The 81,630-nt window shown below is 30.1% G+C and carries 80 protein-coding genes and 4 pseudogenes; 19 read left to right on the forward strand and 65 right to left on the reverse strand.

The genetic code is table 11. The annotated features are described in order from the left end of the window. Nucleotides 1-460: 460 nt before the first annotated feature. From H9661_RS04155 to adc, 3 genes are read left to right on the forward strand one after another with little or no spacing between them, the layout of a single operon-like run. Nucleotides 461-1,117, forward strand: a complete 657-nt coding sequence (locus H9661_RS04155; protein WP_143315458.1) for a 3-oxoacid CoA-transferase subunit A — start codon at nucleotides 461-463, stop codon at nucleotides 1,115-1,117. Further along, nucleotides 1,118-1,819, forward strand: a complete 702-nt coding sequence (locus tag H9661_RS04160) for a 3-oxoacid CoA-transferase subunit B (protein WP_143315461.1) — start codon at nucleotides 1,118-1,120, stop codon at nucleotides 1,817-1,819. A gap of 30 nt (nucleotides 1,820-1,849) precedes the next feature. After that, entirely contained in the window at nucleotides 1,850-2,590 is a 741-nt protein-coding gene (gene adc / locus H9661_RS04165) for an acetoacetate decarboxylase (protein WP_191767779.1), read from the forward strand. A 281-nt stretch (nucleotides 2,591-2,871) separates the two neighbouring features. Here the strand turns inward: adc and H9661_RS04170 are convergent, their stop codons facing one another. The 15 genes from H9661_RS04170 to H9661_RS04235 form a co-directional block, all read right to left on the reverse strand. Beyond that, a complete protein-coding gene (locus H9661_RS04170; RefSeq protein WP_191767780.1) occupies nucleotides 2,872-3,201 on the reverse strand; it encodes a hypothetical protein in 330 nt (109 codons plus the stop codon). 14 nt (nucleotides 3,202-3,215) lie between these two features. Then, nucleotides 3,216-3,710, reverse strand: coding sequence for a hypothetical protein (locus tag H9661_RS04175; RefSeq protein ID WP_207729630.1), 495 nt, complete (start codon nucleotides 3,708-3,710; stop codon nucleotides 3,216-3,218). A 244-nt stretch (nucleotides 3,711-3,954) separates the two neighbouring features. Next, on the reverse strand, nucleotides 3,955-4,335 hold the full coding sequence (locus H9661_RS04180) for a hypothetical protein (protein WP_191767781.1): 381 nt from the start codon (nucleotides 4,333-4,335) through the stop codon (nucleotides 3,955-3,957). Between the two features lie 186 nt (nucleotides 4,336-4,521). After that, nucleotides 4,522-4,893, reverse strand: coding sequence for a hypothetical protein (locus tag H9661_RS04185; RefSeq protein ID WP_143315471.1), 372 nt, complete (start codon nucleotides 4,891-4,893; stop codon nucleotides 4,522-4,524). Next, entirely contained in the window at nucleotides 4,894-5,028 is a 135-nt protein-coding gene (locus H9661_RS19825) for a hypothetical protein (protein WP_279232038.1), read from the reverse strand. A gap of 200 nt (nucleotides 5,029-5,228) precedes the next feature. Then, the gene (locus H9661_RS04190; protein ID WP_143315473.1) at nucleotides 5,229-5,675 is read right to left on the reverse strand and encodes a hypothetical protein; all 447 of its coding nucleotides are present in this window, start codon (nucleotides 5,673-5,675) and stop codon (nucleotides 5,229-5,231) included. A 12-nt stretch (nucleotides 5,676-5,687) separates the two neighbouring features. After that, a complete protein-coding gene (locus H9661_RS04195; RefSeq protein ID WP_191767782.1) occupies nucleotides 5,688-7,241 on the reverse strand; it encodes a pre-toxin TG domain-containing protein in 1,554 nt (517 codons plus the stop codon). A gap of 131 nt (nucleotides 7,242-7,372) precedes the next feature. Further along, nucleotides 7,373-7,525: a hypothetical protein gene (locus tag H9661_RS04200; protein WP_191767783.1), complete on the reverse strand. Its 153-nt coding sequence runs from the start codon at nucleotides 7,523-7,525 to the stop codon at nucleotides 7,373-7,375. After that, complete coding sequence (locus H9661_RS04205) at nucleotides 7,525-7,842, reverse strand: hypothetical protein (RefSeq protein WP_143315477.1); 318 nt, start codon at nucleotides 7,840-7,842, stop codon at nucleotides 7,525-7,527. The genes H9661_RS04200 and H9661_RS04205 overlap by 1 nt, the downstream gene beginning before the upstream one ends. 4 nt (nucleotides 7,843-7,846) lie before the next feature. Then, entirely contained in the window at nucleotides 7,847-8,473 is a 627-nt protein-coding gene (locus H9661_RS04210) for a DUF5081 family protein (RefSeq protein WP_191767784.1), read from the reverse strand. 4 nt (nucleotides 8,474-8,477) lie between these two features. Next, nucleotides 8,478-8,774, reverse strand: a complete 297-nt coding sequence (locus tag H9661_RS04215; RefSeq protein ID WP_143315481.1) for a hypothetical protein — start codon at nucleotides 8,772-8,774, stop codon at nucleotides 8,478-8,480. Then, nucleotides 8,774-9,154 (reverse strand): hypothetical protein, encoded by a 381-nt coding sequence (locus H9661_RS04220; protein WP_191767785.1) that lies wholly within the window; start codon nucleotides 9,152-9,154, stop codon nucleotides 8,774-8,776. The genes H9661_RS04215 and H9661_RS04220 overlap by 1 nt, the downstream gene beginning before the upstream one ends. Nucleotides 9,155-9,394: 240 nt before the next feature. Next, nucleotides 9,395-9,703 (reverse strand): nucleoside triphosphate pyrophosphohydrolase, encoded by a 309-nt coding sequence (locus H9661_RS04225; RefSeq protein WP_143315485.1) that lies wholly within the window; start codon nucleotides 9,701-9,703, stop codon nucleotides 9,395-9,397. After that, on the reverse strand, nucleotides 9,704-9,934 hold the full coding sequence (locus tag H9661_RS04230) for a hypothetical protein (RefSeq protein ID WP_191767786.1): 231 nt from the start codon (nucleotides 9,932-9,934) through the stop codon (nucleotides 9,704-9,706). A 53-nt stretch (nucleotides 9,935-9,987) separates the two neighbouring features. Then, nucleotides 9,988-10,380, reverse strand: coding sequence for an RrF2 family transcriptional regulator (locus H9661_RS04235; RefSeq protein ID WP_191767787.1), 393 nt, complete (start codon nucleotides 10,378-10,380; stop codon nucleotides 9,988-9,990). Between the two features lie 206 nt (nucleotides 10,381-10,586). Here H9661_RS04235 and sufC point away from each other — a divergent pair, with 206 nt between their 5' ends. The 5 genes from sufC to sufU are packed head-to-tail and all read left to right on the forward strand — an operon-like array spanning nucleotide 10,587 to nucleotide 15,525. Beyond that, nucleotides 10,587-11,339: a Fe-S cluster assembly ATPase SufC gene (sufC, locus tag H9661_RS04240; RefSeq protein ID WP_191767788.1), complete on the forward strand. Its 753-nt coding sequence runs from the start codon at nucleotides 10,587-10,589 to the stop codon at nucleotides 11,337-11,339. A 15-nt stretch (nucleotides 11,340-11,354) separates the two neighbouring features. Continuing rightward, nucleotides 11,355-12,764 (forward strand): Fe-S cluster assembly protein SufB, encoded by a 1,410-nt coding sequence (gene sufB / locus H9661_RS04245; RefSeq protein ID WP_191767789.1) that lies wholly within the window; start codon nucleotides 11,355-11,357, stop codon nucleotides 12,762-12,764. A 9-nt stretch (nucleotides 12,765-12,773) separates the two neighbouring features. Beyond that, a complete protein-coding gene (sufD, locus tag H9661_RS04250) occupies nucleotides 12,774-13,868 on the forward strand; it encodes a Fe-S cluster assembly protein SufD (protein WP_191767790.1) in 1,095 nt (364 codons plus the stop codon). After that, a complete protein-coding gene (locus tag H9661_RS04255) occupies nucleotides 13,861-15,090 on the forward strand; it encodes a cysteine desulfurase (protein WP_191767791.1) in 1,230 nt (409 codons plus the stop codon). Before sufD ends, H9661_RS04255 begins: the two co-directional genes overlap by 8 nt. A gap of 6 nt (nucleotides 15,091-15,096) precedes the next feature. Further along, complete coding sequence (sufU, locus tag H9661_RS04260; RefSeq protein ID WP_143315499.1) at nucleotides 15,097-15,525, forward strand: Fe-S cluster assembly sulfur transfer protein SufU; 429 nt, start codon at nucleotides 15,097-15,099, stop codon at nucleotides 15,523-15,525. A gap of 88 nt (nucleotides 15,526-15,613) precedes the next feature. Here sufU and H9661_RS04265 read toward each other — a convergent pair whose 3' ends face one another. The 3 genes from H9661_RS04265 to H9661_RS04275 all read right to left on the reverse strand — a co-directional run bounded on the left by H9661_RS04265 (nucleotide 15,614) and on the right by H9661_RS04275 (nucleotide 19,683). Further along, complete coding sequence (locus H9661_RS04265; RefSeq protein WP_143315501.1) at nucleotides 15,614-17,635, reverse strand: RICIN domain-containing protein; 2,022 nt, start codon at nucleotides 17,633-17,635, stop codon at nucleotides 15,614-15,616. 49 nt (nucleotides 17,636-17,684) lie between these two features. Next, complete coding sequence (locus H9661_RS04270) at nucleotides 17,685-18,419, reverse strand: hypothetical protein (RefSeq protein WP_143315503.1); 735 nt, start codon at nucleotides 18,417-18,419, stop codon at nucleotides 17,685-17,687. A gap of 259 nt (nucleotides 18,420-18,678) precedes the next feature. After that, a complete protein-coding gene (locus H9661_RS04275; protein ID WP_191767843.1) occupies nucleotides 18,679-19,683 on the reverse strand; it encodes a substrate-binding domain-containing protein in 1,005 nt (334 codons plus the stop codon). Nucleotides 19,684-20,014: 331 nt separating this feature from the next. Between H9661_RS04275 and H9661_RS04280 the strand changes: the two are divergent. Continuing rightward, a pseudogene (locus H9661_RS04280) lies at nucleotides 20,015-20,620 on the forward strand (glycoside hydrolase family 11 protein); the annotation flags it as partial. Between the two features lie 167 nt (nucleotides 20,621-20,787). Here the strand turns inward: H9661_RS04280 and H9661_RS04285 are convergent. Further along, complete coding sequence (locus H9661_RS04285) at nucleotides 20,788-21,843, reverse strand: pectinesterase family protein (RefSeq protein ID WP_191767793.1); 1,056 nt, start codon at nucleotides 21,841-21,843, stop codon at nucleotides 20,788-20,790. A gap of 478 nt (nucleotides 21,844-22,321) precedes the next feature. Here H9661_RS04285 and H9661_RS04290 point away from each other — a divergent pair, with 478 nt between their 5' ends. After that, nucleotides 22,322-22,882 carry a TetR-like C-terminal domain-containing protein gene (locus tag H9661_RS04290; RefSeq protein ID WP_185966735.1) on the forward strand — a complete coding sequence of 187 codons (561 nt, stop codon included), beginning with the start codon at nucleotides 22,322-22,324 and terminating at the stop codon, nucleotides 22,880-22,882. 136 nt (nucleotides 22,883-23,018) lie between these two features. Further along, the gene (locus tag H9661_RS04295) at nucleotides 23,019-24,713 is read left to right on the forward strand and encodes an oleate hydratase (RefSeq protein ID WP_191767794.1); all 1,695 of its coding nucleotides are present in this window, start codon (nucleotides 23,019-23,021) and stop codon (nucleotides 24,711-24,713) included. 78 nt (nucleotides 24,714-24,791) lie between these two features. On the opposite strand, the gene H9661_RS04300 is transcribed toward H9661_RS04295, so the two are convergent. Continuing rightward, the gene (locus tag H9661_RS04300; RefSeq protein WP_143315522.1) at nucleotides 24,792-25,154 is read right to left on the reverse strand and encodes a TSUP family transporter; all 363 of its coding nucleotides are present in this window, start codon (nucleotides 25,152-25,154) and stop codon (nucleotides 24,792-24,794) included. Nucleotides 25,155-25,439: 285 nt separating this feature from the next. On the opposite strand from H9661_RS04300, the gene H9661_RS04305 reads away from it, so the two are divergent. After that, complete coding sequence (locus tag H9661_RS04305; protein ID WP_185966736.1) at nucleotides 25,440-27,017, forward strand: endo-1,4-beta-xylanase; 1,578 nt, start codon at nucleotides 25,440-25,442, stop codon at nucleotides 27,015-27,017. A gap of 83 nt (nucleotides 27,018-27,100) precedes the next feature. Here the strand turns inward: H9661_RS04305 and H9661_RS04310 are convergent, their stop codons facing one another. From H9661_RS04310 to H9661_RS04330, 6 genes and pseudogenes are all read right to left on the reverse strand, one after another. Further along, nucleotides 27,101-27,634, reverse strand: a complete 534-nt coding sequence (locus tag H9661_RS04310) for a P-loop NTPase family protein (protein WP_191767795.1) — start codon at nucleotides 27,632-27,634, stop codon at nucleotides 27,101-27,103. 90 nt (nucleotides 27,635-27,724) lie between these two features. Beyond that, a complete protein-coding gene (locus H9661_RS19985) occupies nucleotides 27,725-28,456 on the reverse strand; it encodes an FAD-binding oxidoreductase (RefSeq protein WP_243129559.1) in 732 nt (243 codons plus the stop codon). A gap of 21 nt (nucleotides 28,457-28,477) precedes the next feature. After that, a pseudogene (locus tag H9661_RS19520) lies at nucleotides 28,478-28,582 on the reverse strand (rubredoxin-like domain-containing protein); the annotation flags it as partial. Between the two features lie 401 nt (nucleotides 28,583-28,983). After that, nucleotides 28,984-29,877: a polysaccharide deacetylase family protein gene (locus H9661_RS04320; protein ID WP_243240332.1), complete on the reverse strand. Its 894-nt coding sequence runs from the start codon at nucleotides 29,875-29,877 to the stop codon at nucleotides 28,984-28,986. A gap of 96 nt (nucleotides 29,878-29,973) precedes the next feature. After that, entirely contained in the window at nucleotides 29,974-32,169 is a 2,196-nt protein-coding gene (locus tag H9661_RS04325; RefSeq protein WP_191767796.1) for a glycoside hydrolase family 9 protein, read from the reverse strand. Nucleotides 32,170-32,424: 255 nt separating this feature from the next. After that, nucleotides 32,425-32,778: a hypothetical protein gene (locus tag H9661_RS04330; RefSeq protein WP_143315531.1), complete on the reverse strand. Its 354-nt coding sequence runs from the start codon at nucleotides 32,776-32,778 to the stop codon at nucleotides 32,425-32,427. A gap of 238 nt (nucleotides 32,779-33,016) precedes the next feature. Here H9661_RS04330 and H9661_RS04335 point away from each other — a divergent pair, with 238 nt between their 5' ends. Continuing rightward, nucleotides 33,017-33,229 carry an alpha/beta-type small acid-soluble spore protein gene (locus H9661_RS04335; protein WP_143315532.1) on the forward strand — a complete coding sequence of 71 codons (213 nt, stop codon included), beginning with the start codon at nucleotides 33,017-33,019 and terminating at the stop codon, nucleotides 33,227-33,229. Between the two features lie 144 nt (nucleotides 33,230-33,373). Here the strand turns inward: H9661_RS04335 and H9661_RS04340 are convergent, their stop codons facing one another. The 4 genes and pseudogenes from H9661_RS04340 to H9661_RS04355 all read right to left on the reverse strand — a co-directional run bounded on the left by H9661_RS04340 (nucleotide 33,374) and on the right by H9661_RS04355 (nucleotide 38,450). Then, nucleotides 33,374-34,795, reverse strand: coding sequence for a 6-phospho-beta-glucosidase (locus H9661_RS04340; protein WP_143315534.1), 1,422 nt, complete (start codon nucleotides 34,793-34,795; stop codon nucleotides 33,374-33,376). A gap of 148 nt (nucleotides 34,796-34,943) precedes the next feature. Next, the gene (locus H9661_RS04345; RefSeq protein WP_243240333.1) at nucleotides 34,944-36,656 is read right to left on the reverse strand and encodes a methyl-accepting chemotaxis protein; all 1,713 of its coding nucleotides are present in this window, start codon (nucleotides 36,654-36,656) and stop codon (nucleotides 34,944-34,946) included. Between the two features lie 293 nt (nucleotides 36,657-36,949). Beyond that, nucleotides 36,950-38,131: pseudogene (locus tag H9661_RS04350) on the reverse strand (methyl-accepting chemotaxis protein); the annotation flags it as partial. A gap of 169 nt (nucleotides 38,132-38,300) precedes the next feature. Beyond that, a complete protein-coding gene (locus H9661_RS04355; RefSeq protein ID WP_191767797.1) occupies nucleotides 38,301-38,450 on the reverse strand; it encodes a hypothetical protein in 150 nt (49 codons plus the stop codon). 319 nt (nucleotides 38,451-38,769) lie between these two features. On the opposite strand from H9661_RS04355, the gene H9661_RS04360 reads away from it, so the two are divergent. After that, nucleotides 38,770-39,093: a winged helix-turn-helix transcriptional regulator gene (locus H9661_RS04360; protein ID WP_143315538.1), complete on the forward strand. Its 324-nt coding sequence runs from the start codon at nucleotides 38,770-38,772 to the stop codon at nucleotides 39,091-39,093. 36 nt (nucleotides 39,094-39,129) lie between these two features. Here the strand turns inward: H9661_RS04360 and H9661_RS04365 are convergent, their stop codons facing one another. Both H9661_RS04365 and uvsE read right to left on the reverse strand, forming a co-directional pair. After that, on the reverse strand, nucleotides 39,130-39,534 hold the full coding sequence (locus H9661_RS04365; protein ID WP_191767798.1) for a pyridoxamine 5'-phosphate oxidase family protein: 405 nt from the start codon (nucleotides 39,532-39,534) through the stop codon (nucleotides 39,130-39,132). A 140-nt stretch (nucleotides 39,535-39,674) separates the two neighbouring features. Then, a complete protein-coding gene (gene uvsE / locus H9661_RS04370; protein WP_143315542.1) occupies nucleotides 39,675-40,928 on the reverse strand; it encodes a UV DNA damage repair endonuclease UvsE in 1,254 nt (417 codons plus the stop codon). 162 nt (nucleotides 40,929-41,090) lie between these two features. Here uvsE and H9661_RS19525 point away from each other — a divergent pair, with 162 nt between their 5' ends. After that, the gene (locus tag H9661_RS19525; RefSeq protein ID WP_243240334.1) at nucleotides 41,091-42,134 is read left to right on the forward strand and encodes a DUF5661 family protein; all 1,044 of its coding nucleotides are present in this window, start codon (nucleotides 41,091-41,093) and stop codon (nucleotides 42,132-42,134) included. A gap of 83 nt (nucleotides 42,135-42,217) precedes the next feature. On the opposite strand, the gene H9661_RS04380 is transcribed toward H9661_RS19525, so the two are convergent. From H9661_RS04380 to H9661_RS04405, 6 genes are all read right to left on the reverse strand, one after another. Then, entirely contained in the window at nucleotides 42,218-42,853 is a 636-nt protein-coding gene (locus tag H9661_RS04380) for a CPBP family intramembrane glutamic endopeptidase (RefSeq protein ID WP_243240335.1), read from the reverse strand. A 64-nt stretch (nucleotides 42,854-42,917) separates the two neighbouring features. Then, a complete protein-coding gene (locus H9661_RS04385; protein ID WP_191767799.1) occupies nucleotides 42,918-43,367 on the reverse strand; it encodes a GNAT family N-acetyltransferase in 450 nt (149 codons plus the stop codon). A 24-nt stretch (nucleotides 43,368-43,391) separates the two neighbouring features. Beyond that, complete coding sequence (locus H9661_RS04390; protein WP_191767800.1) at nucleotides 43,392-44,006, reverse strand: class I SAM-dependent methyltransferase; 615 nt, start codon at nucleotides 44,004-44,006, stop codon at nucleotides 43,392-43,394. 132 nt (nucleotides 44,007-44,138) lie between these two features. Continuing rightward, nucleotides 44,139-44,762, reverse strand: coding sequence for a nitroreductase family protein (locus H9661_RS04395; protein ID WP_143315548.1), 624 nt, complete (start codon nucleotides 44,760-44,762; stop codon nucleotides 44,139-44,141). 64 nt (nucleotides 44,763-44,826) lie between these two features. After that, entirely contained in the window at nucleotides 44,827-45,243 is a 417-nt protein-coding gene (locus H9661_RS04400; RefSeq protein ID WP_143315550.1) for a (2Fe-2S)-binding protein, read from the reverse strand. A 90-nt stretch (nucleotides 45,244-45,333) separates the two neighbouring features. Further along, complete coding sequence (locus H9661_RS04405; protein WP_143315552.1) at nucleotides 45,334-45,777, reverse strand: MarR family winged helix-turn-helix transcriptional regulator; 444 nt, start codon at nucleotides 45,775-45,777, stop codon at nucleotides 45,334-45,336. A gap of 137 nt (nucleotides 45,778-45,914) precedes the next feature. Here H9661_RS04405 and H9661_RS04410 point away from each other — a divergent pair, with 137 nt between their 5' ends. Continuing rightward, complete coding sequence (locus tag H9661_RS04410) at nucleotides 45,915-47,375, forward strand: MDR family MFS transporter (RefSeq protein WP_191767801.1); 1,461 nt, start codon at nucleotides 45,915-45,917, stop codon at nucleotides 47,373-47,375. A 42-nt stretch (nucleotides 47,376-47,417) separates the two neighbouring features. On the opposite strand, the gene H9661_RS04415 is transcribed toward H9661_RS04410, so the two are convergent. From H9661_RS04415 to H9661_RS04435, 5 genes are all read right to left on the reverse strand, one after another. Beyond that, the gene (locus H9661_RS04415) at nucleotides 47,418-48,611 is read right to left on the reverse strand and encodes an MFS transporter (protein ID WP_143315556.1); all 1,194 of its coding nucleotides are present in this window, start codon (nucleotides 48,609-48,611) and stop codon (nucleotides 47,418-47,420) included. A gap of 190 nt (nucleotides 48,612-48,801) precedes the next feature. Then, nucleotides 48,802-49,569 carry a type I 3-dehydroquinate dehydratase gene (aroD, locus tag H9661_RS04420; RefSeq protein ID WP_143315558.1) on the reverse strand — a complete coding sequence of 256 codons (768 nt, stop codon included), beginning with the start codon at nucleotides 49,567-49,569 and terminating at the stop codon, nucleotides 48,802-48,804. A 42-nt stretch (nucleotides 49,570-49,611) separates the two neighbouring features. Next, nucleotides 49,612-50,808 (reverse strand): MFS transporter, encoded by a 1,197-nt coding sequence (locus H9661_RS04425; protein ID WP_191767802.1) that lies wholly within the window; start codon nucleotides 50,806-50,808, stop codon nucleotides 49,612-49,614. A 69-nt stretch (nucleotides 50,809-50,877) separates the two neighbouring features. Then, a complete protein-coding gene (locus tag H9661_RS04430) occupies nucleotides 50,878-51,744 on the reverse strand; it encodes a shikimate dehydrogenase (RefSeq protein WP_143315562.1) in 867 nt (288 codons plus the stop codon). A 319-nt stretch (nucleotides 51,745-52,063) separates the two neighbouring features. Then, nucleotides 52,064-54,064 (reverse strand): NAD(P)/FAD-dependent oxidoreductase, encoded by a 2,001-nt coding sequence (locus H9661_RS04435; protein ID WP_191767803.1) that lies wholly within the window; start codon nucleotides 54,062-54,064, stop codon nucleotides 52,064-52,066. 220 nt (nucleotides 54,065-54,284) lie between these two features. Between H9661_RS04435 and H9661_RS04440 the strand changes: the two genes are divergently transcribed. Next, on the forward strand, nucleotides 54,285-55,175 hold the full coding sequence (locus tag H9661_RS04440) for a LysR family transcriptional regulator (RefSeq protein WP_143315564.1): 891 nt from the start codon (nucleotides 54,285-54,287) through the stop codon (nucleotides 55,173-55,175). Between the two features lie 88 nt (nucleotides 55,176-55,263). On the opposite strand, the gene H9661_RS04445 is transcribed toward H9661_RS04440, so the two are convergent. From H9661_RS04445 to H9661_RS04470, 6 genes and pseudogenes are all read right to left on the reverse strand, one after another. Further along, nucleotides 55,264-56,277, reverse strand: a complete 1,014-nt coding sequence (locus tag H9661_RS04445; RefSeq protein ID WP_143315566.1) for a hypothetical protein — start codon at nucleotides 56,275-56,277, stop codon at nucleotides 55,264-55,266. Between the two features lie 18 nt (nucleotides 56,278-56,295). Beyond that, nucleotides 56,296-57,315 (reverse strand): phosphodiester glycosidase family protein, encoded by a 1,020-nt coding sequence (locus H9661_RS04450; protein WP_143315568.1) that lies wholly within the window; start codon nucleotides 57,313-57,315, stop codon nucleotides 56,296-56,298. 456 nt (nucleotides 57,316-57,771) lie between these two features. After that, nucleotides 57,772-58,566 (reverse strand): subclass B1 metallo-beta-lactamase, encoded by a 795-nt coding sequence (gene bla / locus H9661_RS04455; RefSeq protein ID WP_143315570.1) that lies wholly within the window; start codon nucleotides 58,564-58,566, stop codon nucleotides 57,772-57,774. 288 nt (nucleotides 58,567-58,854) lie between these two features. Next, the gene (locus H9661_RS04460; RefSeq protein WP_143315572.1) at nucleotides 58,855-59,538 is read right to left on the reverse strand and encodes a manganese catalase family protein; all 684 of its coding nucleotides are present in this window, start codon (nucleotides 59,536-59,538) and stop codon (nucleotides 58,855-58,857) included. Between the two features lie 84 nt (nucleotides 59,539-59,622). Next, entirely contained in the window at nucleotides 59,623-60,807 is a 1,185-nt protein-coding gene (gene alr, locus H9661_RS04465; protein ID WP_191767804.1) for an alanine racemase, read from the reverse strand. 201 nt (nucleotides 60,808-61,008) lie between these two features. Further along, nucleotides 61,009-61,461: pseudogene (locus H9661_RS04470) on the reverse strand (DDE-type integrase/transposase/recombinase); the annotation flags it as partial. 237 nt (nucleotides 61,462-61,698) lie between these two features. Between H9661_RS04470 and H9661_RS04475 the strand changes: the two are divergent. Then, nucleotides 61,699-63,294, forward strand: a complete 1,596-nt coding sequence (locus H9661_RS04475) for an NHL repeat-containing protein (protein WP_191767805.1) — start codon at nucleotides 61,699-61,701, stop codon at nucleotides 63,292-63,294. A gap of 174 nt (nucleotides 63,295-63,468) precedes the next feature. Here the strand turns inward: H9661_RS04475 and rlmD are convergent, their stop codons facing one another. From rlmD to H9661_RS04495, 4 genes are all read right to left on the reverse strand, one after another. Beyond that, on the reverse strand, nucleotides 63,469-64,824 hold the full coding sequence (gene rlmD, locus H9661_RS04480; protein WP_143315578.1) for a 23S rRNA (uracil(1939)-C(5))-methyltransferase RlmD: 1,356 nt from the start codon (nucleotides 64,822-64,824) through the stop codon (nucleotides 63,469-63,471). A gap of 43 nt (nucleotides 64,825-64,867) precedes the next feature. After that, nucleotides 64,868-65,098: an RDD family protein gene (locus H9661_RS04485; protein WP_143315580.1), complete on the reverse strand. Its 231-nt coding sequence runs from the start codon at nucleotides 65,096-65,098 to the stop codon at nucleotides 64,868-64,870. 26 nt (nucleotides 65,099-65,124) lie between these two features. Beyond that, a complete protein-coding gene (locus H9661_RS04490) occupies nucleotides 65,125-65,787 on the reverse strand; it encodes a hypothetical protein (protein WP_143315582.1) in 663 nt (220 codons plus the stop codon). A gap of 96 nt (nucleotides 65,788-65,883) precedes the next feature. After that, a complete protein-coding gene (locus tag H9661_RS04495) occupies nucleotides 65,884-66,483 on the reverse strand; it encodes a helix-hairpin-helix domain-containing protein (RefSeq protein ID WP_143315584.1) in 600 nt (199 codons plus the stop codon). Between the two features lie 152 nt (nucleotides 66,484-66,635). Between H9661_RS04495 and H9661_RS04500 the strand changes: the two genes are divergently transcribed. After that, nucleotides 66,636-67,943, forward strand: a complete 1,308-nt coding sequence (locus H9661_RS04500) for a D-alanyl-D-alanine carboxypeptidase family protein (protein ID WP_191767806.1) — start codon at nucleotides 66,636-66,638, stop codon at nucleotides 67,941-67,943. Between the two features lie 65 nt (nucleotides 67,944-68,008). Here the strand turns inward: H9661_RS04500 and H9661_RS04505 are convergent, their stop codons facing one another. The 12 genes from H9661_RS04505 to H9661_RS04560 form a co-directional block, all read right to left on the reverse strand. Then, nucleotides 68,009-71,293 carry a C1 family peptidase gene (locus H9661_RS04505; protein WP_191767807.1) on the reverse strand — a complete coding sequence of 1,095 codons (3,285 nt, stop codon included), beginning with the start codon at nucleotides 71,291-71,293 and terminating at the stop codon, nucleotides 68,009-68,011. A gap of 233 nt (nucleotides 71,294-71,526) precedes the next feature. After that, on the reverse strand, nucleotides 71,527-74,811 hold the full coding sequence (locus tag H9661_RS04510) for a triple tyrosine motif-containing protein (protein ID WP_191767808.1): 3,285 nt from the start codon (nucleotides 74,809-74,811) through the stop codon (nucleotides 71,527-71,529). A gap of 175 nt (nucleotides 74,812-74,986) precedes the next feature. Then, nucleotides 74,987-75,886, reverse strand: a complete 900-nt coding sequence (locus H9661_RS04515) for an RluA family pseudouridine synthase (RefSeq protein ID WP_143315592.1) — start codon at nucleotides 75,884-75,886, stop codon at nucleotides 74,987-74,989. A gap of 1 nt (nucleotide 75,887) precedes the next feature. Further along, nucleotides 75,888-77,261, reverse strand: coding sequence for an LCP family protein (locus H9661_RS04520; RefSeq protein ID WP_191767809.1), 1,374 nt, complete (start codon nucleotides 77,259-77,261; stop codon nucleotides 75,888-75,890). Between the two features lie 17 nt (nucleotides 77,262-77,278). Continuing rightward, nucleotides 77,279-77,845: a bis(5'-nucleosyl)-tetraphosphatase (symmetrical) YqeK gene (gene yqeK, locus H9661_RS04525; RefSeq protein ID WP_191767810.1), complete on the reverse strand. Its 567-nt coding sequence runs from the start codon at nucleotides 77,843-77,845 to the stop codon at nucleotides 77,279-77,281. 1 nt (nucleotide 77,846) lies between these two features. After that, complete coding sequence (gene nadD / locus H9661_RS04530) at nucleotides 77,847-78,449, reverse strand: nicotinate-nucleotide adenylyltransferase (protein ID WP_143315598.1); 603 nt, start codon at nucleotides 78,447-78,449, stop codon at nucleotides 77,847-77,849. A gap of 2 nt (nucleotides 78,450-78,451) precedes the next feature. Then, nucleotides 78,452-78,754: a ribosome assembly RNA-binding protein YhbY gene (yhbY, locus tag H9661_RS04535; RefSeq protein ID WP_143315600.1), complete on the reverse strand. Its 303-nt coding sequence runs from the start codon at nucleotides 78,752-78,754 to the stop codon at nucleotides 78,452-78,454. A gap of 11 nt (nucleotides 78,755-78,765) precedes the next feature. Beyond that, nucleotides 78,766-80,052 (reverse strand): GTPase ObgE, encoded by a 1,287-nt coding sequence (gene obgE, locus H9661_RS04540; RefSeq protein WP_143315602.1) that lies wholly within the window; start codon nucleotides 80,050-80,052, stop codon nucleotides 78,766-78,768. Between the two features lie 168 nt (nucleotides 80,053-80,220). After that, nucleotides 80,221-80,520: a 50S ribosomal protein L27 gene (gene rpmA / locus H9661_RS04545; protein WP_143315604.1), complete on the reverse strand. Its 300-nt coding sequence runs from the start codon at nucleotides 80,518-80,520 to the stop codon at nucleotides 80,221-80,223. A 3-nt stretch (nucleotides 80,521-80,523) separates the two neighbouring features. Further along, a complete protein-coding gene (locus H9661_RS04550) occupies nucleotides 80,524-80,895 on the reverse strand; it encodes a ribosomal-processing cysteine protease Prp (protein WP_143315606.1) in 372 nt (123 codons plus the stop codon). 5 nt (nucleotides 80,896-80,900) lie between these two features. Beyond that, entirely contained in the window at nucleotides 80,901-81,209 is a 309-nt protein-coding gene (gene rplU, locus H9661_RS04555; protein WP_143315608.1) for a 50S ribosomal protein L21, read from the reverse strand. A gap of 235 nt (nucleotides 81,210-81,444) precedes the next feature. Next, on the reverse strand, nucleotides 81,445-81,630 hold a 186-nt coding region (locus tag H9661_RS04560; protein ID WP_191767811.1), incomplete at its 5' end, for a hypothetical protein.

The following is an 81,630-nucleotide window of genomic DNA, read 5'->3' on the forward strand; positions in this document are numbered from 1 at the left end:
GATAAGATAGATATTTTTTTAACAAATAGCAGTAAAAAAGATTAAACCCAAAAAATTGTCAGAATATAAATAATATTTCTTTTAAAAGAATATAAAAATCTCAATTGTACCCATCTATAGGTACAATTTTTATGTATAGATACTTAATTATTTTTATCTATATCATTATATAATTAAGGTTTTTTGTCTAATTAAGGCGGATTTTCCATACCAATTATACTGCACAAATATAATTTTTGAAGCGTTTATGTCCATATTTTTATTTTATTAGCTATTTTGTTGAACCAAAACCAATTATATGAATTTATCACATTATTTCACATATAGTAAACCATTAATTTTAATAAAGCTAACTTTTTTGTTCAAAAATTACATTTCATTCACAAAAAGGATTATAATACAAATATACTAGTTAATAACAATTATCCGGATAAAAAAATAATATATATTGGAGGTACTCATGAATAAGCTATTTAAACCCAATGATTTAAAACCTATTTTTAAAGATGGAATGAGCATCATGATTGGTGGTTTTCTAGACTGTGGAACTCCTGATGACATAGTCGACTTATTAGTTGACTTAAATGTAAAAGATTTAACCATAATTTGTAATGATACTAGTTTCCCTGATCGAGGAATAGGCAAGTTAATTGTAAATAATCAAGTAAAAAAAGTTATCGCTTCCCATATAGGTACGAATCCAGAAACCGGAAACAAGATGTTATCAAAAGAAATTGAAGTGGAACTTTCCCCTCAAGGTACACTTATTGAAAGAATACGTGCAGCTGGATCTGGACTTGGTGGCGTATTAACTCAAACTGGTCTTGGTACAATCGTTGAAAATGGAAAAGAGAAAATTTCAGTTAATGGAAAAGAGTATTTGCTAGAAACTCCTTTAAAAGCTGATCTAGCTTTAGTAAAAGGAAGTATAGTAGACGAAAGTGGAAATACATTTTATAAAGGAACAACCAAAAACTTTAACCCTTATATTGCAATGGCTTGTGACAAAGTAGTTGTTGAAGCTGAAAAGCTTGTAAAAAGCGGCACTTTGAATCCTGAAATAATTATGACCCCTGCTCCACTAGTTGATTATATTGTTAAAAAGGAGGAATTCTAAATGATTAATGATAAAAAATTAGCAAAAGAAATTATAGCAAAAAGAGTAGCTGAAGAATTAGAATCCGGACAACTTGTAAATCTAGGAATTGGTATTCCTACTTTAGTGGCTAACTATATACCAGCTGACAAAGAAATTTTCATTGAATCTGAAAACGGAATAGTTGGAATGGGCTCCGCCCCAGCACCAGGAAACGAAGACAATGATATCACAGATGCTGGCGGACAATATACAACGATAGTACAATCTGGTTCATTTATAGATAGCTCAACATCTTTTTCTCTAATCAGAGGAGGTCATGTTGACGTTACTGTACTTGGTGCCTTAGAAGTTGATGAACACGGAAATTTATCAAATTGGATTATCCCAAGTAAACTAGTTCCCGGAATGGGCGGTGCTATGGATCTTGTAACAGGATCAAAGAAAGTAATTGTTGCGATGCAGCATACTGGTAAAGGAAAACCTAAAATTCTAAAAAAGTGTAGGCTTCCACTTACTGCAAAATCAAAGGTTAATTTAATAGTTACTGAACTTTGTGTAATTGAAGTTACAGATAGAGGGCTTTTACTAAAAGAAATTAATAAAGAAACGACTATTAATGAAGTTCAATCTTTAACAGAAGCAGAATTAATTATTCCAGAGTATGTAAAAGTAATGTTGACTAACTATTATATTTATACCTCTACGGAGAAACATGCTTAATTTAACTAATAAAGAAAGGATGGATCATATATGTTAGAATCTGAAGTATTAAAACAAATTACTACCCCACTAGGAGCTCCAGCGTTTCCTACAGGTCCATACAAATTTCACAATCGTGAATATTTAAACATTATATATCGAACCGATTTAGAAGCATTAAAAAAGATAGTACCTGAACCATTAAAAATAGAAGAACCCTTAGTTAAATTTGAAATGATGGCAATGCCAGATACTACAGGACTTGGTTCATATACAGAATGCGGTCAAGCAATACCGGTGACATTTAATGGTCAGAAAGGTGATTATCTTCATTGCATGTACCTAGATAATGAACCTGCTATTGCTGTAGGTAGGGAAATGAGCGCTTATCCCAAAAAACTTGGTTCACCAAAATTATTTGTTGATTCAGATACTTTGGTAGGCTCGTTAAAATATGGTTCTTTACAAATTGCAATTGCAACAATGGGTTATAAGCATAAACCCCTTGATTTTGATGAAGCAAAAAAACAAATTTGCAAACCAAATTTTATGCTAAAAATAATCCCAGGTTATGATGGAAAGCCAAGAATTTGTGAACTTGTTTCTGCGGAAATTACAGAGATTAAAATAAAAGAAGCATGGACTGGCCCTGGACGTTTACTACTATTTGAACATGCTTTAGCACCAATGGCAGATTTACCTGTTCGTGAAATTATATCAGTATCCCATATTCTTACTGATTTGACTCTTCCACCTGCCAAACTAATTTATAATTATCTTAATAACAAATAGACATTTCCTATCGCTTTAACTCTTTACATAGGCTAAAATATAATAAAGTTTCTACATTATAAACTTGCTTATATATGTCTATATGTAGGAACTTTATTTTTAAATATTCTTATATGTTATCTCTGCTTTTTATATATTTTTTGAATCATACATTTATAGAATGTATTAGCTACTAAAAAATAATGAACCAGCCTACTTAAATTTCAGCTGATTCATTAAATCTTATTCATATTATACTCATCGCATATCGCCTTTATCAAATTGTTTGCTCATAGTAACTATTAGTCCTCATCATACATTAAATCATCTATTTCTTGCATATCTCTTGCAATATCACCATACATATCTATTAAGTTCATTAGAAAATCTATTGTAGTAACTCTATCATGTTCGTATATCTCCACATTAACTCCTAAACTTATAATTTCTTTATATGCTTTTACTATTTTTTTTATTCCATCTTCATCTGTGTACCCACATACCATTACATACTCATTATTAGTTATTTTATCTTTAATCTCACCTATTGATAAATTGGTATATTTTCTTATACTACTAATACATTTTGCTATTTTATCATTGCTTTTTATTTTAATTCCTATATTATCCACTTATTTCCCTCCTATTAAAAATCATTTCTATCAATTATAGGCTCTCCAGGTCTGCTATTTTTAAAATTTCCTCCATGCCATCCATTTAAATGTTCATTTGTCGTAACTGGATATATTATTTCACCTCTATCTGCTAAATGAGGATATTTTGATGCACTATACGAATGATGTCCTTGAATAGACTTCCCATCATATTTAGGAGTTCTACCATTTAGAATATTTTCAATTTGTTCTGTTGTCCAATTACGCGTAGTGCTTTCTCCATTTATTATTCTTTCCCTTTCTTGATTCCAGAATTGTTTAACCCCTTCACGTCTTCTAACTGAAAATCTTTTATTCCACTTATATGCTTCATATTCTGCTTTAGTTGCTGTTCTATTATCTATTTTACTTTTAATTTCTGACATTTTCTTTGAACTTAACTGCTTATTAGTTAACGGATGTTCATTTAAATCTAATCCAGTAACTCTTTCAGAAATTATTTCTTTTGCATTAGGTATACTAATCACCTTAATATCACCTGCTGCCTCATAAGCAAACCCAAGAATCCTGTCCTTATCTCCCTTATATTTTACAGCAATTGTGATTTTTTAGATATACTTTCCTTATCTCCACTATCTAAAACAGCTCTAAGTCTTTTTCCTTAGCCGCTTAACCCAAAATTATTACGTCTATTTGTTGGGATATTTATTTTTAAAAAACAAGAAAAAAGAGTTAACATTTTTTACGCTAACTCTTAATAAATTTATTTACCTAATATATTTCTGTTTTTTCAATACTGATAATTGCATCTTTTTTAGGAATTTCCCCTTCATAATAATATTTATCAACCATATGTAATCCTAATTGTTTTGCTACTTCAGGACTACCTGTTCCAACAAGATATGAATTATCTAATTCTTTATCAACATGTACACTTACGTTTCCTATCTTTGCAATTGTATTGCAACTATAAATTTCTTGTATATCACTTCTATTTACCTTTTTGGTAAATATACCGCAATTATATTTATCTGTAAAACTTTCATCTATCTTTGATTTATCTATAGTACGTATTTTACAATTGCCTTTCATATCACTACTAAATTCATACTCAATACTATTAATCAAACAAAAGTTACCATTTTTAATCATTGCTTCCTCCTTATTTCATTGGCATAAATTTAACAATATCATCGTCAAATATTCCAACTATCTTATCGATCCCGTCAACTACTTCATGAAATTCAGCTCCATCTATCAGATTAAGCTCTTCACAATTTCAATGCTATTCTCTAAATCCTTCATATTTATAATTACTATCATTTAATTTAATTGAAATCAAACCTTATAATCATAAACTGCCCAATATTTTTCGCCTTCACTCAATGATACCCACTTTTGGAATGTATCCTTAAGAACACGCTCAAATCCTAAGCTAATTAAATCATAAGATCTTGGTCCTGTTTCAAGTAAAACCTTATCATTATCTTCTTTTCTAATAAGAAACCTATCATTATTATATTTGAAACACAATGTCTTTTTGTATATTTTAGAACACTCTTCTCTCACAACATCTTTAGAATAAGTTCCCATAAAATCAACAAAGCCTTCTGTTGGTATTTCACTTAATAGACAAACCACTCCATTATTTTCAAAACAACATTTATATTCTATCCCTTTATATACAGCAAATTGTCCATTTCCCTTCATCTATCTCATCTTCCACCATTGATTACTATATCTAATAGCAACAATTTTTTCTGTTTCACTCCCTCTTGATACTTCATAAATTACAAAACCATCATCTAAAAAACAATATTGAGAATTTCCATGCATTATTTTCATTAAGTCCTAGAACATTTGAGCCGTATTTACATCATCGATTGTTGTTCCACCATAGCTTCTTGTTACTAATGCTTCTGTATCAATTGTATATATTGATTTAGATGCTAAAATTAATAAATCAGCCTACTTAATTTCAGCTGATTCATTTCAACTTCTCATTGCTCTATAAAAACTATTTACAAAAATAGAACTTCTCTTTCTTAGCTATTTGAGTAATATTGATTTAAATTGTTTATGCCCTTAATAAAATTTATAATAGAATTTTCATCTGTCATTAAATTACTTAAATAAAGTAAAAAATCAAATTCATCTTCATCATCTCCGAAGGTCAAAACAAATGGACTTATATATGGTTTATATTTAATATTACAAACAAGGATTCCCTTTATTTTCACTCTAAAATCACGCCTACCATCTTCTAACATTTCATTTGTGCAATTTATTTCATCTGGCTTAGTTTCATAACTCTTATCATTATATTGAAAATACAATTTATCATCATCAATATATAACCCTAATAGTTCACCATCCTCACTAAATCCACCTACACCTTGACGTATATCACCTGTTTTTTCAACTACTGTATATCTTAAATTATCTATTTGAATGCAAGTATCTATCTTAGAATAATTCCTTAATATAATCAATACTAATCCCTCCTAATGTATTAATCCTAATAATGTATTTATTACATCATCTTTTACCATTGACTTTTGAATTATAATTTCCCATATTTGTTCATCAGATGTAAACATCCCTTTATCTATATAGTTTTCTTTCATCCTATTAAACATACCTTCAACAGTCGGTCCTATTGGATTCCCATACTTTTTAATATTTCTAGCTTCTAATCCTGCTCTCTCTTCTACTCTCATATTTGCTCTAGCTGTAACTTTCTGTTGATTACGTGCATCAACAACATGTTTTGCTATATCTTCTTTAGAAAATCCTTCTGAAGACATTCTCTCAATATCAATTTCTAATTGTTTAGATGCTTCAAGATAATCCCTTCTAACATTTTGCATTCCTTTTGCCCAATCTACATCAGTAAAATCATATTCTGGTTTATGATATGCAGTGCCTTCATTTGGCAAATACCCATATGCCCCATTATCATCAGGATATATCTGTTTAAGTACATATGGCTTTACTTCTTCTAAAGGTATTCCTTCACCAGTTTTACCTATTACAGCAATCCTTGCACCCTTCGCATCAACAAACCCAAGAATCCTGTCCTTATCTCCCTTATATTTTACAACAACTTGCGCTAAGTTTTCTATAGTTTCCTTATCTCCACTATCTAAAATAGCCCTAACTCTCTTCGATTCCTCAGCAGTTAACCCAAGATTATCAACCTCAGTTACTATCTTTCTCAAGTTCTCGTTACTTCTATAAATCCTTTCAAATTCTCCTGCTCCAAGGCTGCTTAATCTTAAGCTTTTGTCCTTAGTTCCTTCTTGTAGGTTCTTCATAAAAGTTTTATAAGCATCTGGAGTTTCTATCCTCATGTTGTCTAAAAAGCCACCACTTTCAACTCCCTTAACTCTAGCAGAAACTGTACCGCCATATTTCGATACTCCCATAGCACTAATTCTAGTTCCCTGGTAGGCAAGTAGCCCTACCCATGGTGGCAATCCTGCTTTTTCTGCTGCTTCCATAGAAATATAGCCTGTCCCCATGGCGCCTACATTTCTTATAAGTTCCTTTCCCGAAACCTTAAGTAATTCCTTAGCACCATATTTACTTCCTACCTTTATTAGCACAGCTCCATCTCCTACTAGAGGTATTGCTGACAATGCACTTAAAGCTCTCTCTGCATCTGATAACTTTCTTTGGGTTATTAAATCCATTCCTATAACAGCTTCAACCAATCCCTTAGCATCTCCTACTATTGGGATTACATCAAGACCAAGGGATACCCACTTTTCCCATGCCTTTTCATAAGTTACATCTGCACCTTCTATAGTTTGTTTTAGATACTTACCATACTCATCGATATATTCTTCATTATTATTTTTAGCATTTTCCTTGTATTCTTCATATTGCTTTTTCATAACATCTGATACGCCTTCGTACGTAAGTAAATCTTGAAAAGTTAACCCTGCCTTTTCTCTTGTGTATTCATAACCTTCTTCTGTTACTCCAGATTCTTCTATTCCTAAGTTATTTTTTACAGATATATCTTCAATCCTTATAAGTCCCAAGTCTTCCAAGGCATCTTCCTGCTCTGAGAAAAAGTCACTGTCGACACTGCTATCATAGTATCCGCACAGCCCTTTAAAAACTGTATACCTTTGAGACCAATTAAAAAGTTCATTAATCTCATTATCGAGAGGAGAATAATCTATGTATCCAAGTCCACCATCACTATTAATAATTCTACTGCTTCTTTTGCTACTCTATTTGCCTCATATAAATTTCTACCACAATTATTTAAAGCATATTCAGCATTTGAACATCTTGAACTTATTTGTTCATCTATTGAAAAATCCCTCATTATTTTCTCTCCTCTGCTATCATTTTCAAGACTTGAGCTAATTTTTCATCTTCTTCTGCAAATTTTTGTAATATACTATAAACATATGAAGCTGTAATTTGAAGGTAATTAACTAAACTAACTAATTGTCCATTTAAACCGTTATTAAACTGCTCTAAATTTTCTTTAGTCTTTCCAAGATAGCCATTTCCTCCATCTAAAAAACTCTTCATCCCTTCATCATACATTTGAAGAGCATCATTATAACTTTGAGCTATAATCATAATTTTATTTATAACTATAAACAAGTCATTGCCTACTTCTATGTGATCTGCCATCTCTCTAACTCACCTCCATGTTATATAGCTTTAGTATTTCTTTTCTTACTTCCAATGGATTAACAATGATTGCTTTCTCTTTTAAAAAATCATATTTAAATAAATTGTTCTCCTCAATGTAGTAAGCATTACTTGAAATGATCTTTCCTTTATTCACTTTTTGAATGTATAAAATATCTTTACTATCTTTGACCAGCCCTTTATCTTGGAAAAAATTCTTTATAGGAATATCTATTGAATGTTCCACCTCTTCTTTGTTTCCCCATAGAAATTCGTATTGTTTTACTATATTAAATATCATGGCTTCTTTAGTTGTCTTCTTAAATAACACTCTACCATCCTCTTCTGGCTTGAAATATATTAGAAAATTACTTTTATCCATAGCCATAACTAAATCATTTATCCAAATATAATCTTTAGCTTTTTTATATTTCTCTAGATTTCTAAGTATAAGAAAAGATAGATCATTAATAGAACCATCTTTATTAAGTATCTTTTCTTTTATTAGGTTTTCTTTTATTTTTGATGCACCAAACAGTTCTAACTTCTCACCATTATAAGGTGTAATCCCATAGATGTTTTTACCATCTAATGCTCTATTTAGATAATATAGTTCATTTACTGAAATCATGTTCTTACCTCCATGGGCTAATTATTTCTGAACTACTCATGAAATCACTAGCTTTTTCATAGAATTTCTCCATTGAATTACAATTCTTTTCTGCTACTGGTATAAGATTTTTACTAAGTTCGCTGCAAAGGTCTAATAAACTAATTACAGCTTCCTTATTCTTACCACTCCAATTAAACTGATCTCCCCTAATACTAGAAACTAACTCACTTAATGCACTATCTGACTCTACTAATAATTCATGGGCTTTTTTAACTTTCTCTATATCTGAATCCATACTTGATTTTGCTCTGTACTGCATCAATCATATTTCTCCTTCCACTTTTTCTTAAGCTCTCTATCTTCCTCTTCACACTTATCTACATAATAATCATATAATTCCCTGGACTTATCTATTTTGCTAGCTATTTCGCTGCTAACATATCTTAGATGTTCCCTATAATTATCAATTTTGTTCTTTAGTTCCTTTGATCTTTCAAAAAATAAGTCCACAGCCTCACCATAAAGATTACTATCTTCATCATAGACTTGATAGAAATTACTAACAACTTGATCACACTCACTTATTGCTCTATCTAACTCACTTTTATAACTTTCTAACTTCTTCATTTTTCTCTTGTAATTATCTCGTTTACTCTCATATGCTGATGTATAAAATAAGTCACTTATTTCATAAAACATAAGATCACCTGCCTTAAAATTGCTCATAAAAAAAATGGGTTAATACTAAAAAGTATTAACCCATGTAAAAATATAATATTTTTTATCGCTTGCATTAAATAATAATTTAAGTAAATTAATCTCCCACAGATTCAACTCACTTAATGTCTTTTTGAATTATACCACAATATGAGTTTATTGTACATAATTTCCTATGAAGGAGTATAAAACTAAATAGAATTCTAATCTCAATTTATATCTCTATCTAACAGACTTTAATACTATTCCTTCTTTAAATCCCCCACGTTCCTCATTTTTATTTGCTCTAGCTTTTAAAAGTTCCTCTTCACTAAACCCCAAAGCATTAGCAAGTCCAAATAGAACTTCCATTACATCAGCTAATTCTTCTAAATTTTTATCTTCTAAAAATTCTTCTACTTCTTCCTGTAATTTCGCTTCTAAAAGATCATATCTTTCCTTTTCTGGTGCAATTATAAATTCACACTCTCTTCCACTCTTCTTTATTATTTCTGGGATTTTATCTCTCACTAACTTTTCATACTTTTTCATCTATTCTTCTCTTTTCCACATTAAATACGTATAAATTAATTGCACCAAAACTCCTATAATAACAAATGCAGAAATAAGTAGATTTCTACTTATATTACCTCCACTTAACAAAATAAATAGTAACATAACAATCACAAAAGGTAATGTCCATAAAGTTCTTTTGAATTTTCTCCTATAACTTAAATTAAAATACAAAGCCTCAAATCCTTTATCAACTTTATCTCTTTTCATTAATTATTCACCCTCCCTTAATTTTGGTATTCTCTGGCCAATTCAATTGAAACTTATAAAATATCTTGAAGAGTATATTTACTAACTTCATCTATAAAAGCAGTTAATGCATCTCCTAATATAGCTTTAAACTTACAATCAAAATAATTACATTCATGCCTTGCACTAGAAAAACATTCTAATAAATTTAATTTTTCTTCAGTAATAACTAAAATCTTTCCTAAATTTATATCCTTAGGCTCCATCCCAAGCTTTAACCCACCATTTCTTCCTTTAGAAGATACTATATATTCCGTTTTTGCTAACCTATGAACGATTTTCTTTACATGATGTTCTGATACTTCAAGGCTTGAAGCCAATTCTTCTACTGTGCATAATTTATATTGATTTTCTGCTAAGTATATTAAAATTCTAAAAGCATAATCCGAAAACTTAGACAAGTTCATATTTTCACTTCCCTTATATCTATTAATTATTATTTATTATAGCAGAAAAACAATTAATTAATATGCTTTAGAAATTTTAACAAATAAAATGTTCATTTATATTGCACATTAAAATTTCCTGTGCTAATATAAAAGTGTATTTAAAATACACATTTAATTTTGAACTTAATATTATATAAATCAAAAAATATTTGAGGTGATTTTTAATGAGTAATAGTTTATTAAAAGTAAACAACTTAAAGATAGAAGCAGATAAAAAAGAAATATTAAAAGGATTAAATCTTGAAATCAACAAAGGAGAAATCCATGTAATAATGGGTCCTAATGGAGCTGGTAAGTCTACTCTTGCTAATGCACTAATGAATAATCCAAAATATAAAAGATTAAATGGTGATATAGAATTTGATGGCGAAAACATAAATGATTTAAAAACTGATGAAAGAGCTAAAAGAGGATTATTCTTATCATTTCAATATCCTGAAGAAATTCCAGGAATAACTGTAGAGAACTTTTTAAAATATGCTAAAAGATCAAACGATGGAACTGTATTAAAACATTTCAAATTTGATCTAGACTTAAAAAAGAATATGAAAGAATTAAAAATGGATGAAAGCTATGCAAAGAGGTATCTAAATGTAGGATTCTCAGGTGGCGAAAAAAAGAAAAATGAAATACTACAAATGCTTACTCTAGCGCCTAAACTTGCTATCTTAGATGAATCTGATTCAGGACTAGATGTTGATGCCATAAGAATTGTTTCTAAAGGAATAGAAATGTTCTCAAATGAAGAAAATGGAGTTTTAATCATAACTCACAACACTAAGATATTAGAAAATTTAAAACCAGATTACGTTCATGTCTTAGTTGATGGAAGAATCGTTAAAACTGGTGATGGCAACTTAGCTAAAGAAATTGAAGAGAAAGGCTACGAATCTTTTAAAGAAAACTTAGCAGTTTAAAGGTGGTGAATTTAAATGGAAAATAGGAAAAAGACCTATATAGATGAAATGGATAGAGGAATATATGATATAAAAAATGAAGATAGTTTTAGCTTTAAGTCTAAGAAAGGATTGACTAAAGAAATAATAGAAACTATTTCAAAAGAAAAAAATGAAGCTGAGTGGATGAGAGAATTCAGATTAAAATCTTTAGAAATATATAACAAACTTACTCTTCCATCTTGGGGTCCATCTTTAGAAGAATTAGATATGGATAACATAATAACTTATGTACGTCCAAAAAGTAATTTAGTTGGGTCATGGGATGAAGTACCTAAAGATATAAAGAAAACCTTTGATCTTTTAGGAATTCCAGAAGCAGAAAAGAGTGCCCTTGCCGGTGTTGGAGCTCAATACGATTCTGAGGTTGTTTACCATAGTATAAAAGAAGATTTAGTTAAACAAGGTGTTATTTATACTGACATGGAAACAGCTCTTAAAGAGCATGAAGATATAGTTAAAGAATATTTTATGAAATGCGTAACTCCAAATGACCATAAATTTGTTGCACTTCACGGGGCTGTATGGTCTGGTGGCTCATTTGTATATGTACCTAAAGGTGTTAATGTTGATATCCCCCTCCAATCATATTTCAGATTAAATTCCCCAGGTGCAGGACAATTTGAGCATACCTTAATAATTGTAGATGAAGGAGCAAAACTTCATTTTATAGAAGGCTGTTCAGCCCCAAAATATAGTGTAACTAATCTTCATGCAGGTTGTGTTGAACTTTATGTTAAAGAAGGAGCAACCCTTAGATATAGTACAATCGAAAACTGGTCAAAAAACATGCTTAACTTAAATACTAAAAGAGCAATAGTTGAAAAGAATGGAACTATTGAATGGATTTCAGGTTCCTTTGGTTCACAAATTTCAATGTTATATCCAATGAGCATATTAAAAGGTGAAGGTGCAAGAGCAGAATTTACAGGAGTATCTTTTGCAGGTAAAGGACAAGACTTAGATACAGGAGCCAAAATTATACACGCTGCTCCAAATACTTCATCCACAATAAACTCAAAATCAATTTCAAGAAATGGTGGGAAAGCTACTTATAGAGGTGTTCTAAAGGTTAACTCAAATGCTTATAACTCCAAATCTATGGTGTCTTGTGAATCTTTAATGCTAGACAATAAATCTAAATCAGACACTATTCCTGTTATAGATTTATTAAATGATGATGTAGAAATAGGACATGAAGCTAAAATAGGAAGAATAAGCGATGAATCTATTTTCTACTTAATGTCTAGAGGTATAAGCGAAGATGAAGCTAAGTCAATGATTGTAAGAGGCTTTGTTGAACCTATATCGAAGGAATTACCTTTAGAATATGCAGTTGAAATGAATAATTTAATCAATATAGAATTAGAAGGAAGTATTGGGTAGGTGATATTAATGGAAGCTATAAATTTTGATAATTTAAATAAGACTCCCGTAAGGACAAAATCCTGGCTTAACATTAATGATATAAGCCTCGGAAAATTAAATATAGAAGAAATCAAAGAATTTAACAATGTAACTATTAAAGGTGAGGTTAATGGAGTTAATATTCAAAAACTAAAGAATAATAATCTCTTTCCTATATATAAAGAATTTATATATGGTGTAAGTGAAGAACTTATAAAGCAAGGTAATGAACACTTTAATAATGGCTACTTAATAACAATAAGTGAGAGTATTAAAGAGCCAATAATTTTAGAATTTGACTTTGATAAGGATAATAAAACCTTAATAGATAACTTAATTATCCTTGGCAAAGAAAATTCAAAGGCAGAAATTATAGTAAAATATAAATCTTTAGATAACTCAGATGGGTATCATAACGGAATTTGCACAGTATACTCTATGAAAAACAGTAATATTAAACTTGTTAAAGTTAATTTATTAAATGATAATATAATACATTTTGACTCAAATGTCTCTGATGTGGACTCTTTAAGCACAGCTGACTTTGTTTCAATAGACCTTGGAAGTAAGTATAGCATTACTAATTATCATGCTGATTTAAAAGCTGATTCTTCAACTTCAAATATAGATTCCATCTATTTAGGAGGAAACAAAAAAGTTATAGATATAAACTATATTGTTACCCACACAGGAATAAATAGTAAATCAAATATGAATGTTAAAGGAGCCTTACAAGGTGAAGCAAAGAAAGCCTTTAAAGGAACAATAGATTTTAAACGTGGATCATCAAAAAGTGTAGGTTCAGAAGATGAATATTGCATGTTGCTTTCAAAGGAAGCTAAAGCCAAAGCAATGCCAATACTATTATGTGGAGAAGATGATGTTTCTGGAGAACATTCCGCATCTTCAGGAAGAATAGATGAAAATAAATTATTCTATTTAATGTCTAGAGGACTTAGCTATGATGAAGCAAAAATTATAATAGTTAGAGCAGCCTTTAACCCTATAATAGATAAAATCAGTGACCCAAATATCATTGAAGAAATCTTAGAACAAGTGAACAGGAGTTTGAAAAATGAGTAATAAAAACTTTTTAGAAGACTTCCCTGTTTTACATGCTGATGCAAATGGGGAAAGACTAATTTATTTAGATAGTGCTGCAACAACACAAAAACCAACTCAGGTTATAGAATCTATAGAAAATTATTATAAAACTAACAATGCAAACCCTCATAGAGGTGCATATAAACTTAGCATTGATGCTACAAAAGCTTATGATGATGCTAGAAAAAAGGTTAGAGATTTCATAGATGCAGAATTTTCAAAAGAAATTATTTTCACCAAAAATGCCACTGAAGGTTTTAATCTCCTCTCCTCCTCCTATGGCATGAGCAATATAAATGAAGGTGATGAAATTGTTATTTCAATTGCAGAACATCATTCTAATCTTATACCATGGCAACTTGTTGCAAGAGCTAAAAAAGCAATTTTAAAATACATGTACGTAAATGAAGATGGTGAAATTACAAAAGATGAAATCAAAAATAAAATAACCCCTAAAACTAAATTAGTTAGCATAACCCATGTATCTAACGCCCTTGGCACAATAAATCCAGTTAAAAATATTATTGATTATGCACACTCTATGGGGGCTAAAGTTATAGTTGATGGAGCTCAAAGTATACCTCACATGAAAGTAAGTGTTAGAGATTTAGATGCAGATTTTTTAGTATTTTCAGCTCATAAACTTCTAGGTTCAATGGGACTTGGAGTAGTATATGGTAAGAAAGAACTGCTCCAAAATATGCCTCCATATATAGTTGGTGGAGATATGATTGAATATGTCTATGAACAAGAAACAACCTACGCTGAGCTTCCTGCTAAATTTGAAGGTGGAACTCAAAATGTAGAAGGTGCTGTAGCCCTAGGTGCAGCTATTGATTATTTAAATGAAATAGGTATGGATAAAATTTCTGAAATAGAACATGAATTAATAGTATATGCCTTAGAAAAACTTAACGCTCTTCCATATGTAAAAGTATATGGCCCTAAAAATATAGATCACAGAAGTGGTGTTATTTCCTTTGATATAGAAGGTGTTCATCCCCATGATGTTGCCTCAGTTTTTGATAGCCATAATGTTGCAATAAGGTCAGGCAACCACTGTGCTCAACCCCTAATGAGATTTATGGACATTAATGCAACTTGCAGAGCTAGCTTCTATTTATATAATACAAAAGAAGATGTAGACAAATTAATTGAAGCAATAGAAAAAACATATACAATGTTTTCAAAATGGAGGTAATTTATTATGGATTTAAACTCAATTTATACAGAATTGATAATGGAACACAGCACATCAAAGCATAATAAGAGGAAATTAGAAAATCCAAATATTCATGAAAAAGGTCATAACCCAAGTTGTGGAGACGAAATAACTTTAGAGCTTAAATTAAAAGAAGATATTATAGAAGACTTAGCTTTTACAGGTCAAGGATGTGCTATATCTCAAGCATCTACTTCTATTATGATAGATTTAATTAAAGGAAAACCTATAGAAGAAGCCTTAAAACTTACTGAAACCTTTATTGGAATGATTAAAAGAGAAATTATAGATGATGAAGAATTATATGCATTAGAAGATGCTATGGCTTTTAAAAACATTTCTAATATGCCTGCTAGAGTTAAATGTGCAGTTCTTGCTTGGCACACTCTTAAAGAAGCTTTAGATAACAGATAGTATAAATTTATAATAAGACTATGCTTTAGTATAATTCTAAAACATAGTCTCTATTTTTATATGTTATACCATTCTAAGCTCAATTGTTTTATACATGAACTAACTCCCAGAGTTGTCCTTGCCCTCCCCAGTATGTCCACTGACAAATATTTGCCCCAGAATCCTTACTCATATTATAAAGATCTAAGCAAGATTTAAAATTTGATGCTTTTGTTAAAATTGCATATTTATTTCCAGAAACTTTAACAAACTTAAATTTTTGCATATCTCCTCCCCAATATTTCCACTCTGCAACATTTGTGCCATCAGCAGATGAACCATTTAAAACATCAAGGGAGCTTTTATAATTAGATGCTCCAGTTAATATGGAGTAATTTCCATCACCATCTGATACTAATTTAAATTTTTGCGCATCATATTTGTTTAAGCCCCACTGTTGAAGATTTGCACCATCAGCAGACGATCCATTAGTAATATCTAAATACAATCCACTTAAAGAGTTTTTAATATAATAAGTACCATTTAAGTTAGTTGATTCTGTCGTTGCATTAGAAATTTTCGAGCCCCATATAGACTCATTATTAGCACCTATTAAAGAAAAAGTCATAGTACTTTTGTGTGATGAAGATTCATCATTTTGTTTAAAAAATACGCCTTTATAAGTAGCACCATTAATTATCATAGTACAATAGTATGATCCGGACTTTTCTTGCCATGTTCCTGTATAGTCACCACTAATAGTTCCATTAGAATTTAATGAAACCTTAGATGTCTTTAACATGCCTATGTGAGCAGTAGTTGCATCTAAACCATGGTTAACAAATTCATAAGTGCCAGCAATATCGCTATTTGAATACCCTGATGATGATATTGTGTTTCCTAAGTATTCATATACTGTTGTTACTGGCCATCCATCTTCATTTAAAAATTGTTGATGAACTCTAATCTGATGACCTTCAGTTCCATTATTAAATCTTGTATGATAAACAAGATACCTTTGTCCATTATCATCAATTAATGCAGAATTATGTCCACCTGACATATATCCATTTGCACTAAGCTCGGAACTAGCTACAGATTTTAAAGAAGAAAAAGAATAGTTACCAAATAATTTTATACCTTTGCTTGATTTATCAACATTAGCACTTGTACATATTGCAGAATTTCCTTTTGCATCAACGTAAGGTCCATTTATATTTTTTGATCTAAATAAACGAATGTGGTATCCACTGAAATTATCTGTAGCATCAAGTCCACAATAAGATTCATACAAGTAATAGTATCCTGCTGATTTATCATAAACAATATAGGATCCTTCCCCAGTAGTTCCATAACCACCTGAAATCTTTGTTCCGAAGTATTGGTCTGAGGAATTAGTTTTAGTTTGGTAAGTGTAAGAATAATCCCTTAAACCTGTAGAACTATCTAACTTTAACATAAAAATCCCACCAAACCATGAACCATAAGACATCCATAAGTTTCCGTCTTTATCATATAATACACAAGGATCAATGGCATTAGGTCCGTATGCTGAATTCCAAGCTCCATTTGACACATATCTTCTGTCTACAGTATTGGTTCCTGTAACTTTTTTATAGTCTGTCTCACCAGCTTGTGAAGAATTAGTAAACCCTGAATATACTATTGTTCCAGCATATGTATATGGTCCTTCTATCCTATCAGCTGTTGCAAGGGCAATAGAAGAATAGAACTTGTCCCCATTAACGCTCATATACATGCACCATTTTTTCATTTTTGTATTGTATATAACATCAGGAGCCCAAAGGTTTCCATTAATGTTATATGAATTACTTCCATGAGAAGCCCACTTACCTCCAACAGAAAATACCTTTGCATAATCATTATTAATATTTGTTTGGAAATACTTCCAAGATGTCAAATCAGATGAAACTGCATCTGATTTATGTGATCCAAAAAGATAATACTTACCATTAGCCTTTACAATTGATGGATCATGTACAGATATCCTTGAAGTCTTTAGCACAGCAGCTGAAGCAGCAAATGTATCAAATATTGGACCAAACTGAATTAGTGCTATTATTGATATCCCTAGCATAAATGATATGATTTTCTTTACTCTATTTTCCATCCTCTTCGATATAAAAATTATATCTTTCCCTCCTTTTTATTTTAATAACTTAACTCCAAAAAACTATAACCTTTTTTGCTGCTTCATCTACATATGTCATATATCTTATAGACCTTTCAAACTGACTTCTAGACATACTTATATCTTTAGAAGTATCCCACGGATTTACCACTATTACAGTATCTTTAGTTACACTTTTTATTGAATAAGAGTGACTTCCGTCTCCTAAAATCCCTTTACTTGGATCTGCTATACTAAAATCACACGCAGCCATAATACCTTTATTAGATTTGCACTTTGAAGCCATAGTATTCATCATGTTAGTTTTAGCAGTACCTCCATTAATAGTGGCTTGTCCAAATCCAGTCATTGTTGTAAACACATCACAAGCAAAACAACCATTATAAACATTCATAGCTTTTTGTAACCCAGCTTCTATAACTCTAGCATCAAGGTCACCACTTATGTATGCATTTGCCACATCAGTTTTTGATACTGTCTGCTTTCCAGCTCCGAAATTTAATGTATAACTGCCGTTACTATTAACAGAAATCATTTTACTTAAAAGATTTTTACCAAATTTACTATTGCTTAATGCCTGTATTGCAGAAACAGCACCACAATCCCCAACACTTCCTTGGTGAAATGTACTTAGTATTCCATCAAGTTGTAATGTTGGATCACCTTTTGTCCCTGCATAAGCAGATACTGGTGTAAGTAGAGTGCTTAAAGCAATCCCTAAAGATAGACATGAAGTAATAACTTTCATTTTAATTTTTTTCATTTATAATCCCCCCATTTAAGTTTGTTATCAAGAATTTTTAAGTATTTTTATTAATAGAATACATTAATCTGACAACCACTCAAATAGTTTTGTCGTAAAATGAATAAATATAATCCTAAAGATTTATCTGTATTAAATTTTATAAATATAAAAAGATTGTTTCTCCAATTAATAATAGTAGAAACAATCTTTTTCTGTAATTTAACAAAAAGCTTATATACCTTAGATAAAACTTAATTTAATATGGTCCAATTTTAATTCAATATATAGGTTCATATACCATTGGAATAATAATTTCTTTACCATTAAGCTTTAAATTTGTATCTTTGGTAGAAATCTTATCAGAAAACAAATTAATTCCAACAGTATAAGCAGCATTTGCTATAGTGACAGGATCTTGAAAAACTGTACCTGTCATATATCCTTTTTTTATTAAGTCTTTTGCTTCATCTATTCCATCAAGTCCAAAAACAGGAATAGTTTTTAATTTATCCCCCATATTATATCCATACTTTTGAAGTGCTTCAATTGCACCAATTGCCATAGCATCATTATTTGAAATTATTGATTCTATTTTGTTGCCATACTTTAAAAAGAGTGAAGAAACCATATTCTTTGCCTCTTCTTTATCCCATTCAGCTGGTACTGATGCAAGTTCTTGTGTTTTTATACCTGAATTATTAATTGTACTAATAGAGTACCTACTTCTTTCGATTGTATAGGGACTAGTTTCTTTTCCCTTTATTATAATGTATTGTAATGTACCATCATTGTTTTTATCCATAGTTGTCTTATTATTTTTCCAAATATCTGCTATAAGCTTTCCTTGTGCAATCCCAGATCCTACTGCATCTGAAATAAGCACAAATGCCTTATTATATGTACTAAATGCATCTGTTTCTGGAATATCGGCAGCAATAAGAATTACTGGAATATTTTTTATCTTAAATTTTGAAAAAATTTCCTCTACCACATCTTTTCTTTTTTCAACCATATTTAATATTACAAAATCAAAATCACCTTCAATTGAATTGTTTATATTTTCTAACTGTGCAATATTATTTGATTTTGCATCAAAGAAAGTAAATTTAACTTTACTTTCGTTTTCTTTTTGTATATCCTCAAACCTTTTTCTTATTAATGAAAGAAAGATATCGTTATAACTATAAAATAATGCCGCTACTTTAAGTGGCCTTCCTGTAGGTATTTCAGAATAATTTTCTATAGCCTTTGGAGTAAAACTTGGTAACTGAATAATTAATATATATTAAACAATTCAAAGTTAAATAGAAAATTAATTAATTCAAGATTCAAAATCGATATATTACGATAAATTTATTGTAATATGGTAAGAATTTTATTATTATTACTACAATACTTAGTTATAATTTACTAAATATATAATTAATATCAAGTATTGTAAAAAATAAAAACTGGGGGGATGAAAAATGTTAAACAGAAAAAGAATTCTTACTACCTTAGTAGCATTAGTTATGACTAGTTCTTTAACGATGATTGGTAATACTGCTTCTGCTACAACAACTTTAAACGCACCAGGAAATACTTTTGCTGCACCAGCTTTAAGCAGCACACCAAAAATACTCAACTCAAATGCAACCGGCATCCATGACGGCTACAACTATGAACTGTGGAAGGATTATGGAAACACAAGCATGACTCTTAAAGCTGGTGGTTCATTCAGTTGTCGTTGGAGTAATATCGGGAATGCCTTATTCCGTAAAGGCAAGAAATTCAATGAAACTCAGACATACAAGCAACTTGGCAATATATCAGTAAACTTTAATTGCGACTACCAACCATCCGGCAACTCATATTTGTGTGTATATGGATGGACAAGTAGTCCACTAGTAGAATATTATATAGTCGATAGTTGGGGAACTTGGAGACCACCTGGAGCATCACCAAAGGGTACTATTAACGTTGATGGTGGTACGTATGACATATATGAAACCCTAAGAGTCAACCAACCTTCCATTAAAGGAAATAGTACGACCTTTAAGCAATATTGGAGTGTACGTAGAACAAAACGCACAAGCGGAACCATATCTGTTAGCAAACACTTCGATGCTTGGGAGAGTAAGGGAATGAAGTTAGGAAAAATGTATGAAACAGCGTTTAATATCGAAGGATATCAAAGTAGTGGAAGCGCTGACGTACGTAATATGTCAATTAATATTGGCGGCAGATAGTAATATATTCTGGTGACAAAATTAGGTTTAGTGAAACATACTCAAAAAGGTGGATTCAAATTAACGAATCCACTTTTTTTTAATTTCATTTAAATAATTATAGTTAACATCAGAAAATGCAATATTGAAATTTTCACAAGACTACCTATATTCTAACTTTATAGTCTCCACCCGTCTTTGCCTGATAAAACATTAGCTTTAGTATACCTAGAAGCTTGGCTACTATTAAGTGCTTTTGACCAAGGTACTCTCTTTGATCTATTTGCACCAATACCTGTACATCCATACTCCTCAAGCAAAGCAGTGTTATTATTATTGTTATTCATTTTTAACCATCCTGCTGGGTTAACTGGTGCATTTAATTTGCAATTTATATATGACACATGGCAGTAGTCTCCATAAGTTCTTCCAAGATAAACTGTTGAAGGTGTTTTCCAACGAGGATTAGTACGAGATGTATAATTAACATCTCCATTAGCAGTTAAGGTACAATTTAAAAATACATATCCATACTTTTGTCCCTGAGGTGTATTAGCAGCTGTATACATGCCACCATCCCTTAACTCATTTAATGTACAATTATCAAATAATGCAGTAGCACCTCCCCAAATAAAATCAACACTACCTTGTATAAAACAATCCTTAAAATATACTCTAGATTTATCTACTCCATATGTATATGCACATAAGGTATCTTGTCCACTATAAAAATTACAATTATTAAAACTTATTCTATCTCCATATGTATAAACGCAAGATGCTTGAACATCTTTTCCTGTATCCTTTAAATGGCTATTTTCAAAGCTGATATTTTGTGCAATAAAATCATTTTCTCCAACTGTCAAAGCAGCACAATCTGCTGAGCCATATTTTCCTCCACCAGGTTTAGGATCCCCATTTGCAACATTATAAGTTAATTTCGTATTGTTTTTATTTTCACCTATTATACTTATATAAGGTTTTGAAATAGTAATCTTCTCTTTATAAACACCTTTTTTTACATGTATAGTCTTTCTTTTAGCATCATTAATCTTTGCTAGATAGTTATAAGCCTCTGTAATAGTTTTATAATTTCCACTACCATCTTTAGCAACAGTAATATCATAGGTTGCTGCAGATACCACTTGTTTTGGCAAAATTACTACTCCAAAAACACCTAAAATAAATGTGCAAACAACTGTAAAACATATTTTTTTTAATTGTGATTTAACCATAATATAATCCTCCTAAATTTTCATAATCTTTGTTTGTAATTTTAATTAAGACGGAATTTGCTTCTTATTCCATCTTAATTTAAGAAACTACTGGAAATTAGTATACTAATATTTGTTGAATATTTATAAAAATATTCTCATAACATAAGATTTTAATAAATAGATTTATCTTGAAATAGTCAAAATAATTCGTGAAAAGTGAATATTCTATATGTTTCGAGGTTATTTTCTATAAAATAAGAAAATGTTATGTACTAATTCTTTTACAAAACTATTTTAATATTTACTAGTAGTTAAACTATTTTATGTAATAAAAACCTTTAAAACTTAATGTATAAATAGTAAAATATACATTATTAAACCAAGTTTAACCATAATATTTTATTTACTCACCCCTACTCTTTCCTAATTCATTTCTTTAGGTCCATTAATTCATTAATTTAAATACTTTTTCTAATAGAAAGGTGTGATTAATTTTATGTCTGTATCATTTATTACTAAAAAAGCGTTAGCTAATTCTTTAAAATTGCTCATGAAAGAAAATTTAATAAGCAAAATAACTGTAAAAATGGTTACTGATACATGTGGAGTTTCAAGACATACATTTTATAATCACTTCCACGATGTATATGACTTGCTTGAATGGATATTTGAAAATGAAGTTATAGATGAACTTGATGAATGTTGCAACTTATCAAACTGGAAAAATGGAGTTTGTCTTGTTCTCCGATATACCTTAGATAACAAATCTATATGTATTAATACTTGCAAATCACTCGGTCGTGAACTCCTTGAAGTATTTTTACAAAAAACTTTTCATAAAGTGCTAATAGGTGTTATTGCAGAAATAACTCAAAATATGGACGTTGATGAAAAAATAAAAAATCAGGTAGCTACATTTTTTGCCTATGCTATAACTGGCGAATTTTTACATTGGATTAATAGTGGATTAATAGAGAAAAAAGAAGATATTGCTGACAGAATTGAAATAATGCTAGATGGTACCATTTTAAGAATTATGACGACTAATAAGAAATAAATTACACATTTCTTTAAATATGTGCAATTTTTTCACATATTACATTTCTGTCCATTGAACATAATCTTCACTAAACTGTAAAATATAGGTATATTAAATATCTATATTTTATTTGTTTAAGAAAGGAAGTAGTTTTATGAATAATTATCAAAGAATTAATCCAATTAAACCAAAGAATATTGAATCAAGAAAAGCATACTTAATAGGAGGTGGAATAGGTTCCTTATCAGCAGCAGCTTTTTTAATAAAAGACGGCCATATGCCAGGAAATAACATTCATGTGATTGAACAGCTTGATATCCTTGGAGGTTCAATGGATGGCGCAGGAACTGCAGAAAAAGGCTATACTGCAAGAGGCGGTAGAGAAATAGAAGAACATTTTGAATGCTTTATGGAGCTTTATAGTTTCATTCCTTCTTTAACTGATAAAAACAGAAGCGTATTAGATGAATTTCGCGAACTTAATATAGAAGAACCAATTGAATCCCACTGCAGATTAGTACACAATCAAGGAGAGAAGGCAGACTTTTCAACTCTTGGATTATCAAAGGGACATGCTATGGAGCTTACAAAACTTCATTTGTCTACAGAGGAAGCCCTAGGTTCAACTACTATAGAAGAATTTTTTACTCCTAGTTTCTTCAATACAAACTTCTGGTATTTCTGGGCAACCATGTTTGCATTTGAAAAATGGCATAGTGTCGTTGAAGTAAAACGTTATATGGAAAGATTCATGCATTTAATAGGTGGTATGAATAAATTAAAAGGTATACTTCACACTGAATATAATCAATATGATTCTTTAATACTTCCTCTTATTACATGGCTTAAAGATCAAGGTGTATGCTTTGATAGCTGCTGTAAAGCTACAGATATTGATTTTGATTTTACAAATAATCAAAAGATTGCAAAAGCAATTCACTATACTAAAGATGGTAAAAATGAAATCATTAATGTAAATGAAGATGATATTGTATTATTTACTAACGGATCTATGACAGAAAACACAACAAGGGGCGACATTGATCATCCTGCTATTATAAATAGATCAGAAGATAAAGGTTGTTTTAGTTTATGGGAAAAGCTAGCAAAGAAGTCACCTGACTTTGGACACCCTGAAAAATTCTGTACTAATATAGATAAATCAAAATGGATGTCCTTTACTGTTACCTTAAAGGATGATGACATTGTCTTCCCTCATATTTATAATCTTACAGGAGATAAGCCTGGTATGGGTGGTTTAGTTACAATAAAGGATTCTAACTGGTTTATGAGCTGGGTTGTACCAAAACATCCACACTTTATTAATCAACCTGATAACGTAAAAGTTCTTTGGGCATATGCATTAAATCTTGATGTACCAGGAAACTATATTAAAAAGACATATTCAGATTGTACAGGCCGTGAAATGTTTGAAGAACTCCTTTACCACATGGGATTAGAAGATAAGATTCCTGAAATTCTATCTCATACAGTAAACGTAATTCCTAGCATGATGCCTTACATCACTGCACAATTTATGCCTCGTGTTCCAGGCGATAGACCTAATGTAATTCCAGAAGGAAGTAAAAACTTTGGTTTCCTAGGACAATTTGCAGAAGTTCCTGAAGACTGCGTATTCACAGTAGAATATTCAGTAAGAAGTGCAATTATGGCTGTATATGGATTACTAGGTCTTGAGAAAACATTAGATCCTGTATATCCAAGCAAATATGATATTCGTGTATTAATTAATGCAGCAAAAACTTGTCTTGGTATTGATAAACTTCCACTTAAGAATATACCACTAGGTGAATTTTTTAAGAATACAGAAATTGAAAAATTACTATAATTCATAAAACTTGAAGGAATACTTAGAGATCTAAGTATTCCTTCAAGTTTTATTTACATACTATATTTCTTTTTTAGATTACTTTCCCAAAAAGGTTTTTATTCCAACCAAAATAATGAATATACCAAAAGCTTTTTTCATTATGTTCATAGGAAGAATATTAGCTAATTGACCTCCGAATTTAGCTGCAATTAACATAGTAATACAAATAACTATACCAGCAACTATATTTGTATTTCCTTTCTTATAATATTCCATAAATGCAAGTATCCCAACAGGTGGAAGCATAGCCACCAAAGAAGTTCCCTGAGCTTGTAATTGAGAAAATCCTTTTAAAAACATTAATGCTGGAATAATTATTATTCCTCCTCCAATTCCAAATAATCCACTTAAAGTGCCTGCTGCAATACCAATTACTGCATAAATTAATACATCTAGCATTATTCTCCTCCTTTATTTATTATAAAAATTTCATATTATATTTCACAATTATTAGCTTTTTCATTTTATGATAGTAATCCCTCTTACTCTTATTCTACCCATTAACTTCTATCTCATAGTAATTAAATATATTCTTTGTTTATATAATTAAAAATTAAAACTAGACCTCTCTAAATAAAAAAGTCGTAATCGGCTCTATATCATTCTTAAAAGGCCATGCACTCCACTTCTATTATGATACAATATTACATAATATACAAATTAAACTAAATCAAGGAGGTAATTATGTTAAAATCTAAAATTACAAAAACAATTATTAAATTTATAATACCAATTTTTATTTTATCGTCCATGTCAACATTTAAAGTTCATGCTGAAGAAACAAAAACAGCTGAAACAAAGTTTTTAGGAAACATTTTTGATAACACTGCTCCTTCAGACTTTGCTAACTACTGGAATCAAGTCACTCCAGAAAATGGAACAAAGTGGGGTTCTGTAGAACAAACTCAAGATAATATGAGTTGGAATTGGGCTGATAAAGATTATAACTATGCAAAGACTAACAACTTCCCATTTAAATTCCATACCTTAGTATGGGGAAGTCAACAACCAAAGTGGATAGATTCACTTTCAGCTACCGATCAAAAGGGAGAAGTTGAAGAATGGATTCAAGCTGCTGGAGAAAGATACCCTAATTCCGATTTTGTAGATGTTGTAAATGAACCATTACATGCAAAACCATCATATAAAGATGCAATAGGCGGTGATGGTTCTACAGGATGGGACTGGATAATTTGGTCATTTGAACAAGCAAAAAAAGCCTTTCCAAATTCAAAATTATTAATTAATGAATATGGAATTATAGGTGATCCAGCTGCAGCAAAACAATATGTTCAAATTATAAATATACTAAAAGAAAAAGGTCTAATCGATGGAATAGGAATACAATGCCATCAATTCAATGTAGACACTGTTTCTGTAAAAACAATGAATGATGTTCTAGGAATATTAGATACAACAGGTTTACCAATATACGTATCAGAACTTGATATAACTGGTGATGATGCTACTCAATTAGCAAGATATAAAGAAAAATTTCCTGTTCTTTGGGAACATAAATCTGTTAAAGGTATAACATTATGGGGTTATATCCAAGGTAAAACATGGAAAGATAATACTCATTTAGTTACTACTACAGGTGAAGAACGCCCAGCTCTTAAATGGTTAAAATACTATGTAAGTGGAGCTCCAGATACTGAAGCACCAACTGCACCTACAGGATTAACAAATACATCAAAGACTTCTAATTCTATTAGTCTTTCTTGGACAGCCTCTAGTGATAATGTTGGAGTAGGAACATATGATATTTATAACGGTGAAAAGTTAGTTGGATCGACTTCATCAACAAGTTACACAGTAACAGGATTAAGTCCAAGCACTGATTATAGCTTTACTGTAAAGGCTAAAGATATGTCTGGTAATGAATCTCCAGCAAGTGATGCAATAACTGCAACTACAGCTGATTCTTCTGTGGCACCTTTAAGCGATATTGTTGTAGCATATAATGTTAATAGCTGGGGCGATGGTGGTACTGTTAATGTAACAATAAAAAATACTGGCAAAACTGATATAAATGGATGGACATTAGATTGGACTCTTCCTGAAAACCAAAGCATAGCTAACCTTTGGTGTGGAAGCTACACAACTAGTGGAAACTCAGTATCAGTTAAAGATGCAGGCTGGAATGGACATATTGCTGCCAATGGCGGAACTGCTACATTTGGTTTCAATATAAACTTTAACGGCTCTTCTGAAAAGCCTACTGAATTCACTATTAATGGACTAAAATGTCAAGTCCAATAATATATAAATCTTTTTAAGTATTAATATAAAGCTGATGTTTTTTCACCCTAAAACATCAGCTTTATATGCTTTTACTTCTTATATTATCTAATTTCCTGCTTAACTTTGAACTTTTCTTTGCCAAATAACTTTCTTCCTTCACTACGTTTGTGTAATACAATGACATTTTTATCCCTTACACCTTCTAAAATCTCATAATATCTTTTTCTATTATTTTTATTAAAATTCCATACCCACTTTAAAAATTCTATATCAAATTTTTCTGGACAACTTTCACCCATATCTGCACGAGTTTTACTATAATTGCTTATTACTCTTTTTATAACTCCAAGTAAGCAAGTAATTCGAGAATAATCTAAATAAATAACGGTATTACATCTATTTAATCTTTTGGGAATTGTCCTATTGAAATTTCCATCAATGATCCAAGAATCTTTAATAAGTTCTTTGTCAAGCAATTGATCAAATTCTTCTTTAGAAACAGATTTCCATCCAGCTCTCCAAAATAATTTATCTAAATGTATAACTGGAATATCCATCATTTCTCCAAGATTTCTTGCTAATGTGGATTTTCCACTTCCACCACAGCCAATTATCATTATCCTTTTATTCTCCATTTTTTTATCTCCTGTCTAGCTTAATTCAAAAACTCATATATCTGTGAAATGAATCACTTACTTTATATGGATATTTTACCATAAGATAACTTATTTTTCAGATAAGTCTGCTGATGGCCCAAACACTTCATAATTTATGGATGATTTATCAGTCACTATATTAGTTAAACATATATATATATGTTTCATAAAACCTAATGGTCCACAAAAATAAAATTCGCCATCCTTTGGTAAGCTTTTTTCAATCCACTCATTTGATACAAATCCTAAATGATCATAATCAACTCCAATTTTATCTTTATCCAAAGGTTCTGAATAAAATACTTCCGTTTGCACATTATTATTCTCTTTGACTATCTTCTTAATTTCTGACTTAAATGTATGGGCTGAAGAATTCAAAACTGCTTGAACAAATATTATTTCTCTTCCCGAATTAGATGCTTCATATAGCATTGACATCACTGGAGTAATTCCAATTCCACCACTCATTAAAATTAACGGTCTATTGCTATCCTTAAGTATGAATTGACCTAGTGGCTCTGATATTTCTAGCACGTCACCTTCAAATACATTATCATGCAAATATCTAGATACTAACCCCTTTTCTTCTCTTTTAACGCTTATTCTATAAAAATCTTCACCTGGTTTCATAGACAAACTATATTGTCTAACTTCATCTACACCGTCTATATTTAGTTTAACAGCAATAAATTGTCCCGCCTTATGCTTTTTTAATTGTACTTTCTCTATAGATTTTAAATAAAAAGATGTTACAACATCATTTTCTTTAACCTTCTTTTCAACCTTAAATCTTTTATATATACCATCTTCTTTATTTTCAAATACTTCTTCAAACTTATCTGCTCCAGCCTTACAAATTGGACATATCTCTGGAACTTCATATCCTTCATAAATATATCCACAAATTAAACATACAAATTTTCTCATAACCTTTCCTCCATAAACTCAAAATTTTTATTAGGATTTTTCACTTATTGTGTGTTATATTATAAAATTATACATTTTCCTTCATTGATAATCAATAATTATTATTATAAAATATTAAATTCTCACAACTTTTTATAATCTTCCATTACCTCAGCTACTGAGTATAATGCCAAGCGCAATAGTTTAAATTAACCTTTAAAAAGTATTATATCTATATAAATATTCATTTATAAACTTCTGTATTAAATAAATGTTGTTATCTTATTATAAAAATATTTTTACGCACTCATTTATATGCAATCTACTTTTATGCTTTTAATTATTACCAACATTTTTTTAATACACATCACTAATAAATAGAAAAACAGCAATGACAAATTACTATCATTGCTGTTTTCCTATTATTTATTTACATTTGTCCATATTTTATATTCAACATTTGGATTTACACCCTTTTGCTTAAATAAATCACTTACAGTTACAAATTTAAATCCTTTGTCTTGTAACCCCTTGATTATCCCATCAAGAGCATCAACTGTTTGTGTATTTCCATATAAGTCATGAAGAAGTATAATATCCCCATCTTTTGCACTACTTAAAATAGTTTTTTCTCTAGATTGTGCACTAACAGATGAATCCCAATCTGTGCAGTTTATTCCGCAGATAAATGGCATGTCTATATTTTCATACATTGTATTATTAACTGCTATATATGGTGGTCTGAAAAACTTTGGTCTTACTCCAACCATATTAAATATTCTATCACTTGTTTTTTGAATTTCATCTTTTATATTACTACCAGACATCTCATTCATATATGAATGACTCCAAGAATGATTGTTTATTTCACACCCTTGCTTTAACTCTCTTTCTAAAATAGACTTTGTTTCATCTGTGATATTTGAACCAATCAAAAAGAAAGAAGCTGGCACATTATGCTTTTGTAGCTTGTCTAATACTAATGCTGTAACATTACTTGGTCCATCATCAAAAGTTAATGCCACTAGTTTATCACCAGTAGGATTTGTTGTTCCTCCATCATACACTTTCCATACACCCCATTGTCCTGTAGTTCCTGGAGTCTGACCTAATGTCCACCATTGTGCTATCCAGAGTTTTCCTCCATAGGACACAATGTTTCCAGTGTTATAAATTGTGTTTGCATTCCATTCCGAATAACTTTCTGCCGCCATAGCTATTTGTATATTCTTACCTCCTTGAGTAGGTAAATTGAATGGAAGTAAAGTAGCAAATGTAAATATTAATATCAATAATAAACCTTGAATTTTCTTCATTACTCTCCCCCCAATTAATGTAGAAATGAAAATGAAGAATATACATAAAACATTTTATATACTATTCTTCATTCTCATAACTTAATTCTCTACTATCTAATCTCTATCAACTTCTGCCATAGCGCAAACAAATGGTGAGTTCCAATAGATGTCTACTTCATTAGTAGAATAACTCTCTTGATTATCAATATAGCATCTAGCAGGAGCTAGTCCATCTAATTCAGCTACTGCTGTTGGATCTTCTAACCCACTATTTGGTCCACCTGCAATCATACCTGGCACTGCCTTTTCTTGTACTATAGATGGTCTATGATGTGGATGTTTCATAGAATCTGTACCATAACCTGAAACAAAGCATTTACCTAATGAATTTTTACCAAAGCAATAGTTAATATGTTCTTTTGCATATTCTAAATACTCTTCATTAGGAAAAATCTTATAAGCCTTTGCAAGGAATATAGCATTATTATTTACATTCATATTGCTTCCCCAGTAATAACCTTTTGTTCCACTTGGAATGTTGTATCCATCATTCTTGTCTAAACATACAATATGTTGAGCCTCATTTATAATGTAATTTCTAATATTGCCAGCTACATTTTGATCAGCACCTTTAGCTGATATATATGCCAAATTACCGAAGTCTCCAACACTTTGCCAACCTAATCCTGAACTAATCTTTTTATTTTCTAATGCTTTAAAGGCATCGTCATATTTACTATCCCCTGTTGCTTTGAAAAGCTGAGCTGCAGCCCAATATCTTTCATCAGTATCATCATTGTCCTCGTATGCTCCAGTAACAATACCTGTTGGATTTGAAACAGGAGTATTTGGTTTATCTTTTAAGTATGCCCAAGCTTTTTCTCCTGCTGCTAAACATTTTTCTGCTAAGGATGGGTCTATATCCTTAAAGTTTTCATATCCCATTGCCATAACTGCTGCAAAGTCTCCTGTTGCAGTTGTTGAGATAGGACATACAATAAGTTCAGCTGTTTCGTCTTGTGGCATTACATGACCTGGGAAACCGGCACATGTTACTTTATGATAAACACCACCACTTGTTTGATCCTGCATTTTTAATAACCACTGTAATTGATATTTTATTTCATCTAAAACATCTGGGATGCCATTTCCACTTTCAGGAATATTGAAATCATCTCCAAAAGCAGCTTTATTGTCATTGTAAGCTGTCAAAAGGTCTGCTGCTGCTGTTGAAGTAGCAACTACATAACGTCCATAATCACCTGCATCATGCCAACCACCAGACACATCTATTTTTTGATCTGTTCCATATATTCTAGCTAAATCTGTGTGACAAGCTGGATGTGCCCATTTACCACCTAAACTTTCTGGTATCTCTTGTCCACATCTTTGCATATAGAAAAATCTTACTGCATCTTTAAATACATTCTTATAAACATCTTGTCCTATAGTAAACTTATAAGAACTACCTAGTCCATCAGTCTCAATAGTATAAGTACCTGGTGTTTTTACAGATGAAAAATCACCAAATCTGTCTGTCTCACCTGCTGCCTCATTGTTAATTGACCCATTAATATAGCCCTCATAAACTACCTCTTTCGTGCTAGTTGAAACGACTCTAAATTTACGATCTTCACTAGCTGCCCTAAATACAATCTTTTTCTTATCCTCTGGTTTATATCCTAATTGATTTAAAACAATTTTTTGCTCTACTTTTGGAGCATCATCTTCATCATAAGTTACTCCAGTATCATCAAGAAGAACTAATTTAACATTATCAATTTTAATAGAATGTTCTGGAAGATCTCCTCCCCCTACATTTCCAAGATTAAATGCAAGTCTTGGAGCTTTATCATTGTCCTCTGTCATAGTAAAATCATCTGATACTTTTTGAACTTTGCTAGTTGTATCTATTTTCCCATAAGTATAAGAACGATAATCTCCCTTATTACGCTGAATTGTATATTCTACTTTTCTATCAGTTGTTGAACTTATATCAAACTCTAAGTGATATTTCCCATTTTTAAGCATCTTAAAGCCATCATAATAAACTTGCAGACTATATGATACATTTCCACAATTATCTACTTCTGCATTAAGAGCACCATCTTGCTGTGATACTTTGCCAACACCGCCATCTGTTGTGTAATTTCCCCATCCCTTTAGATTTGTATCAAAATTTCCATTCTTAACTAAATTAGTATCAGCCTGAGTGGCCTTTGCAACTGTTTGAAAACTACTATTACCAACAAGCATACTTATGGATAATGCTATACCTGCTAATAATGAAATTATCTTTTTTGTTTTCATGATTTATTCCCCCTAATTTTTATATATTTACAATTTCATGTTCTCACAAGATGAAAATTAAATAAATACTAATTTCACAAAACATACAATTTTACTCATCAATTACAAACATAGCAATTATTCCAGTTTACGACAAAAAAACATATCTTTCATGAAATTATTGTCTTCTTTAATCTAAATAAAAAATAAACCCAGTAGTTAGCTTAAAATTGCTTTCTACTAAGGTTTATAAATTTTTCTACTTTTAATATATAACTAATGTCCTAAAATCAATCTTTGTCTACATTCTGATCTTTGAAATGATGACATTTTAGTTATGTTTTTTTCCATCCATTTTCTTTGTGCATAAGAGAACCTTGTTCCAAAGAATAACAAAAATTGATTGTTGTAATATTCATTTTCAAGTCCGTATTTCGATTCAGTGAATTTAACATAACCTAAAGCTTCTAATAATGCTGTATCATGAAGATAAATCTGTTTTTCTTCATCAAATAGCTTTAAATCTAAGCCTTTTTCTAAATGTGATGCTAAAAGATTATGTTTAGACTCCCCACACCTGTAAAAATCTCCTTCTCTTGATAACCACCCACATATACCTATCTTCTCCATCTTATTAATAGGATAGATACTTATAATATCCTCCTATTTTCCACCTACCTCTCGTCCATAACTATCTCTAATAAAATATAAAACTTATTAATTAATTATCGTCACATTTCTTCAAAAATTTTAGTTCCATTTTAATTTTTTTTACCATAACTGTGCTATAAAATCTTCTCTTCATAAATTATCTAAGTATATTTTGATTTTAAAATATAAAACTAATACTGATATGGAGGTGTTAATTATGAGTAGAAGACCTTTAGTTCCTGGAGCTAAGGAAAAGTTAAATAAGTTAAAAGCAGAATTTGCAAACGAAAATGGTATAAATCTTAATGATGAAAGCTATAAAGGTAATGTTACTTCAAGGGATAATGGACATGTCGTTGGAAGTATTGGTGGATTAATGACAAAAAAAATGATAGAAGAATATGAAAAAGGATTGGTTAATAAAAAGTAATTTTTTATGCATAGCTTTAATAGCATATTATACAATATCTTTCTACAGCCTATCAAAGCTTATGTACTTATTATTCTAATTTTAAGACTGTTAAGTCTATTAAAAAACTACCTCTATGAAAAATCATAAAGGTAGTTTTCTTACTTATTCTAAATTTTCTCCATTTGATTCTATAACTTTTTTATACCAATAGAAGCTCTTCTTAGGTTTTCTTTCTAATGTTCCAGTTCCTTCATTATCTTTATCTACATATATAAAACCATAACGTTTTTTCATTTCCCCTGTAGATGCGCTTACTAAGTCTATGCATCCCCACATAGTGTAGCCCATAAGGTCAACTCCATCCTTAACAGCTTCATTCATTTCTACTATGTGATCTCTTAAATAATCTATTCTATAATCATCATTAATAGTTCCATCTTCTTCTACAACATCTACTGCTCCTAGCCCATTTTCAACTACCATTACTGGGATTTGATATCTGTCATAAATATGATTTAAAGTCCATCTTAATCCCTTAGGATCAATTTGCCATCCCCAATCTGAAGCCTTTAAATATGGATTTTTTATTCCTCCTAGTAGATTTCCTGAAGTTTCTTGCTTTTCTGGGTCTGTACTTACAGCATTAGACATATAGTAACTAAATGAATAGAAATCTACACATCCTTCTCTTAATATATTCTCATCATCTTTTTCCATTCTTATCTTTATATTATTTTCTTCAAAGTAACGCTTAGCAAAACCTGGATAATGTCCTCTTACTTGTACATCGCCACATAACCCATTTTGTATCTGGTCCTTTTGTTGTGCTAATAATATATCATCTGGATTACATGTATATGGATATAATGTCATATAGGCAATCATACATCCTATTTTAAAATCTGGGTTTATTTCATGTCCTAATTTAACTGCTTTAGCACTTGCTATAAATTGATGATGAAGTGCTTGAAATCTTAGCTGATCAGAATTTTCTCCTTCTTTAACTAATATTCCGCCTCCCATAAAAGCTCCAAAATCTATTGTTAAGCAGTTAATTTCATTAAATGTTAGCCAATATTTAACCTTATTTTTATACCTTTTAAATATTGTTTCGCAATATCTTATATAACAATCAATTACTTCCCTTGAAGCCCATCCATTGTACTTTTTTGTAAGACCAAAAGGTGTTTCATAGTGAGATATAGTTACTAATGGTTCTATATTATATTTTTTCAATTCATCGAATACGTTATCATAAAACTTCAAGCCTTCTTCACTTGGTTCTAAATCATCACCATTTGGAAATATCCTAGACCAATTTATTGACATTCTAAAAGTCTTAAAGCCCATTTCCCCGAACATTTTTATATCTTCCTTATAGTGTCCATAAAAATCTATAGCTTCATGACTTGGATAGTATGTTCCTTCTTCAAGTTCTGGAGTTATACGTCTAGGTGTAGTATGTGTTCCACCTGTCATTACATCTGCTGTACTCAATCCCTTTCCACCTGCGTTCCATCCACCTTCAAATTGATTTGCGGCGGTTGCGCCTCCCCATAGGAATCCTTCTTTAAATTTATTCATATTTGAACCTCCTATTTCTTATTTGTTTTATATATTAATCATAAGAAAATATAACTATGTTTTCAAATATAATAACTTACATCTGTATAGGTACAGATTAATAATAACAAAAAAATCCTCTAAATAATATTAGAGGATTTTTTAGTTCCTATATTTTAAACGTAGATACAAGATTATTAAGTTGATCTACACTATCCTTGATAGAAATAGTTAAATCTATTATATCTTTTGTCATTTCTACTACGTTAGATGTTTTTTCAGCTATACTTGAAGTACCTTCTGCACCTTCATTTGTTGCTAAGCTTACCCCGCTTAACTCTCTTGTAATATCTTCAACAAGTAAGCTTATCTGTTCTGTTGCTTTACTGAAATCAGTTGATAAATTATAAATTCTTTGTGCATCTTCATTATACTTTTCTCCAGTTTCCACCATTGAATTGTAACCATCTTTTACTTGCTTATCAACAAATTCTAGTATTTCGCTGGAACTTTCAGTAAGGTTTTCCACAGAATTAAGAACAATTTGTGTTATTCTTTGTATTTCATTAACAGTATTAGTCGAATCCTCTGCAAGCTTTCTTATTTCATCCGCTACCACGGCAAAGCCTTTTCCAGCTTCCCCTGCTCTAGCAGCTTCTATTGCTGCATTTAAGGCTAGAAGATTTGTTTGTGATGTAATATCTAATATTGCTTCTGATAAAACTTTTATCTGTTCAACAGATTTTGATTGTTCTATTGCATCTCTTAAGTTCTTATTAGTTGTTAAATATATTTCACCTGCATTTTTCTGAGATGCTAGTGCATTTGATTTAACTTCATTTGCTCTATTACTTATGTCATTTGATGAAATAGCACTTTCTTTTGCCTTGTTTGAGACTTTTTCAATAGCACTTTCTATTTCTGTTGATGTAGCACTCATTTGCTCAGTAGATGCTGCAGTTTCTTGCATTCCAGCCGACAATTCTTCTGTTGTTGCAGATACATCTTCTATCTTAGAATTTAACTCTGTTATATTATTATCAGCATTTAAAACCATACTTTTAATGTTATTTGACTCATCAATAACTGATTTAATAACTCCTCTAATGGATTTTTGCATCTTATCAACAGCTCTTAACATTATTCCAATTTCATCATTATTCTTTAATAATTTTGGAGATACATCTTTACTAAAATCTCCTTCTGCCAAAATACCTAAGTGATCTGTTGCCACTTTTAATGAATATGTAATTGGCTTTACTATAAAAACTGTAAGTACTATTCCAAGAATTATCGCTGCACTTAATACAGATAATAATATAATTACAGATTTTTCATTGTTATCTTTTACCTCAGCATATGATTGATCTGCTTCTGCAACATGAGCTTTTAATAGGATATTTGCTCCTGAACGAACACTATCTAAAGTATTAGTATATTTATAGTAATAATCATATACTTCTTCAATCTTATACTTTCCAGATGTGGACATTTGCTTTATTGTCTCACATATTTTTATGTATTCTGGCATGCTATTTTCAAGTGATATAACTTTTCCCCTCTGTTCTCCACTTAAATTGAATTCTTTATAATCAGCAATATCATCAGATATACCTTTTAATTTTAAGTCTATTTGATCTAAAAATTCTTTTTGCTTTTCTTGATCTCCTATATTCAAAATTAAACTTAATAAAACCGTTTGACAAGTTCTTGATTGAATTCGCATATCATCTGCTAAATTTATAGCTTTCATCTCATCATTATACATAGTAGATATATTACTTTGTGATATAGTAGTAAAGTGATATCCTGTATACCCAATGGTAGCAGCAAATAATAGCAAAGTTACTGATAGTAACGTTACCTTGTGTAAAATTTTCATATTCTCATATCCCCCTTTATTAAGGCTACTCATAGTCCTAGTTAATGACAAAATTATAAGCCTAGATTCTACAAGTATCTCCCACCTATTAACATTTTAATTTGTAAGGTTAATATAATAATATTATAAATGAAGGTGTAATCATTTTCAGCGAAAGTATTCACAATAAATCAAATTTTATCAAACAAAACCACATAATCCAACATATTATTAAGTACATTCTGCACTTGTAGTTAATTTATATTAAAAAAATATGCCTCAAAAATTATTTTGAGACATACTTTTTAACACTTTTATATCTTAAATTCCCATATCATTTCATTTAGTTTCTGAGAAAGTTCTGCTTGACTTTGGGCAGTTAATGCAACTTGCTCTATTGCTTTCGTAGTTTCATCAATGCTTAACTTTATTGTTTCTACACGTTCAGTTGATTTTTGTGATGTCTGTGCCATATTTTGAACTGCTTCATTTACTTGTCCAACAGCAGCTGTAACTTCCTCTGTCATACAAGCTATTTCCTCTGTCATCTTACTAACAAAATCAGAATCATTATAATACTGCTCTCCTGTCTTACTATAAGAATCAAATTGTTTATTTACCTGAGTATTTATAAATTCTAATATATCACTACCTGTATCAACACTACTCTTAAATGCTTCTTGAACTTTTTCTATAGTTTCTTGGATACTTATTACAGCTTCTGAAGACTGCTCTGCAAGTTTTCTAATCTCCTCTGCTACTACTGCAAATCCTCTTCCTTGTTCCCCTGCACTAGCTGCCTCTATTGCTGCATTCAACGCTAGTAAATTAGTTCGTTCAGCGATACTACCTATAGTATCTGCCATGACCTTTATGCTATCTACTACTTTTCCATCTTCAATAGCCTTCATCATATTTTTTTGTTTATCATTATATAAACTTCTAGTTTTTTCTATAGCATTTTCACTACTTTTTTTAACTTCTGTAGCTCTTTCTTTAGACTCACTGGCTTGATTACTTCCATTCGCAGCTTTTGAAGAAAGTTCATTTATATTAGCATCTACTTCTTCAGCTGATGCACTTATCTCTTCTGTTGTTGCGCTAGTTTCTTGCATATATGATGCAATATTATCTACTTCCTCATCAATAGTTTCAGCCTTAGTAGTTATCTCCTCTGCTGTTGCTGAAAGTTCTTCTGCAGATGAACTTATTCCCTCTATAGTCCCAGTTATTTCCCTAATCATTTTACTTACATTGTTTTGAGCTTTATTCAATGCGCGTATTGCTTCTCCAAATTCATCTTCTCTACTTTCTTCTATAACTGATGAAAAATCGTAATTTGATAAACTTTCAGCAAATCTTTTAATCTTTCTTAGTGGCTCTACAAAACTTTTCTTTAATATAATAGTCATAATAGCTGCATATATAACTCCTATTATTGTTACACTGATTATTATTATATCATTACTATTAACAGTTAACCCTGTAACCTCACTTAATTTATGTGACGTATAAACGCCTGTCCCACCTATTATCAGCATAAGACCTATCATTGTCGAAAATATCCATACTATTTTTTTTAGTATAGGCATGTTTATAAAATATTTCATGCTAGTTCCTCCTTATTATTTTTTATCTATGCATATATATAATAAAGCTAAAAGCTTATTTCTTATGCTTTAAGTAATATGGATTAGATACATTTTTATAATATTCTAAACAAACTGAATTTAGTCTATTCCATCCTGTTAAAAAGATTTCTGGCATTCGTAGTATCCAATAATCTTCAGTTAATATTTCTGGTGAAATTTTCATTACTCTCCTCCACCCCTAGAATCATTAGCCATATTACCCCATATAATTACATTTATTGCAATTCCACTATAATTATACCATATTTTTGTTTATAGTTTCACTAACCATAAAAAGAAAAATAACTCCATAATGAAAAAATCATCCTCTTTATATATAATAATTGATTCATTGTACTTTCCTTCAACTAGTTTTTAAATACTATTACATTGATTTTGTCATCCTTTGATTTTATAATATATTTATCGATATCTATTGTAAACTAAGCACTCAATAGTGCTATAGTATCCTAAAAGATACTAAGGAGAGGAAGTGTATCTATATGCGAAAAGAATTTCCAGCTTGTCCTGTTGAAATAACTTTACAACTTATGGGCAATAAGTGGAAGGTGTTAATCATTAGAGATTTACTTGAAGGAACAAGACGCTTTGGTGAACTTAAAAAATCTATTGGATCAATAACCCAAAAGGTCCTTACTCAAAACTTAAGAGAAATGGAAGAGTCAGGCTTGCTTACACGTAAGGTTTACCCAGAAGTTCCACCAAAGGTTGAATATACATTAACTAAAACTGGTTATAGCTTAAAACCTATACTTGATTCTATGTATGCATGGGGAACTGATTACAAGGACAAACTTTCATCATAAAAAAAGCGGCTAAGCCGCTTTATAATTATTAATAAATTATAAATTATATTCTTTAGGTGGATTACCTGAAAAATCAGATATTACTGCTTTGGCTCCATCTAGATAAAAAATTTCAAATATAGGATTTTCAGCAGTTTGATAAAGTTTTTTTACCAGTCCACTAGATTCTATTACTTTCTTCTTTATCTCCAAATCCTTTGAAAATACAACTTTACCATTTAATCTTATCCAAGCGAACTTTGGACTTGCTACTGTAACTTCAACATAAGGATTTTTTTGAATTTCTGCATACACATCCTTTTCATTATTTGTGCAGAAATATAGCTTTCCACCTTCTTCAATCATAAATTGAAAAGGACGAGCTTTTGCTTTTCCATCTAATCCTACAGTTGCAAAATATTGCACTGGATTTTCTTTTAAAAATTTTACTACTTCATTCATTTCAATACCTCCTGGCATATTGTTTTATTACATTTTTTCATTGCAATTTTATAATAATTCAGAAGATACATTTTGTATAGTAAGCACTTAAAAGTGCTATAGTATCATTTTTGATACTATAGTGATAAAATCTATGTTTACTAAAGCACAAAATAATATGAGTGCAATAAACACTCTTCATTATACTTAACAGATAACCTAAACAGTGCACTTTTAATTTTATTAATTGATACTTTTCCATTCTTATAATCGTCAATAATTTTTAAAAAACTAGCTCTTTCTTTTTCTGTAGCAATATCTTTTAAACAATTCCAAATATGAGTTGCTACATTTATAGAATTTTCTACAGAGACTTCTTTCTGCAAAGCATCATCTACTAAATCATAAAACTTAATAGCAGGATAGCTACTTTTATCCTTTAATATCTCTCTTATCTCTGAATAGTTACTAGGTGAATTCTCTAAAACTTTATATTTATATCTACTCCATTCCTCTTCAAGCACATTAATATTATTATTAGATATGCAGTTAATGCATTTTACTGCTGAAAGATTCTTATCTTTAACTTCAAGCATTATATCTATGTCATTTCTATTTAATTCTTTAAAGAAATACATAAATTTATTTATATCAATAGTATTTGAATGCGAACCAATTTTTTTTAAAGGATTTTGCTCTGAATAATGTATCTTTTGATTCCCATCATCTTCTTTCCACGTCTTTTTACACTCATTAACCCATTCTATTGTACTTTTCTGCTCTCCTGAAAAATTTATATCATTATGTAAATTATCAAAAATCACTGGGATATTTAGCTTTGTACCTATTTCCAAAACATCTATAATATTATATAACTTATCATCATTTTCAATAACAAGCCTATTCTTTACAGATTCATCTAAGTACTGATAATTTCTAATAAATCTATCCACTGCCTCTCCCTTATCATTGTAAATTCCACCTATATGTAAAATCATCTTATGTTTTTTGGAAACTCCAAGCCTATCTAACACCCTAGCATGATAATTTAAATCATTCATCGATCTTTTTACAACATCATTACTAGGAGAATTTATTACAGTATACTGTCCCGGATGCATTGATACCCTCATACCACTTGACTTAATTTTTTCACTAATTTTCAATAATTCACTTGAGAAGACATCCCACCACTTAATGTTATTAACAGGATTTGATCCAAATGGTATTAAATCAGAAGTTATCCTAAAAAGCATTATATTATTTTCTATATTATAATCAATTATATTTTCAAGAGACTTTAGATTATGTGAAATCAATTCTAGTAGCTTTTCTTCTGTAACATTTTTAAGTATACAACTTTTAAAATTAGTACTTAATACTCCAATAGTTAGACATGCATATCCTATACTCATCTTATTCTCCCTTCATAGTTTAATCCATCTATACAGTATAACCATTTAGGATACTTTTCATTGATGTGCATTAAGCCTTTCACCAGTTAAATAAATTCTTAAACACCATAAGCTTACTTATATCATAAAATGTAGTAATATCGAATTTTCTAGGAGAATTAAATGTATTTTTGCATGCCATCAAATAATTATAATAATATTAGTCCTTTAAACTCTATCAATAAAACTTCCAAACCATTAGAAGAAACTCTACATTTAATAAATAAAACTATTCAAGAAGAAAGAAAAAACAAACTGCTTCATGATTACCTTATTACTACAGCTCCTAATGAAAAAGAAAAAAATATTATTAATGCAATAAAAACTGAAGAAAACAAACATAGCAAATTCTTCAAAGAAATATATGCATTTTATACATGTCAAAATGTACATTCACAAACAAGTACAATTTTTGAAAGGCCAAAATCATATATATATGGTATTATGGATGCTAAGTTAAACACATTAGATTCTGTTGATGTTTGTAGAGATATAAAATCAGGTATACCACATGTATATTATAAAGATATGATACGTGAAATACTTATGGACAAGTTGAAGAATTCTCAAAAATACGATTATATTCTTTTTATTAATCTGATAAATACATCCCCAGTTGTTTATACGGATTCAAGAAATATCAGCCCATCTAGAAAAAACTTCACAACTGATGAATGTGCCCAGATTGCCAAAGAACTTGGTATTGATTTTAGCAAAGAAAAATTTGATTTAGAACAATTTACTATGGGAATAAATACTGAGTTAGAACACGGGAAGAAATATTCTCCAACAAATGTAACAGATAATGATCCATTAATCACTGGGAAAATAGCTCTAGCTCATTTGCATGAATTTCCTGATTATTATACAAGACTTTCAAAACTTGAAAATGACGCAAAAGCTTATTGGACATCATCAAGATGTTACCTAAGACAAGTAAAGGAATTCACTCTAAATGAACTTTCTGAGTATGACGGTACTTTAGGAAAACCTGCTTATGTAGCAGTTAATGGGATTGTCTACGATGTTAGCAAAAATCCACATTGGAATGCATCTGTACACCATGGGTTAACTGCTGGAAAAGACTTAAGTTTTGAATTTTCAGATTGTCATGGCAAAGAAAATATTTTAAAGATACTTCCAAAGGTAGGCATTCTAAAGGTATAAATGAAAAAAGTAGAATGTGATACTAGATCTGTATCACATTCTACTTTTTATTTTAATCAATGAACTTATAACTTTTATATAACTTAGTTCAATAAGCGTACCACCATAATAATTGCAGTACTACCATTTCCAATTAAATTTACAATAAAATGTGCCATCATAGGTACATATATATTTTTTGTTTTTATATAAGATATACTAAATGGAATTCCCCAAATCATTGCCATAAATATTCCATACCAGCTAAGAGAGTGTTCTATTGCAAATAGAAATAAGCTAGTAATAGTTGATATATATAATATTTTCTTGCTTTCAAAATTTATTATTGCTTTTCTATAAAACATTTCTTCTGCTAAAGGCGGAAATATTATAGTGGACAATATAAATAAAACTACACCACTCCAATTGTTAATTCTTAAATTTATCATTCCTTCATTTAAATTAGGAAAAATCATTTTAGGTAAATAACTTAATCCAAATGCTAAAATTAAAAATAAAATTGTTACAAATACAGGCATCCAAAACTTTTTTCTACTAATTATATTACTTTTTAATTCTTCAAAGCTAAAATATCTATTTAATATAAAATATATAACAATCCCTAAATAGAATAGAAAATTTGTATATGGATAATACTTGTCTGGTAAACAAAAACAAGATATAGTAAACAAACCTTCCCACAAGATTGGAATTATTAATTTCTTCATATATTCATTCATTCTAATCCCTCATTTACTATTATCACAAGATTACTATAATACATTTCTCAACTGATACTAAATTCTAACTTATCCTCTTTTCAAAACAGATAGCTTCTGAATTTCTAGCATACTTACCATAGTTTGATATTTGCTTATAACCTCTACTCTTATAAAATGATACTGCACACTCATTTACTAGTCGTGTTTCAACCCAAAGAGTAACGTAACCCATCTCTATAGCCTTTTTTTCTAAATGAAATAAAATTTCTGATCCTACTCCTTCTCCTTTTGTTTTTGCAAACATCCTCTTAACTTCAGCAATACTTTCACTAATAGGGCGTATACCTCCACACCCTATTGCTTGCCCTCCTTCATCATAGGCAACTACAAATACTGAACGTGGAACACAAACATCATTAGAGTTAAAAGAATTTCTTCCACTTGCACCTGTAATAGATTCAAGATTTTGTGACAACTCATCCATCAAATAAATAGCATCTGGTTCACTTGGATTCATTTTTACAATCTTCATATCCAATACCTTCATAAAAATTAATTACTTACTCTTCTCAAGTATATAATCTATATATCCTTGCTTAATCTTTTTACCTTCATACAATCTTTCTATTATTCTATTTTCTTTATATATAATCTTCATATCACTAAAAAAACTTTCAGCTTCATCAATATTAAAGTAAGAATGAATAACTTCTTCTCCTCTTTCCATTTGCAAAAATTCATTATTGCCTAGTTCTTTTCCTGTGCCAACGCCCTCATCTTCTAAGGAAAGAAAGTTTAGACAACATAATCCACCTGGTTTTAGAACTCTTTTAATCTCATTTATTGATTTTTGTATATCATTTTTGCTCATATGAAATATAGAATTGTATGAATAGATGTAACTTAGAGATTGGTCTTCAAAAGATAACTTTCTCATATCTCCCTTTGATATATTAAGATTAATTCCTGCTTGATTTGAAAAATTTCTAGCCTTTTCTAATTGTGAATCACTAATTTCAATACCATATGTTTTGTACCCTGATTTTTCAAAAATATAAAGAGGTGGATTAGCTCCTCCTGCTCCACAATCAAGTATAGTTTTCTCAAGATTGTATTCATTACAATAATTTAAGAATTTATATAATTGTGTTTGTTTAATAGAAAATTTCATATTATACCTCCTATGATTAATATGCAATGAGTTCTTAGGTTTATTGTAACATATTATACTTATTTATCCATAAACCTCAAGTTAGGTAAAATAAAAAAAGAGGACTAATTTATCCTCTTTTTATCATATATCTTATTTATAGAACCTAACAAATTCATCAACTGGTTTTCTATAACCTCTAATTTTACTACTACTATTATCAACCTTCCCCATTGTAATCATAATGGCTGGCTCTTCATTCTCTGGCAAATCTAATATTTCCTTGATTTTATCCTTATCAAAATATATCATAGGACAAGTATCCCATTCCTTATCTTTAGCTAATAACATAAACAGCATAGCTGATAAAGATGCATTTCTAATAGCTTCATCATACTGGAACGTTTCTCCCCAGCCTTCATAAAGACTATTAATAGTATCAATAATCATATGATATTGTGTTTTATCTAACATACCAAGCATCATTGAACCTTCATATATTTTATCTGCCGATAAATAAGCTTTTTTATTTCCAGTAACTATTATTGCCGCTGATGCAGTTTTTATCTTATATTGATTATATGCTGCTTCATATACTTTATCTTTTAGTTCCTTATTCTCCACAACATAGTATTTAGCATGTTGTAAATTAAATGCAGACGGTGCTAATGATAAGTCTCTAAATATTTCATTAAAATCTTCTTTAGGTATTTCAACATTTTCAATAAATTTATCTGCAGATCTTCTTTCTCTAACAACCTTTAAAAATTCATTCATTTATTCTCTCTCCCCTCATTATTTATCTAATTCCTTTCTATTTCTATAGTAAGCTTAATGACAATTACTTTCTTTCTAATAACTCTTTAACTAGTAATCTGTTACTGCCTACACATTTACCACACCCAGTACCTACCTTAGTTACTTCCTGCACCTCTTCAAATGATTTTGCTCCATTCTTAATAGCATTAACTAAATCTTGTACTGTTACTTTAAAACATCCGCATACTATTTGATTTTCATCAATCTTCTTTTGTAATAATAAATTATTAACTAATGCTCTATTATTATCTACACATCTACCACAGCCAGTTCCGACCTTAGTTGCAGCTTGTACTTCTTCAAATGAATTTGCCCCCATCTTTACAGCATTTTTTATATCTTCTTCTGTAACATTAAAACATCCACATACTACTTTGCTTTCTTTCATATTATTATCACCTTTTGTTCCTAATATTTTTGAAATTATTGATTTTATCATATTTTACTTCTCCTTTATTTCTATAAAATTTATTTACTAATTAGTTAATCACTAATTAGTGATATTTACTTTAAAATTAAGGTGTATTTTTTATACACCTGATAATTTCTTCAACAAACCTATTAACTGTTCCTTTTCCTCAATAGTTAATGTACTAAAAATTTCATTTATATTTTCTAAATGCTTAGGAAAAATTTCACTCATAAGATTTCTTCCCTTTTCAGTAATACTTATTAAATTAACTCTCCTATCTTTAGGGTCAACACATCTTCTTACAAGATCTTCCTTGACTAAGTTATCTATAACAACAGTCATATTTCCACTTGTCGATAGAATTTTTTCAATTATTTCGCTAATTCTTAAGTCTCCTTTATGATATAAAACTTCAAGTACCGCGAACTGAGAAACAGTTAAACCTCCTCCTTTAATTATTTTATCCTGTTTTTTGTTAACCTTTTGAGTAGTTCTACTTAACGCAATAAGGGTCTTTAAATTTAAGTTTCCTAATTCACCATAATCATAATTTTTACTCATAAATGCAATATATCACTAATTAGTGATATAGTCAAATAATTTTTCCTATGTTGTATAAATAACTTATAAAATATATAATTATAAAGTCGATTGTTAAATGTAATTAAGGAGTTTTATAAGGAAGTGATTTAAAAAGTATGGATTTAAGAAAAAGAAATATAGTAATAGCATTAATGGTTGCAATGTTCTTAGGCGCTGTTGAAGGAACAGTCGTAACTACTGCTATTCCAACTATAGTTAAAGATTTACAAGGATTTGAAATAATCAGTTCAGTTTTTTCAATATATTTATTAACTTCTGCAATTTCCACTCCTATCTATGGTAAATTATCAGATTTATATGGTAGAAAAAATATCTTATCCATAGGAATAATAATATTTTTAGTTGGAAGCTTTTTATGTGGATTATCTCAAAATATGTATATGTTAATTGCATTCCGCGCACTTCAAGGACTAGGGGCCGGAGCAATGTTTACTGTTACATATACAATCATTGGAGATATATTTACTATTGAAGAAAGACCAAAAGTACAAGGAGGCATAAGCTCTGTATGGGGAATAGCAAGCCTTGTAGGGCCATTTTTAGGAGGAATATTAATAGATAAGTTATCTTGGCACTGGATATTTTTTATAAACATTCCTTTTGGAATATTATCAATTATTCTCCTTCAGAAAAACTTAAAAGAAAACTTTGAGAAGAAAAAACACAACATAGACTTTGGAGGAATTATTACTTTATCATTAGCAATGGTTATATTCTTAAATATTTTTTTATCAACTAAAAACGCAAATATTAATAGCATATTCATTGTAATATCAACATTATTGACTATTATATTGTTATTACTTTTCTATAAAATTGAAAGAAAAGCAAAAGAACCAATTGTGCCTTTTGATATATTTACAAAGTCAAGTACAATTGTAAATATAATAAGCTTTTTGCTCTCAGCTATACTTATAGGAGCAGATGTTTATCTTCCAATCTACATGCAAAATGTTCTAGATTTTAGTGCAAAAATTTCAGGATTAGCTCTTGCTCCAATGTCAATCTTCTGGCTTATAGCCTCAGTTATTTTAGGAAAATGTATAGTAAAGCATGGCGGAAAAACAATAACACTAATTTCTAATGTTATTTTACTTATTAGCACAATACTACTACCTACCCTTGGAATAAATTCTTCACTACTACTAGTACTCTTATATATTTCTATAATGGGAATTGGCTTTGGTGGAGCTTTCACTACATTAACTATAATTATCCAAGAATCAGTAGACTACAGCAAAAGAGGTGCTGCAACAGCTACTAATTCCCTTCTTAGAACCCTAGGCCAAACAATTGGTGTAAGTGTATTTGGTAGTATATTTAATTTATATATAGTTAAGTATTTTACTAACATAGGCATATCAGGAGTAGATCCAAGTAACCTCTATAACTCCACCACCTTAAATACAGCTGTTACTAATGAACAGATAAAACTTTCTTTAAATAGTTCTATACATGTTCTCTTTATGATACTTATGATTATATCCATATTATCTCTAGTTTTATCTATAGTAATGCCTAAAATATCAGATAAGGCTAGACATATAAAAGCATAAAATAATTAATACCCAATATAAACTAATTATATTGGGTATTAATTATTTTATTACAATTTTATTGTATCTTAATTTTGCAAAGATTGCAGATGATATACCAACTATAAAAATAACTATCATAAAATAGAATACATTTAAAATTCCATAATGCCTTAAAATCATTCCTGTTAAAGCCGGAATAACTGCTGCCGATATTCCTCCAGCAGTAGAAACTAATGCGATTGTTTCCCCTTTCTTTTTCCAGAACAATTCTCCCATAGTGGTTTGAGCCATTTGTAATACTCCTGCTGATGATAAGCCTATTAAGAAAAATCCAACTATGGTACATATTTCTGACCTAATTAACAATATTAATATGAGAGTAACTAATCCTATTATTGGGTATACAACTAATATCACTATAGGTTTTACTGTCTTTTGTAAAAGTTTTGCTAGAATGCCAACTGAAACAAGTGCTCCTATACTATAGTAAGTTATTAGTTTTAATGACTCTATCTGATTCAGACCTAAAATATTTTGACCGAAAGTAGGCATCCACATTTGAAATCCAGTATATATAGAATTAGATGTAAATCCTATTATTATAAGAGCTATACCTTCCTTTTTTAATATTGGCTGAGATTTAAATTTATTTTCCATTAATTCTGTACCATCATCAGAAACTTCTACTTCATTTGCCTTTGGGAACTTTCTAGTAAGCAAAAATAAGCCATCTAGTGAAAATATTAATGCTATTAAGAAAAATGTATATCCATAAAACATATTTTTATCTACAAAAAAGCCTATTATTATTGGCAGCATTATTCCCCCTATAGCTATAAATGCTTTTATTACAACTGTAGCTGTACCTGGAGTTTTAGGAAAACATTCTATAAGTGAAGGATAACTTGAAGCATCCATAAAAGCATGAGATATACCTGCAAATACTGATAATATCATAGCTATCTCATAACTTGGAGCAAGAGGTATTCCAACTAAAAAAATGACTGCAAATACTGGAGATAAACAAAGAATTTTCTTTCTTCCATATTTATCCGACATTTTTCCACTAATATACAATGTAGCTGAACGAACTAAACCTTCTATAGAAATTAAAAAACTAATCCCAGCCGCATCTGTATTAAATTGCTTTGTTACAAATGACATATTTGACGAAAGCAAAATAACGATCATACCTAACATACAGTAACTTATGTATATTCCCAGTGCTGTTTTTAAATAAGTATTCTTAAACATCACCACATTCCTCCTCTGTTAACCAAATATTCAAAATACTATTTTGAACTATGAAGCAATGTCATCTTGTAAAGTAATTACATCAAATTTCTAGTATTCATCTTATATATTTTCTAAAGTTAATAAAAATTATCTATTATTTATATAAAAGAGTGCCGAATTTATCGACACTCCTTTCACTAAATTTATATTACTTAATGCTATTATGTAATATATCAAGTACTGTACGTAAATCCTTAACAGCTATTTGACCAGGAGCTGAAGCTTTTTTAGCTGCTCCAAATGTTAATGCAGAACCAAATACTTCTCCTGCAAGTCTGCTTATAACACCAGTTCCTGCCATAGACATAGTAATTATTGGCCTATTTGCATAGTTTTCTACCATTTCATTTGTAGCTGAAAGTAGTACTAGTACATCTTTTTTATTTTGAGGCATTACTGCAATCTTTGGTAAATCCGCCCCTAAATCTTGCATCTTTCTAAGCCTTGATACTATTTCTTCTTGTGATGGAGTTTTAAAGAAATCATGATTTGACATTACTACCTTAATGCCAGAAGCATGTGCAGAATCAACTATATCTTTAACAACTTCATCACCAGTGAAAAGTTCTACGTCAACTAAATCTACTAATTTAGTAGCTGCAATTTCCTTATTTAATTCTGCATAGTAGTTTGTAGATACTTCTTTTTCTCCACCTTCTTTTAAACTACGGAATGTAAATAATATAGGTGTGTTTTCAAGAAGCTTTCTTAAGTCTCCAAGAACTTCTTTAACAGCTTGTATATCTTCCACTTTTTCATAAAAATCAACACGCCATTCAACTATATCTAAACTAATTCCTTTTAGGGCAGCAACTTCTTCTATAAGTTCTTCTTTTGTCTTTCCTACTATAGGAACGCAAATTTTAGGAATTTCTTCACCAATTTTTATATCTCTAACTGTTACTATCTTCTCCATACTTATCCTCCTAATACTTGTTTATGTTAACTTTATCAGGCTTTAGTTACTCTTCATCATTATATTATATCTTATATTCACTATTATACCCAATACAATTCCTAAAGCAGTAACTCCTGCATCAAATAAAATTATATTGCTCATGCTAGTTTTTGATATAATACCTGTAATGGCTGGAACTGCAAAACTTGCTATACTTGAAGCTGTATATACCATTCCAGTTATTTTACCCTTACTTGTAGGGAATAAGTCTGACATCGCTGCAAGAGCTAATTGAAGTACTCCACCAGCAGCTGAAAATCCTATTGAAAATGCACCAATCATGCAAGTTGTTGGTGTTGGGAACATCCAAAGAACCATAAGTGTAACTAATGATATTAATGGATATATAACTACAAACCTTACTGGTTTTATTAAATTCTTAACAAGAACTGATGTAACTACTACTGCTGAAATACTACCTAAACTATAATAACTAATTAATTTTAATGAAGCAGTATCAATCATACCAGCAACTTCTTTACCATACTGAGGTAACCATACTTGAACAACTAAAAATGTAGCTGTTGCAGTAAATCCAATTATAATAAGACTGATTCCTTCAATCCAGAAGTTTGGCTTATGTTTCATTTCATCCTCAGATTTAATTTCTTCAACTGATTCCGTAGCTTTAACCTCATTGGCAACTGGGAAAACTCTTTTTATTAAGAATATTCCATTTAGTACAAATATTATTATACAGAATATAAATGAATATCCAAAATATAATCCATTACTAACTAAAAATCCAATAACAATTGGTAATGTAAATTGACCTGCTGATATAAATGCTTTAATCATAACACTAGCTGTACCAGTAGCTTTTGGATAACATTCCATTAAAGCTGGATATGTTCCTGCATCTAAGAATGAATTTGCTACACCAGCAAGTAATGCAAAAATAAATGCTACAGTAACATTTGGACTTAATAAAATTCCTGCGAAAAATATAATATAAGTTATCATTCCTAAGTAAATAAATGGCTTTCTTCCAAACTTATCGGATAGAACACCAGAAATATATAAAACAATTAATCTCCCTATACCAAGTGCTGATATAATATATGAAACTCCTGCTTTATCTGTATGTAACTGCTCTGTTAAATAAGTCATGTTTTGTGCTAGTATTATAGCTCCCATACCATGCACAAAATAGTTAATATACATTGCTATTGCCGTTGACGTATATTTATTCTTCATATTTTCTCCTTTGTAAATCAATATTTTTTGTTTTTATACATTATTACTGACACAGACTAAAATTAAATACTATTTAATACCTAAAAATTCCTTCATATGTTCAATTGGCATTTCCTTACCAGTCCAAAGTTCAAATGCTTTTGCTCCTTGAAATAACATCATACCAAGACCGTTCATTGTTGGACATCCAATCTCTTCTGCTATTTCTAGTAATCTTGTTTTTGTTGGCATGTACACAACATCGGTTACAATTAGGTCAGGACGTAACATATCCTTTTCAACATAAGTTTGACCTTCTAAAGGTTTCATTCCTACGCCTGTTGCATTTGTGAAAATATCACTATCTGCAATCTCTCTTCTTAAAGCTTCCTTGTCATCTAAATCAAATAGTGTAGCTTTACAATTTGTTTTTTCATTAATATCTTTTACTGTTTGTACTGCTCTATCATAGAAGGCATCTTTTTTATTGAATATTGATAATTCTCTAACACCATCTAATGCTGCTTGAACTTCTATTGCAGTAGCTGCTCCACCTGCTCCTACTATAGTCATCTTCTTTCCTATAGCATCAAAGCCCTTATCTTTTAATGAAGTCATGTATCCAACTCCATCTGTAATATGCCCTGTTAATACACCATTATCGTTTACTACAGTATTAACTGCACCTGTAAGTTCTGCTGCTGGAGAAAGCTTATCTAAATATTCATGAATGATTGTCTTATTAGGCATTGACACATTACATCCACGAGCTTGCATTGCCTTTAATCCTTTTACTGCATCTTCTAATCTATCAGGGCCTACTTCAAATGCAAGATATGCATAATCAAGTCCTAAATAAGAAAAAGCTTCATTGTGCATTTTTGGTGAACTAGTGTGCTTTATTGGAGTTGCCAATAATCCTATTAAAGTTGTATATCCTGTAATACGTTTTTCCATTTTTTCATTCTCCTTAGTTTTTTAATTTATTATATTGCTTTACTTTTAACAATCTAGTTAAATATTTAACATTTCTTATAATCTAATTATATTTTAAACTTTCTTAATATTCCAATTCATTTTATAGTGATTATTTATAGAAATCTTCTATATATCACTCCATATATCATAATATATTTTTATCTACTACATCTTAAACTATTATAATTAGTTTATTGTTTATAAAAAAATATCACTATTTTTTATAATAGTGATATTTTTAAAATCTATTTATTATATTTTCAATATGTCTAGATAACTTATAAATTTATTTTATGTTTTATATTAAATTTAACTTTTCTAATACATTAATTGTAGTATATCTTCCCTCTTGTGTTCCATCTATTATTCTTCTAGCTCTCAAGCTGTCGCCAATGTTAATTACTTCAACGCCTGTATCTGCAAACTTTTCTTGTAAACTCGCAAGAATTGGTGTTTCTGATCTCATACCAAGACATACAAATCCATAGTCAAATTCTATTTCCTGATCTTTTCCATCCCTATTTACCTTAAAACTATTATCTTTAACTTCAAGAAGTGATGTATCTGTCATAACATTTACTTTATTCTCTTCTACCATAGTCATCATTTGAACTTTTGTAACTATATCTAAATCACGTCCAAGAACCGGTAATCTTTCTATTATTGTTACTTCTGCATCTTTTTCAGTAAAGAATTCTACTACATCTAATCCAACAGCGCCTCCGCCGACTACTGCTATCTTCTTACCTTTTAAATCTAAATTCTTAAACATTTCAACATTTTTAATTAATCCAAATATTGATTGAATCTTTTCTTGTTTATCTATACGATCTAATAATCCTGTAATTGGTGGAAGTAATGGCTTAGATCCTGTAGCATTTATTATTACATCTGGTTTTAAATTTTCTACTAATTCAACTGAAGCTGTTGTGTTTGTAAATGTAATTAAATTTTTTAAATTCTTAGCTCTATTTATTAAATAGTCAGGAAAATCATTTATTCTATCCTTAGCTGGTAACTTAGCTATTTCTCTAGCTAATCCACCTAAATATGCCTTTTGTTCAAGTAGGAATGTTGTACTTCCAGCTTCTGCAGCAGTACAAGCTGCTTCAAGTCCAGCAGTTCCTCCCCCAATAACAACAACATTAGTTTGTTTGTTTACTTTTCTATTTTCAAGAGTATCTTCATTTATAACATCTGGATTTATTGTGCATCTAATTGGTCTATTTAATCCGATTCTGTGACCTGCACATCCTATATTACATGATATACATTTTCTTAATGTATCTTCTTTTCCTGATTGAACTTTATTCGCCCAATTAGGCTCAGCTATAAGACCACGTCCCATTCCAATTAAGTCAGCTTTTCCTTCTTTTAGTATATCATCAGCAACCTGAGGATTTCTTATATTTCCTGTTGTTATAACTGGCTTATTAAATTTATCTTTTACAGCCTTAGCCATATAAGAACGCCATCCATCTTCTAAATACATTGCATCTATTTGATATTGTATTGAATCATTTAATGCAGATGAAACATTGAATATATCTACTTCATCATTTAAATATTGTAATATTTCTAATGTATCTTCTAAAGTATTTCCGCCTTCAATAAATTCTTCTGCACTAACTCTTAGCATAATTGGAAACATTGGTCCAACTTCTCTTCTAACTGCATCTATTATCATTCTCGCAAATCTAGCTCTGTTTTCAATGCTACCACCAAATTCATCAGTACGCTTATTGTATACAGGTGATAGGAATTGACATATTAAATATGAATGCCCTGCATGTATTTCTACAGCATCAAATCCTGCCATTTGAGCTCTTTTAGCTGCTGCTGCATATTTTTCTACTATATCTAAAATTTCTTCTTTAGTTAAAGCTCTTGGTACAGCTCCTCCAGTTTTTGATGGAATATCTGAGGAAGATACTGGTGTTCTACCTTCCATTCTAGCTGGAACTGCTGACGCTCCTGAATGATTTATTTGTATGGACGCACACGCACCATGCTTATGTAATCTCTCAGTTAATTTGTATAACCCTGGAATATATTTATCATGATCAAGTCTTATTTGAGTTGTCCCATTAGATCCCATTGTAAAATCTACACAAACATTCTCAATAATTATTAATCCTGTTCCACCCTTTGCCCTTTGTTCATAATATTTTATATGCTCTTCCGTAAATTCTCCATTTGTTCCTCCATAATTTGTTCCCATAGGAGGCATTACTATTCTATTTTTTATAGTCATAGTCTTTACTGTTAGTGGTGTAAAAATATTATTGAATTTTTTCATTTGTCATTCTCCCTATCTTTTACATTTCTCTTGTTTGATAAAAAATTAACTTGCTTTGCCAACAAAATAAACCTTTATTTCTTATATTTTTATTTTAATATGTATTTATCTATTAATCTAATGCATTTTTTAAGTATTATTGATAGATTTTATCTATCAATAATGTTATACTATCTTTAAAAAAATTATTTAAATACTATTGTGAGAGGATTAATAAAAAATGAATTTGAATCATTTGCATTATTTTAGAGTATTAGCTAAAACTGAACACTACACTCAAGCAGCTAAAGAACTATCAATTACTCAGCCAAGTTTAAGTCATGCTATTTCAACTTTAGAAAAAGATTTAGGTACATATCTATTCGAAAAGCAAGGCAGAAACATACGTTTAACTAAATACGGTCTCTTTTTCCTAGGATATGTAGAGAATGCTCTTAATGAATTAGAAATTGGAGAAAAGAAATTACGAGGTTTAACAAGTTCTTCTACTGGAACAATTGATTTAGGTTTTATTTATACATTAGGTTCACATATTATGCCAAACCTTATGAAGGACTTTTTAAGTAATGAAGAATATAAAAATATATCTTTTTCACTTTTTCAAGGTACTACAAAAAAGATCATTGAAGGATTAAAAAGCGAAAAATTTGATTTAGGCTTTTGTTCCTTTATGGAAAATGAGGATGATATTGATTTTATTCCTATCTTAGAAGAAGAGTTAGTTTTAGTTGTTTCAAAAAATCATGAATTGGCTTCACAAGATACTGTAGATTTGAAATATTTAGAGAAATACCCTTTCATATTTTTTAATAAGGAAAGTGGTATGCGTCCTCATATTGATAATCTATTTAATAAGGTTAATATAACACCTAAAGTAATTTGTGAAGTAGAAGAAGATAGCGCTATTTTAGGACTTGTAAGTATTAATTATGGAATTGCCATAGTTCCTAATATTTATTTAATTAAGAATTTTGATGTTAAAGTATTACATATCACTAATCCTCTGATTAAAAGATATATTTATATGGCTTCCGTTAAAAATAAATATATTTCACCTTCTGCTAGTTCTTTCCGTAGTTTCATTATTAGTAATACTAATAATGAATTATAGTGAATTAATCATTATACTGATTTTAACAATTCTATAAATAAGAGGCTGTTGCAATATGCAACAGCCTCCTCAAATTATAACTAATAGTTTATTGTTTTTTATCTACATCTTTTGTACTCTTCAAATAAATCTTTCCATTATCAGAAGAACAAACAACTTTATCATTAACTGAAATAAACTTTCCTTCGTAGGTTATAGTGTCACCTGTTGTAATATTTTTAACCTTTCCTTGAAGATTATCATTAACTAATATCTCACTCTTATCATCAATATATATGTCCTTAATATCCTTCGGTTTTTCTAAAATTTCAGTTTTCCATGTAGATATATTTGTTTGATCGTCTCCATAGATTATTTTAACTATCTTCTCTCCAGACAATTCTCCCATATACATCTTACTATTTGTAGCAGCTAAAAGAACTAAATTGCTTGTATTTCCTAGATTTAACTTAGTGTTTTTCCCATTAGTGTATCTGTAGAAATTTTTATTTAAAGCATCTCCATATATAAATACATCTTCATCCCAAAAAACTTTAGCACTTCCTAGTACTGATACATCTTCATCTAGCACCTTCATATCATTGTTAATATCAATTCTGTAAATATCAGTACTTTTCCCCCTATTTACAGATATATATTCTGTTGAACTTGAAATAAAGGCATTAACTTGCATACTCTTTTGATAATTAGATATTTCTTTTACTGGCTGCTCAACTCCATTACTAGCATTATAAGTTTTTACATTAAGTTTTCCAGATAAATTTTCTACTACTAACATTATGTTATTATTTGGTACCCATTCAGTATCAAGTATTTCTGTATTAGCTAATATTTGTTTAACTTCTGCTGTCTTTGTATTAATTATCATAAGCTTATTGTCTATGAAGTATGTAATATATCTTCCATTAAAAGAAACTTGAATCTTTTCCGCATTTGTTGGTATAGATACGTCTGTATCTACACTTTTAACAGTAATATCTACTTTTTCCGAAGTAAACTCAGATGATTCTTTTAAAAGTACCTTGTCCAAATATAGTAATACTCCACATTGAATTATGATTGAGAGCATTGCACAAATAAATAACTTTATAAACCTTTTCATATTGTTACCTCACTCTCGTTATTTTACTATAAATCCTGATGCAATTGGTCTTTCACCTAGTGCATATGAAGGATTATTAATCACTTCCCCATTAAGATACATAGTTGTGGATTTACCTCCATCTAAGTTTACTGCATTATAACACCCATACTTAATCATTACATCTTGCGCTTCCTTTAAGCTAGCACAAATTCTTCCTCCTGGCAACTTAGAATCTAGAACAGCTAAAACTATAGTCCCATTCTTAGTTTGCCCTATCATAGTCCTTGGCGATGATCCCTCATCTTTTTCTATTTCACAAGAACTACCGTTTTTAACTAATGTGGTTACATAGCTCATTGCTTCTGTAACATTATCTCCATCATTATCCTTTTTTTCTAATAATTCAGAGACACTTCTTTCACCAATTAACAGCTTTCCTTCTTTAGTAATTGCAAGAATTGGTCCTTTATTTGCTGAATCAATGTTTTGTAAAACTTTTCCTTCTGACATTAAAAATCCTGTTGGAATACCTCCATTTGATGTCCACTTTTCTGTCCCTTCTGCATCAGTAAAATATCCACCATTTATAGCTGCTACTGCATCATATCTTTCTGCAATTGCAGAAACTGTCTCACCTTTTTCCCCTAACTTTGATGACACCCCTACTTTTACTCTAGTAGGATCGCTTATTAATAAAACATATCCTTTAAACTTTGGATTATCATTTAAGTCATAACGAACTATAGTATCATCCTTCTTCTTAGGAATTTCAATAAGACTACTATCTTGCTGTGTTGTATCTTCAACTTTTTTATTTGTTCCTAAAATTTCATCTATTCTCTCCTGTGATAAAAACATTGTTGCCATCCATTTATGGCTCATTGTTGCCATTGCTGACCCAACAAAAGTTTTCTTTGCATTTTCAAAAGGTCCATAAAGTAAAATTATAGGTGCTGTTACTGCAGTAAAAATTAATCCAAATACCATAAGTCCTATTATGGATTTCCAGTTAATTCTTTTCATTTTCTTTATAGGCTTATCCTTATTTTTTTTCATATATCTTCTCCCTAAAAATCAACTTGTAGATTACTTAGTTTGCTTAATTATATAATTATTATTAGAATTTTTCAATACACGTAATATGTTAAGTTAAATATAGTCATTAAAAAGTAATATTTTTTTCATTTTACTTCCAATTAATATATTTGTTAAATAAATATTTATAGCTGTATACAAAACTTAATCACACAGTTTACATATATAGTAAATTATGTGCAATTATAGTTTGCAGAAAATTATTATAATAAATCAATTAAATATAGTTTTATTATCCCCTTGAAAAAGCTTCATAATAAAAAGAACTTTAAGTTAAGATATACTTAAACATTAAAGTTCCACATATTGTTTTTCTAATGTATATTATCACCAATAAGTGAGTGTATTATACATTAGAAATATCCAAAAGAATACACTAAATTCTTTACAGATTCTTAAACATAAATGAGATTATTATCACATATTTTTATACTTTTTTAACAAGTCAAGAGTATGCGTTAATATCTGTTTATTTCCCCAACTTCCATGTGATGTTATGACTATTTCTGAATTAGAAAACTTATCCATCAAATTTTCAATAGAATTAGGCCATTCTTCTACATCTGCATCTGTTATATTTCCAATAGAATTAGATTCCACTGACTTTAGAATGCATCCACCAAATAAAATCTTGTCTTCTGGTAGCCAAACAACGATATTATCAATGGTATGTCCTTTACCAGGGAAATATACCTCTACCTTAGTTTTTCCGAACTCTAATATTTCATCATCATTAGTAATGGAAGGATTAGGTTTATCAAAACCATACTTTTCAGCTAGCTGTGCTGTTAATGGGGTAGATTTCACATCTATTTTATTATCTAATAATGTTTTAATTCCACCAATTTTATCTATATGAGCATGTGTTATTACTGCTGCAGTAATATCTTTCTTAAATTTTTCCTTTGTTAATTTAATTAATTCTTTTGTTTGATCATTAGTCCAAGGAGTATCTACTAATACTACTCCTTCAGAGGTTAAAATCAATAAGCCATTTGATAAAGTTCTACTTTCATTATAGGTATAGTATGTTGTATGCATCCAGACATTATCATTAATTTTAGTTAATTGCACAAAATTAGAATCATCTTCACCACTTTCTAATACATACTCTTTTCCTTTACTATTATTAGAACATGATATCAGTGATAAAACAAATACACTTAGTAAAACACTTAGCAATTTAGCAAATAAATATTTATATTTTTTCATAAATAAAATTATCTCCCCCTGATATATTTATTAATGCCTCGATTACATATTCTCTAGCTACATGAGAAATGTATATGCATATTAATTTTAGATATATCATTTTGCCCTTAAATAATTAAACTTTTTTGTATTGTTTTTACTTTTAAATGTTCTAAATTTCTTAATCTATAGTCATCTTAATTCTACTTATACTGCTTTTATATGTAGCTTAGTATAATCTTTTTTTAATTGGGTTATTAAATAAAAAAATACCCCAATTGCTATTACTGAAGTATTCTTGTATATAAATCAAATTTTTGTATCTTTACGTGGATTTTCGAAACTAGGTGGTGTTGGTTCTGGATCATCAAAATACCTTCCTGGAGTGGATAAATCGAAGTAAAGTTTAGAGTCCTTAGTTACACCAAAATTCTTATTAGATGCGCTATTTTGCACTTTATTTAATGCTTCTCTAAAAAGCGCATTATGTGCTTCTTCCCTATTTAGTAGAAAATCTATAGTTTCTTTTACATATTTATCATTAATTTGACGATATAAATATTCATACACAACTTTTGCCCTTTGTTCAGCTGCTATATCTGATAGTAAATCTGCTGCTATATCCCCTGTTACATTTATATAATCTGCTGTCCATGGATGACCTGATGAATTTATAAGACTTGGTGCAAGACCTGTTAAAGTATGCGTTTCTATCTCACCTGCCACAGTTTTATTATAATCTACCTCATGACCGTTTAATAAATTGATTGTTTGAGCTACCATCTCCATATGGCTTAACTCTTCTGCTGCAATATCAATAAATAAATCATGAATTGCAGGGTCTTTTATTCTAAAACTTTGTGAAAGATATTGAAGTGCTGCCTTAAGCTCACCATTTGCACCTCCAAGCTGTTCCTGCATCAATGTAGCATACTGGGGGTTGATTTTCTCCACCTTGACTTCTCTAAGCAGCGGTTTTTCATGTTTAAACATTATATTTACCTCCTTTTTCAACTTTAACTCTATACAAGATTATTATTAAGTAAACACATATTTATTATTCAATATTATTTTCCTCTATTCATAAAAATATTTTCTAGGTACCCTTTCAGTCATACGTTGAATCTGTTCCTCCGGATAGGATCCAATATGTTCACAAGCCTCCAACCAACTTATATTTTCGCACCCTTGATTTCCAATAATTATAGCCTCATCAAATATTCTAACTGTTTCTTCTAACCCAGAAATGTCTACCAACAGACCATCCATGAAATAATTCACTACAGAAACCCTTTTTCCTGCTATCAAAACTTCCTTCCAACCATAGCTAACTCCATCACCATATCCACTATCTATAACAGCCACTATAGAATCTCTTTTTGCTATAAATTTATTACCATATCCCCCACGATCACCTGCTTTTATTGTTCTAATCTTTATAATACGACCCTTTAATGTTATCAATGGATTTATTCCCTCTGGATAATTCTTTTCACCTTTTGCATGCTCCAAACCATATAATCCTATTCCACAACGTACCATGTTATAATGTGCTTCAGGATATTTGATTATACCAGTAGTACCAGCTGCATGAACTATTTTAGGTCTCAAATCTTGTTTTTCAAGCTGACTTAGAACATTATTAAAACATTCAATTTGTTTATGAGTAAACTCTTCATCATTCTCCGGATTCTGAAAGTGAGTATATATTCCCCCTACTGTCACATGAGAATATGATTCATGAATTTCACGAATAAAATTTAGCGCTTCTTTTGGATTTACTCCATACCTATTTAAACCTGTATTTATCTTTACATGTACATTAACTATTTTATTTTTTTCAGATGCCCATTTATCTAAAGCCTTTACTACTTCTGCATTATCTACCATAGGAATAATGTTATATCTAATAACCCATGAAACTTGAGATGGCATAATGGGTGAAAGTAGCATAATAGGAATTTCAATATTAGCTTCTCTTAAAGTAAGAGCTTCACTTAACCTAGCAACACCAAATGCATCACATTTATAATTTATTAACTCATTTGCAATAGGTATCATTCCATGTCCACAGGCATCCCCCTTTAAAACCGCCATAAACTTTGTATCAGGGTTAATTAGACTACGAAGAATATTAAAATTACGCTTAAGCTGGCTTAAATTAATATATATTTGATTAACTTCAGGTATAGTATGGTTTAAGTCATCCTTTTTATCCACTTCAATAGATTTTGTAAGGTTATATATTATTTTATCCTTCATATTATGCATACCCTTTCTTTTACTGTTTACTACATATCATAGTATAATTCTAGATATGCTTATTTATTCAAGCCTAATCATTTTTACAACTACCTCACCATTAGGCGTATTAATAAAGTATTCATCAAAATATATACTTTAATACTTATTATATGATATTGACACTTTGGCCCTAAGTAAATATTTTGGACACATTTTTTATTATATTATCATTCTTGCTATATCCTCTTTCTCTTGATGAGTGAGATAATCAATTGAACCATGAATTCTTTTGCGGTTATACCATGATTCAATAAAAATAAAGATATCTAATTTTAAGCTTTCATAATCGTAATATTGAACATTATTTACTTATTCCTTTTTTAAAATGGAATGAAAAGCTTAAATACATGCATTGTCTAGAGCATCTATTACTACTCAAGCATTCATTGATTTTGAAAATGAGTATCCAATTATTTTTTCTTGTATGTAAATCCATAACTGAAGCTAAATAGCACCATCCATCTTTCAATGTATGTATATACTGTTATATCTCCAACCCATTTTTCATTTATTTTAGTAGTGGTAAAATCCTTCTTCAAGAACTTTCTGAATTTTAGGTACACCATACCTATGTTTGATTTCATTATAAATTTCAAGCATTTTATCTTTTATTGGTTTTTTAGTATTATAAACTTTAATATATCATCTTTTTAAAATCTTCAGTATATTCTTTTTTCTCACTAGTTTATGTATGAAATATTATGTATTTTATTTAAATTATTTTTAACATAATATAACATCATTCTTAATTTTTTCTTGATTCAAAATTTTATTATTGATATAATAAGTCACAATTGAAAAAATACTAGATTTATTTGCTAGCCTATTTAACATTATGGAGGTAATAAAATGATATATATAACTATTCTTTTGGTCGCATTAAAAGCTCATCCAGTACTTAGTATTTTAGGATGTATTCTTTTTGGTATTATTAGTCAAATTGGTTTCCCCAAAAAAGTTAAACCCCATTTATTAAAATTTTCTATAGTTTTTTTTGTGATTATTATTGCTAATATTTTTGTAGGACATTTTTTAACAAATATGCTTATTGACAATTTTGGCGAAAAGGGAGAAGCCATGATTGTAGATAATTCAAAAACGTCAAACCAATACAATAACGAATCGGTTTATCGCTATAATGTTATGATTAAACCTGCTAATGATATCAATACTATTTCAACTTACTTTTTATCATCGGATTTTAATATTATTCATAATGATTCATCTAATAAATACTCCTATCCTTCAACTGGAATTAAGTTTAATGTAAAATATATAAAATCTTATCCAAAAGCTTTTGTTATTATCGCCAATGATGATAGTGATTATAGCAAACAACTTCAACTTAATAAGTATTCATCAGAAAAATCTAGTATAGAAAATCAATTGAAAATGGATCCTGAAAACTCAGACCTTAAAGAAAAGCTTGAGGAATTGGACAATAAAATTCATGAAATTATTGATAATAATAGTGGTAATACTAGTGAAGATACAAAGAAACTTCAGCTAAATAAGTATTCATCAGAAAAATCTAATATAGAAAATCAATTAAAACTAGATCCTGAAAACTCTACTCTTAAAAAAAAGCTTGAAGAGTTAAAAATAAAAATTCTTTCTATTAATAACAGTAATTTTGCTGGAGAATTAGTAGCCATATTCGGTGGAAAAGGCACAGATTCTGGTAAATTAAATGATGCAAGATATATTACAATAGATTCTGATGATAATGTTTGGATGGCTGATTATACTGATGGACGAATTCAACAATTTAATAATTCCGGAGAATTCATTAAGATGATTCAAATAAATGCAGATAAACATGACTCTAAACTAATTAAGGGCCTAGTTGCAGATATGAATGGAAACTTATACGTCTCTTCTGGCAGCACAATTCAAAAATACAAAACAGCTGATGGTAGTTTGAAAGCAACTTTTAATGAAAAAGATTATTATGGTCCCTTAGCAGTTAGCAAGGATAATAATATATATTTAATAACTTCTTCTGCAATAGAAAATACCTTATTTAAACTAAACTCTGATGGAACTATACTTGCTCGTTTTAATAATATTATAAAAAAAGTTAATAAAGATGATCCCGGTATGAATGCTACTCTAGCATTAGATAGTTCTGGTAATATTTATATTTTTAGCGAATATAACAAAAAGATATATGTATATAATTCTAATGGAGAATTCATTAAATATTTAGATTTAAATTTTAATAATAAAGATACCGACATCGAAACAATTTCTATAGACAATAACGATAATTTATATATAAAAAGTTTTAATGGAAATTATAAATTCGACCTTAATGGTAATTTACTTAATGTTTTACCTACTAAAAATTATTATAGTACCGCTATAGATTCAAGGGGTAATATTTACATGCCAGAAAATGGAGATATATTTGAATATAATCTAAATAATCCTACACAGAAATAGAGCATGGAATTGTCACATTAGAAGATATTTCAAAAAAATAGTAGTCAAGCTTAATTTGCTGACTGCTTACATAATAAACCCAGTAGACAGTAATAGTTACTTTCTACTGGGTTTTTAAATTAATATGGGACAGTAATAGATCTGTTTTTACATAAATCTATCTACTGTCCATCATTATTTCATTTCTAATTTAACAACAACCTCACCATGAGGTGTATTAGGAAACATATCCTTCACCTTAGTTTTAATAACCTCATATCCAGCGTCAATTAACACCTTAAGGTCATTAACTAAAGTCTTAGGATTACAAGATACATATATTATCTCCTTAGCTTTAAACTTAATTACATAATCAAGTGCCTTTGGATGAACTCCACTTCTAGGTGGATCTAATATAATTATATCTGGCTTATCCTTAACTGTTTTTATAATCTCAGCTACATCTCCTGCTAAGAACTCACAATTACTTAGTCCATTAAGCTTAGCATTTTCTTTAGCAGCCTCTACAGCTTCTTCTATAAGCTCAATACCAACTACTTTCTTAGCATTTGGTGCAACTATTTGTCCTATGGTTCCTGTTCCGCAGTATAGATCGAATACTATTTTATTGTCAGAGTCCCCCATGTATTCTCTAACTATACTATAAAGCCCTTCAGCTCCATTAGTATTTGTTTGAAAAAACGAAAACGGAGATATATTAAACTTTAAGCCTAATAGTTCTTCTTGTATATGATCTATTCCATATAAAACATTGAGCTTTTCAGGAATAACAGCATCTGAAAAAGAATTATTTTCTGTATGTAGTATGGAAACTAATTTACCTTGAAATTTAGTTTCTCTTAATAGTCCCACATATTCAGTAAGGTCAAAATCAACTTGTGTTGTAGTCACTAGGTTAACCATAAGCTCTCCTGTGTTTTTAGCCTTTCTGATTACAAGATGCCTTAAATAGCCTTCTCTTTTCATTACTCTGTAGTATGTTAAATCTGTCTTTCTAAAATAATTTACTGTTAAATCAATTATCTTTCTAAAATCTTCATCAACTATCTTACATTGATCTACATTAACAATTCCAAAGGATTTATTCTTAATGTGCATTCCAAGAGTTAGTTCTCCACCCTTTTCCATATCTCCAAAGGTAAATTCCATTTTGTTTCTATATTCCCATTGATTAAGACTACCTACTACACCTTCATATTCACCAGTTGAAACCTCAGCATTCCTGAAAAGCTCCTTTACCTCATCTCCTAGAAGCTCTAATTGCTTTTCATATGTAAGCCCCTGAGATGAGCATCCTCCACAAATACCAAAATGACAGCATTTAGCATCTACTTCATAAGCTGCTCTTTCTACAACTTCCAATGGTTTAACTTCTGCATAGTCAGCCTTTTTTTTCTTAACTCTACCTTTAATTATTTGTCCTGGAAAAGAATTTTTAACATATATCTTTCTTTCTCCATCTCGTCCTATTCCAATTGAAGGGAATTCTGTTTTCTCAATTTTAACAAGTATTTCACTACCTTTTTTCATTCTATACTCCTATATAATTTCTTCTGCTGCTTTATTGTAATTATTACTTTATCTTTAGTATTCTCTTTCCTAAGCTTGTACCATTCTTTCCATTTTCTAGAATTGAGAAATATAGTACATTTACTACAAAGTAAAATATCAACAAGAATATTTCATGTGTATTTACCTTAAATCCAATCACCTTTAATATTAATTCTGCTAAAAAAAGTATTGCTACAGAACATATGAATGTTATCATTTGATCTAATAAGCTAGCAAATAATCTTTTAATCATAAAATTTCCTCCTTAATTATATGTAATTATTGATTTGCTTTGGCAAACTTGAATTTCTTAGTTTCCAGTTTATATACTATGTATTCTTTATTAACTGTAAACTCTTCATAAAGGCCATTAGACTCACTCTTAATTACGCCTTCACCTTTTTCACATTTAAGGGTATCAATTATCTTTGAGTTAATATCTTTGTAATCTCTATTACTTTGTCCTGTAAAAATGGATGAATACTTAGCTAAAGAAGTATCTCCAAAATTAAATTTTCCTTCTTTAAGAGCCTTTTCTCCATCAAAATTTAATAGGATCTTCATAGTGATTTGTCCTGAAGATAAATCTTCCCCATAAATTTTTCTTCCAAAATATAAACTTTGGAGTCTGTTTTTTTCTGCTTTATCATTGTCAGACTTAAGAAAATTTTCATTTTCTTCTCTTACAACTTCATCTTTTGTATATTTTAGACCATATTCTTTTGTCTTATCTTCCACCTTCTTTAAGAGTTCACTATATTTTGCATTGAACTCATCTGATGTAAAGTCCTTTGTCCATTCTCCTTGTAGATTATTGTACTTTTCCTCAGCAACTGTATCGCTTTTAGAGTTATCTTGTGTTTGTTTCTCAGCACTGCCACAACCTACAAATGACATGGTAATCATAGCTGACATAATAATCGCTATTATTTTTTTTGACATAACAATCCTCCTCATCTACATAATAAAATTATGTAGCTTCATCCTAACACTGATTAATTATATCATTAAAATGGCTATTTTTAAACCTTTATACTTTTATGTAGTTATCTTGTCTTTTAATTTTTCAAATGATGATTCACCTATTCCTTTCACATTTTTCAAATCTTCTATGGACTTAAATCCTCCTTTTTCCTCCCTATATCTTATTATATCTTTTGCTCTTGTAAGTCCTATCCCTGGTAAAGTATCTAATTCTGTTTCATTTGCAGTATTTATATTTATCAAATTAGATCGTGAAAGGTCTGTTTTCGAGCCTGAAATGTTTGTTTCATTTACCTGATTTTTATTTGGAACTACAATACATTCATGATCTTTTAATTTATCGGCTCTATTTAGTTTAGTTAAATCTGCCCCATTAGTTAAGCCCCCTGCTTCTTTTATTAAATCCTCTACTATACTATCTTCACTAAGCCAATAGACATTAGGTTTGTTAACTTCCCCCTTTATTTCAACAACAATTTTCTTTTCACTTTTTACAACTTCTTCTGTTTTTTCTTCATTCTCTACAAATATACTTTCAGTATCATTTTTCTTTAATTCTTTATCTCCGCCTTTAATAAAATATGAGTAAATTGCAAATCCACCAACTAGTACAAGCAATGTAATTACACCAATTGTTTTATAATTTTTCTTCATATATTTTCCTCCAAACATATATAATTATGTACTAAATTTATTTTTCTAAGCCTTTAACCGTTAAATTATTAAAATTGCATCCGTATTTAGTAGAATTTTCTGCTATAGTCTGATAAAATATATTGGGACTATTTATATATAAGGAGTAATTGATGAATAGAGATAAAAATAAAAAGAATAGTTTATTAAAAAGAATAATTATTACATTTAGTATATTTTCAATTTTTGTTTGTGCAATTCCATCTTTAAAAGTTAGCGCTGCTAAAGAGCCACCTAAATTAAATTCAAATGGAGTAGCTCTCATGGATGCTACCACAGGACAATTATTATACTCAAAGAATCCTGATACTCATTATTATCCCGCTTCAACTACGAAAATATTAACTGCACTAGTAGTTTTAGAAAATGCAAAGCTTGATGATAAAGTTACTGTAGGGAAAAAACCACCAACTGTTGATGGAACAGCTATAGGTCTTAAAGAAGGAGAAGTATTTACAGTTGAAGAACTCTTACTTGGACTACTTATGGAATCTGGAAATGATTGTGCTGAAGCTTTAGCAGAGCATGTTTCTGGTTCCAATGAAGAATTTGCTAAACTTATGAATAAGCGTGCAAAAGAAGCTGGAGCTACTAACAGTAACTTCAAGAATCCAAGTGGACTACCTGATCCAGACCATTATACTACGCCACGTGATTTAGCTTTAATTATGAAGGATGCTATTAAAAATCCAGATTTTATTAGAATTGATAGAACATATTCTCTTCAAATTTCACCTAGTACTATTGATGGAAGTAGAAGATGGTTAAATAATCATAATTATATTCTTGATTCTAAATCTAATTACTATTATAAATATTCTGTTGCTTCAAAAAAAGGTTATACAACAGAAGCTCATTTTACTAATATAATATCTGCAACAAAGGATGGTCATACCCTAATAACATCTTGCCTCGATGGCGAAGGGATTAATCAAGTTTATGGTGATGTAAATAAAATTTTTGATTATGGATTTGAAAACTTTGAACTAAAAAAACTTTACTGTGAAGGTGATGAGATTGGTTCTTTTATGGTAGATGACGAAACAAAGGTTCCGCTTCTTGCAGGTAAAGATATATATTATTGCACTAATATTGCTGACAAGAATAATTTAAAAGCTTCTATTGATTATAGTGATCCTATAGGATTAGAAAAAGAAACCTTTAATCGTGGCAACGTGTTAACTATTGCTAAAGTTTTAGTTAACGGAACTGAATTTACAGAATTAGATCTTGTTAGCGGAATAGATAGAGAATTTAATAGCAAAAAAGCTATTGATAACTTTTATGATGAAAATTCTACAAAAATCAAAGTTGCCATTACTGCTGTTTTGCTACTTATGATTTTCATATTTATCAATAAAAAAAAACAAATTGTTCGAAAAAGAAGGAAATCTAGAATAAATAGAATTATAAATAGATAAAAATAATTTAATAAAGACTATCTCAACGTAATTGTTATAATTACTTTAAGATAGTCTTATATTTTTTACATTGAAGATGACATCTCTGAATATATTCCCTCTGAATTAAATGCCATTACTGAATATTTATGTACATGATTAGAATCATAAATAAATGTAAAACTATTTTCCTTTATTGTATTAATTTTTTCTCCATCACAGTATATATCATATCCAGCTATATTTCCTATTGTAGTTGTTGATGGATCCCACAAAATCTTAATCTTATTCTGATTTAAATTTGCCATAGTAAGCTTCAAAATTGGTTTTGAAACACTTCCTATTGGATCAGCTACTGTATATTTTCTTATTACACGTTTAACATTTCCTAGACTATCCTTTGCCTGAACCTCTATCCAGTATATTCCTGACTTTCTAGGTATCCACTCTATGCTAGTTTTATCTGAATTTTCAAGAATTGTAGTTTTTTCTGGACTAACCACTTTATAAGTATAAGTTATTTTTCCATCTCCACCTGTTGCTACTGTATTAAATACAATCTTACTTCCTACCGGTTTATTATTGCTATCAACATTTTCAAATTTTTCTATGTTTAATGGTTTATTTATGCTACACTCCAATTCTTTTATTCCTGTCTCTCCAGTAACTGTATCTTTCACATTAACTCTAACCTTAAATTCTCCAGCTTCCTTTGGAGTCCAGATTTTAGAGTCTTCTGAAGTATTTTCTGCAATTATTTCCTTAACTACCCCTGAACTATTTATTAAACTATACGTATATAGCCTAGAGCCTGATCCACCTTCTATATGAGTGGATATTGTTATTGGATTTTCTATTAGCCTTGGTGATGGTTTGTCTATTCCTACACCTTTAAAATTTAATACCTCACAACCTGTATTTATCTCATCTGACATAACTGAATATATACTATCACTACTATAAGCCATTACAGAGTATTTATGATACTTATTATCAAGTTGTATTGTATATTCTTCATTATTCGTTGTATGTTCCAAGACTCCATCCCGGTAAATTCTATATCCTCCTATGGTTCCATTACTTGTTGTTGACGAACTCCAAGAAAGTTTCACATGTTTATTATCAACTTGACTCAATTTTAAATTACTAGGCTTAGATACTTCTCCTACTGGTTCTGTAACTGTATATGCTAACTCCTTTGTTACAAAAACTCCAGTATCATCCCTAGCAATTACTTCTATTGTATACTGTCCAGGTTTTCTAGGTATCCACACAATAGAATTATTTATAGAATTTTCAGCTACTACATAATTCTCTGGCGATGTCACCTTACAAGTGAAAGTAACTTCTCCGTTACCGCCAGTTTCCATAGCTCTAAAAACCACTTCTTTACCTACTGAATGCACAGTATCATCATATATGTATACATCCTTCATTTCTAGTGGCCTATTTACACTATAATATCTGGCCGATGATGTTTTTTCTCCTGTTTTTTTATCTGTTACCTCCACCTTAATATTGCATGAACCTACCTCTTCTTCCTTTGGTGTCCAGATAATTGAGCTATCTGTTGTATCTTTACTAATTACTTCAATTGCCTTCCCTGTATACTGTGACACTATGCTATAAGTGTATAACATGTCACCAGATCCTCCACTTACATTTGGAGTTATTTTTACCTTTGTTCCCACAACACGTGGTTCAGGCTTATCAGTATCGATCCTATTTACAACCAAATCTGGATAATCTTCAAAAACAGTTGCATTACCAGCAGTGCCATCTACAGAAATAGGCATTTTAGCATTAGTTGAATATTCATCATTTTTTACCTCATCTACTATTTTAAACTCCTTTAGTTGTAGAGGCTTATTATCGTTCGGTCCATCACTAAATTCTAAAGTCCACTTGTAAGAGCTTAACTTTTCAGAAGTAATATCTTTAATAACCCTTGATAAATCTATTGCAAAAGTTCCATCTGAAGCTTCAGTAGTCCCCATAAAGGAATATTGTCCTCCTACCGAACCCCTTAGAGGGTAAAAATTATATCTAGTTTTCTCCCTAGTCTTTTTATCAGTAGCAACTAAATTAACTGAACATGCCATTCTATTGGAAGTGTTTAAAGTAAACTTTGCATATAACTTAGACTCTGGTAATATACTAGGAATTACCCACATAAAGTAATTTCCATGAACTCCTCTATCTTCACTACTCATATTCGGAAGTTGTGACTTAGAATTAAATGCATCATAACAAACCCAGAAAAAGCCTTTATTTCCCCAATTTTCTCCCCAAGAGTTTGCAACTTTAAAAGCACCTTTTTCTCCATCATCAACTATTCCATCTCCATCTATATCAGTCCAAATATCATCATTATATCCCACTATAGTCAATCCATGATTTGAAACAAAATCATCTCCTTTGTTATTGTTATATATACATACCTTCTGTCCTACATAATTATCATCTGCTTTAGTACTCGGATCATCCTTAATTCCAAATTCCCCCTTATCCCATACACATGAATCCCAAGTAGTATAGTAATTTATTGCATATCCATTAGCTAGCGCTGTCTTAATTTCATTTAAGCAAGCATCTTTTGAATTGCTAATATGTTCCGGAAAATCTGCCTCCCTAACTTCTTTTATCGAATATCTTTCAGCTCTTTTCCAAGTTAACGCATTAGACTCCCAAGCTCTAAAATTAGTTTCAGGTTTACCTTTTGGAATATAAGGTGCATCTGCTAGTGTAGCTACCCCAATATTTTTTATAAGTTGATAATTGTCTTCAAGCTTTGTTCCCGCATCAGCTCCATCATTAAGAAGATTATAAGTCCATCTAGGTGAAAATCTATGTTCGTCACTGTTTCCATTTCTTCTATCCATAAGATTTACCATGTGGCTCATTTCATAATAAGTAGAAGAAAAACTAGCACACGCTCCAAGGCTTCCTTGATTTGAAATTCCAGGGAATGCATCCAAAGCACTATTATCCACATTTGATGGTAGCTTTTCATTAATTCCTTCAACAGGCTGATCTTCCTTAAAATATCCATCTTCAGTAACTGAATCAGCTGGCAATTCCTTAGGAGACTCCCCATTAATTCTTGCTTTTCCTAAAGGATTCAATCCTACACTACTAACTTTTTTAATAAAATTATTACTTTGTTCGTTTTTCGCTAGTGCTGACTCTTTTGCAATACCAAATCTGTGTCCATCTTCAGATAACTTATAACTAGCATTATCTTCTGTTGAATTTTCAATAATACTTGAATTAGTTTTTTCACTTTCTGCCGCTTTAACTTGACTACTTGTCCCAAAAAATGAGGAAGTCATAGTTAATGCCAATAAAGTTGATAAAAGTCTTTTTTTCATATTGTTCATCATCTCCCCCCCAAATAGTACCATTTAATCTACCAAATGTCAATTTAATACATTTAATCTTTTTTTTACCTAATAATTTCAAATCAAAATCCGTGATATTAATATATTTCCTATGAAATCTATAACTTAATATACATTTTGCCTCACGAATAAATAACATTATAAATATAAAAAAACTATCTCAAAGCAATATTTTAATTGCTTTAAGATAGTCTTTTATCTTCCTATACTATTGGTGTAATAACTTCTGATGATATTTCTGAACGAGTTCCTTTTCCAGTAAAAGCAATTACAAAATATTTATGTGCCACTTTGTCTAATGGAACTATATAATTATTTTGATATATTCTATCTACTTTTTTTCCATCACAGTAAATATCATACCCCACTATTGCATCTGTTGTAGTTGTTGGAATACCCCATGTAAGTTTAGCCTCATCACCATCTATTACATTTAAATTTAAATTAGTTGGTTTACTTACGCTACTTGGTGAATCTGTCGCTATATATCTTATACCGTTTGCCATGGTTTTTCCTTTTTCATCCTTTACCAAAACAGTTATCCAATAGGTACCAGCCTTGGTTGGAATCCATGATGCTGAACTATTTTCTGAGTTTTCTATAATAGTATATTTCTCTGGATCAGATACCATATAACTATAACTAATTTTTCCATCTCCACCTGAAATTATTGTATTAAACCATACCTTACTTCCAACTTGTCCACTTTGTTCTCCATATGTTACTACATCTTCAATATTTATCGGTCCGTTAATTGTATAAATCTTTTTTTGATTTTCTATTTCCCCTGTAATAGTATCTTTAACCTCTACCTCAATGTAGTATTCTCCTGTATATTTCGGAGTCCATGTTATTGAACTTTCTGAAGTATTCTCATTTAATACTTCCTTTACTACTCCATTTAATTCTTTAATTCTATATGTATATTGCAACGAGTTTGTTGAAACTACATCAACATCTGCTGTTATATTTATTGGATTTCCCACAAGACGTGGTGATTCTTTATCTGTTTTTATTTCTTTAAAGTTTAATGTTCTATAATCAGATAAATCTATTTCTGAAGACATCTCTGAATATATTCCAGTTGTGCTAAATGCCACTATTGTAAATTTATGTGGTTCCTTATCTAAATACATATCATAACTATTATTAGGCACTCTATTTATCTGCTTTCCATCACAGTATATATCATAACCATCGATGGTACCTGTAGTTGTATCTGGAATATTCCAAGTAATTCTAACCTGATTTTTCGAAATTCTATTTGTTTTAAAATTACTTGGCTTTGATACTTCTCCTATTGAATCTGTAACTGTATATTTTAATGTTTTTTCTACAGAATTCCCAATTTCATCTTTAGCTACAGCTGTTACCAAATACTCCCCTGCTTTTTTAGGACTCCACTTATTTCCATCAAGAGTATATTCCTCTGGTCCAGAGACTTTTAAAGTATAAGTACTATTTCCACATCCACCTGAAGTCATCATATTAAAATATATCTTGCTTCCAACTGGTTTGTTATTCTCACCATTTACACTAAAATCTTCAATACTTATTGGTGCATTTATAATCGAAAGTTTTTGTAATTGTGTTGTTTCTCCAGTAATTGTATCTTTAACATCTACTTTTATACTAAAATTGCCTGTTTCTTTTGGAGTCCATATTACTGAATTTTCTGTAGTATTTTCTTTAATTATTTCCTTAGTTTCACCAGAATCTGTTACTATACTGTAAGTATAAATCCTTGAACCTGATCCTCCATCTACATTAGCTGATATATTAATAGGATCATTTACAAGACTTAAAACGGGCTTATCTGTTGTTATTTCCTTAAATGTTAGCTTATTATAACCTTGAAAAATATTTATTTGATCACTGTTTCCATCTACTACAATAGGATTTTCAATAAAAGCTGAATATTTTTTATTATTTTTTTCATCTACTATTTTATAGTCCTTTAGTTTTAGTGGCAAAGTATCTTTACTAGTATCTGTAACTTTTAATGACCATTCATAAGATTCTATTTTTTCTGGAGTGATATCTTTAATAACTTTTGATAAGTCAATTACGAAAGTTCCATCAGTAGCTTCTTTCGTACCAGTGAACCCATACGCTCCACCTTCTCCACTTCCATAAGTTTCAGTAAATTGATACGGCATAAAAGAATATGTTTCCTTAGTAGTCTTATCTGTAGCTATTAACCTAGCTCCACATTGCTCTCTTCTTGCAGTATTTAATGTAAATTCAGCATACAACTGTGGTTCTTCCGATAATACTTTAGGAATAATCCACGATACTTCCGAAGAAGGTGACATTAGAGTTCCTATATGTTTAGTACGTTTATCATTACTTAATGGATTGTTAGGAACTTCTGTCTCTTGATTAAATGCATCATATGCAATCCAATAGAATCCTTTGTTACCATAACCTGTTCCCCATGAATTTGCAATTTTAAAAGCACCTCTTTCTCCTTTATCAATATGATTATCTTTATTTATATCAACCCACAAATCATCGTTATACCCAACAATAGTAAGAGCATGCCCTGCCCCACCATTATTATTATTGTATTTGCATATCTCTTCCCCAACATATTGATCATCAGTAGATATGTTAGGATCATCTTCAACCTTGCCCCATTCACATTCATCCCAACAAGTTTCATAGTTTAATACATATCCATTAGTCAATTTTGTTTTTATTACATCAAGATTACTATCTTTAGGATTACTGATATGACCTAATATAGTACTCTCTTCTTTCTCTATTGAGTACTTCTGCGCCTTTTTCCACATTGCTCCATCTGTTTGCCATTCTAGATAATTAGTTTCTGGTTTTGGAGATCCAACATAAGGTAGATCCTTTAATGAAATTGCCCCCACATCTCTAATTGCCCAGTAATTTTCACCTATCGAAGACCCTTCATCTTTTCCATGATTTATTAAATTATAAGTCCACTTAGGTGAAAATCTATTTTCATCAGTTTTTCCACTTCGACCCAACATTAAGTTTACCATATGGCTCATTTCATAATATGTAGAAGCAAAGCTAGTACATGATCCAACTTGTCCCTGGTTACCTATTCCTGGAAAACAATCCAATTTACTATTGTCTACTACTGATGGTAGTGAAGAAACATCTTTTACAGCTTGTCCCTCATTGCTTAAATCTACTTTTTTATCGGTATTTGTTGCTGCTTGCAATCCTTTAAATGAATTTTTTCTTGTCCTTTCTTGGCCTAATGAGTTTAACCCTGCACTTTTTACTTCTTCAACATTTTCTTTCTTCCATTCTTTTACTTGAGGTGTTTCCTCCTTTACTCCAAACCTATTTCCTTGGACAGATATATCTTCTGATCCGTTTTCATTAGAATTAATATCATTTGTGTTTACCTTTTCATTTTCTGTAGCCTTTGCTTGAATGTTTGTTCCTAAAAACGAAAAAGTCATTGCTACTACTAGTAATGTTGATAAAAATCGTTTTTTCATATTATTCACCATCTCCCCATATTATAGTACCATTTTATACACCTTATGTCAATTTTATACATTTTACCTATTAATTACTCATCTTATAATGTATTAAAATTTAAAATTCTTATATTTAAACCTCAACAAAAAAACTATCTCAAAACAATTATTTATAATCGTTTTGAGATAGTTTTTACTTTATTCTTTCTATTAAATTTTTCATATCTTCTGGCAATTCAGCTCTTAAAGATAAAGTTTCTTTTGTCCTTGGAGATTTAAAATCTAATCCATAGGCATGTAATGCCTGCCTTCCAATTAATTCTTTCTCTTCTTCACCATATCCATATAGGGAATCACCATATATAGGATGACCCAAGTGATTTAAATGCACTCTAATTTGGTGGGTTCTGCCGGTCTCAAGGAAACATTCTACCAAATCACCACCATTAAAACTTTCAACTACTTTATAATGGGTTATACTTCTTTGTCCCCTATTATCAACAATTCTCTGAATACTATCCACACCTTCTTGTCTATAAATAGGTGCATCTATAGTCCCCTCTTTTTCTTTTAAATGCCCATGTACAATAGCTAAATATCTTTTTTCCAAGTTATTATCCTGCATTTCCTTAGAAAGAGCCATATGAGCAAATTGATTCTTTGCTATAATAATTAGACCTGAAGTATCCATATCTAATCTACTAACTAATCTCACTATACAGTTTTGCTTAGTTTCTTGAAAGTAATATAATACTCCATTTGCTAGTGTCCCTGTTTGATGCCTTTTCGTTGGATGCACAACTACATTAGGCTGTTTGTTCACAACTAAAATATCTTCATCTTCATATACAATATTTATGTCTATATTTTCAGGAATTATATTTTGACTTTCTTTTCTCTGAAGCTTAACTAAAACTTCATCGCCTTCATGAAGTATATATCTCATTCTTACCGAATTTTTATTTACTAATATTCTATTTTCAATAGCTGCTCCTCTAATGAGTCTAGAAGAAAGGCCTAACTCTTCTTTAAGAAATTCTCTAATAGTAGAACCTTCATATCTATTATCAACTTTTTTCTCTAAAGCACTCATTTTATTCTCCTAATTTTTTATAATCATTACCTACAACTACAACTACATCATAAGATGAGTATTTTTCGTCATCAGGTTTGTTGTCAAACTTCGTTACTTCTGTCATATCAGAACTAATGAGTTTTTTAATTTCTTTATCATTAGTCTTAATTATACTTTTTGGCACCGGATCAAAATTTCCTGTATCAACTCTAGTCCATCCAAGTACCTCTAAATTAGTCTTAACCCTTGAAGCTAAACCATTTACTTTTGTACCATTAAGAATCAATACCTTTATATCCTTTTTATCAACACTGCTACTGCTACTAACTGAACCATTTTTCAGCGAATCTATTAATTCCTTATTATTATTCTTATTAAATACTAAGTAAGATTGGCCTCCTATCATCTGGGGTTCACCTTGTATTGTCTTCATTTCCACGCCTCCAGATGATATAAGCTTTAGCCCAAATGATATCATACTTAAAGAAGACATATTAGTATCCATATTTTTTGCAACACTATCCAAAATTTTAGATACTTTAAAAATTATTGTTGGATTCTTACATTTTGCTACAATCTTTTGTAAAAACTTATGTTGATTTTCTATTCTATCTAAATCCCCATTAGCAAATCCTGAACCATCATTATTTTTTCTCCACCTAAAGAACTCTTCTGCCTTCTTTCCATCTAGATGTTCAGTTGTTCCCTTTTTAAAGTTAATATGCAAACCTTGCCCTGGATCATCATATATCATATCTCTTTCTATTTCCATATCAATGCCCCCAATAGCATCCATAAATCCTCTAAAAGCCGCATAATCTATTTTTACAATATAATTTATAGTAGTTGATAGTAAATTTTCAACTTCACTTTTTATTTTCTTATCTCCACCCTGTTCGTAAGCTGCATTAATTTTATATCTTTTACCGTTTTCCGTAACTAGCGTATCTCTTGGTATTGATACAACCTGTGTCTTTTTAGCCTTTTTATTATAATTAATCAACATTATTGTATCAGTTCTTTTTATTGATTTGTTATTTACTTGATTAACATCACCAATGTCCATACCAAGCACAAGAATATTAATTGCATCTCCAGAAGGTGGTGAAGCCGCTATAGTATCATCATTCTTAACTTTAAGGAAAAAACCAACAACTGAAATAATTGTACTTATTATAATTATAGTTAATATGGCCACTAAAGCTAAAAATATCTTTTTCCCAGTGCTAAGTTTTCTAATTTTCCTTTTGCTTATCTTTTTTTTTGCTTTATTATCTTCATAATCATCATCAAAGTTAATGTTTCTACTTCTTTCAATTTGCTCCAATGTTTGAGGTGCTCTTCTTTTTTTCTTTCGTTTGATACCAGATGGTTCTCTTCTCTCCCTATTCATAGTATCCCCCTTTATCCTTACCTATTCCAAATCAAATAATTTCTAGCTTTTACTGTATTTAAATCTATAGGTTTTCCTTGTGAAAGTAAGAAGTTCATTGAACTTGTTAAGCCTAATAAAACACCTTTATCTAAATCTTTTATTGCTTCTTCTCTTAAATTTTCCACACCTTCAAACTTCCTTGAAGGCTCTATCATATCTGCTATATATATTATCTTCTCTAAGCTAGTCATATTTTCTTTTCCAGTAGTATGCCATCTTATTGCACTTAATACTTCTTCATCATCTATATTCAATGAATTTTTAGCTACAATTGGCCCTACTATACAATGCCAAAGCTCAGGAGCCTTTTTTTCGTCTTCAGTTAATTCTACATTATTTTGTATCATTAATTTTTGAAATTCTTCAACATTTAAATTTTTTGCTATATCATGACATAAAGCTGCAAGTTCAGCCTTGTCTTCAGAAACTCCGTTAAGTTCAGCTAATTTTTTTGATACTGATACAACTCCTAAAGTATGTATAAATCTAGTGTCCTTTAAATTAGCCTTTACATAATCATAAGCTTCTTCTAATATATCCATTTTATTCCTCCCTATATAACCCTTTTTCTTTTATAATATCTAATACACTTTTGGGAACTAAGTTTTTTACACTTTCTCCTTTAAATATCTTCTTTCTTATTTCTGTTGAAGATATATTTAATCCTTCTAACTCTAATAAAATTATTTTTCCATTATACTTATTTTCTATAAAACTTTTTCTTTTTATTAATTCATTATCACTATATCCAGGCCTTGTAAAAACAGCAAACTTGCATAGTTCAAATATTCTTTGAACGCCTTTCCACTTATCTAAACTAAAAAGGCAATCTGCACCTGTTATAAAATATAACTCATCTCCATCATTTTTAAAGTGTTCTAAGGTTTCATAAGTATAACTTAATCCCTTTTTCTTTATTTCATAATCTGAAACTGTAAATCCAACTTTTCTTTTTATAGCTAATTGCACCATATTAAATCTGAGGGAAGCCTCAGTAACCTTCTTATCTTGTTTAAGAGGTTGGCTTCCCACTGGTATAAATATAACTTTATCTAAGTCCAATCTTTTTTTTGCTTCCTCTGCTATATAAAGATGAGCAAAATGTATAGGATCAAAGCTTCCCCCAATTATACCCACTTTATTCATAACTAATTTCTTGCCTTTGGAATCTCTATTTGTGGATTTTTCTTAGATTCTTTATAAAGCACTAATTTGCTTCCTATAGCTTGAATTCCTTCACAACCTACTTCTTCACATATCATATCTGATACTTCTCTAGCTTCTAACCCACTATTTTCTAATACCTTTATTTTTATTAACTCTCTCTTTTCTAAAGCTTCTTCTACTTGCTTTAGAAAAGTATCTTCAACTCCATTTTTCCCAACTTGGAAAATTGGATCTATATTATGTGCTAATTTTCTTAAATACGCTCTTTGCTTACCTGTTAGCATTCTTCATCCTCCTATAGTAAATACTCAAATTCATAGTCATTAAGTCTAACCATATCGCCATCCTCAATACCCATTTCTCTAAGCTTAGCTAAAACTCCCTTATTATTTAGAACCTTATGGAAATATCTTAATGAATCTGCATCATAAAGATCAACAGCTTCTAGCAATCTATCAACGAAACTTCCAAATACAACATAAGTATTAAATTCATCATTTTCTTCAATTCTGATGTCATAAGTGAATTTCTTCTCTTCTGGAATATATCTTTCTTCTTCAGATATTTCAAGTTCTGTTATTGGAATTTCTTTAAGCATTCTAGCTGCTTCCTTAATAACATCATCAACACCATCTCTTGTTGCTGCTGACATCTTAAATACTTTTTTATAACCAACTTCCTTAACCTTTTTCTCAAAGTCTAAGAAAACTTGTTCATCATAAAGCATATCCATCTTATTAGCTACAACTATTTGAGGTCTATCCCAAAGCTTTACTGAATACTTTCTAAGTTCTTCATTTATCTTAACAAAATCTTCAAAAGGATCTCTTCCTTCAATACCTGATATATCTACAACATGTATTAGAATCCTTGTTCTTTCAATATGCCTTAAGAATTCTAATCCTAAACCAACACCTTCTGAAGCTCCTTCTATGATTCCTGGAATATCAGCCATGACAAAAGGTTCAGTTCCATCTGTTCCAACTACCCCAAGGTTTGGTTTTAGTGTAGTAAAGTGATAATTAGCTATCTTTGGTTTTGCCTTTGTTGTCATGGATAAGAATGTAGATTTACCTACATTAGGAAAACCTAATAATCCAACATCAGCAAGAAGCTTAAGTTCTAATATTATGTTCATTTCTTCTCCAGGCATTCCTGGCTCTGCAAAGTGTGGTGCCTGTCTAGTAGGTGTACAGAACTTACAATTTCCTTTTCCACCTTTTCCACCTCTTAAAAGCACAAACACATCATCTTTATGCGAAAGATCAGCTACTATTTTATTTGATTCTGCTTCTCTTATAATAGTTCCCATTGGAACTTTTATATATAAATCCTCACCATCTCTACCATAACATTTTGATGTTCCACCATTAACACCATCTTCAGCTACAAATTTTCTCTTATACTTAAAATCAAGAAGGGTTGTTATACCAGTGTCGACTCTGAAGATAACATTTGCGCCTCTTCCCCCGTCTCCACCATCTGGCCCTCCAAGTGGAACATACTTCTCTCTTCTAAAAGATACAGCACCATCTCCACCTTTACCAGATCTTACATATACCTTGGCCTTATCTATAAACATTTAATCACCTGTCCTTGTGTAAAATCTTTTTCTTTATATTATTCCTTAAGTTTCCTGTTTTTATTATAACATGAATAAAATTTTCATATTTCAACTTCATTAAATATTAAAGTTTTTTTAAGACTTTTAAAAAAGCACCCTGAACCAGGGTGCTTTTTAAAAGAAAAATTATTCAGCTATTTCTTCTACTTGTACTGGGTAAACACTTGCTCTTTTCTTATCTCTACCCACTCTTTCGAATCTAACAACTCCATCAACTTTTGAGAATAAAGTGTCATCTCCACCTCTTCCAACGTTGTTTCCTGGATGAATCTTAGTTCCTCTTTGTCTAACGATAATGTTTCCTGCTAAAACGAATTGTCCGTCTGCTGACTTAACACCAAGTCTCTTAGCTTCAGAATCTCTACCATTACTTGTACTACCTTGCCCTTTCTTATGAGCAAATAGTTGAAGGTTCATAATTAACATAGTCTACACCTCCTCATGTTTTAAAATAATATATTCTTTACGTTTCTTTTCTCCAAAAGATTGATCTAAGCTCATAATAGTGCTATCTAAGCTCTTCTCAAAGGTCTTAAGTAAAACCTGAGCCTCATTTGTCTCTTCGTCGGTAAAACCTTGAAGATCTAATGCAAGATATCCATCCTTCATCTCATAATTTACATTAAGCTTTAAAACTTCATCTAAACCTATGATTACACTTTGTGATAACACAGATACAGTATTACATATCATATCATATGCATCTCCAGCTAAAATAGCTTCTCTATCTCTTAGAGCATGACTATTTATACTAAAGGATAGAATATTATCTTTTCTTGATCTAATTTTAATTTCTATCATAAGAATTAAGCTTCGATCTTTTCTACAACTAACTTAGTGTAAGGTTGTCTGTGACCATTCTTTCTTCTGTAGTCTTTCTTTCTCTTATACTTGAAAACTACAACCTTCTTTGCCTTACCTTGAGCTAATACCTTAGCAACAACTTTAGCTCCTTCTACTACTGGAGTTCCAACCTTTAAAGTTTCTCCTCCAACAGCAAGAACTTCAGTTAATTCAACTGTTGATTCAACTTCAGCGTCTAGCTTTTCAACGAAAAGAACGTCTCCTTCTTGAACTCTGTATTGTTTTCCACCTGTCTTTACTACTGCGTACATAAAAAAACACCTCCTCATAACGGTCTCGCCACTATAGGTACAAGAATTAAAACTTGTTTTAATAAAAACCTGTGTGTGTGCGGTCTACCGTGATATTCTATCATAATGTAAGAATAATGTAAAGTTTTTTTTATTAATGTAGTCTTTTGTATTATATATACATTAATAATTATAATGAAATTGCCTTAAAGTATTTTTTTACTTTAAGGCAATTAGTTGAATTTTACATTTATTATTATGCTACTTGCTTCTGAGTAGAACTTGCTACATCAATTATAATTTTTAACAATTCACTTCTTGTTAGAAATCTGCCACCTAATGATGCTCTTGAGCTCTTAATCGCTTCTCTTATTGTTGCTAGTTTTTCTATATCTACTCTGCTACTTCTTCCGATTGCATTATATTCATTTATATAGTTACC

The organism is Clostridium cibarium (assembly GCF_014836335.1).
Lineage (GTDB): Bacteria > Bacillota > Clostridia > Clostridiales > Clostridiaceae > Clostridium > Clostridium cibarium.

Excerpts from the sequence above, each read along its gene's own strand:
- H9661_RS04335 (WP_143315532.1), top strand. The coding sequence starts at position 33,017 with ATGAGTAGAAGACCTTTAGTTCCTGGAGCTAAGGAAAAGTTAAATAAG.
- H9661_RS04400 (WP_143315550.1), bottom strand. The coding sequence starts at position 45,243 with ATGATAAAATCAATAATTTCAAAAATATTAGGAACAAAAGGTGATAAT.
- H9661_RS04515 (WP_143315592.1), bottom strand. The coding sequence starts at position 75,886 with ATGAGTGCTTTAGAGAAAAAAGTTGATAATAGATATGAAGGTTCTACT.
- nadD (WP_143315598.1), bottom strand. The coding sequence starts at position 78,449 with ATGAATAAAGTGGGTATAATTGGGGGAAGCTTTGATCCTATACATTTT.
- H9661_RS04485 (WP_143315580.1), bottom strand. The coding sequence starts at position 65,098 with ATGATTAAAAGATTATTTGCTAGCTTATTAGATCAAATGATAACATTC.
- H9661_RS04285 (WP_191767793.1), bottom strand. The coding sequence starts at position 21,843 with ATGGTTAAATCACAATTAAAAAAAATATGTTTTACAGTTGTTTGCACA.
- yqeK (WP_191767810.1), bottom strand. The coding sequence starts at position 77,845 with ATGGATATATTAGAAGAAGCTTATGATTATGTAAAGGCTAATTTAAAG.
- H9661_RS04295 (WP_191767794.1), top strand. The coding sequence starts at position 23,019 with ATGAATAATTATCAAAGAATTAATCCAATTAAACCAAAGAATATTGAA.
- H9661_RS04405 (WP_143315552.1), bottom strand. The coding sequence starts at position 45,777 with ATGAGTAAAAATTATGATTATGGTGAATTAGGAAACTTAAATTTAAAG.
- H9661_RS04415 (WP_143315556.1), bottom strand. The coding sequence starts at position 48,611 with ATGTTTAAGAATACTTATTTAAAAACAGCACTGGGAATATACATAAGT.
- rplU (WP_143315608.1), bottom strand. The coding sequence starts at position 81,209 with ATGTACGCAGTAGTAAAGACAGGTGGAAAACAATACAGAGTTCAAGAA.
- H9661_RS04230 (WP_191767786.1), bottom strand. The coding sequence starts at position 9,934 with ATGAAAAGAGATAAAGTTGATAAAGGATTTGAGGCTTTGTATTTTAAT.
- H9661_RS04215 (WP_143315481.1), bottom strand. The coding sequence starts at position 8,774 with ATGCAGTACAGAGCAAAATCAAGTATGGATTCAGATATAGAGAAAGTT.
- H9661_RS04320 (WP_243240332.1), bottom strand. The coding sequence starts at position 29,877 with ATGAAGAAAATTCAAGGTTTATTATTGATATTAATATTTACATTTGCT.
- H9661_RS04505 (WP_191767807.1), bottom strand. The coding sequence starts at position 71,293 with ATGAAAAAAAGACTTTTATCAACTTTATTGGCATTAACTATGACTTCC.
- H9661_RS04380 (WP_243240335.1), bottom strand. The coding sequence starts at position 42,853 with ATGAATGAATATATGAAGAAATTAATAATTCCAATCTTGTGGGAAGGT.
- rlmD (WP_143315578.1), bottom strand. The coding sequence starts at position 64,824 with ATGAAAAAAGGTAGTGAAATACTTGTTAAAATTGAGAAAACAGAATTC.
- H9661_RS04460 (WP_143315572.1), bottom strand. The coding sequence starts at position 59,538 with ATGTTTAAACATGAAAAACCGCTGCTTAGAGAAGTCAAGGTGGAGAAA.
- H9661_RS04300 (WP_143315522.1), bottom strand. The coding sequence starts at position 25,154 with ATGCTAGATGTATTAATTTATGCAGTAATTGGTATTGCAGCAGGCACT.
- aroD (WP_143315558.1), bottom strand. The coding sequence starts at position 49,569 with ATGGAGAAGATAGTAACAGTTAGAGATATAAAAATTGGTGAAGAAATT.
- H9661_RS19525 (WP_243240334.1), top strand. The coding sequence starts at position 41,091 with ATGTATTTTTGCATGCCATCAAATAATTATAATAATATTAGTCCTTTA.
- H9661_RS04345 (WP_243240333.1), bottom strand. The coding sequence starts at position 36,656 with ATGAAAATTTTACACAAGGTAACGTTACTATCAGTAACTTTGCTATTA.
- H9661_RS04155 (WP_143315458.1), top strand. The coding sequence starts at position 461 with ATGAATAAGCTATTTAAACCCAATGATTTAAAACCTATTTTTAAAGAT.
- H9661_RS04450 (WP_143315568.1), bottom strand. The coding sequence starts at position 57,315 with ATGAAAAAAAATAAGGATAAGCCTATAAAGAAAATGAAAAGAATTAAC.
- H9661_RS04365 (WP_191767798.1), bottom strand. The coding sequence starts at position 39,534 with ATGAATGAAGTAGTAAAATTTTTAAAAGAAAATCCAGTGCAATATTTT.
- H9661_RS04210 (WP_191767784.1), bottom strand. The coding sequence starts at position 8,473 with ATGATTTCAGTAAATGAACTATATTATCTAAATAGAGCATTAGATGGT.
- H9661_RS04270 (WP_143315503.1), bottom strand. The coding sequence starts at position 18,419 with ATGAAAAAAATTAAAATGAAAGTTATTACTTCATGTCTATCTTTAGGG.
- yhbY (WP_143315600.1), bottom strand. The coding sequence starts at position 78,754 with ATGCTAACAGGTAAGCAAAGAGCGTATTTAAGAAAATTAGCACATAAT.
- H9661_RS04200 (WP_191767783.1), bottom strand. The coding sequence starts at position 7,525 with ATGAGGGATTTTTCAATAGATGAACAAATAAGTTCAAGATGTTCAAAT.
- H9661_RS04500 (WP_191767806.1), top strand. The coding sequence starts at position 66,636 with ATGAATAGAGATAAAAATAAAAAGAATAGTTTATTAAAAAGAATAATT.
- H9661_RS04305 (WP_185966736.1), top strand. The coding sequence starts at position 25,440 with ATGTTAAAATCTAAAATTACAAAAACAATTATTAAATTTATAATACCA.
- H9661_RS04290 (WP_185966735.1), top strand. The coding sequence starts at position 22,322 with ATGTCTGTATCATTTATTACTAAAAAAGCGTTAGCTAATTCTTTAAAA.
- sufC (WP_191767788.1), top strand. The coding sequence starts at position 10,587 with ATGAGTAATAGTTTATTAAAAGTAAACAACTTAAAGATAGAAGCAGAT.
- H9661_RS04440 (WP_143315564.1), top strand. The coding sequence starts at position 54,285 with ATGAATTTGAATCATTTGCATTATTTTAGAGTATTAGCTAAAACTGAA.
- H9661_RS04235 (WP_191767787.1), bottom strand. The coding sequence starts at position 10,380 with ATGAACTTGTCTAAGTTTTCGGATTATGCTTTTAGAATTTTAATATAC.
- H9661_RS04180 (WP_191767781.1), bottom strand. The coding sequence starts at position 4,335 with ATGATTAAAAATGGTAACTTTTGTTTGATTAATAGTATTGAGTATGAA.
- bla (WP_143315570.1), bottom strand. The coding sequence starts at position 58,566 with ATGAAAAAATATAAATATTTATTTGCTAAATTGCTAAGTGTTTTACTA.
- H9661_RS04360 (WP_143315538.1), top strand. The coding sequence starts at position 38,770 with ATGCGAAAAGAATTTCCAGCTTGTCCTGTTGAAATAACTTTACAACTT.
- H9661_RS04265 (WP_143315501.1), bottom strand. The coding sequence starts at position 17,635 with ATGGAAAATAGAGTAAAGAAAATCATATCATTTATGCTAGGGATATCA.
- H9661_RS04425 (WP_191767802.1), bottom strand. The coding sequence starts at position 50,808 with ATGAAGAATAAATATACGTCAACGGCAATAGCAATGTATATTAACTAT.
- H9661_RS04395 (WP_143315548.1), bottom strand. The coding sequence starts at position 44,762 with ATGAATGAATTTTTAAAGGTTGTTAGAGAAAGAAGATCTGCAGATAAA.
- H9661_RS04490 (WP_143315582.1), bottom strand. The coding sequence starts at position 65,787 with ATGTCAAAAAAAATAATAGCGATTATTATGTCAGCTATGATTACCATG.
- sufU (WP_143315499.1), top strand. The coding sequence starts at position 15,097 with ATGGATTTAAACTCAATTTATACAGAATTGATAATGGAACACAGCACA.
- H9661_RS04435 (WP_191767803.1), bottom strand. The coding sequence starts at position 54,064 with ATGAAAAAATTCAATAATATTTTTACACCACTAACAGTAAAGACTATG.
- H9661_RS04205 (WP_143315477.1), bottom strand. The coding sequence starts at position 7,842 with ATGGCAGATCACATAGAAGTAGGCAATGACTTGTTTATAGTTATAAAT.
- H9661_RS04255 (WP_191767791.1), top strand. The coding sequence starts at position 13,861 with ATGAGTAATAAAAACTTTTTAGAAGACTTCCCTGTTTTACATGCTGAT.
- H9661_RS04390 (WP_191767800.1), bottom strand. The coding sequence starts at position 44,006 with ATGAAATTTTCTATTAAACAAACACAATTATATAAATTCTTAAATTAT.
- H9661_RS04510 (WP_191767808.1), bottom strand. The coding sequence starts at position 74,811 with ATGAAAAAACGATTTTTATCAACATTACTAGTAGTAGCAATGACTTTT.
- H9661_RS04355 (WP_191767797.1), bottom strand. The coding sequence starts at position 38,450 with ATGAAAATTTCACCAGAAATATTAACTGAAGATTATTGGATACTACGA.
- H9661_RS19825 (WP_279232038.1), bottom strand. The coding sequence starts at position 5,028 with ATGAAAATAATGCATGGAAATTCTCAATATTGTTTTTTAGATGATGGT.
- H9661_RS04430 (WP_143315562.1), bottom strand. The coding sequence starts at position 51,744 with ATGGAAAAACGTATTACAGGATATACAACTTTAATAGGATTATTGGCA.
- H9661_RS04160 (WP_143315461.1), top strand. The coding sequence starts at position 1,118 with ATGATTAATGATAAAAAATTAGCAAAAGAAATTATAGCAAAAAGAGTA.
- uvsE (WP_143315542.1), bottom strand. The coding sequence starts at position 40,928 with ATGAGTATAGGATATGCATGTCTAACTATTGGAGTATTAAGTACTAAT.
- H9661_RS04385 (WP_191767799.1), bottom strand. The coding sequence starts at position 43,367 with ATGAAGATTGTAAAAATGAATCCAAGTGAACCAGATGCTATTTATTTG.
- sufD (WP_191767790.1), top strand. The coding sequence starts at position 12,774 with ATGGAAGCTATAAATTTTGATAATTTAAATAAGACTCCCGTAAGGACA.
- H9661_RS04225 (WP_143315485.1), bottom strand. The coding sequence starts at position 9,703 with ATGAAAAAGTATGAAAAGTTAGTGAGAGATAAAATCCCAGAAATAATA.
- adc (WP_191767779.1), top strand. The coding sequence starts at position 1,850 with ATGTTAGAATCTGAAGTATTAAAACAAATTACTACCCCACTAGGAGCT.
- alr (WP_191767804.1), bottom strand. The coding sequence starts at position 60,807 with ATGAAGGATAAAATAATATATAACCTTACAAAATCTATTGAAGTGGAT.
- H9661_RS04475 (WP_191767805.1), top strand. The coding sequence starts at position 61,699 with ATGATATATATAACTATTCTTTTGGTCGCATTAAAAGCTCATCCAGTA.
- sufB (WP_191767789.1), top strand. The coding sequence starts at position 11,355 with ATGGAAAATAGGAAAAAGACCTATATAGATGAAATGGATAGAGGAATA.
- H9661_RS04310 (WP_191767795.1), bottom strand. The coding sequence starts at position 27,634 with ATGGAGAATAAAAGGATAATGATAATTGGCTGTGGTGGAAGTGGAAAA.
- H9661_RS04325 (WP_191767796.1), bottom strand. The coding sequence starts at position 32,169 with ATGAAAACAAAAAAGATAATTTCATTATTAGCAGGTATAGCATTATCC.
- rpmA (WP_143315604.1), bottom strand. The coding sequence starts at position 80,520 with ATGTTAATTATGAACCTTCAACTATTTGCTCATAAGAAAGGGCAAGGT.
- H9661_RS04495 (WP_143315584.1), bottom strand. The coding sequence starts at position 66,483 with ATGAAGAAAAATTATAAAACAATTGGTGTAATTACATTGCTTGTACTA.
- H9661_RS04330 (WP_143315531.1), bottom strand. The coding sequence starts at position 32,778 with ATGGAGAAGATAGGTATATGTGGGTGGTTATCAAGAGAAGGAGATTTT.
- H9661_RS04185 (WP_143315471.1), bottom strand. The coding sequence starts at position 4,893 with ATGAAGGGAAATGGACAATTTGCTGTATATAAAGGGATAGAATATAAA.
- H9661_RS04410 (WP_191767801.1), top strand. The coding sequence starts at position 45,915 with ATGGATTTAAGAAAAAGAAATATAGTAATAGCATTAATGGTTGCAATG.
- H9661_RS04550 (WP_143315606.1), bottom strand. The coding sequence starts at position 80,895 with ATGATAGAAATTAAAATTAGATCAAGAAAAGATAATATTCTATCCTTT.
- obgE (WP_143315602.1), bottom strand. The coding sequence starts at position 80,052 with ATGTTTATAGATAAGGCCAAGGTATATGTAAGATCTGGTAAAGGTGGA.
- H9661_RS04520 (WP_191767809.1), bottom strand. The coding sequence starts at position 77,261 with ATGAATAGGGAGAGAAGAGAACCATCTGGTATCAAACGAAAGAAAAAA.
- H9661_RS04445 (WP_143315566.1), bottom strand. The coding sequence starts at position 56,277 with ATGAAAAGGTTTATAAAGTTATTTATTTGTGCAATGCTCTCAATCATA.
- H9661_RS04220 (WP_191767785.1), bottom strand. The coding sequence starts at position 9,154 with ATGTTTTATGAAATAAGTGACTTATTTTATACATCAGCATATGAGAGT.
- H9661_RS04340 (WP_143315534.1), bottom strand. The coding sequence starts at position 34,795 with ATGAATAAATTTAAAGAAGGATTCCTATGGGGAGGCGCAACCGCCGCA.